The sequence below is a fragment of the Mycobacterium sp. NGS56 genome, assembly GCF_059812425.1.
Genome location: NZ_JCALCQ010000012.1, coordinates 57,672 through 145,311, shown reverse-complemented (window position 1 = coordinate 145,311; position 87,640 = coordinate 57,672). Strand labels below are relative to the sequence as shown.

General features: G+C 68.1%; 92 protein-coding genes and 1 pseudogene (1 of these 93 running past the window's edge). 57 read left to right on the top strand and 36 right to left on the bottom strand.

The genetic code is table 11. The features are described from left to right. Positions 1-172: 172 nt before the first annotated feature. Both AC5Y4F_RS22590 and AC5Y4F_RS22585 read left to right on the top strand, forming a co-directional pair. Positions 173-1,036 (top strand): 3-hydroxybutyryl-CoA dehydrogenase, encoded by an 864-nt coding sequence (locus tag AC5Y4F_RS22590; protein ID WP_499998783.1) that lies wholly within the window; start codon positions 173-175, stop codon positions 1,034-1,036. A 93-nt stretch (positions 1,037-1,129) separates the two neighbouring features. Then, positions 1,130-1,990 carry a cyclopropane mycolic acid synthase family methyltransferase gene (locus AC5Y4F_RS22585; RefSeq protein ID WP_499998781.1) on the top strand — a complete coding sequence of 287 codons (861 nt, stop codon included), beginning with the start codon at positions 1,130-1,132 and terminating at the stop codon, positions 1,988-1,990. Between the two features lie 60 nt (positions 1,991-2,050). Here the strand turns inward: AC5Y4F_RS22585 and pcaA are convergent, their stop codons facing one another. After that, a complete protein-coding gene (gene pcaA / locus AC5Y4F_RS22580) occupies positions 2,051-2,914 on the bottom strand; it encodes a cyclopropane mycolic acid synthase PcaA (RefSeq protein ID WP_499998779.1) in 864 nt (287 codons plus the stop codon). Between the two features lie 184 nt (positions 2,915-3,098). Then, positions 3,099-3,812: a TetR/AcrR family transcriptional regulator gene (locus AC5Y4F_RS22575; protein ID WP_499998777.1), complete on the bottom strand. Its 714-nt coding sequence runs from the start codon at positions 3,810-3,812 to the stop codon at positions 3,099-3,101. Between the two features lie 291 nt (positions 3,813-4,103). On the opposite strand from AC5Y4F_RS22575, the gene AC5Y4F_RS22570 reads away from it, so the two are divergent. The 6 genes from AC5Y4F_RS22570 to deoC all read left to right on the top strand — a co-directional run bounded on the left by AC5Y4F_RS22570 (position 4,104) and on the right by deoC (position 8,228). Then, on the top strand, positions 4,104-5,330 hold the full coding sequence (locus AC5Y4F_RS22570; RefSeq protein WP_231986377.1) for a DUF445 domain-containing protein: 1,227 nt from the start codon (positions 4,104-4,106) through the stop codon (positions 5,328-5,330). A 93-nt stretch (positions 5,331-5,423) separates the two neighbouring features. After that, positions 5,424-5,840 (top strand): helix-turn-helix domain-containing protein, encoded by a 417-nt coding sequence (locus tag AC5Y4F_RS22565; RefSeq protein WP_067934907.1) that lies wholly within the window; start codon positions 5,424-5,426, stop codon positions 5,838-5,840. A gap of 280 nt (positions 5,841-6,120) precedes the next feature. Continuing rightward, positions 6,121-6,726 carry a heparin-binding hemagglutinin HbhA gene (gene hbhA / locus AC5Y4F_RS22560; protein ID WP_067934912.1) on the top strand — a complete coding sequence of 202 codons (606 nt, stop codon included), beginning with the start codon at positions 6,121-6,123 and terminating at the stop codon, positions 6,724-6,726. Positions 6,727-6,815: 89 nt separating this feature from the next. Next, on the top strand, positions 6,816-7,103 hold the full coding sequence (locus AC5Y4F_RS22555; protein ID WP_067934905.1) for a DUF2516 family protein: 288 nt from the start codon (positions 6,816-6,818) through the stop codon (positions 7,101-7,103). A 4-nt stretch (positions 7,104-7,107) separates the two neighbouring features. Then, on the top strand, positions 7,108-7,542 hold the full coding sequence (locus AC5Y4F_RS22550; RefSeq protein WP_067934903.1) for a DUF2599 domain-containing protein: 435 nt from the start codon (positions 7,108-7,110) through the stop codon (positions 7,540-7,542). Further along, positions 7,542-8,228 (top strand): deoxyribose-phosphate aldolase, encoded by a 687-nt coding sequence (gene deoC / locus AC5Y4F_RS22545; protein WP_067934902.1) that lies wholly within the window; start codon positions 7,542-7,544, stop codon positions 8,226-8,228. The genes AC5Y4F_RS22550 and deoC overlap by 1 nt, the downstream gene beginning before the upstream one ends. An 11-nt stretch (positions 8,229-8,239) precedes the next feature. On the opposite strand, the gene AC5Y4F_RS22540 is transcribed toward deoC, so the two are convergent. Genes AC5Y4F_RS22540 through AC5Y4F_RS22530 form a run of 3 tightly spaced genes read right to left on the bottom strand, consistent with a single transcriptional unit; the run spans position 8,240 to position 10,691 of the window. Next, positions 8,240-9,283, bottom strand: a complete 1,044-nt coding sequence (locus AC5Y4F_RS22540; RefSeq protein ID WP_499998773.1) for an LmeA family phospholipid-binding protein — start codon at positions 9,281-9,283, stop codon at positions 8,240-8,242. Beyond that, complete coding sequence (locus AC5Y4F_RS22535) at positions 9,280-10,110, bottom strand: carbon-nitrogen hydrolase family protein (RefSeq protein WP_499998771.1); 831 nt, start codon at positions 10,108-10,110, stop codon at positions 9,280-9,282. Before AC5Y4F_RS22535 ends, AC5Y4F_RS22540 begins: the two co-directional genes overlap by 4 nt. Before the next feature lie 56 nt (positions 10,111-10,166). After that, a complete protein-coding gene (locus AC5Y4F_RS22530; protein WP_499998769.1) occupies positions 10,167-10,691 on the bottom strand; it encodes a DUF2505 domain-containing protein in 525 nt (174 codons plus the stop codon). Positions 10,692-10,717: 26 nt separating this feature from the next. Between AC5Y4F_RS22530 and AC5Y4F_RS22525 the strand changes: the two genes are divergently transcribed. Beyond that, positions 10,718-11,836, top strand: coding sequence for a UDP-N-acetylmuramate dehydrogenase (locus tag AC5Y4F_RS22525; protein WP_499998767.1), 1,119 nt, complete (start codon positions 10,718-10,720; stop codon positions 11,834-11,836). Positions 11,837-11,868: 32 nt separating this feature from the next. Next, complete coding sequence (locus AC5Y4F_RS22520; RefSeq protein ID WP_197520571.1) at positions 11,869-13,245, top strand: L,D-transpeptidase; 1,377 nt, start codon at positions 11,869-11,871, stop codon at positions 13,243-13,245. On the opposite strand, the gene AC5Y4F_RS22515 is transcribed toward AC5Y4F_RS22520, so the two are convergent. Further along, the gene (locus tag AC5Y4F_RS22515) at positions 13,229-13,978 is read right to left on the bottom strand and encodes an SDR family oxidoreductase (protein ID WP_067934892.1); all 750 of its coding nucleotides are present in this window, start codon (positions 13,976-13,978) and stop codon (positions 13,229-13,231) included. The two genes, AC5Y4F_RS22520 and AC5Y4F_RS22515, sit on opposite strands and share 17 nt — an antisense overlap. Positions 13,979-14,213: 235 nt before the next feature. Between AC5Y4F_RS22515 and AC5Y4F_RS22510 the strand changes: the two genes are divergently transcribed. The 6 genes from AC5Y4F_RS22510 (at position 14,214) to regX (ending at position 20,272) form a co-directional block, all read left to right on the top strand. After that, entirely contained in the window at positions 14,214-15,491 is a 1,278-nt protein-coding gene (locus tag AC5Y4F_RS22510; protein ID WP_499998801.1) for an ROK family protein, read from the top strand. 60 nt (positions 15,492-15,551) lie between these two features. Further along, positions 15,552-16,826: a D-inositol-3-phosphate glycosyltransferase gene (gene mshA / locus AC5Y4F_RS22505; protein ID WP_499998764.1), complete on the top strand. Its 1,275-nt coding sequence runs from the start codon at positions 15,552-15,554 to the stop codon at positions 16,824-16,826. Next, positions 16,823-17,347, top strand: coding sequence for a type III secretion system chaperone family protein (locus tag AC5Y4F_RS22500; RefSeq protein WP_067934889.1), 525 nt, complete (start codon positions 16,823-16,825; stop codon positions 17,345-17,347). Before mshA ends, AC5Y4F_RS22500 begins: the two co-directional genes overlap by 4 nt. A 25-nt stretch (positions 17,348-17,372) precedes the next feature. Next, complete coding sequence (locus AC5Y4F_RS22495; RefSeq protein WP_067934887.1) at positions 17,373-18,122, top strand: phosphoglyceromutase; 750 nt, start codon at positions 17,373-17,375, stop codon at positions 18,120-18,122. 154 nt (positions 18,123-18,276) lie between these two features. Further along, positions 18,277-19,506, top strand: a complete 1,230-nt coding sequence (locus tag AC5Y4F_RS22490; RefSeq protein WP_156750059.1) for a sensor histidine kinase — start codon at positions 18,277-18,279, stop codon at positions 19,504-19,506. Between the two features lie 82 nt (positions 19,507-19,588). After that, positions 19,589-20,272, top strand: a complete 684-nt coding sequence (regX, locus tag AC5Y4F_RS22485) for a two-component sensory transduction protein RegX (RefSeq protein ID WP_067934883.1) — start codon at positions 19,589-19,591, stop codon at positions 20,270-20,272. A gap of 31 nt (positions 20,273-20,303) precedes the next feature. Here regX and AC5Y4F_RS22480 read toward each other — a convergent pair whose 3' ends face one another. Genes AC5Y4F_RS22480 through AC5Y4F_RS22470 form a run of 3 tightly spaced genes read right to left on the bottom strand, consistent with a single transcriptional unit; the run spans position 20,304 to position 23,457 of the window. Further along, a complete protein-coding gene (locus AC5Y4F_RS22480) occupies positions 20,304-22,166 on the bottom strand; it encodes a GMC family oxidoreductase N-terminal domain-containing protein (protein ID WP_499998760.1) in 1,863 nt (620 codons plus the stop codon). Continuing rightward, positions 22,163-22,492, bottom strand: coding sequence for a hypothetical protein (locus tag AC5Y4F_RS22475; RefSeq protein WP_067934880.1), 330 nt, complete (start codon positions 22,490-22,492; stop codon positions 22,163-22,165). Before AC5Y4F_RS22475 ends, AC5Y4F_RS22480 begins: the two co-directional genes overlap by 4 nt. Continuing rightward, positions 22,489-23,457, bottom strand: a complete 969-nt coding sequence (locus AC5Y4F_RS22470; RefSeq protein ID WP_067934878.1) for a tocopherol cyclase family protein — start codon at positions 23,455-23,457, stop codon at positions 22,489-22,491. Before AC5Y4F_RS22470 ends, AC5Y4F_RS22475 begins: the two co-directional genes overlap by 4 nt. Before the next feature lie 42 nt (positions 23,458-23,499). On the opposite strand from AC5Y4F_RS22470, the gene AC5Y4F_RS22465 reads away from it, so the two are divergent. Next, on the top strand, positions 23,500-24,252 hold the full coding sequence (locus AC5Y4F_RS22465) for a FadR/GntR family transcriptional regulator (RefSeq protein ID WP_499998757.1): 753 nt from the start codon (positions 23,500-23,502) through the stop codon (positions 24,250-24,252). Here the strand turns inward: AC5Y4F_RS22465 and AC5Y4F_RS22460 are convergent. After that, a complete protein-coding gene (locus AC5Y4F_RS22460; protein WP_499998754.1) occupies positions 24,215-25,009 on the bottom strand; it encodes a DUF3109 family protein in 795 nt (264 codons plus the stop codon). The genes AC5Y4F_RS22465 and AC5Y4F_RS22460 overlap by 38 nt on opposite strands. A 119-nt stretch (positions 25,010-25,128) precedes the next feature. Between AC5Y4F_RS22460 and AC5Y4F_RS22455 the strand changes: the two genes are divergently transcribed. The 9 genes from AC5Y4F_RS22455 (at position 25,129) to AC5Y4F_RS22415 (ending at position 32,621) form a co-directional block, all read left to right on the top strand. Next, positions 25,129-26,145, top strand: a complete 1,017-nt coding sequence (locus tag AC5Y4F_RS22455) for a Ppx/GppA family phosphatase (protein ID WP_499998752.1) — start codon at positions 25,129-25,131, stop codon at positions 26,143-26,145. After that, complete coding sequence (locus tag AC5Y4F_RS22450; protein WP_499998750.1) at positions 26,142-27,098, top strand: Rv0497 family membrane protein; 957 nt, start codon at positions 26,142-26,144, stop codon at positions 27,096-27,098. The genes AC5Y4F_RS22455 and AC5Y4F_RS22450 overlap by 4 nt, the downstream gene beginning before the upstream one ends. Before the next feature lie 14 nt (positions 27,099-27,112). Further along, entirely contained in the window at positions 27,113-27,955 is an 843-nt protein-coding gene (locus tag AC5Y4F_RS22445; RefSeq protein ID WP_067934868.1) for a sugar phosphate isomerase/epimerase family protein, read from the top strand. A 25-nt stretch (positions 27,956-27,980) separates the two neighbouring features. Further along, entirely contained in the window at positions 27,981-28,832 is an 852-nt protein-coding gene (locus tag AC5Y4F_RS22440) for a thioesterase family protein (protein ID WP_067934867.1), read from the top strand. 27 nt (positions 28,833-28,859) lie between these two features. Further along, a complete protein-coding gene (proC, locus tag AC5Y4F_RS22435; protein WP_499998746.1) occupies positions 28,860-29,735 on the top strand; it encodes a pyrroline-5-carboxylate reductase in 876 nt (291 codons plus the stop codon). A 138-nt stretch (positions 29,736-29,873) separates the two neighbouring features. Beyond that, positions 29,874-30,125, top strand: a complete 252-nt coding sequence (locus AC5Y4F_RS22430; RefSeq protein ID WP_066992137.1) for a cell division/environmental response transcriptional regulator — start codon at positions 29,874-29,876, stop codon at positions 30,123-30,125. A 146-nt stretch (positions 30,126-30,271) separates the two neighbouring features. Further along, complete coding sequence (locus tag AC5Y4F_RS22425) at positions 30,272-30,373, top strand: 30S ribosomal protein bS22 (protein ID WP_003402602.1); 102 nt, start codon at positions 30,272-30,274, stop codon at positions 30,371-30,373. Positions 30,374-30,423: 50 nt separating this feature from the next. Continuing rightward, entirely contained in the window at positions 30,424-31,551 is a 1,128-nt protein-coding gene (locus tag AC5Y4F_RS22420) for an SDR family oxidoreductase (RefSeq protein ID WP_067937908.1), read from the top strand. Beyond that, positions 31,533-32,621: a lysophospholipid acyltransferase family protein gene (locus AC5Y4F_RS22415; RefSeq protein ID WP_197520650.1), complete on the top strand. Its 1,089-nt coding sequence runs from the start codon at positions 31,533-31,535 to the stop codon at positions 32,619-32,621. Before AC5Y4F_RS22420 ends, AC5Y4F_RS22415 begins: the two co-directional genes overlap by 19 nt. A 59-nt stretch (positions 32,622-32,680) precedes the next feature. Here AC5Y4F_RS22415 and AC5Y4F_RS22410 read toward each other — a convergent pair whose 3' ends face one another. From AC5Y4F_RS22410 to AC5Y4F_RS22390, 5 genes and pseudogenes are all read right to left on the bottom strand, one after another. Beyond that, entirely contained in the window at positions 32,681-33,607 is a 927-nt protein-coding gene (locus tag AC5Y4F_RS22410) for a cyclopropane mycolic acid synthase family methyltransferase (protein WP_499998740.1), read from the bottom strand. Then, positions 33,608-34,129: an FAS1-like dehydratase domain-containing protein gene (locus tag AC5Y4F_RS22405; protein WP_067937952.1), complete on the bottom strand. Its 522-nt coding sequence runs from the start codon at positions 34,127-34,129 to the stop codon at positions 33,608-33,610. Between the two features lie 43 nt (positions 34,130-34,172). Beyond that, positions 34,173-35,081, bottom strand: a complete 909-nt coding sequence (locus tag AC5Y4F_RS22400) for an HAD family hydrolase (RefSeq protein WP_067937915.1) — start codon at positions 35,079-35,081, stop codon at positions 34,173-34,175. A 160-nt stretch (positions 35,082-35,241) separates the two neighbouring features. Next, positions 35,242-35,481, bottom strand: coding sequence for a WXG100 family type VII secretion target (locus AC5Y4F_RS22395; RefSeq protein ID WP_499998734.1), 240 nt, complete (start codon positions 35,479-35,481; stop codon positions 35,242-35,244). 47 nt (positions 35,482-35,528) lie between these two features. Continuing rightward, positions 35,529-35,837: pseudogene (locus tag AC5Y4F_RS22390) on the bottom strand (WXG100 family type VII secretion target). A gap of 58 nt (positions 35,838-35,895) precedes the next feature. On the opposite strand from AC5Y4F_RS22390, the gene AC5Y4F_RS22385 reads away from it, so the two are divergent. From AC5Y4F_RS22385 to AC5Y4F_RS22355, 7 genes are all read left to right on the top strand, one after another. Continuing rightward, positions 35,896-36,162, top strand: a complete 267-nt coding sequence (locus AC5Y4F_RS22385) for a glutaredoxin family protein (RefSeq protein WP_499998731.1) — start codon at positions 35,896-35,898, stop codon at positions 36,160-36,162. Between the two features lie 125 nt (positions 36,163-36,287). Beyond that, a complete protein-coding gene (locus tag AC5Y4F_RS22380) occupies positions 36,288-37,658 on the top strand; it encodes a glutamyl-tRNA reductase (protein WP_499998729.1) in 1,371 nt (456 codons plus the stop codon). 13 nt (positions 37,659-37,671) lie between these two features. Continuing rightward, positions 37,672-38,619, top strand: a complete 948-nt coding sequence (gene hemC, locus AC5Y4F_RS22375) for a hydroxymethylbilane synthase (protein WP_499998798.1) — start codon at positions 37,672-37,674, stop codon at positions 38,617-38,619. A gap of 23 nt (positions 38,620-38,642) precedes the next feature. Next, the gene (locus AC5Y4F_RS22370; protein WP_499998727.1) at positions 38,643-40,301 is read left to right on the top strand and encodes a bifunctional uroporphyrinogen-III C-methyltransferase/uroporphyrinogen-III synthase; all 1,659 of its coding nucleotides are present in this window, start codon (positions 38,643-38,645) and stop codon (positions 40,299-40,301) included. A 106-nt stretch (positions 40,302-40,407) separates the two neighbouring features. Further along, entirely contained in the window at positions 40,408-41,391 is a 984-nt protein-coding gene (gene hemB, locus AC5Y4F_RS22365; protein ID WP_082947722.1) for a porphobilinogen synthase, read from the top strand. A 13-nt stretch (positions 41,392-41,404) separates the two neighbouring features. Next, on the top strand, positions 41,405-41,950 hold the full coding sequence (mce1N, locus tag AC5Y4F_RS22360) for a transport-regulating membrane protein Mce1N (RefSeq protein ID WP_067937959.1): 546 nt from the start codon (positions 41,405-41,407) through the stop codon (positions 41,948-41,950). Further along, entirely contained in the window at positions 41,947-42,207 is a 261-nt protein-coding gene (locus AC5Y4F_RS22355; protein WP_067937924.1) for a hypothetical protein, read from the top strand. The genes mce1N and AC5Y4F_RS22355 overlap by 4 nt, the downstream gene beginning before the upstream one ends. Here AC5Y4F_RS22355 and AC5Y4F_RS22350 read toward each other — a convergent pair. Next, complete coding sequence (locus tag AC5Y4F_RS22350; RefSeq protein WP_067937927.1) at positions 42,191-42,631, bottom strand: STAS domain-containing protein; 441 nt, start codon at positions 42,629-42,631, stop codon at positions 42,191-42,193. The two genes, AC5Y4F_RS22355 and AC5Y4F_RS22350, sit on opposite strands and share 17 nt — an antisense overlap. A 363-nt stretch (positions 42,632-42,994) precedes the next feature. Between AC5Y4F_RS22350 and AC5Y4F_RS22345 the strand changes: the two genes are divergently transcribed. Together AC5Y4F_RS22345 and AC5Y4F_RS22340 are read left to right on the top strand one after the other, a co-directional pair. After that, positions 42,995-44,230, top strand: coding sequence for an acyltransferase family protein (locus AC5Y4F_RS22345; RefSeq protein ID WP_067937929.1), 1,236 nt, complete (start codon positions 42,995-42,997; stop codon positions 44,228-44,230). Between the two features lie 90 nt (positions 44,231-44,320). Further along, positions 44,321-45,007: an Rv0518 family GDSL lipase gene (locus AC5Y4F_RS22340; protein WP_067937931.1), complete on the top strand. Its 687-nt coding sequence runs from the start codon at positions 44,321-44,323 to the stop codon at positions 45,005-45,007. Between the two features lie 261 nt (positions 45,008-45,268). Here AC5Y4F_RS22340 and AC5Y4F_RS22335 read toward each other — a convergent pair whose 3' ends face one another. Both AC5Y4F_RS22335 and AC5Y4F_RS22330 read right to left on the bottom strand, forming a co-directional pair. Then, complete coding sequence (locus tag AC5Y4F_RS22335) at positions 45,269-47,392, bottom strand: acyltransferase family protein (RefSeq protein WP_499998796.1); 2,124 nt, start codon at positions 47,390-47,392, stop codon at positions 45,269-45,271. A 51-nt stretch (positions 47,393-47,443) separates the two neighbouring features. Beyond that, complete coding sequence (locus AC5Y4F_RS22330; RefSeq protein WP_304528450.1) at positions 47,444-48,307, bottom strand: alpha/beta hydrolase; 864 nt, start codon at positions 48,305-48,307, stop codon at positions 47,444-47,446. A gap of 429 nt (positions 48,308-48,736) precedes the next feature. Here AC5Y4F_RS22330 and AC5Y4F_RS22325 point away from each other — a divergent pair, with 429 nt between their 5' ends. The 3 genes from AC5Y4F_RS22325 (at position 48,737) to AC5Y4F_RS22315 (ending at position 52,674) form a co-directional block, all read left to right on the top strand. Next, positions 48,737-49,882 (top strand): LLM class flavin-dependent oxidoreductase, encoded by a 1,146-nt coding sequence (locus tag AC5Y4F_RS22325; protein ID WP_499998721.1) that lies wholly within the window; start codon positions 48,737-48,739, stop codon positions 49,880-49,882. A gap of 5 nt (positions 49,883-49,887) precedes the next feature. Next, a complete protein-coding gene (locus AC5Y4F_RS22320) occupies positions 49,888-51,246 on the top strand; it encodes an MFS transporter (RefSeq protein ID WP_067937960.1) in 1,359 nt (452 codons plus the stop codon). A gap of 69 nt (positions 51,247-51,315) precedes the next feature. Continuing rightward, entirely contained in the window at positions 51,316-52,674 is a 1,359-nt protein-coding gene (locus AC5Y4F_RS22315) for an amino acid permease (protein ID WP_499998718.1), read from the top strand. Positions 52,675-52,755: 81 nt separating this feature from the next. Here the strand turns inward: AC5Y4F_RS22315 and AC5Y4F_RS22310 are convergent, their stop codons facing one another. Genes AC5Y4F_RS22310 through AC5Y4F_RS22295 form a run of 4 tightly spaced genes read right to left on the bottom strand, consistent with a single transcriptional unit; the run spans position 52,756 to position 55,646 of the window. Further along, positions 52,756-53,154: a hypothetical protein gene (locus tag AC5Y4F_RS22310; RefSeq protein ID WP_499998716.1), complete on the bottom strand. Its 399-nt coding sequence runs from the start codon at positions 53,152-53,154 to the stop codon at positions 52,756-52,758. Then, positions 53,145-54,062, bottom strand: coding sequence for a ketopantoate reductase family protein (locus AC5Y4F_RS22305; RefSeq protein WP_067937943.1), 918 nt, complete (start codon positions 54,060-54,062; stop codon positions 53,145-53,147). Before AC5Y4F_RS22305 ends, AC5Y4F_RS22310 begins: the two co-directional genes overlap by 10 nt. Continuing rightward, positions 54,059-55,246: an enolase C-terminal domain-like protein gene (locus AC5Y4F_RS22300; RefSeq protein ID WP_499998715.1), complete on the bottom strand. Its 1,188-nt coding sequence runs from the start codon at positions 55,244-55,246 to the stop codon at positions 54,059-54,061. Before AC5Y4F_RS22300 ends, AC5Y4F_RS22305 begins: the two co-directional genes overlap by 4 nt. Before the next feature lie 4 nt (positions 55,247-55,250). Continuing rightward, positions 55,251-55,646 carry a nitroreductase family deazaflavin-dependent oxidoreductase gene (locus AC5Y4F_RS22295; RefSeq protein WP_067937946.1) on the bottom strand — a complete coding sequence of 132 codons (396 nt, stop codon included), beginning with the start codon at positions 55,644-55,646 and terminating at the stop codon, positions 55,251-55,253. Positions 55,647-55,719: 73 nt separating this feature from the next. Between AC5Y4F_RS22295 and AC5Y4F_RS22290 the strand changes: the two genes are divergently transcribed. The 8 genes from AC5Y4F_RS22290 (at position 55,720) to AC5Y4F_RS22255 (ending at position 63,558) form a co-directional block, all read left to right on the top strand. Continuing rightward, a complete protein-coding gene (locus tag AC5Y4F_RS22290; RefSeq protein ID WP_499998709.1) occupies positions 55,720-56,064 on the top strand; it encodes a hypothetical protein in 345 nt (114 codons plus the stop codon). Positions 56,065-56,154: 90 nt separating this feature from the next. Then, entirely contained in the window at positions 56,155-57,504 is a 1,350-nt protein-coding gene (hemL, locus tag AC5Y4F_RS22285) for a glutamate-1-semialdehyde 2,1-aminomutase (protein ID WP_499998705.1), read from the top strand. Further along, positions 57,504-58,112: a histidine phosphatase family protein gene (locus AC5Y4F_RS22280; protein ID WP_499998703.1), complete on the top strand. Its 609-nt coding sequence runs from the start codon at positions 57,504-57,506 to the stop codon at positions 58,110-58,112. Before hemL ends, AC5Y4F_RS22280 begins: the two co-directional genes overlap by 1 nt. 17 nt (positions 58,113-58,129) lie before the next feature. Next, positions 58,130-58,747, top strand: coding sequence for a TlpA disulfide reductase family protein (locus AC5Y4F_RS22275; protein ID WP_067936724.1), 618 nt, complete (start codon positions 58,130-58,132; stop codon positions 58,745-58,747). 16 nt (positions 58,748-58,763) lie between these two features. Beyond that, positions 58,764-59,543 carry a cytochrome c biogenesis CcdA family protein gene (locus AC5Y4F_RS22270; RefSeq protein WP_067936727.1) on the top strand — a complete coding sequence of 260 codons (780 nt, stop codon included), beginning with the start codon at positions 58,764-58,766 and terminating at the stop codon, positions 59,541-59,543. A 59-nt stretch (positions 59,544-59,602) separates the two neighbouring features. Then, positions 59,603-61,216: a cytochrome c biogenesis protein ResB gene (locus AC5Y4F_RS22265; RefSeq protein WP_499998794.1), complete on the top strand. Its 1,614-nt coding sequence runs from the start codon at positions 59,603-59,605 to the stop codon at positions 61,214-61,216. Beyond that, positions 61,213-62,196 (top strand): c-type cytochrome biogenesis protein CcsB, encoded by a 984-nt coding sequence (gene ccsB / locus AC5Y4F_RS22260; protein WP_499998699.1) that lies wholly within the window; start codon positions 61,213-61,215, stop codon positions 62,194-62,196. Before AC5Y4F_RS22265 ends, ccsB begins: the two co-directional genes overlap by 4 nt. A 63-nt stretch (positions 62,197-62,259) precedes the next feature. Beyond that, the gene (locus AC5Y4F_RS22255; protein ID WP_499998697.1) at positions 62,260-63,558 is read left to right on the top strand and encodes a MinD/ParA family ATP-binding protein; all 1,299 of its coding nucleotides are present in this window, start codon (positions 62,260-62,262) and stop codon (positions 63,556-63,558) included. Between the two features lie 9 nt (positions 63,559-63,567). On the opposite strand, the gene AC5Y4F_RS22250 is transcribed toward AC5Y4F_RS22255, so the two are convergent. Next, positions 63,568-63,717 (bottom strand): hypothetical protein, encoded by a 150-nt coding sequence (locus AC5Y4F_RS22250; protein WP_156750120.1) that lies wholly within the window; start codon positions 63,715-63,717, stop codon positions 63,568-63,570. A 157-nt stretch (positions 63,718-63,874) separates the two neighbouring features. Here AC5Y4F_RS22250 and AC5Y4F_RS22245 point away from each other — a divergent pair, with 157 nt between their 5' ends. Then, positions 63,875-64,159 carry a DUF4229 domain-containing protein gene (locus AC5Y4F_RS22245; protein ID WP_156750121.1) on the top strand — a complete coding sequence of 95 codons (285 nt, stop codon included), beginning with the start codon at positions 63,875-63,877 and terminating at the stop codon, positions 64,157-64,159. Here the strand turns inward: AC5Y4F_RS22245 and AC5Y4F_RS22240 are convergent. After that, entirely contained in the window at positions 64,156-65,163 is a 1,008-nt protein-coding gene (locus AC5Y4F_RS22240) for a beta-ketoacyl-ACP synthase III (protein ID WP_067936740.1), read from the bottom strand. The two genes, AC5Y4F_RS22245 and AC5Y4F_RS22240, sit on opposite strands and share 4 nt — an antisense overlap. A 96-nt stretch (positions 65,164-65,259) precedes the next feature. Next, positions 65,260-66,132, bottom strand: coding sequence for a 1,4-dihydroxy-2-naphthoate polyprenyltransferase (locus AC5Y4F_RS22235; RefSeq protein WP_067936742.1), 873 nt, complete (start codon positions 66,130-66,132; stop codon positions 65,260-65,262). Positions 66,133-66,216: 84 nt separating this feature from the next. Here AC5Y4F_RS22235 and AC5Y4F_RS22230 point away from each other — a divergent pair, with 84 nt between their 5' ends. After that, positions 66,217-66,993 carry an S-methyl-5'-thioadenosine phosphorylase gene (locus tag AC5Y4F_RS22230; RefSeq protein WP_231986403.1) on the top strand — a complete coding sequence of 259 codons (777 nt, stop codon included), beginning with the start codon at positions 66,217-66,219 and terminating at the stop codon, positions 66,991-66,993. Further along, the gene (locus tag AC5Y4F_RS22225) at positions 66,990-68,018 is read left to right on the top strand and encodes an NAD-dependent epimerase/dehydratase family protein (RefSeq protein ID WP_067936747.1); all 1,029 of its coding nucleotides are present in this window, start codon (positions 66,990-66,992) and stop codon (positions 68,016-68,018) included. The genes AC5Y4F_RS22230 and AC5Y4F_RS22225 overlap by 4 nt, the downstream gene beginning before the upstream one ends. A 3-nt stretch (positions 68,019-68,021) precedes the next feature. On the opposite strand, the gene AC5Y4F_RS22220 is transcribed toward AC5Y4F_RS22225, so the two are convergent. After that, on the bottom strand, positions 68,022-69,743 hold the full coding sequence (locus tag AC5Y4F_RS22220) for a DUF7937 domain-containing protein (RefSeq protein ID WP_499998693.1): 1,722 nt from the start codon (positions 69,741-69,743) through the stop codon (positions 68,022-68,024). A 307-nt stretch (positions 69,744-70,050) separates the two neighbouring features. On the opposite strand from AC5Y4F_RS22220, the gene AC5Y4F_RS22215 reads away from it, so the two are divergent. From AC5Y4F_RS22215 to AC5Y4F_RS22205, 3 genes are read left to right on the top strand one after another with little or no spacing between them, the layout of a single operon-like run. Further along, a complete protein-coding gene (locus AC5Y4F_RS22215; RefSeq protein WP_499998690.1) occupies positions 70,051-71,796 on the top strand; it encodes a DUF7159 family protein in 1,746 nt (581 codons plus the stop codon). A 2-nt stretch (positions 71,797-71,798) separates the two neighbouring features. Continuing rightward, complete coding sequence (locus AC5Y4F_RS22210) at positions 71,799-72,461, top strand: glycosyltransferase family 2 protein (RefSeq protein ID WP_067933638.1); 663 nt, start codon at positions 71,799-71,801, stop codon at positions 72,459-72,461. Next, the gene (locus AC5Y4F_RS22205) at positions 72,458-73,120 is read left to right on the top strand and encodes a TIGR04282 family arsenosugar biosynthesis glycosyltransferase (RefSeq protein ID WP_499998686.1); all 663 of its coding nucleotides are present in this window, start codon (positions 72,458-72,460) and stop codon (positions 73,118-73,120) included. The genes AC5Y4F_RS22210 and AC5Y4F_RS22205 overlap by 4 nt, the downstream gene beginning before the upstream one ends. A 12-nt stretch (positions 73,121-73,132) precedes the next feature. On the opposite strand, the gene AC5Y4F_RS22200 is transcribed toward AC5Y4F_RS22205, so the two are convergent. The 10 genes from AC5Y4F_RS22200 to fadD8 all read right to left on the bottom strand — a co-directional run bounded on the left by AC5Y4F_RS22200 (position 73,133) and on the right by fadD8 (position 82,156). Next, the gene (locus AC5Y4F_RS22200) at positions 73,133-74,494 is read right to left on the bottom strand and encodes a hypothetical protein (protein ID WP_499998792.1); all 1,362 of its coding nucleotides are present in this window, start codon (positions 74,492-74,494) and stop codon (positions 73,133-73,135) included. Between the two features lie 35 nt (positions 74,495-74,529). Further along, a complete protein-coding gene (gene menE / locus AC5Y4F_RS22195; protein ID WP_499998790.1) occupies positions 74,530-75,621 on the bottom strand; it encodes an o-succinylbenzoate--CoA ligase in 1,092 nt (363 codons plus the stop codon). Positions 75,622-75,689: 68 nt separating this feature from the next. Next, positions 75,690-75,992: a DUF3349 domain-containing protein gene (locus AC5Y4F_RS22190; protein WP_067933631.1), complete on the bottom strand. Its 303-nt coding sequence runs from the start codon at positions 75,990-75,992 to the stop codon at positions 75,690-75,692. Positions 75,993-76,048: 56 nt separating this feature from the next. Next, positions 76,049-76,348 carry a hypothetical protein gene (locus AC5Y4F_RS22185; protein WP_067933628.1) on the bottom strand — a complete coding sequence of 100 codons (300 nt, stop codon included), beginning with the start codon at positions 76,346-76,348 and terminating at the stop codon, positions 76,049-76,051. Further along, positions 76,348-77,589: an inorganic phosphate transporter gene (locus tag AC5Y4F_RS22180; RefSeq protein ID WP_499998685.1), complete on the bottom strand. Its 1,242-nt coding sequence runs from the start codon at positions 77,587-77,589 to the stop codon at positions 76,348-76,350. The genes AC5Y4F_RS22185 and AC5Y4F_RS22180 overlap by 1 nt, the downstream gene beginning before the upstream one ends. 97 nt (positions 77,590-77,686) lie before the next feature. Beyond that, a complete protein-coding gene (locus AC5Y4F_RS22175) occupies positions 77,687-78,094 on the bottom strand; it encodes a VOC family protein (RefSeq protein ID WP_499998684.1) in 408 nt (135 codons plus the stop codon). A gap of 26 nt (positions 78,095-78,120) precedes the next feature. Continuing rightward, positions 78,121-79,017 (bottom strand): SDR family oxidoreductase, encoded by an 897-nt coding sequence (locus AC5Y4F_RS22170; protein WP_067933622.1) that lies wholly within the window; start codon positions 79,015-79,017, stop codon positions 78,121-78,123. Between the two features lie 39 nt (positions 79,018-79,056). Further along, entirely contained in the window at positions 79,057-79,959 is a 903-nt protein-coding gene (locus AC5Y4F_RS22165) for a 1,4-dihydroxy-2-naphthoyl-CoA synthase (RefSeq protein WP_499998682.1), read from the bottom strand. A 13-nt stretch (positions 79,960-79,972) separates the two neighbouring features. Next, entirely contained in the window at positions 79,973-80,428 is a 456-nt protein-coding gene (locus AC5Y4F_RS22160; protein WP_067933619.1) for a nitroreductase/quinone reductase family protein, read from the bottom strand. A gap of 108 nt (positions 80,429-80,536) precedes the next feature. Next, positions 80,537-82,156, bottom strand: a complete 1,620-nt coding sequence (gene fadD8 / locus AC5Y4F_RS22155; protein ID WP_369829692.1) for a fatty-acid--CoA ligase FadD8 — start codon at positions 82,154-82,156, stop codon at positions 80,537-80,539. Between the two features lie 111 nt (positions 82,157-82,267). Here fadD8 and AC5Y4F_RS22150 point away from each other — a divergent pair, with 111 nt between their 5' ends. From AC5Y4F_RS22150 to AC5Y4F_RS22130, 5 genes are all read left to right on the top strand, one after another. After that, the gene (locus AC5Y4F_RS22150) at positions 82,268-83,872 is read left to right on the top strand and encodes an amidohydrolase (protein WP_499998673.1); all 1,605 of its coding nucleotides are present in this window, start codon (positions 82,268-82,270) and stop codon (positions 83,870-83,872) included. Then, positions 83,869-84,849, top strand: coding sequence for an o-succinylbenzoate synthase (locus tag AC5Y4F_RS22145; RefSeq protein WP_067933613.1), 981 nt, complete (start codon positions 83,869-83,871; stop codon positions 84,847-84,849). The genes AC5Y4F_RS22150 and AC5Y4F_RS22145 overlap by 4 nt, the downstream gene beginning before the upstream one ends. Then, the gene (locus AC5Y4F_RS22140) at positions 84,846-85,634 is read left to right on the top strand and encodes an alpha/beta fold hydrolase (RefSeq protein ID WP_067933611.1); all 789 of its coding nucleotides are present in this window, start codon (positions 84,846-84,848) and stop codon (positions 85,632-85,634) included. Before AC5Y4F_RS22145 ends, AC5Y4F_RS22140 begins: the two co-directional genes overlap by 4 nt. Before the next feature lie 92 nt (positions 85,635-85,726). Then, positions 85,727-87,373: a 2-succinyl-5-enolpyruvyl-6-hydroxy-3-cyclohexene-1-carboxylic-acid synthase gene (menD, locus tag AC5Y4F_RS22135; protein ID WP_067933609.1), complete on the top strand. Its 1,647-nt coding sequence runs from the start codon at positions 85,727-85,729 to the stop codon at positions 87,371-87,373. Between the two features lie 14 nt (positions 87,374-87,387). Continuing rightward, on the top strand, positions 87,388-87,640 hold the 5' portion of the coding sequence (locus AC5Y4F_RS22130; RefSeq protein WP_156750022.1) for a DUF3592 domain-containing protein. It continues 302 nt past the right edge of the window; the window shows 253 of its 555 coding nt (coding positions 1-253); its start codon is at positions 87,388-87,390; its stop codon lies beyond the right edge, outside the window.

Genomic DNA, 87,640 nt, shown 5'->3' with positions numbered 1-87,640 from the left:
TTTGGCCGCGAGGACGAAGTGGAACAGTGGGCTTGAGCCACTGAGACACTGAGGCAGTGAGCCCGCGGCGCAAGCCGCGCCCGGAGAATGAGATGAAGTAGCGTAGGCCCCGCCCAGCTAAATCTGGGCGGGGCCTATTGCGGTGCAAGACGATACAACACCGGAGAGATCAGTGAGTGACGCAACGATTCCGCGGGTAGGAGTTGTCGGGGCCGGACAGATGGGGTCCGGCATTGCCGAGGTCTCGGTGCGCGCCGATGTCGACGTGACCGTGTTCGAAACCACCGAGGCCCTCATCACGGCCGGACGCAACCGCATCGTGAAGTCACTTGAGCGCGGCGTCAGTGCCGGCAAGGTGACCGAGCGGGAACGCGACCGGGCGCTGAGCAAGCTCACCTTCACCACCGACCTGACGGACCTCGCCGACCGCCAACTGGTCATCGAGGCGATCATCGAGGACGACGCCGTCAAGGCGCAGGTCTTCGCCGAACTCGACCGGGTCATCACCGATCCCGACGCGGTTCTGGCGTCCAACACCTCGAGCATCCCGATCATGAAGATCGCCGCCGCCACCAAGAATCCGCAGCGCGTCCTCGGTCTGCACTTCTTCAACCCCGTCCCGGTGCTGCCGTTGGTCGAACTGGTCAGCACCCTGGTCACCGACGACGCCGCCGCCGCGCGCACCGAGGAATTCGCAAGCGCGGTGCTGGGCAAGCAGGTGGTGCGCTGCTCCGACCGGTCCGGCTTTGTGGTGAACGCGCTGCTGGTGCCCTACCTGCTGTCGGCAATCCGCATGGTGGAAGCCGGTTTTGCCACCGTCGAAGACGTCGATAAGGCCGTGGTGGCGGGGCTGTCGCACCCGATGGGCCCGCTGCGGCTGTCCGACCTGGTCGGTCTGGACACCCTGAAGCTGATCGCGGACAAGATGTTCGAGGAGTTCAAGGAACCGCAGTACGGCCCGCCGCCGCTGTTGCTGCGCATGGTGGAGGCCGGCCGGCTTGGAAAGAAGACCGGTCAGGGCTTTTATACTTACTGAGCAACTTCCGAAGACTCACCGGGTCCCGATGACAGCCCACTGACCGATCGGTAATATGCTCGCGTTAACCATGACGAAAGGTATGCAGCGAGCATGACGCGATTGGAGCCCTTTTACGAGGAGTCGCAGTCCATCTACGACGTCTCGGATGAATTTTTCGCGTTATTTCTGGATGCCACGATGGGTTACACGTGTGCCTATTTCGAGCGTGATGACATGACGCTCGAAGAAGCGCAGATTGCGAAGTTCGACCTGGCATTGGGAAAGCTGAACCTCGAGCCCGGGATGACGCTGCTCGACATCGGTTGCGGTTGGGGCGGCGCGCTGAAGCGGGCTGTCGAGAAATATGACGTCAATGTCATCGGAATTACGCTGAGCCGCAACCAGTTCGAGTACAGCAAGAACAAGCTGGCCGGCCTGCCGACCAACCGCAACATCGAGGTGCGCCTGCAGGGCTGGGAAGAGTTCGAAGACAAGGTCGACCGGATTGTCTCCATCGGCGCCTTCGAAGCATTCAAGATGGAACGCTATTCCGCATTTTTTGAACGCGCCTACGACATCCTTCCCGATGATGGCCGGATGCTTTTGCATACGATCTTGATGTATCACTGGCAGGAATATCCCGCACTGGGCGTCACATTGACGATGAGCGATATTCGATTCGCGCGCTTCATCGGCCAGGAGATTTTCCCCGGGGGTCAGTTGCCGGCGCAGAAAGACATTTTCAAATTCGGCGAGGCCGCGGGCTTCTCGATCGAGCGGGTGCAGCTGCTGCAGGAGCATTACGCGCGGACCCTCAACATCTGGGCGGCGAATCTGGAAGCCAACAAGGAGAAGGCGATCGCTCTCCAGTCCCAGGAGATCTACGACAAGTACATGCACTATCTGACCGGGTGCGAGAACTTCTTCCGCAAGGGCATCAGCAATGTGGGGCAATTCACGTTGGTCAAGTAGCTCACAGCATTTCAGCGCACAACGGTGATCCGTTGGGGCTGAGTGCCTATGGTGAGCCGGTCACTTCTCCAACGTGAACTGGTTGACGTCGGTGTAGCCCTCCCGGAACAGCTTCGCGCAGCCGGTGAGGTACTTCATGTAGCGGTCGTAGACCTCCTGAGACTGGATGGCCAACGCCTGCTCGCGATTCGCCTCGAGCGCCTCGGCCCATAGATCCAGTGTCCTGGCGTAGTGCAACTGCAGCGACTGGACCCGGGTCAGGTCGAAGCCCGCCGTGACCCCGTATTCGCCGACGGTCTGCGGGGTCGGCAGCCAGCCGCCGGGAAAGATCTCGGCCAGGATGAATTGCGAGAACTGGACGATCTCGTGGGTCAGTTTCATGCCCCTGGCGCGGGCATCCCTGAACGACGGCCGAACGATGGTGTGCAGCAACATCACTCCGCCTGGCGGCAGCGCTTGGTAGGCCATCTTGAAGAAGCGGCCGTAGCGCTGGCGACCGAAGTGCTCAAACGCGCCGATCGACACGATCCGGTCCACCGGCTCGTGGAACTTTTCCCAGCCCTCCAGCAGCACCCGCCTGCTGCGGGTGGTGTCCATCTGATCGAACGACTTCTGCACGTGCTCGGCCTGGTTCTCCGAGAGCGTCAGGCCGACGACGTTCACGTCGTATTTCTCGACGGCTCGCCGCAGGGTGGCCCCCCAGCCGCAGCCGATGTCCAGCAGAGTCATCCCAGGCTCGAGCTTGAGCTTTCCCAGCGCCAGATCGATCTTCGCGATCTGCGCCTCCTCGAGGGTCATGTCCTCACGCTCGAAGTACGCGCAGCTGTAGGTCTGGGTGGGATCCAGGAACAGTCGGAAGAAGTCGTCGGACAAGTCGTAATGAGCTTGCACATTTCCAAAATGCGGCGTGAGCTGCACAGACATGCCGATACGAGCCTTCCTATATGCGGGGGACCGAGGGCAGGCAGCCAACGATGACCCCCGTTAATCCCCCAATGCTCTCCTGCATGTTAGTACCTGCGGCGGTCCCGGTCGCCGTCCAAGTCGCGTGCCTCGCCTCACACGGAACTGTGGAGTCCCAAAGGCGCAGCGGGTGCGGACGCCGCGGTCAGGATCCGAACTCACTTTCTCGGGGCGGCACGATCGGTGACGGATGGGGTTCCTCGCGGAATTTCTCCAGCGATCCGCCGACCTCGACGATTCCCTTGAGCGCGTTCCAGCTCAGCATGGTCAGGTAGTCGATCAACTCATCGCGACTCATTCGCGGGTACGACATCCACGAGTGGGTGGCCAGCTGCACGCCGCCGACGATCAGATACGCCCACGGCTCCACGCCACCGGTGTCCATCCCGGCGTGTTGCATGCGGCGGCGCATCAGTACGGCGAGCATGCGCGCGATGATGCGCTCCGAATCGGCAATGACCTTGCTCTTGCTGGCCGAGCTGTTGGACATCACGAACCGGTACGGCTCGGGCTCGTTGGCGACGGTCTCGACGTACACGCGGATAACCTCGCGGGTCAGGTCGAAGCCGTCGAGGCCAGACGTCAGCGCCCCCGCCATGTTGGGAATCAGGGTGGTCTGAGTGAACCGCATCATCACGGCGGTGGTCAGGTCGTTCTTGTCGACGAAATACCGGTACAGCACCGTCTTTGAGACCCCGATCTCCGCGGCGATCTCATCCATGCTCAGCGCGCCACCCAGCCGGCGAATCGCGTCGATCGTGCCGTCGACCAACTCGTTACGACGGTCCACTTTGTGTTGGTGCCAGCGCCGCTTGCGCCCATCCATCTTGACGCTCACAGCTGTGATTTGCTCTGCCACAGTCCGCCTATTTCCCATTCCCTGGACGTCCATGATCTTACGGCGTGAGGGGTCGCTTTCTTGGCCTGGCCGGGCGCGGGTGAGACGTCGCAAACAGTGTCGTCACACCAATCGGCGGGAAAGATAGATGATGTAGTGGTGGCACATCGAGCCTCGGTGAGAGGCGAAGCGTCGGGCACGCGGGGGGCGAGGCCCGATTCGACGACGCCGCCGGCCGCGCAGACCCCCCATCGCGCGTCGTTTGCCGAATCCTTCGCCGGCGCGGATCCCGAAGCCGACGCGCAGCGCCGACTGGCGTTGCGCCGGATGAAGATGGTGGCACTGAGCTTTCTGATCGGTGCCACCGTCGTGTTCCTCGCCTGCCGGTGGGCCCAGGCGCATGCCGGCCTGGGGGGCTGGGTCGGATACGTCGGCGCCGCCGCCGAGGCCGGCATGGTGGGCGCGCTGGCGGACTGGTTCGCCGTGACCGCGCTCTTCAGGCACCCGCTGGGCATTCCCATCCCGCACACCGCGATCATCAAACGCAAGAAAGACCAGCTTGGCGAGGGTCTGGGCACGTTCGTCCGGGAAAACTTCTTGTCGCCCGAGGTCGTGGAGACCAAGCTGCGCGACGCCCAGGTATCCGGCAGGCTCGGCAAGTGGCTGTCGGAGGCCGTCCACGCAGAGCGGGTGGCGAGCGAGACCGCCACGGTGCTGCGGGTGCTGGTCGAACTTCTGCGCGACGAAGACGTTCAGCAGGTGATCGACCGGATGATCGTGCGCCGGATCGCCGAACCGCAGTGGGGCCCGCCGGTCGGTCGAGTGCTGGCCACCCTGCTGGCCGAGCACCGGCAGGAGGCGCTGATCCAATTGCTTGCCGACCGGGCCTTTCAGTGGTCGCTGAGGGCCGGCGAGGTCATTCAACGGGTGGTCGAGCGTGACTCGCCGACCTGGTCGCCTCGCTTCGTCGACCACCTGGTCGGCGACCGCATCCACCGCGAACTGATGGACTTCACCGACAAAGTGCGCCGCAATCCGGACCACGAATTGCGCCGGTCGGCCACCCGCTTCCTGTTCGATTTCGCCGAGGACCTGCAGCACGACCCGGACACCATCGCGCGCGCCGACGCGATCAAGGAGCAGCTGATGGCGCGCGACGAGATCGCCAACGCCGCGGCGACGGCGTGGAAGACACTGAAACGGCTGGTGCTCGAGGGAGTGGATGACCCGTCCAGTGCGCTGCGCACCCGCATCGCCGACACCGTGGTCCGCATCGGGGAATCGCTGCGCGACGATGCCGACCTGCGGGATAAGGTCGACAACTGGTTGGTCCGGGCAGCCCAGCACCTGGTCTCGCAGTATGGGGTGGAGATCACAGCGATCATCACCGACACGATCGAGCGTTGGGACGCCGAGGAGGCCAGCCGGCGCATCGAACTGCACGTGGGCCGTGACCTGCAATTTATCCGGATCAACGGGACCGTGGTCGGCTCGCTGGCGGGTTTGGTGATCTATGCGGTCGCGCAGTTGTTGATCTAGCGATTTTCTAGCGGTGCTAACAAGTGCTTGCAATAGCAAGCACTTGTAGTAGTCTGGGCGCGTCAAGATCAGCCGACCGACCCGGAGCACGCCATGACACCCGAGGAGAAGCTCTCCGCCAAGGTGTCCAACGCTGCCTCCGACATGGCCTCTGACATCGGGAGTTTCATCCGTAGCCAGCGCGAACTCGCGCAGGTGTCGGTGCGTCAACTCGCCGAGAAGTCCGGGGTCAGCAATCCATATCTGAGCCAGGTGGAGCGCGGGTTGCGTAAGCCCTCCGCCGACGTCCTGAACCAGATCGCGAAGGCCCTCCGGGTCTCCGCCGAGGTTCTCTATGTGCGCGCCGGGATTCTCGAACCCAGTGACAAAAGTCAGGTGCGGGACGCGATCGTCACTGACACCGCGATCACCGAGCGGCAAAAGCAAATCCTGCTCGATATCTACTCATCGTTCACCCAACAAAACGAATCGATCCAAGAGGAGTGTTCGACCGAATCTGACAGCGAATGATCGGTCCACTTGACCGGCGCTGTAAACCCATCTGAACTGGGGGTTTGCGCCGGAGAGCGGGCTAATTAGATCGCGGTCGCGAATTGGTGATGTATAGACGACCGGCCGTCGGGGTTACCCGAAAGGGGGGACTTATCGGTTCCAGCCGAATTGCTGGACGACCCGCCCCGGCACTGGCGGTCCCAGTTGCGAAGGAGACGTTTGCACCTAACTTCTCGACCAGACAGCTAAAAACACCGAATAACGTCGATACCGAAGACACATCATGAAAGGAAAGACCATGGCGGAAAACACCAACATCGAGGACCTGCGGGCCCCGCTGCTCGCAGCGTTGGGCGCGGCCGACCTGGCCCTGGCCACCGTCAACGACCTGATCGCCGGCCTGCGTGAGCGCGCCGAAGAGACCCGCGTCGAGACCCGCACCCGGGTCGAAGAGCGTCGCGCCCGCTTGACCAAACTCCAGGAGGACCTGCCCGATCAGTTCACCGAGCTGCGCGACAAGTTCACCACCGAGGAGCTGCGCAGGGCGGCCGAGGGCTACCTGGAGGCCGCGACCACCCGCTACAACGAGCTCGTGGAGCGCGGCGAGGCGGCCCTGCAGCGGCTGCGTAACCAGACTGCGTTCGAGGACGCCTCCGCGCGCGCCGAGGGCTACGTCGACCAGGCCGTCGAGCTGACTCAGGAAGCTCTCGGCACCGTCGCCTCGCAGACCCGCGCGGTCGGCGAGCGCGCCGCCAAGCTGGTTGGCATCGAGCTGCCCGGCAAGACCGAAGCGACCACCAAGAAGGCCCAGAAGGCCGTCGCCAAGAAGGCTCCGGCCAAGAAGGCTCCGGCCAAGAAGGCTCCGGCCAAGAAGGCTCCGGCCAAGAAGGTCACCCAGAAGTAGGGCACGCCACTCGCACGACGTTCGGCTCCGAGTCGCCTTCGGGTGACTCGGAGTCGACGTTTTGGCGGGTGCCCGCATACCCTTAAGGCGTGAACCACCTCGTGGGAACCGTCATGTTGATCCTGCAGATCGCCGTTTTAGTGACGGCGATCTATGCTTTCGTGCACGCCGCGCTGCAACGACCCGACGCCTATACCGCCGCCGAGAAGCTGACCAAACCGGTGTGGTTGCTGATCCTGGGCGGGGCCGTCGCGCTGTGTTCCATCTTGAGTTTCGTTTTCGGCGTGCTAGGTATGGCGATCGCGGCCTGTGCGGCCGGTGTGTATCTGGTCGATGTTCGGCCCAAACTGCTTGAGATTCAAGGTAAGTCGCGCTAGCGGAATGAGGGTGGTGCTGGCGGCGCCGGTCGCGGTGCTCGTCGCCTTGTCCTGTTCGACACCGCACGCCGTTGCCGCGCCCGACCCGGGCAGCGGCGCGGCGGATCCGCCCGCCCCGCCCTACATCGACCACACCCAGTGGGCGCAGTGGCAGGGCCGACCTAGCCTGCGGGTGTTCCCGTCGCCGGCCGGCCGAACCGCCTCGCGCCTTCCCGCGACCGCGGCGCCGGCCGACGAGGCCTGGGCCGAGGTGATCGCCTTGTCTCCGGACGCCGACACCGCCGGCATGCGCGCGCAGTTCCTGTGTCACTGGCAGTTCGCCGAACTCGCCCAGCCTGGCAAGGTCAGCTGGAACCTGGAGCCGTGGCGACCGGTCGTCGACGACACTGAGATGGTCGGCGCCGGCTGCAATCCCGGCGGTCCGGAAGAATCCTTCTGATGGCAACCCACCCGAGTCGCGCGCAGCTGGCGGCGTTGGTCGACCACACCCTGCTCAAACCCGAGGCGACCGACGCCGACGTCGCGGCCCTCGTCGCCGAGGCGGCCGAGCTGGGCGTCTACGCGGTGTGTGTCTCGCCCTTGATGGTTCCCGTCGCGGTGCGAGCCGGCACCGGCGTGCGGGTGGCCAGCGTGGCGGGGTTTCCGTCCGGCAAGCACCTGCCGGCGGTGAAGGCGCATGAAGCGGCCCTGGCCGTCGCGTCCGGTGCCTGCGAGGTCGACATGGTCATCGATGTCGGCGCGGCGCTGGCCGGCGACATCGACGCGGTGCGTTCCGATATCCATGCCGTGCGCAGCGCCATCGGCGGCACCGTGCTCAAGGTGATCGTGGAGTCGGCGGCGCTACTGGCGCTTGCGGGCGAGGCCACCGTGTTGCAGGTATGCCGCGCCGCCGAAGACGCCGGCGCCGACTTCGTAAAGACGTCAACCGGATTTCATCCGGCCGGCGGTGCGTGCGCACGCGCGGTTGCCCTGATGGCCGAGTCGGTCGGTGACCGCCTCGGGGTGAAGGCTAGCGGCGGCATCCGCACGGCCCCGGACGCGCTCGCGATGCTCGATGCCGGCGCCACCCGCCTGGGGCTCTCGGGCACCCGGGCAGTGCTCGACGGCCTCGACAGGCTCAGCTAGGTCGCTCGCCGTCAGAGGTTGGCGAAGCAGGGGTCGTTGTCGTTGCCGTTCGGAATGCTGGCGTTCTTCGTCGAGAAATGGCTCGTCACGCCCGTGTCGGTGACGTGCACGCTGTCGGCGTGGATACCCAACGGGTAGTTCTTGGTCTGGTTGGAGGTGAACTCGTCCAGCGTCGACTGCACGGATTCCCTGGGCATGGTGAAACCGAGCGCGTTGAAACTGACGATCTGCAGCTGCAACCCGTTGCCCGACACGACCGGCTTGGCCGTGATGTTGTCCAACATGCCCTTCAACTCGATGGTCCCGTCGGCGGGATGCGTGGTGACGGTGTTGGTGACGAACGGACCCAGGACCGGGACGGCGTCCTGCACCGACTGCTTGATGCCGTCGCTGGTCCAGGTAATGGTGGCGTCCAGCGAACCGATGGTGCCCTTCGAGTTGCCGCTGTCCTGGAGCCGGACGTCGTTGACGTTGACCGACAGCTTCATGCCCTTGGCGTCGCGGAGGTTGTTGCCGGCGGTCTCCACCGAGATGTTGGTGTAGTGCTTCGTCGCGACTTGCCACAGCATCAGGGGCGTCACCCCGAAGGACGCGGTGGCCTGGTCTTTGACCTCGCACGCCACCGCCTGGGCGATCTTGTTGTTCGCGACGTGGCGCACGTACAGCTCGGCCCCGATGAGCGCGGCGATGATCAGCGCGATCACGATGACGAAGATCAGCAGGATCGAGACCGGGTCACGGCCGAAGCGGCGCTTCTTCTTCCCGGACGCCGCGTCCTCGCCGGGGGGAGTGGTCAGGCGCTCCGTCGGACCGGCGGGCGGGGTGGGTGGCGGCGGGTAGCCGGGCTGCTGCATGTTCGGCTGCGGCGTCCCGAATCGCTCGGTCCGCCCCGGCGGGGGACCGTGTGCGGGCGGCGGCGGGGGTACGTGACCCGGCCCGCCGGTGCTCAGCCGCTCGGTCGGCCGCTCCGTGGGCGGTTGGCCGAAGGGTCCCTGGTTGGAGGGACGGGCCCACTTCGACGGGTCCTGGTTCGGGGGTCCTTGTGGGTTCGTCACCCGACTGATTCTGCCCTATCAACCTGAGTAAAGTCCGAGTAGTTGCGCAGGACCGCGATACTCCTGCGGGCCTCGGCCACCCTGTCGACGTCGATATCGGCAACCAGTAGCTGCGGAAGGGACCCGGCCGACGCGACGACTTCGCCCAGCGGCGAGACGATGAGGCTGCCCCCGACGCCGGTCGGTGCGCCCGACCCGGACGGGTCAGCGTCACCGGGATCCGCCTGACCCACGGCCGCGACGTAGCTCATCGAATCGAGTGCGCGAGCGCGAGCCAGCAGCGTCCACTGGTCGAGTTTGCCGGGACCCGCGCCCCAGGACGCGCAGACCGCGATCACCTCGGCGCCGCGGCGGGCCAACTCGGTGTAGAGCGCGGGGAAACGAATGTCATAGCAAACGGTCAGTCCCACCCGGACGCCGTCGACGGTGATCACCACCGGATCGTGTCCCGGCGCGACCGTGCGCGATTCGGTGAATCCGAACGCATCGTAGAGGTGGATCTTGTCATAGTGGGCGTCCGACTTCGAACCGCGCGGACCGGCCGCGATCAATGTGTTCCTCACCCGCCCGTCGCCCGACGGGGTGAACATCCCTGCGACGACGGTGATGCCGGAATCGGCGGCGATGCGGCGCACCCCGTCGGCCCATGGCCCGTCGACCGGCTCGGCGACCGGGCCCAGCGGCACGCCGAACCGGCACATGGTCGCCTCCGGGAACACCACCAGCTTCGCGCCCGCGTCGGCGGCCTGGCGGCTGTAATCGGCCACCAGCTGCAAATTTGCCCGGGGGTCGGTGCCGCTGAGGATCTGCGCCAAGGCGATTCGCATGAGCGCCAGCTTAGGCCCGGTGACCATGCGCGCCGCCGCGGCGACGGTCGAAATCCTCAGTCCGTTTTGGCGATCCACTCGGTGGTGAAGCGTTGTTCGGCGGCGACCAGTTCGGCCAGCCGGCTTCCGATGAAGTTCTCCAGCTTGCCCCCGATGATCGGCACGCGCACCTGAACCGTGGCGCGGAACGTCAGCCGGCTGCCGCCGGTCTCTTCGATGGGCTCCAGGACGGCGGTGCCGGCCAGGTTCACCGGCGCATCGACGATGGATCCCACGACTGAGCCCGTCGCGGCGCCGCCGGTGACCGGCCCCCACGCCTCATGGCGGCGGATCCGCAGGTCACCGCTGTGCAGCTGCGTAACCATCCCGGGTAGTTTGGCGCTGCGGATCACCTGCAGCGTGACGACCTCGACGGTGTCCTCGTCACCGGACCCACCGCCGACCCGCATCGACTCCAGCGTGGTGACATCGGCGCCGGACGCCGTCAGCCTGGCCCGCCAGTAATTCACGTCGGTGAAGGCCCGATGTACCTCGTCAACGCTGCCGTCGTAGTCGGCCGACAAGTCGAAGGAACGCGGCATAGCAGGTCAGGCTACCGTTACGGGCCATGAAATCCAGCGGAGCCGATTCGGAGTTCGCCGGTGCCGCGGTGGTCGACGCGGCGCCACTGGCGCCGCTGACAACGCTGCGCGTCGGACCGACCGCGCGCCGCCTGATCACCTGCACCACCACCGAACAGGTGATCGCCACATTGCGGGCCCTGGACGCCGAAACGCTTGGCGGGCAACGTGACTCGGTGCTGGTCTTCGCCGGCGGCTCCAACCTGGTGATCTCCGACGCCCTGACCGACCTGACCGCGGTGCGGCTGGCCAATGGCGGCATCACCGTCGAGGGCAACATGGTCCGCGCCGAAGCGGGCGCGGTATGGGACGACGTCGTCGTGACCGCCATCGGGCACGGCCTCGGCGGCCTGGAGTGCCTGTCCGGCATCCCCGGGTCGGCCGGGGCCACCCCGGTGCAGAACGTCGGAGCGTACGGCGCCGAAGTCTCCGACACCATCACCCAAGTCCGGGTGCTCGATCGCGGCAGCGGCAAGGTGCGCTGGGTGCCGGCCGGCGAGCTGGGTTTCGGCTACCGCACCAGCGCCTTCAAACGCGGCGGCGACGACGGACTCGAAACCCCTTCTGTCGTATTGGAAGTGGAGTTTGCGCTGGACGCATCCGGGCGCAGCGCCCCGTTACGCTACGGCGAGCTGGCCGCCGCATTGAACGTTGCCGGCGGCGAGCGTGCCGACCCCCAAACCGTTCGCGACGCCGTGCTCGCCCTGCGGGCGCGTAAGGGCATGGTGCTCGACGCCGCCGACCACGACACCTGGAGCGTGGGCTCGTTCTTCACCAACCCGGTGGTCCCCGCGGACGTCTACGCACGGCTGGCCGCAACCGCCGACGGGCCGGTCCCGAACTACCCGGCGCCCGGCGGGATCAAGCTCGCCGCCGGCTGGTTGGTGGAGCGGGCGGGCTTCGGCAAGGGGTATCCGCAGCCGGGCGCGGGGGGCCTCGAGGCGCCCTGCCGGTTGTCCACCAAGCACTCCCTGGCACTGACGAATCGCGGCGGCGCGGGTTCCGACGACGTGATCAGGCTGGCGCGCACCGTCCGCGACGGCGTCCGCGCTGTGTTTGGCATCACACTGGTCCCCGAACCCGTACTGCTCGGCTGCAGGTTGTAGCCGCAGAATTCGCCGGCGCGCGCCCGGCCCCGATTTGTGGTGGCCGGACGGCCCGTTTTTCCCCGGTATCTTTGACTTTCGTGACCCCGTCCAGCGCCCCGCGGCCGTTCAACCGGCGTGCGGCATTGGCGACCCTGGGATTGGGTGTGCTGGCCCCCAACGTGTTGGCCGCGTGCGGGGGCACGACCGCGAACCAGGCCGAGAAGAAACAACAGCCGGCGCCGCAGCTCAAATACCAGCCCGCCAATGCGACCGAGAATGTGGTGCCGATCGCCCCGGTCAGCGTTGAGGTCAATGACGGCTGGTTCCAGCACGTCACCCTGTCGAACTCGGCGGGCAAGGCCGTCGCGGGCGCCTTCAATCAAGACCGCACCGTCTACACGACCACCGAGCCGCTGGGCTATGACCAGACCTATACGTGGAGCGGCGCGGCCGTCGGGCACGACGGCAAGGCGGTCCCGGTGGCGGGCAAGTTCACCACGGTGTCGCCCAGCAAGAAGATCAGCGGGGCATTCCAGCTCGCCGACGGCCAGACCGTCGGGGTCGCGGCGCCGATAATCATCCAGTTCGACGCGCCGATCACCGACAAGGCCGCCGTCGAAAGGGCGCTGTCCGTCACGACCAACCCGCCGGTCGAGGGCAGCTGGGCCTGGTTGCCCGACGAGGCGGCCGGTGCCCGGGCGCACTGGCGCACCCGCGAGTACTACCCGGCGGGCACCACGGTGAACGTCGAGGCCAAGCTCTACGGCCTGCCGTTCGGCGACAGCGCCTACGGTGCCGAGGACATCTCCCTGAACATCCAGATCGGCCGCCGGCAGGTGGTCAAGGCAGAGGTCTCCTCGCACCGCATCCAGGTGATCCGCGACGAGGGCGTCATCATGGACTTCCCGTGCAGCTACGGCGAGGCCGACAAGGCGCGCAACGTCACCCGCAACGGCATCCACGTGGTCAGCGAGAAATACGCCGACTTCTACATGTCCAACCCGGCCGCCGGCTACAGCCACGTGCACGAACGCTGGGCGGTCCGCATCTCCAACAATGGCGAGTTCATCCACGCCAACCCGGCGAGCGCCGGCGCCCAGGGAAACACCAATGTCACCAACGGCTGCATCAACTTGTCGACGGGCGACGCCGAGCAGTACTTCCAGTCGGCGATGTACGGGGACCCGGTCGAGGTGACCGGCAGCTCGATCCAGCTGTCCTACTCCGACGGCGACATCTGGGACTGGGCCGTGGACTGGGACACCTGGGTGGCCATGTCCGCGCTGCCGCCGGCGACCGCGCACCCGCCGTCCACACAGATTCCGGTCACCGCGCCGGTCACGCCGTCCAACGCGCCGACCCTGTCGGGCACCCCGACCACGTCGACGACACCCGCCAGCACCGGCCCGGCTACCCCAGGCGGTTGAACCGGGAGGTAGTGGCCTGGTCGCGCGGCTTCATCACGATCAAGTCCAGATTCACGTGCGGCGGGCGCGACGCGACGAACCCGATCACCTCGGCCACGTCGTCGGCCACCAGCGGCGTGATGCCCGTGTAGACGGCGTCCGCGCGGTCTTGGTCGCCGTCGAAGCGGACCAACGAGAATTCCGTCTCGACCGCCCCCGGGGCGATCTCGGTGAGCCGCACCGGCTTGCCCAGTAGTTCGCCGCGCAGCGTGCGATGCAGCGCTCCCTGGGCGTGTTTGGCCGCCGTGTATCCGGCGCCGCCGTCGTAAACCTCAAGTGCCGCAACCGAAGTGACGGTGACGATCAGCCCGTCGCCGGAGTCGATCAGCTTGGGCAACAACGCTCGGGTGACCCGCAGCGTGCCGATCACGTTGGTCTCCCACATCCACTGCCAGTGTGCGAGGTCGGCATCTTCGACCGGCGCCAGCCCCCGGGCACCGCCGGCGTTGTTGACCAACACGTCGACACGATCCAATTTGCTCGCCAATGTTTCCACCGCCGCCTGATCTGTGACATCGGCCACAATGGCGGTACCGCCGATTTCACTGGCCAGGGCCTCAATCCGGTTCGCCCGGCGCGCCACCGCGACGACGTGAAAGCCCTGCGCAGCGAGGTTGCGGGCGGTTGCTGCGCCGATTCCCGAGCTGGCACCGGTGATGACCGCGACACGTGTATTCCTGCCAGTTTTAACCATCGAAACAACCTTAATGAACGTGCTAGATTTTGCGTGTGCTTCTCAGCGCCCTGTCCAACACCACGACCACCGCGTGTCTTTGCGCGGCGGGTGCGTGTTGTTGCTGCGCACTTTGCCGCTCCTGACCCAAGCCAGGTGTGGCCAAGACGGCCAGCAAAATTCGGACAAAAGGACGCTCGTGCGCACCAATACCCTCACCCATACCCATCATTCGCCCGGCCGTGCCGTTGGGCACCTGCCTGGCCAAAAGGGACACCGCTCGGTGCGCCGCCAGATCGTGCCGCCGGCGCTGAACATCCCCGACTCGGCGACGGCCTCGGTGTTCCGGGCCGTCCGGCTGCGTGGCCCCGTCGGCCGTGACGTCATCGCAGGCGTCACCTCGCTGAGCATCGCCACCGTCAACCGCCAGGTCATCGCACTGCTGGAGGCAGGCCTGCTGCGCGAGCGCGCCGACCTGGCCGTCTCCGGCGCGATCGGCCGCCCGCGCGTGCCGGTCGAGGTCAACCACGAGCCGTTCGTGACGCTCGGCATCCACATCGGTGCACGAACCACCAGCATCGTGGCCACCGACCTGTTCGGCCGCACCCTCGACACCGTCGAGACCCCGACGCCGCGCAGCCCGGCCGGACCCGCCCTGGCGACGCTCGCCGACAGCGCCCGCCGCTACCTGCGGCGCTGGCATCGCCGGCGCCCCTTGTGGGTGGGGGTCGCCATCGGTGGCACCGTCGACGGCGCCACCGGCCAGGTGGATCACCCGCGCCTGGGCTGGCGGCAGGCGCCGGTCGGACAGGTGCTGGCCGACGCGTTGGGCCTGCCGGTCTCGGTGGCCTCGCACGTCGATGCCATGGCCGGCGCCGAGCTGCTGCTGGGCATGCGGAGATTCATGCCCAGCTCGCCGACCAGCTTGTACGTCTACGCCCGCGAGACGGTGGGCTATGCGCTGGTGATCGGTGGTCGGGTACACGTCCCGGCCAGCGGGCCGGGCACCATCGCAACCCTGCCGGCCCACTCGGAGCTGCTCGGCGGTACCGGCCAACTGGAGTCCACCGTCAGCGACGAGGCCGTCGTCGCCGTCGCACGTCAGCTGCGCATCCTGCCCTTCGCCCCGGCGAATCGCGCCAACGGATCCGCCGCCGGCATCTCCGATCTGTTGCGCGTGGCGCGAGCCGGCAACGAGCAGGCCAAGGAGCTGCTCGCCGAGCGGGGCCGCGTGCTCGGTGAGGCGGTGGCATTGCTGCGCGACATGCTCAACCCCGACGAGCTGGTGGTCGGCGGCCAGGCCTTCACCGAGTACCCGGAGGCGATGGAGCAGGTCGAGGCGGCGTTCGTTGAACGCTCCGTGCTGGGGCCGCGCGACATCCGCCTCACCGCCTTCGGCAACCGGGTGCAGGAGGCCGGCGCGGGAACCGTCTCGCTGTCGGGGCTGTATGCCGATCCCCTGGGCGCGATGCGCCGCGCGGGGGCGCTGGACACCCGGGCGCACGACGTCACCCGCGACGAGTCATCCGCCTGACACGGCACCGTGTCCAGCGCGCTTGGGCTGGCCGGTGAACCATCCTGTAAAGATGACAGGGTGCGCCACGATGACGTCTTCCGGCTGAATGAACCGCGCCGGGTCGCAGTGCTGGCGGTTCACACCTCACCACTGGCCCAGCCCGGCACCGGTGACGCGGGCGGCATGAACGTCTACGTGCTGCAGACCGCGCTGCACCTGGCGCTGCGGGGCATCGAGGTGGAGATCTTCACGCGCGCGACCGCTTCCACCGACCCGCCGGTAGCGCGGGTGGCGCCCGGGGTGCTGGTCCGCAATGTCGTGGCGGGCCCGTTCGAGGGCCTCAACAAATACGACCTGCCCACCCAGCTGTGCGCGTTCGCGGCCGCGGTGCTGCGGGCCGAGGCTTCGCACGAGCCCGGCTATTACGACATCGTGCACTCGCACTACTGGCTGTCCGGGCAGGTCGGCTGGCTGGCGCGCGATCGCTGGGCCGTGCCGCTGGTGCACACCGCGCACACGCTCGCCGCGGTCAAGAACGCGGCGCTGGCAAAGGGGGATTCTCCCGAACCGCCGCTGCGTACGGTGGGCGAGCAGCAGGTCGTCGACGAGGCGGACCGGTTGATCGTCAACACCGACGACGAAGCCAAGCAACTGATCTCGATCCACCACGCCGACCCGGCGAGAATCGACGTCGTCCATCCCGGGGTGGATCTCGACGTGTTCCGTCCCGGCGACCGCAGGGCGGCCCGCGCCGCGCTGGGGCTTCCGCTCGATGAGGACATCGTCGCGTTCGTCGGCCGCATCCAGCCACTGAAGGCGCCCGACATCGTGTTGCGCGCCGCCGCGAAGCTGCCCGGCGTGCGCATCGTCGTGGCCGGCGGCCCCTCGGGTAGCGGCCTGGCGTCCCCGGACGGATTGGCCCGGCTGGCCGACGCACTCGGTATCACCGGGCGCGTGACGTTCCTGCCCCCGCAGTCGCGCCCCAATCTGGCCACCCTGTTCCAGGCGGCCGATCTGGTTGCGGTGCCCAGCTATTCGGAGTCGTTCGGTCTGGTCGCCCTCGAGGCGCAGGCGTGTGGGACGCCCGTGGCCGCGGCCGCGGTCGGTGGGCTGCCGGTGGCCGTGCGGGACGGGGTGACCGGCACGCTGGTGGCCGGGCACGATGTCGAGCAGTGGGCCGATGCCCTGGGTCGGCTGCTGCGATTGTCCGCGCCGCAAGCCGACGCGATGGGCCGCGCGGCCACCGCGCATGCCGCCACGTTCTCCTGGGACCACACCACCGACGCGCTGTTGGCCAGCTATCGGCGCGCGATTCGCGAATACACCGCCGAGCGCCGGGGCGTGGGCGCGTGACCTCCACCGTCGAGCGGGTGATCGAGGATGCCCTGCAGGCCAGTGGCCTGAACTACTCGAAACATGGTGGCGCCCACGGTGGTTTGTCGGGGGTGGTGGTCGAGCTTCCCGGCGAGCGCAAGCTCAAGACCAACACCATCCTGAGCGTCGGCGAGCACTCTGTGCGGGTCGAGGCGTTCGTGTGCCGCAAGCCCGACGAGAACCACGAAGGCGTCTACCGCTTCCTGCTCAAGCGCAACCGGCGCCTGTACGGCGTGGCCTACACGCTGGACAAGGTCGGCGACATCTATCTGGTGGGCCGGATGTCGCTGGCCTCGGTGGACGCCGACGAGCTCGACCGAGTGCTCGGGCAAGTGCTCGAAGCGGTGGATTCGGACTTCAATACGTTGCTGGAATTGGGTTTTCGTTCGTCCATCCAGAAGGAGTGGGACTGGCGGGTGTCGCGCGGCGAGTCGCTGAAGAACCTCGAGGCCTTCGCGCACCTGATCGACGACGACGATGACGACACTGACGACCGCTGAATGAGTGCGTGAGAGACTAACCGGCATGGGTGAAACCGCCACGCTGGTACTGCTTCGCCACGGCGAAAGCGAATGGAACTCGCGCAACCTCTTCACCGGTTGGGTCGACGTCGGCCTCACCGAAAAGGGCCGTGCCGAGGCCGTGCGCAGCGGTGAGCTGCTGATCGAAAACGACTTGTTGCCTGACATCCTGTACACCTCGCTGCTGCGCCGCGCCATCTCCACCGCGCACCTGGCGCTGGACGCCGCCGACCGGCTGTGGATTCCGGTGCGGCGCAGCTGGCGGCTCAACGAACGCCATTACGGGGCGCTGCAGGGGCTGGACAAGGCCGAGACCAAGGCCCGCTACGGCGACGAACAGTTCATGGCCTGGCGGCGCAGCTATGACACACCGCCCCCACCCATCGAGAAGGGCAGTACCTACAGCCAGGACACCGATCCCCGGTACGCCGACATCGGCGGAGGCCCGCTCACCGAGTGCCTGGCCGACGTGGTCGTGCGCTTCCTGCCGTATTTCACCGACGTCATCATCCCGGCCCTGCGCAGCGGCAAGACGGTGCTGATCGTGGCGCATGGGAACTCGCTGCGGGCCCTGGTCAAGCACCTCGATCAGGTGTCCGACGACGAGATCGCCGAGTTGAACATCCCGACCGGCATCCCGCTGCGCTACGACCTGGACGCTCACCTGCGCCCGGTGGTGCCCGGCGGCACCTATCTCGACCCGGAGGCGGCCGCCGCCGGCGCCGCTGCGGTTGCCAGCCAGGGGCGCGGCTGACGCCGGCGTGCCCGTGTCGTTTCGCGAGATAACGGCCGTTCAGCCAAACATCGCGTGAACGGGAGCCGAACACCTGTTGCGCAAGGTGTGACTTGTCCGATTTTGGCCTCGTTGCGCTAGGGCAGCGTTCAGGAAGATTTGTAGGATTTGCTATGTGACTGTGTTCTCGGCGCTGTTGCTGGCCGGGGTTGTGTCCGCGCTGGCGCTGGCCGCAGGTGTGCTGGTCGGGACCCGGCTGTCACCGCGGGCGGTCCAGCGCCGCCAGCGGGTCGGCAGCGAATGGACCGGAATCACCGTCGCGCAGATGCTGCAACGCATCGTGGCGCTGATGCCGCTGGGCGCTGCGGTGGTGGACGCGCATCGCGACGTCGTCTACCTCAATGACCGGGCCAAGGAGCTGGGCCTGGTGCGCGACCGTCAGCTCGATGACCAGGCCTGGGAAGCGGCGCAACAGGCGCTGACCGGCGTCGACGTCGAATTCGACCTGCGGCCCGCGAAGCGGGCGGGCGGCCGCTCCGGGCTCTCGGTGCACGGGCAGGCCCGGTTGCTCAGCGAAGAAGACCGCCGGTTCGCCGTGGTCTTCGCTCACGACCAGTCCGACTTCGCGCGAATGGAAGCGACCAGGCGCGACTTCGTGGCCAACGTCAGCCACGAGCTCAAGACCCCGGTGGGTGCCATGGCGCTGCTCGCAGAAGCCCTGCTCGCCTCGGCCGACGACTCCGAAACCGTGCGGCGGTTCGCCGAGAAGGTGCTCGTCGAAGCCAATCGGCTGGGGGACATGGTCGCCGAGCTGATCGAACTGTCCCGGCTACAGGGAGCCGAACGGCTGCCCACCGTCGTCGAGGTCGACGTCGACAAGGTTGTGGGAGAAGCAATTTCGCGCCATAAGGTGGGGGCCGACAACGCCGATATCGAGGTCCGCACGGACGCGCCGAGCGGTCTGCGCGTGTTGGGCGACGAAACTTTGCTGGTGACCGCCCTGGCCAACCTGGTATCCAACGCCATCGCCTATTCGCCGCCGGGATCGCCGGTGTCGATCAGCCGCCGCCGCCGCGGCGACAGCATCGAGATCGCCGTGACCGACCGCGGCATCGGAATAGCCCTGGAAGACCAGGAGCGGGTTTTCGAGCGGTTCTTCCGGGGGGACAAGGCCCGCTCCCGCGCCACCGGTGGCAGCGGGTTGGGTCTGGCCATCGTCAAGCACGTCGCGGCCAATCACAACGGCAGCATCGGCGTGTGGAGCAAGCCCGGGACCGGATCGACATTCACCCTTTCCATTCCGGCGGCCGTCGCGTCTCATCAAGGCGACGGCGAATCCGAGCAATCGCAGGGCCGCGATGCGCGACCCAACCGCTCACAGCGAGAGGAAGAACTAAGTCGATGATCCGCTCGTATGACGACGCAGTGGGGGTACCCCCAGCCGCGCAGCGGCGAGGGGGACGTAGCGATGAGGAGGAATCGCGAAGATGACCAGTGTGCTGATCGTGGAGGACGAGGAGTCGCTGGCCGATCCGTTGGCTTTCCTGCTCCGCAAGGAGGGTTTCGACGCCACGGTGGTGACGGACGGTTCGGCCGCGCTGGCCGAATTCGATCGCGCCGGCGCCGACATCGTGCTGCTTGACCTGATGCTGCCCGGAATGTCCGGCACCGACGTGTGCAAGCAGCTGCGTGCGCGTTCCAGCGTCCCGGTGATCATGGTGACCGCCAGGGACAGCGAGATCGACAAGGTGGTTGGTCTCGAACTCGGCGCCGACGACTATGTGACCAAGCCGTATTCCGCGCGTGAGTTGATCGCGCGGATCCGCGCGGTGTTGCGCCGTGGCGGTGACGACGATTCCGAGATCAGCGATGGCGTGCTCGAATCCGGTCCGGTGCGAATGGATGTCGAGCGCCACGTCGTTTCGGTCAACGGCGACACGATCACCTTGCCGCTCAAGGAATTTGACCTTCTCGAGTATCTGATGCGCAACAGCGGTCGGGTGCTGACCCGCGGACAGTTGATCGACCGGGTGTGGGGCGCCGACTACGTCGGCGACACCAAGACACTCGACGTCCACGTCAAGCGCCTGCGGTCCAAGATCGAGGCGGACCCGGCCAACCCGGTCCACCTGGTGACGGTGCGCGGGCTGGGCTACAAGCTCGAAGGCTAGCCCGCGTTGAATGTGCGCCCGGTACGCACGCTCAGCGGGCGCTGATCACCTCGTCGGCCACCCCCAGCGCCAGCGCCATGATCGACAGCTGAGGATTCACTTCCGGGCAACTGGGCAGAATCGACGCGTCGGCCACCCACACACCGCGCACGCCACGCAGCCGCCCCGTCGCGTCGACCGGACACAACTGCTCGTCGGCGCCCGCCGCCACGGTGCCGGTCGGATGAAACGCCGCGACGTGCAGGCTTCTGGGGTCGGTGCGACGCAACGAATCCTGCAATGCGGGCAGCGAGGTGACCGTTTTGGCATGTGGCAGGCCGGTGAGGACCTCCACGGCACCGGCGGCGAACAGTAGCCGCCCCATGGCCTCCATCGCCGTCACGAGCTTGGCGGCGTCGCCCCTGTCGATCGGGTAGCGCACCACCGTCTCGCCGCGAACCGATGACACCGAGCCGACGCCGCGGTCGGCCACCATGGCGCCGAACGTGGCGACCTGCGGCGCGCGCTCCAGCCAGCCGAGCAGCTCGGCGCCGTAGCCCGGAAACACCATCGAGCCCATACCGGGCGGGGTGGACGTGGCTTCGATGAGCACGCCGTGAGATTTGTGCAGCTCGTGAACCGCGGCGCTCTGCAGCACGCCGTGCCAGGCGACGACGTCGGAGTCGAAGCGCCCGGCGAGCACCGTCGCGGGATGCAGCGCCAGATTGCGACCGAGCCGCGGGTGGCCAAATCCGCTGCGCCGCAACAGCCCTGGCGTTTCTGTGGCGCCGGCCGCCACGATGACCGTGTCGGCCAGGATGTCCACCGCGGTGCCATCCGGACGGCGCGCGCGCACCCCATGGGCGCGCCCGTGCCGGTGCAGCACCCGTTCCACCCGGGCGTGCGAGACGATCCGGGCACCCGCCGCGCAGGCCTGCGGTAGCGCGTTGAGGTGGACACCGAACTTGGCGTTGCATGGGCAGCCGATCGCGCACTGGCAACAGCCCTCGCAGCCGGGGGCGTTGCGCGGGATCGGCGCCGCTTGCCAGCCCAGCTCCGTGGCGGCCTCGAGCAGCAGCCGACCGTTGCGTCCCATGACGTCCAACGGCACCGGCGCGACCCGCAGCGTGCGTTCGACTTCGTCGAGGTGGTTCGTCAGCCGGTCGTGGTCGGCCAGGGCAAGCCCGAACTCGTCGCGCCAGCGCCGCTGCACGTCCGGCGGCGGACGGTAGCAGGTGCCCGAGTTCACCACCGTGGTGCCGCCGACGGCGCGGCCGATCGGCAGCACCACCGACGGGCGTCCCAGCGCGACGGTGGCTCCGCCCCCGCGGTACAGCCCGGCGTAACGGTCGATCGGGTGCGTGGTGCGGAATTCCCCGACCGTCCAGCGGCGTCCCTCCTCGAGCACGACGGTGTCCAGACCCGCCCGCGCCAGGGTTCGGGCCGCCATCGCGCCGCCGGCGCCCGAGCCGACGACCACCGCGTCGGCTGAGACGACGGACGGGCAATCGGCCGAGGAGGTGATGGTCAGATCCGCATCGGGGCGCGCCGCGTCGTGCTCGCCGGCTCGGGCGAAGAGCTCGGACGCATAGGTGTCGGCACCGTTTGCGAGCAACACGATGGCCTTGAGCGCCTCGAGCGCCGCTGCGGCCTCCGGGCTCAGCGAAGCCACTCGGCGCAGCACCCGATCTCGGCCGCCGGGGCGCAGCCGCGACAGTGACCGCCCGGTGGTGAGAAGGCTTGCGGCGCTTACTGATGCGAATCCGGCACGCACTCCCAACCTGGATGTCGCAGGTAGCTGGGCGAGGTAGCGTTCGATGCGCGCCGCCAGCTGATCCGCCGGCGGGCCGCCGTGTTCCTCGGGCAGCAGCGCGGTGCCGAACGACGCGGTTGCCCGCTCGGCCGCACGGCTCATACCAGGAATCCGAACCGGCGGCCGATCTTGATGAAGAACGGATAGGTCGCGAAGATGCCGGCCGCCGCCGCGTGCATGGGCCAACCGCCCTTTGCGGTGTCGACCCCGAAAACCCCGCTGTTCCACATGAAGTCGCGCCCATTGCGGGCGCGGAACGGCCGCCACAGCAGGCCGAGCCCGGGCACGTTGTTGTAGAGGCCGAACGACCCGCCGAAGAAGATGCCCAGAACCGCGGCCTCGGCGACGTCTCGCCGGTCCGACGGCACGTGCCGCTCGATGAGCGCGCCGCTGGCCACCAGCAGCGGCGGGTCGAGTAGGAAGCTCATGTCGGGATCCTTTCGTTGATCTCGGGTGCCGCGCGGCCGCGCAGGCCCACCTCGGCATGCCCGGTGCCGAGCACCGACCAGTGCCGGTCGTCGATCTCGACGTGCACGTCGGCCTGTTCGGTGTTCGTGCACACCGCGTTGCCGCCGTCGGGGTCGGTGTAGCCCAGGCTCACGCAGCGGTCCGGCGGCTGGTCGATCCGGATGAGCACGCGGCGACCGTCGATGCGTCCCTCCAGCTGCCAGTGCTGCAAGCCCAGCGTCGTCCGCATTCGCAGCGACGGCAGATGCTTTGTTAAAGGGCTTGCGGGCCAATCTTTTCCGTCGATGCGAAACCGAACGAACGCCATCGGGGCCAGCCTGTTCAGGCCCGGCTTGTGCGAGACGGCGGTGACCGCCTCGACAACGTCGCCATGGCCGAGGTCGGCGTGGACCCAGCCCCAGCGCTTGGCGTTGCCGTGCCCGTAGATGTGGGCGACGCCGCCGCGCCAGCCGTCGATCCGGATCCTGGAGTCGGCGACGGTCAGCGAGCCGGTGAAGTCGGCGGTCGGGGCGATGACGACCTGGGCGCCCGGCAGCAGTTCGCGGTCCCAGGCGGCGCGGGGGAACGTCCAGAGCGGCGCGCCGGGATCCGTCCAGGCCAGGTCCCAGGCGAGTGATCCGGCGCGCCCGCTGAGCTGTTTGTCGCCCATCCGCACGCCATCGGCGTCGAACCACCAAGGACCGGTCGCGGGCGAGGCGGGCGCGGGACCGAATCGCTCGGTGCGGGGCGCGGCGTCGGCCGCGAACCAGGTGGCCCAGCCGTGTGCATAGGCGCCGTTTGCCTCGGTCACCGGGGCCACCGTCTCGCAGTGCACCCAGAGCCCGGCCCGGGTCGCCGGATCGGACAGGGTGGCGTACCAGACTTCCAGGCGGCCGGCCTTGCCGCGCCAGCGCGGATTCGCGGCCGATTGCGTTTCGCCGTCCATTGCTCACCTTCCGTGGGTTCGTCCACTATATTGGTTGAGCCAATGAACCAGTCAAGTCCGCTGCGTCCGCCCGATCGCCAACGCGTCGACGAACAGATCGCCGCGTCGATCGCCGACGCGATCCTCGAGGGCGCCTTCCCGCCGGGCTCGGCCCTGCCGCCCGAGCGGGAACTGGCCGAGCAGCTCGGTGTCAACCGCACGTCGCTGCGGCAGGGTTTGGCCCGGTTGCAACAGATGGGACTGATCGATGCGCGGCACGGCAGCGGCAACGTGGTCGCGGACCCGCAGGGGCTCACCCACCCCGCCGTGGTAGAGGCGCTGGTCCGCAAGCTGGGCCCCGAGTTTCTGGTGGAGTTGTTCGAGATCCGGGCGGCGCTGGGGCCGTTGATCGGCCGCTCAGCCGCGCGTCGGATCACCCCCCAAAGTGCCGAGGCCCTGCGCGGGGCATTCGCGGCGGTCCGGGAGGCCGACGGCCCGGCGGCGCTTCAGGCCGCCGACCTCGCCTTTTTCCGGGTGCTCATCCACCACAGTCGCAACCGCGCACTGGCGCTGCTGTATCGCTGGGTCGAGCACGCTTTCGGCGGCCGGGAACACGAGCTCACCGCGGCTTACGACGACGCCGCCCCCGTGATGGCCGGTCTGGAGACGATTACCGAGGCCGTGCTGGCCGGCGACGAGGAGGGAGCCGCCGCAGCGGTCGAGGCATACCTGTGCGCCAGCGGGCAGCGAATGGTGTTGTCCTACAACAAGACCGATGCTACTCGGCGAGACGCGTCGCCGGATGCACCGCAATGAGCCCTAACTTGCTGCGGCGCTTGCACATTGCGGCCAACTCAGCATAGGCCTTCGCGCCCAGCAGTTCGGTGAGTTCGTCGGCCAGGCTTTCCCACACCTGCTTGGCGCCGACATGGGCTGCCGGATCGCCGCTGCAATACCAGTGCAGGTCGGCGCCACCGGAACCCCAACCGCGGCGGTCGTATTCGGTGACCCAGGTCTTGAGGATCTCGGTGCCGTCGGGCCGGGTCACCCACTCCTGGCTGCGCCGGATCGGCAGCTGCCAGCAGACATCGGGCTTCATGGTCAGCGGCGGCACGCCCAGCTTGAGGGCCTTGCTGTGCAGCGCGCAGCCCACACCGCCCGCAAAACCCGGCCGGTTCAGGAAAATGCACGCGTCCTTGTGCTTGCGGGTACGGTACTGCGGCTGGCCGTCATGCTCGTCGAGTTCCAGATATCCCTTGCGGCCCAACCCTTTTTCGCGGAACTGCCAGTCGGCATTGGTCAGCTTTTTCACCGCGTCATCGAGGCGGACGCGGTCGTCGTCGTCGGACAGGAACGCGCCGTGCGAACAACACCCGTCGTCGGGGCGCCCCGCCACCGTCCCACGGCAGGCCGGAGTGCCGAACACACATGTCCACCGGGAGAGCAGCCAGGTCAGGTCCGCCGCGATCAGGTGCTCGGGGTTGTCGGGGTCGTAGAACTCCACCCATTCGCGGGCGAAATCCAGCTCGACCTCTTGTCCCGGTTCCGGGTGCGAATTCCCCACGCAATCCACGTTAGACCACGATTCGGCCCATCCGAGCCGCTGACACTCGCGGCCCGGGTGGCCGCGGTCAAGGCGGATTGACCGGGTCGCGCAAACCACCGTCCCGGTGGCTTCGTTAGGTTGTTTACGTGCGATTGGGCGTTCTCGACGTGGGCAGCAACACGGTGCATCTGCTGGTGGTGGATGCCCACCGGGGCGGCCATCCGACGCCGATGAGTTCGACGAAAGCCACTCTGCGTCTTGCCGAGGCCACCGACAGCGCCGGCAAGATCACCAAACGCGGTGCGGACAAGCTGATCTCCACGATCGACGAGTTCGCCAAGATCGCCGACAGTTCGGGCTGCGCGGAGCTGATGGCCTTCGCCACATCCGCGGTCCGGGACGCCGGCAACTCCGAGGATGTCCTGGCTCGGGTGCGCAAGGAAACCGGCGTCGAGTTGCGCGTCCTGACCGGGGTCGACGAGTCGCGGCTGACCTTCCTCGCGGTGCGCCGGTGGTACGGGTGGAGCGCGGGCCGCATCATCAACCTCGACATCGGCGGCGGCTCGCTGGAGATGTCCAGCGGCGTGGACGAGGAGCCCGACGTCGCGTTGTCACTGCCGTTGGGCGCGGGACGGCTGACCCGCGAGTGGCTGCCCGACGATCCGCCCGGCCGGCGGCGGGTGGCGATGCTGCGGGATTGGCTGGACGCCGAGCTCTCCGAAACCAGCGTGAAGATCCTCGACGCGGGTAGTCCGGACCTGGCGGTCGCGACATCGAAGACTTTCCGCTCGCTGGCGCGGCTCACCGGCGCGGCGCCCTCGGGTGCCGGACCGCGGGTCAAGAGGACGCTGACAGCAAACGGCCTCAGGCAACTCATATCTTTCATCTCTAGGATGACGACCGCTGACCGGGCAGAACTGGAAGGAGTGAGCGCCGAGCGGGCACCGCAGATCGTTGCGGGTGCTCTGGTGGCGGAGGCAAGCATGCGAGCGCTGTCAATCGAATCGGTGGATATTTGCCCGTGGGCGTTACGGGAAGGTCTCATCTTGCGCAAACTCGACAGCGAAGCCGACGGATCGGCCCTCATGGAGCCTTCGGTGCGCAATGCTGGAGGTCAGGTAGTTGATCGGAATCAGAACCGATCGAGAGGCGACAAACCATGACCGGACCGCACTCCGAGGCCGAGGACTCCGGCACTCGGCCAATCTCGGTTGCCGAACTGCTGGCAAAAAACGGAACCATCGGTGCCCCGGCCGTCACCCGGCGGCGCCGGCGCCGGCGCGGCGACAACGACGCGGTGACCGTCGCCGAACTGACCGGTGACCTCCCGGCGATCGGCGACGACGACGAACCCGGATACGACGCCAACCAAGCCACCGACACAATCGACGCTGTCGAACCCGCCCCGCCTGAACCCGCCGGAGACGAATCCAACGCGCCCTACTGGTCCGAGCCGGAGCCGCGCTGGCCCAAGTCGCCGCCGCAGCCCGAGCGGACGTCAGCGCCCGAACGCAGCGAATATCCGCGGCCGTTGCCCGAGGCCGGCCCGGTCGGCTCGTCCGGCTCGGGCACCGGGGAACCGGGCTCCGGGGCCGAGGACATGACCTTCGACCCGATGGATCACTACGCCGACGCGCCAGTGGACGTCATGGACTCCGACGTGCGCGAGGCCGAACCGGCGCTGGAGGACTCCGCGTACGTCCGGTCCTTTCTGCGGTCTGGGGATTTCGACGATGACGAGGACGGATCCGGACCGCTACCCGCCGCAGTGCTCGGGGAGGACGAGCACCTCGATCTCGAGGACGGGCACGCGGACACCGACCCGGATGCCTACGTCGAGGAGGGCAGATTCGACGCGGTGTGGCGCGGCGGCCTCGTCGTCCTGCAGTCGATGCTGGCCGTCGCCTTCGGCGGCGGGTTGTTCGTGGCCTTCGACCAGCTTTGGCGTTGGAACAGCCTGGTGGCGCTGGTGCTATCGGTGCTGGTCATCCTCGGCTTGGTCGCCGGGGTCCGGGTGGTTCGCAAAACCGAGGACATTGCCAGCACGTTGATCGCGGTCGCGGTGGGTGCGCTGATCACCCTGGGGCCCTTGGCGCTGTCGCTGCAATCGGGCTAGCGGCACCGTAGACAGTGCGCCCAGCCATCAAAGTCGGCCTCTCCACGGCTTCGGTGTACCCGTTGCGGGCCGAGGCCGCCTTCGAGTACGCGGCCCGGCTCGGTTACGACGGCGTCGAGCTGATGGTGTGGGCCGAGTCGGTCAGCCAGGATGTCGCCGCCGTCAAGAAGCTGTCGCGGCACTACCGCGTCCCGGTGTTGTCCGTACACGCGCCCTGCCTGCTCATCTCCCAGCGGGTGTGGGGTGCCAACCCGGTGCCCAAGCTGGATCGCAGCGTGCGCGCCGCCGAACAGCTGGGCGCACAGACCGTCGTCGTGCATCCGCCGTTTCGCTGGCAGCGGCGCTACGCCGAGGGTTTCAGCGAGCAGGTGGCGGCGCTGGAAGCGTCGAGCGACGTGATGATCGCCGTGGAGAACATGTTTCCCTTCCGCGCGGACCGGCTCTTCGGGGCGGGCCAGTCACTGGAACGGATGCGCAGGCGCGGTGGCGGGCCCGGCCCGGCGATCTCGGCGTTCGCGCCCTCCTACGACCCGCTCGACGGCAACCACGCGCACTACACGCTGGACCTCTCGCACACCGCGACCGCGGGCACCGACTCGCTGGACATGGCCCGGCGGATGGGGGCGGGGCTGGTGCATCTGCACCTATGCGACGGCAACGGTCTGCCCGCCGACGAGCATCTGGTGCCCGGGCGCGGCACCCAACCCACCGCCGAGGTGTGCCAGATGCTGGCCGGCAGCCATTTCGCCGGGCACGTAATCCTGGAGGTGTCGACGTCCAGCGCGCGTTCCGCCAACGAGCGCGAGGCCATGCTCGCCGAATCGCTGCAGTTTGCCCGCGCGCACCTGCTGCGCTGACCAAGCCAGGAGAAACCCAGACAACATGAGTGCCTTATTCACCACCGCAATGACATTGCGGGAGGTCGGTTCGGGCGTCTTTGAAGGCGAGCTCGACAAGCGCTGGACGATCGGTGCCAAAGTGCACGGCGGCGCGATGCTGGCGCTGTGCGCCAACGCCGCCCGCATCGCGTGCGCCGGGCACTCCGGCGGGCTCGCATCGGTCCAGCAGCCGGTCGCGGTGTCGGCGAGCTTCCTGTGGGCGCCCGACCCCGGTCACGTGCAGCTGGTGACCTCGATTCGCAAGCGGGGCCGCCGGATCAGCGTCGTCGACGTGGAACTCAACCAGGGCGACCGCACCGCCGTGCACGCCGTGGTCAACCTGGGCGAGCCCGAGCATTGGCATCCGGACGGCTCGGAAGGGGTAGCCGCGCCGCTGCTGTCCGCCAACCCGGTGGCCGACTTGATGGCGCCCGAGCCTCCCGACGACGTCGAGCCGATCGGGCCCGGGCATCCGCTGGCCGGCCTCGTGCACCTGGGGGAGGGCTGCGACGTGCGGCCGGTGCTGGCCACGATGGCGCCCCGCGGCGACGGGCGGCCGCCGGTGATCCAGATGTGGGCGCGCCCCCGTGGCGTGGCCCCGGACGCCCTGTTTGCGCTCATGTGCGGCGATCTGTCGGCGCCGGTGACCTTCGCCGTAGACCGCACCGGCTGGGCGCCCACGATCCAGCTCACGGCCTTTCTGCGCGGCCTACCGGCCGACGGCTGGCTGCGCATCATCGCGACCTGCACCGAGATCGGGCAGGACTGGTTCGACGAGGACCACACCGTCGTCGACAGCCTCGGCCGCCTGGTGGTGCAGGCCCGCCAGTTGGCATTGGTCCCTGCCGCTCGCTAGCGCGCGGTGTCTGCGATGCTGTCCGGCATGGCAAGAATCGCGATCATCGGTGGCGGCAGCATCGGGGAGGCTCTGCTGTCGGGTCTGCTGCGGGCGGGCCGGCAGGTCAAGGACCTGGTGGTGGTCGAACGGGTTCCCGAGCGCGCCAAGTACCTGGCCGACACCTATTCCGTGCTGATCAGCTCGGTATCCGACGCGGTGGAGAACGCCTCATTCGTCGTGGTCGCGGTCAAGCCCGCCGACGTCGAGCCGGTGATGGCGGACCTTGCCCGCGCGGCCGCCGCCGCCGAGAGCGATACCGCCGAGCAGGTCTTCGTCACGGTCGCGGCGGGGATCACCATCTCCTACCTCGAGTCGAAGCTTCCGGCCGGCACCCCGGTCGTGCGGGCGATGCCGAACGCGGCGGCCCTGGTCGGCGCCGGGGTCACGGCGCTGGCCAAGGGCAGGTTCGTCACGGCGCCGCAGCTCGAAGGCGTCTCGGCCCTGTTCGACTCCGTCGGTGGCGTCCTGAGCGTTCCGGAAGGCCAGATGGACGCCGTCACCGCGCTGTCAGGCTCGGGGCCGGCGTATTTCTTCTTGCTGGTCGAGGCTTTGATCGACGCGGGCGTCGCCGCGGGCCTGAGCCGCGAGGTGGCCGCCGACCTGACTGCGCAGACCATGGCGGGCTCGGCGGCCATGCTGCTCGAGCGCACGGACGCCGATCGGCGGCTGGGCGAGGCCGAGGCGCCGGTACCGCGGGCCGATGCCGCGGCGACGCAGCTCAGGGCGACGGTGACCTCGCCCGGCGGTACCACCGCGGCCGCCCTGCGTGAGCTGGAAAGAGGGGGCCTGCGCGCGGCCGTCGACGCGGCCGTTCAGGCCGCCAAAATGCGCTCTGAGCAGCTAAGAATTACATCAGAGTAAGCAAAGTTTTTTGAACTGATTGTCCCCCACCAGTACCAGTAACCCCATTAGTCCCGCTATTCTCCTCTTGTAAGCACGTGTGGGTGCCAGCGGAGGGGAAGCCGCTGGCATGCGCGTGCCTGACACGATTGGGTTGCGATGACGTCTAGTAACGGGCCATCAGCGCGAGATGCTGCAGGTAAGCCACGGGATGCCAGTTCCGTCGATCAGGGCAGGACGCAGTTTCTCACCGTCGCTGAGGTAGCGGCGTTGATGCGGGTCTCAAAGATGACCGTGTACCGGCTGGTGCACAACGGCGAGCTCCCCGCGGTCCGGGTGGGCCGGTCCTTCCGGGTGCACGCCAAGGCCGTCCACGACATGCTCGAGACGTCCTACTTCGACGCCGGCTGACCCTGAAATGTGCCGCCAGCGGGCGGCACCCAGGCTCCGTGGGTACGCGGCGATCGGCCGATGCCGGTTTGGTGTTCGATGCGTTGCGCCGGGTAAAGTGTCCGGGTCCAATCTTTGAAGCAGGCCACGGTCAGATAGCGGAGTTCATGGGTTCAGTAATCAAGAAGCGGCGCAAGCGTATGTCGAAGAAGAAGCACCGCAAGCTGCTGCGTCGCACCCGGGTGCAGCGCAGAAAACTCGGTAAGTAACCCGCTCGCGGCACACTGCCTTCGCCTCTCCTGGCCGCTAGGCTGTTCGAGTGGGTCCGTCGAACGGGGATGACGCCAAACCAGGCGACAATGCAGGCAATACCGTGCATTACCCAAAAGTCGTTCTCGTCACAGGTGCATGCCGCTTTCTGGGCGGCTACCTGACGGCTCGGCTCGCGCAGAATCCGATGATCAACGCGGTGATCGCGGTCGACGCGATCGCCCCGAGTAAGGACATGCTGCGCCGGATGGGGCGCGCGGAGTTCGTCCGGGCCGACATCCGGAATCCTTTCATAGCCAAGGTGATTCGCAACGGCGACGTGGACACGGTGGTGCACGCGGCGGCCGCGTCGTATGCGCCGCGATCCGGCGGCACCGCGGCGTTGAAAGAGATCAACGTGATGGGCGCGATGCAACTGTTCGCGGCCTGCCAGAAGGCACCCTCGGTGCGACGGGTCGTGCTCAAGTCGACGTCCGAGGTGTACGGCTCGAGCGCGCACGACCCGGTGATGTTCACCGAGGACAGCACCAGCCGTCGACCGTTCCGCGACGGTTTCGCCAAAGACAGCCTCGACATCGAGGCGTATGCGCGCGGCTTGGGACGGCGCCGTCCCGACATCGCCGTGACGATCCTGCGGCTGGCCAATATGATCGGCCCCGCGATGGACACCACGCTGTCGCGTTATCTAGCTGGGCCTTTGGTGCCGACGATGTTCGGCCGCGACGCACGCCTGCAGTTGCTGCACGAGCAGGATGCACTCGGTGCGCTGGAGCGCGCGGCGATGGCCGGCAAGGCGGGAACGTTCAACATCGGCGCCGACGGCATCATCATGCTGTCGCAGGCGATTCGGCGCGCCGGCCGGATTCCCTTGCCAGTACCGAGTTTCGGCGTTTGGGCCCTGGATTCGTTACGCCGCGCCAATCGCTACAACGAGATCAGCCGCGATCAGTTTGATTATTTGAGTTACGGCCGGGTCATGGACACCACCCGGATGCGTTCGGAGCTCGGCTACCAGCCGAAATGGTCGACGGCGGAGGCGTTTGACGACTACGTACGCGGCCGCAGCCTGACTCCCATTATCGACCCACTTCGGGTACGCTCCTGGGAGGTACGCGCGATATCCCTAGCTCAGCGCTGGGGTAGCCGAAATCCAATTCCGTGGGGTGGGGTCAGGTAGGTATCGTGGCGGGCGAAAACAGAGCGAATGTCATTCCACTGCACACGAATCGGGGTCGGGTAGCAGCGCGTCGCAGAGCGGATCAACGGGCGGAGTCTTCTCGCCAGCATCCGTCCATACTTTCTGATCCGAGCGGCCAGGCATCAGCGGAGCAAATCGCCGCGGTGGTTCGGGAAATCGACGAGCACCGCCGAGCCGGCGGGACGCCGTCCGCCGACGCACCCCTGAATGACCTGGCGCAGCGGGTCGCCTCGGTTGCCGGATTCCTCCGCCAGCGGCTCACCGGCGATTACAGCGTCGACGAGTTCGGCTTCGACCCGCACTTCAACAGCGCGATAGTTCGGCCGTTGCTGCGGGTGTTCTTCCGATCCTGGTTCCGGGTGGAGGTGAGCGGGATCGAGAACCTGCCGGCCGACGGCGCAGCGCTGGTGGTCGCCAACCACGCCGGTGTGCTGCCGTTTGACGGGCTGATGCTGTCGGTCGCGGTGCACGATGAGCATCCCGCGCAGCGGGACATGCGGCTGCTGGCCGCCGACATGGTGTTCGATCTGCCCGTGGTGGGAGAGACGGCTCGCAAGGCCGGCCACACGATGGCCTGCACGACGGACGCGCACCGGTTGCTCGCCGCCGGCGAGCTCACCGCGGTGTTCCCGGAGGGCTACAAGGGGCTGGGCAAGCGCTTCGAGGACCGTTACCGGCTGCAGCGATTCGGACGTGGTGGATTCGTCACGGCAGCGCTGCGGGCGAAGGCGCCGATCATTCCTTGCTCGATCATCGGGTCCGAAGAGATCTACCCGATGCTGACCGACGTCAAGTTGCTGGCGCGGCTGTTCGGGCTGCCGTATTTCCCCATCACGCCGCTGTTTCCGCTGGCCGGACCCATGGGCCTGGTGCCGCTACCGTCGAAGTGGCGCATCGCCTTCGGTGAGCCGATCCACACCGACGACTACTCAGCCTCCGACGCCGACGACCCGATGGTCACCTTCGAGCTGACCGACCAGGTGCGGGAAACGATCCAGCAGACGCTGTATCGGCTGCTGGCCGGCCGGCGCAACATCTTCTTCGGCTGAACTGACCAAAAGGAAACGCCACCGCGGGAATCCGCGGTGGCGTTGATTCCTTGAGGCGGCTACTTGACCATCGTGAACTGGCAGACGTTGGTGTAGCCGTCGCGGAACAGCTCCGAGCAGCCCCGCAAGTACTTCAGGTAGATGTCGTAGGTCTCCTGCCCCTTCAGGGCGATCGCCTCGTCCTGGTGCGCCTCGAGGGCATTACCCCAGGCGGTCAGCGTCGGAACATAGTTCTTGCCGATGAAGTGGTGGCGCTCGATCTTGAAACCGGCGTCAGTTGCGTACTTGTCGACCAAGTCGACCTGGGGCAACTTTCCGCCCGGGTAGATCTCCTTCAATATGAAGCTGATGAACCGCAGCAGGGTCATGTTCACCTGCAGCCCGAGCTTTTTGCCCTCCTCGGCGGTGGGCACCACGATCGAGTGGAGCAGCATGCGGCCATCGTCCGGCAGCAGGTCGTAGTACTTCTTGAAGAAGCTCGCGTAGCGCTCGTACCCGGCGTCACCGGCGCCGTCGGCGAAATGCTCGAACGCGCCCAGCGACACGATGCGGTCGATCGGTTCGTCGGGGAATTCCTCCCAACCCTGGATGCGCACCTCCTTGCGGCGGGGGCTGTCCATTTTTTCGAACTCCGCCACGCAGTGGGCGTACTGGTTCTCGCTCAGCGTCAGGCCGATGACGTTGACGTCGTACTCGGCCACCGCGTGCCGCATGGTCGAGCCCCAGCCGCTGCCGATGTCCAGCAGCGTCATGCCGGGCTCGAGGTTGAGCTTGTCCAGTGCGAGCTTGCGCTTGGCGTACTGGGCCTCTTCCAGCGTCTTCGTCAGATTCTGCGGGTCCGGGTTCTCGTCGAAGTAAGCGCAGCTGTAGGTCATCGACGGGTCGAGCCACAGCTTGAAGAACTCGTTCGACTTGTCGTAGTGCGACCGGACTTTCTCGACCGGCGGCTTGAGCTGCGTGCTCCCCGTTTCCCGCTGTAAAGACATCTACAACGCCCCTAACTTTCCTGCAGATATGGATGCAACTGCTGCGGCCGTAGCTTCGACGTCCGCTTGGTTTGAAGACTCTCCCAACATCGTGACGACACTTGTGACGATCGGGTTCCCATCCACGTCTGTCACTTCGCTGCGGATCTCCACAAGCACGGTGCCGTGGGACTCAATCACCGAGTCGAGGTAAGTGTCGAAATACAGCCTATCGTGGGCCAGGATCGGGCGGTGGAACTTGAACTTCTGGTCGCGGTGGATCACCCGGGCGATGTTGATCGGGATGCTGAACTTGGTGAAGATCTCCAGCTGTACACGGCGTCCTGCGATCGCGAGGAACGTCAGCGGCGCCACCATGTCCGGGTACCCGGCTTTCGCCGATTCACTCTCGTCGAAGTGCGCCGGGTGGTCGTCTTTGATCGCCATCGCGAACTCTCTGATCTTCTCGCGGCCGACCTCGAAGTAATCCGGTGCGCGGTAATGGCTGCCGATGAGTCCTTCGGCTTCCTTGGGGACCGTCATGGCGTATGCCTTCCGCTCGATTGTCTCTGCGCGGCGCAGCCTATCAGCGCGATTGCCGTCGGGAAGCCAGCGCGGCCAGCGCCCCACCGGCTGCGCCCAGGGCCAACGCCGAGGGGACCCCGATCCGGGCCGCTTTGCGAGCGGTGCGGAAGTCGCGAATCTCCCAGCCGCGCTCCCGGGCCAGGGCGCGCAGGCGGGCGTCGGGATTGATGGCGACCGCGGTGCCCACCAGCGACAGCATGGGCACGTCGTTGAAGCTGTCCGAGTAGGCCGTGCAGCGTTTCAGGTTGAGGCCCTCGCGAATTGCCAGCGACCGCACGGCGTGAGCCTTACCGGTGCCGTGCAGTATGTCCCCGACCAGCCTGCCGGTGAAGACGCCGTCGACGGACTCCGCGACCGTGCCCAGGGCGCCCGTCAGGCCGAGCCGTCGCGCGATGGTCGCGGCCAGTTCGTAGGGCGTGGCGGTGATTAACCAGACCTGCTGGCCGGCGTCCAGATGCATCTGCGTGAGTTCGCGGGTGCCGGGCCAGATCTTGTCGGCGATGATCTCGTCGTAGATCTCCTCGCCCAGGGCGACCAGCTCTTCGACCGATCGGCCCTCGATGAAGGCGAGGGCCTTGCGTCGCCCGGCGGCGACGTCGTTGCTGTTTTCGGTCCCGAGGATCTGGAACTTGGCCTGCGCGTAGATGAATCCGATCACATCGCGATAGGTGAAGTAGTTGCGCGTGGCCAGCCCGCGGCCGAAATGCACCGCCGACGAACCCTGCACGAGCGTGTTGTCCACGTCGAAGAACGCCGCGGCGGTCAGGTCGATCGGGGGCTGGGGACGGTCCTGCGAGGCGGCGGCTTCCTGCATGCCCTCGATCGCGCGGGCGGCGCTGGCGTCAGCGGCCAGCGACTCCAGGTCAACGTGACCGGTGTGGTCTGCGTTGGCCGGGCCTGAGGAAGTCATCGTCAAACCTCCTAGATCGCTGTATTGCCTGGCGACCCAGCGGGTGCCCGATCACCAACCCTATCGGGCAGATGGCGCGGGCGTCGGTGTGTCCGGGCCTGGTGAAAGAGTTCGCCGGGTCACAGCCGGCGGCGCGACGGAATCACGACCACATACGGAATCACGACCACCACATACGGAGATTCGTCGACACCGCACCCGTGTAGTGGCCGTGCGCGCTCGTGGCCGCCTTCTGCAGTTGCACCAGCGCTTCGCGCATCATCGCCTCGCCGCGCGCCCAGTGCCGATGCGCCTCGGCGTGAGCCGCCGCGCCATCACCCGTCCGTGGTGTGTGAAAATACGTTGCGCGAGAATCGATTTCGGTAATTCTTCCTTCGGCGTAGCGCTGAAACACTGCCATGCGCCGCACCGCGCCGGCCAACGCCTGGGGATCAATTCGAAAACGCCTCAGCCACCACGCACCATCCGCTCAGCTGCGCGGAGCCGGTTTCGGTGCGCTGATATGCCCCACCGGCCTGGTCCGCCAGCTGCGACAGCATCGACAACCCGAGCTCTACCTCGCGGGCTCCGTGATGCCACAGTTCCCACGCGGATCCGTAGGCGGTGCCCGCCGCCCCGTGCCAGCCTCCCAACACCTGAACCACCCGATCATCGAGCCGGGACAGCTCAACCGAAAACTCCTTGGCCGCACCGCCGAGCGAGACGGCGAAGCCCTGCAGTCACGGCCGGATCGGCCCGCACCGTTTCGTCAGCCATCGTCGGACATAACGCCTGGTAGATGGCCGCACAAGTCACCGATGCGACACTGGTGGCCATGACTGAGACCGGCCGGCCCCAGGTGGAGCTGTTGACCCGCGACGGGTGCTCCATCTGCGAGCGCGTGCACGCCCGGTTGGTCGAATTGGCCGACGAGTTGGGCTTCACGCTGTCGATGACCGACGTCGACGCCGCGGCTGCGGCGGGAAACACCGCGCCGCGGGCCGAGTTCGGCGACCGGCTGCCCGTAGTCCTGCTCGACGGCCGTGAACACAGCTACTGGGACATCGATGAGGCCCGGCTGCGGGCCGACCTTGGTCGCTGACCCGACGTGCACTGTGCGGCCGGTGAGCGCCGAGCATTTATTTGGTAGCCCAGCTGATAAACGTTTACCGTGGACAGCAGTTCAATTACTGGAGGAAGCAAGGGAGCTGGCCAGGTGATGCTGCCGTGAGCGTCTTGCTCTTCGGGGTTTCGCACCGCAGTGCGCCGGTCTCCGTCTTGGAACAACTCAGCATCGACGAGTCCGATCAGGGCAAGATCGTCGATCGGGTGTTGCAGTCGTCACTGGTGACCGAGGCGATGGTGCTGTCGACATGCAACCGGGTCGAGGTCTACGCGGTGGTGGACGCGTTCCACGGCGGGTTGGCGGTGATCGGGCAGGTGCTGTCGGAACACTCCGGGATGTCGATGGCCGACCTCACCAAATACGCGTACGTCCGGTACAGCGAGGCCGCCGTCGAGCACCTGTTCGCGGTCGCCAGCGGCCTGGATTCCGCCGTGATCGGCGAGCAGCAGGTGCTCGGCCAGGTCCGTCGCGCCTACGCCACCGCCGAGACCAACCGCACCGTCGGGCGGATATTGCACGAGCTGGCCCAGCGGGCCCTGTCGGTGGGCAAGCGGGTGCACTCCGAAACCGCCATCGACGCCGCCGGCGCCTCGGTGGTGTCCGTCGCACTCAACATGGCCGAACGCCGCCTGGGCACACTGTCGGGCAAGACCGCGGTCCTGGTCGGCGCCGGAGCGATGGGTGCCCTGTCCGCCGGGCACCTCTGCCGTGCCGGCGTCGCGCGCGTGCACGTCGTGAACCGGTCGCTGTCCCGGGGCCAGCGCCTGGTCCGCAAGATTCGCGACGCCGGTGTGCAGGCTGACGCCGTGCCCTTGGAGCGCCTGGCCGACACCCTGGCCGGTGCCGACGTCGTCGTCAGCTGTACCGGAGCGGTAATGCCGGTGGTCTCGCTGGCCGACGTTCACCACGCGCTGGCCGCCGCGCACCGCGACGAAGAGACCGACCCACTGGTGATCTGCGACCTGGGCATGCCGCGCGACGTCGACCCGGCGGTGGCCGGGCTGCCCGGCGTCTGGGTCGTCGATGTGGACCGTGTGCAGCACGAGCCCTCGGCCCACGCCGCGGCCGCGGACGTCGACGCCGCCCGCACCATCGTCGCCACCGAGGTTGCTGCCTATCTCGCCGGACAGCGAATGGCCGAGGTCACGCCGACTGTCACGGCGTTGCGCCAACGCGCCGCCGATGTTGTCGAGGCGGAACTGCTCCGCCTCGACAACCGGCTGCCTGGGCTCGAGAGCGCCCAGCGCGAAGAGGTGGCCCGCACCGTGCGACGGGTGGTGGACAAGCTGCTGCACGCGCCGACCGTGCGGATCAAACAGCTAGCCAGCGCCCCCGGCGGTGACAGCTATGCCGAGGCGCTACGCGAACTCTTCGAACTCGACCAGACCGCCGTCGACGCCGTGGCTGCGGGCGAATTACCAGTCATTGCAAACGGATTCGACGCGGGTATGCCGCAGCAAACTGCCGAGTAGGCGATTGGCGAACGTGATCCGGATAGGCACCCGGGGCAGTCTGCTGGCCACCACCCAGGCCGGGGTCGTCAGAGACGCTTTGATCGCGCTGGGACACCCCGCGGAGCTGGTGACGATCAGCACGGCCGGCGACCGCTCGTCGGCGCCCATCGAGTCCCTCGGGGTGGGGGTCTTCACCACCGCACTGCGCGAGGCCATGTTGGAGGGCCGTGTCGACGCCGCGGTGCACTCCCACAAGGACCTGCCGACCGCCGACGATCCTAGGTTTGCTGTGGCGGCCATACCGGTGCGCAACGACCCGCGTGACGCCGTGGTCGCGCGGGATGGACTGGTGCTCGCGGAGTTGCCGCCCGGTTCGCTGGTGGGCACCTCGTCACCGCGGCGGGCCGCACAGCTTAGAGCATTGGGTCTCGGTTTGGAAATCCGCCCCCTACGAGGCAACCTAGATACCAGGTTGAACAGGGTAAGCAGTGGTGATCTCGACGCGATCGTGGTAGCCCGGGCGGGACTCGCCCGGATCGGTCGCCTCGACGACGTCACCGAGACGCTAGAGCCGGTGCAGATGTTGCCAGCACCGGCTCAGGGTGCGCTCGCCGTCGAATGCCTTGCCGGCGATAGCCGGTTGGCGGCAGTGCTGGCGGAACTGGACGACGCCGACACGCGTGCGTCGGTCACCGCTGAGCGAGCCCTGCTGGCCGAACTGGAGGCCGGTTGCTCGGCACCGGTGGGCGCGATCGCCGAAGTCGTCGAGTCCATCGATGAGGAGGGCCGGATCTTCGAAGAGCTGTCGCTGCGCGGTTGCGTGGCGGCGCTGGACGGGTCCGATGTGATCCGCGCGTCCGGCATCGGGAGTCCCGGTCAGGCACGAGAGCTCGGGCTTTCGGTGGCCGCGGAACTGTTCGAGCTGGGCGCCCGAGAACTGATGAGCGAAGCGCGGCAAGACCCTGCGCGAGGAAAGTAAATGCGAGTTACGTGGGAGCGACAATGACGACGCGAGGGCGTAAGCCGACACCGGGCCGCATCACCTACGTGGGCTCCGGCCCGGGTGACCCGGGATTGCTGACGACCCGGGCCGCCACGGTGCTGGCGAACGCCGCTTTGGTGTTCACCGATCCTGACGTGCCCGAGCCGGTGCTGGCCCTGATTGGCAAAGACCTGCCACCGGTTTCCGGCCCGGCGCCTGCCGACGCGGCCGCCACGAACGGCGACGCCGGTGCCGGCCAGGGTAAGGCGCAGCCGGTGGTGATCACCGGCGGTCCCGACCTCCGCCCCGCGCTGGGCGACCCCGCCGAGGTGGCCAAGACGCTGACCGCCGAGGCGCGGACGGGTGTCGACGTGGTGCGGTTGGTGGCCGGTGACCCGCTGACGGTCGACGCGGTCATCACCGAGGTCAACGCCATCGCGCGGAGCCACCTGCACATCGAGATCGTGCCCGGGCTGGCCCCCAGCGATGCCGTCCCGACGTACGCGGGGTTGCCGTTGGGCTCCTCGCACACGGTCGCCGACGTGCGCGGTGACGTGGACTGGGAGGCGCTGGCCGCGGCGCCCGGTCCGCTGATTCTGCAGGCCACGTCGTCGCATCTGGCTGACGCCGCGCGCACCCTGATCGAGCACGAGCTGGCCGAGAACACCCCGTGTGTGGTGACCGCGCACGGCACCACCTGTCAGCAGCGTTCCATCGAAACCACGCTGCACGGCTTGACCGATTCGGCGGTGCTGGGCGGTGCCGACCCCGCCGGTCCGTTGACCGGCCCCCTGGTGGTGACCATCGGCAAGACGGTGGCCAGCCGGGCGAAGCTGAACTGGTGGGAGAGCCGTGCGCTGTACGGCTGGACCGTGTTGGTGCCGCGCACCAAGGACCAGGCCGGCGAGATGAGCGAGCGTTTGACCTCCTACGGTGCGCTGCCGATCGAGGTCCCGACCATCGCCGTCGAGCCGCCGCGCAGCCCAGCCCAAATGGAAAGGGCCGTCAAGGGATTGGTCGATGGCCGCTTCCAATGGGTGGTGTTCACCTCCACGAATGCGGTGCGCGCGGTGTGGGAGAAATTCGGCGAGTTCGGTCTGGACGCGCGCGCATTCTCCGGAGTGAAGATCGCGTGTGTGGGCGAGTCGACCGCCGACCGGGTCCGGGCATTCGGGATCAGCCCCGAACTGGTGCCGGCCGGAGAACAGTCCTCATTGGGTCTGCTCGACGACTTCCCGCCCTACGACAGCATTTTCGACCCGGTCAACCGGGTCCTGCTGCCGCGCGCCGACATCGCCACCGAGACGCTGGCCGAGGGTCTGCGCGAACGTGGCTGGGAGATCGAGGATGTCACCGCCTACCGGACGGTTCGGGCCGCCCCGCCGCCGGCGGAAACTCGGGAGATGATCAAGACCGGAGGCTTCGACGCGGTGTGCTTCACGTCCAGCTCCACGGTGCGAAACCTGGTCGGCATCGCCGGCAAGCCGCACGCACGGACGATCATCGCCTGCATCGGTCCCAAGACCGCCGAGACCGCAGCCGAATTCGGTCTGCGGGTGGATGTCCAGCCCGAGACCGCCGCGGTTGGTCCGCTGGTCGATGCCCTGGCCGAACACGCCGCGCGGTTGCGCGCCGAGGGTGCGCTGCCGCCGCCGCGTAAAAAGAGCCGCAGGCGCTAGTGGCGATCGCAAGCGCGGCGTGGCCGGGCGCGGCGGGTCGCCACCATGATGTTGTGGCGATCGCAAGCGCGCTGGAGCGCGCGCGGCGGGTCGCCACTCAACGAGCATGAGTGCCTATCCGCGGCAGCGCCCGCGTCGGCTTCGCACCACCCCGGCACTGCGTCGTCTGGTGGCGCAAACATCTTTGGAGCCAAGGCATTTGGTGCTGCCGATGTTCGTTGCCGACGGCATCGACGAACCGCGGCCGATCACTTCCATGCCAGGCGTGGTGCAGCACACCCGTGATTCGTTGCGCAGGGCGGCCGCCGGTGCCGTCGCGGCCGGGGTGGGCGGGCTGATGCTGTTCGGCGTGCCCCGTGACGAGGACAAGGATTCGCTCGGGTCGGCCGGGACCGATCCCGATGGCATTCTCAATGTCGCCCTGCGGGACCTGGCCAAGGACCTCGGCGAGGCCACGGTATTGATGGCCGACACCTGCCTGGACGAGTTCACCGACCACGGACACTGCGGCGTCCTCGACGCCCGCGGCCGGGTCGACAACGACGCCACCGTGGCCCGGTATGTGGAACTTGCTGTGGCTCAAGCAGAATCGGGCGCTCACTTGGTGGGGCCGAGTGGCATGATGGATGGACAGGTGGGCGCGATCCGCGACGGATTGGACGCCTCGGGCTTCATCGACGTGGCGATCCTGGCCTACGCCGCCAAGTTCGCCTCGGTGTTCTACGGCCCGTTCCGTGAGGCGGTCAGTTCCAGCCTCTCCGGTGACCGGCGCACCTATCAGCAGGAGGCCGGCAACGGCCGAGAGGCGCTGCGCGAGATCGAGCTCGATCTGGACGAGGGCGCCGACATCGTGATGATCAAGCCGGCGATGAGCTATCTCGACGTGGTCGCGGCCGCGGCGGACGTTTCGCCCGTTCCCGTCGCCGCGTATCAAGTGTCTGGTGAGTACGCGATGATATGCGCTGCGGCCGCGAACAATTGGATTGACGAGCGCACCGCGGCGTTGGAGTCACTGACCAGCATCCGGCGCGCCGGAGCCGATATCGTTCTCACCTATTGGGCCGCCGATGCGGCAGGGTGGCTCTCGTGAGATGGGGCTTGCGATGACTACCGACAGCGCCACCGCGCCCAAGCCGTTGTTCTACGAACCCGGCGCCAGCTGGTGGTGGTTGGCGTGCGGCCCGGGCGCGGCGGTGGCCATGGTCCTGATCGAGATTTGGAGCGGTGCCCCGGTTTCGCTGGTGGTGCCCGCGATCTTTTTGGTGCTCGTATCGACGTTCCTGGGAATACAGGTGAAGGCCGCGCGGATCCACGTTTCGGTCGAGCTCACCGAAGACGCCCTGCGCCAGGGCACCGAAACAATCCTGGTTCGTGAAATCGTCAAGGTGTATCCCGAGCCCGACAACCACGAAGCCTCTGAGCAAGAGGTGGCGAGGTGGCAGTCGGCCCGGGCGCTCGGCGAGCTGGTCGGAGTGCCACGCGGGCGTGTCGGCATCGGTCTCAAACTCACGAACCAGCGCACGGCCCAGGCCTGGGCGCGTCGCCATCGTCAGTTGCGGGCGGCGCTGACCCCACTGGTCCAGGAGCGGGTGGAGCCCACGCGATCGATCGACGGAGACCGGGACGACGACGCCGGGACGGCTCAGTGAACGCCCGCTACCGCGCGACACTCGAATTGGGCCTGGCCTGTGTCGCGCTCATCTGCTCGGGGCTGACCTGGTGGCACTCGCATCACACGGTGATCGTGGCACCCATCGCGAACGGGCAGCCGTCCACCACGTCGCTGACCTACGACCCGCAGTTGCTATTGCTGACGCTGGTGCTGTTGACCAGCGCCGGGGTGCTTGCGGTGATCGGGACTGCCAGGCTGCGTCGCGCGCAATCGCGATCTACAACGTCTTCCTGACCAGCGGCAGCGTCATCCGACGGCGGAGCGCGATGGCATCAGCCCGATCCTGCAGCGCCTCGTGAACCGAGCGCATGATCGGAAAACTGCTGTCATGGCCGGCGTCATCCAGCACCTGGGTCACCGCTGAGCTGGCAACCAGCATCCAATCCACCCCCGCGGCGCGACAATGAGCGTCGAACGCGTGCAGCAGCGAGATGCCGGCCTCAGCAAATCCGCTGACGTCGGCCACGTCGAGCACCACAGGGTTTTCTCCGAGGGTGAAACGCGCAATGTGATCGCTAATGCGGCCGACATTTCCATCGTTTATTTCGCCGCGGATGTGCACGACCGTCGCCAGGTGGCGATGGTGCGCCCTGACCTGTGCGCCCTCGCAGTCAAATACGCAATTGTCGTGGCCAGTCCGGCTGCCTGCGATCGTCATGCAGACCCCTCACTCTCCGTGGCGCTAGCGCTATCTTCGGGAGCTTGATCGCCCACCAAAGAACGTTGTCGACGCTATGCCCCAAGCATAAGGAGACCGGAAGCCGTGTCTAACGCTTTGCTAAGAAACATTTGTTGGGCCGCCGGAATATGTCGCGGAGCAAACGCCCAGCGGGAAATCGGGCAAATGGATTACCCCGGAACCCCGTGTGCCACACCACTACCGTCCCAGCATGCCGGTGATTGCGCTGCTAGGCTGCCAGGGCTGCCGGTTGCTGGTCGGGGCGCTGGTGAATTACCGAGATTTCCCAATCAATCGAAGTAGCAAGAGACGAAACAGCAGGATTCGGACGGGAAGAGCGGCGTGCGGGGCGGAGAAATCAGGGGCGAGATCACGGCCCTGACGGGGCTCCGTATCGTCGCCGCGCTCTGGGTGGTGCTCTTCCACTTCCGGCCGATGCTCGGCGATGTGTCAACCGATTTCCGCGACGCCCTCGCGCCGGTGCTCAATTGCGGCGCCCAGGGCGTCGACCTCTTCTTCATCCTCAGCGGGTTCGTCCTGACGTACAACTATCTGGACCGCATGGGCCGGTCGTGGTCAACCCGCGCGACCCTGCATTTTCTCTGGCTGCGACTGGCCCGGGTGTGGCCCGTGTATTTGGTGACCTTGCACCTCGCCGCCGTGTGGGTGATCTTCACCCTGCACGTAGGTCATGTGCCCTCGCCGGATGCCGCCCAGTTGAGTGCGATCAGCTACGTGCGCCAAGTCCTCTTGGTGCAGTTGTGGTTCGTGCCGTTCTTCGACGACTCGAGCTGGGACGGGCCCGCCTGGTCGATCAGCGCGGAATGGCTCGCGTATGTGCTCTTCGCCGTCCTGGTGCTGGTCCTGTTACGGATGAAGCAGGCGACCCGGGCGCGAAGTCTGATGGTCCTGGCGTTCGCGGCATCGCTGCCGCCGGTGGTGATGTTGCTCGCCAGCGGCCACTTCTACACACCGTGGAGTTGGCTGCCGCGAATCGTCACGCAGTTCACGGCGGGAGCACTGGCCTGCGCTGCGGTACGCAGGCTCCGGCTGAGCGATCGTGGCCGCCGCGTCGCCGGATACATCTCCCTGCTTCTGCTGACCGCAATGGTGGGCGTGCTGTATTGGTTTGGCGCCCACCCGATATCGGGAGTGGTGGAGAACGACAGCGGCGGGGTGGTCGACGTGTTGTTCGTTCCGCTGGTGATTTCGCTGGCGATCGGGCTCGGCAGCCTGCCACGCGTGCTGTCTGCCCGGGTGATGGTGTACGGCGGCAAGATCTCGTTCTGCCTGTACATGGTGCATGAGCTGGTGCACACCGCCTGGGGCTGGGCCGTGGAGCAATTCGAGCTCAACACCCTGGATAACCCGTGGAAATGGAACGTCATCGGCCTGCTTGTGATTGCCGTGCTCGCCTCGGTGCTGTTGTATCACGGCGTCGAAGAGCCGGCGCGCCGGTGGATGCGCAAGATGGTCGATGTCAGAGCCGTCAATGCGACGAGCGAGCCGGCCGAGTCGAACAGTAAGCTGCATCCGATCGACCGTCCGCTGGAAGCGGTTTCGGCCCGCGCGGTGTGATGGCCGCCTCAGCGGCCGGCCGCGACTCTCGGGGAATACTTGGTGAGGACGCGGCGGCACCCAACGATGCCGTTGACAGTGGAGGTGAGAGTGAGTCGTCTGGCCACCTTTCTCATTGGGTTGAGTTTTCTGGCGGGCATCGGCATCGCATATCCGGCACAGGTGCGCACCTACGAGACACTGACTCTTGACTTCCGGCTGAATCATGTCGCAGTGGTGGGGGATTCGTACACCACCGGGACCAGTGAAGGAGGGGTGGGATCGAGATCCTGGCCGTCGCGCGCCTGGCAGGTGCTGGGGTCGCGGGGTTCGCGAATCTCAGGCAGCGTGGCGGCCGAAGGCAGAGCCGGTTACGCCACGCCGGGCGACCACGGCAGTGTCTTCGAGGATCTGACCGCCAGGGCGGTCCAGCCCGACGATGCGCTGGTGGTGTTTTTCGGCTCCCGCAACGACCAGGGCGTCGATCCCGGGACGTTGACCGTAAAGACCAACGCCGCTTTGGCTCTGGCGCGCCGGCTGGCGCCCGCGGCGCGGTTGCTGGTGATCGGACCGCCATGGCCGACCGCCGAGGTGCCGCCATCGATGTTTCTGATTCGCGACATCCTCGGCGGCGCGGCCGGGGCGGCCGGGGCGACGTTCATCGACCCGATCGCCGAGCACTGGTTCATCGGCCGACCCGACCTGATCGGTGCCGATGGCGTGCATCCGAATGACGCGGGGCATCAGTACATGGCGGACAAGATCGCGCCGCTCATCCGTACGCAGCTGTCGACCTGACCTCAGGTGCGCCGGGTGGCTCCCCGGGCGAGCTGAACCCGTGACGACACAGCGAGTTTGGCGGAGAGATGGGGGCTCAGTCGTCCGCGTGGCGCTCGTAGTCCCAGCGCTCCAGGCGGTCCTGCACGTGGAGCAAGCCGATTCCGGCGACGGGAGCGGCTACTGCGACGCAGACCAGCAATAGCGGTGACATGACCCTAAAACCTCCAAAAACCCTTCACTGATCTGACGTTGGTCAGCCATGAGAAGTTCATTCACTACTCACCCGTCCGCCAGGGCGCGGTCGGCGAGGGCCCCCATCAGCGGTGCCACCAACTGCGCGTATTCGGTTGTCACATGGTTGTCGTCGCGGAACACCAGGGTGTTGCCGACGATGACCGGGCAGCGGTCGGCGGTGCAGAACATGTCGGTCAGGTCGGCGTAGCGGCCGCCGCTGCGCAGCGTCGCCGCCTGTTCGGCGGCGATCCCGTCGCCGTCTATGGCCTCGGATTTCGTTGGTGTACAGGCGATTACATCGTCGAGGTGGGCGGACAGGCACATCGGCGCGGATGAATGCGGGTCGGGAGCGGGTCCCAACACCAGGACGCTCGCCCCGGTGCCGCGCAGCTGTGCCACGGTGCGTCCCACGGTGTCGATCCATGCCGGGTCGTAGGAGGTGAAGCCGAAGTCTCCGCCGTAGCGCCGGCTCATGTCCAGCACGATCAGGCGTGGGTGTTCGGCGTTCATCCGGCCCATGATCTGTGCGCGCCACTGTTCGCATTCGGTGTATTCACGGCCCAGATACGGGCTCACGATGTGCAGGTCCTGCAGCGGGCAGGTCACCTTGGCCAGCGTCTCCAGTCGCCAGTGCCGTTGCTGCGCGAGTCGCTCGAAGGCGGGATTCCACATGGCGGCGTGCGAGTCGCCGATCAGGGCGACGGTGGTGGGCGAGGCGGTGTCGCCCGTCGCACACTCGCTTTGTCCGACATCGCGCCACGATCGCACGCAGCCGTTGACGAATACGGCGGCCTTGTCGGCGGGCGCCTCGGCCAGCGGCGGGTCCAGGTTCGACGGGACGGCTCGCATGCCGGCGGCCGCCGCGAGTGCCTCGCGGGCTTGATCGAACGCCTGACGTACCGCCGCCTCCTGGGGACTGACAGCGGGGTCTTTGATCGGGGATGCCGCAACGATGTTGGCTCGTGGCGCGGCCCCCCCGTGACCCACCGGTTCCGGTATCGCATTGAGCAGCAACAGGCATGCGCACGCGGTGGCGGCACTCGCGCCGCCCGCCATCACCATGCTGACTTTCGCCGACCGGCGCAGCGCCGCGGCGAAGCGGCCCGGGTTCTCCACCAGATGCAGCGTGATGACGGCGAGCCCGGCCGAGATGGCCGTCGCGCTCAATCGGGCCGGCAGCCCCGCGGGCTCGCCGAGCAGCGCCGGCATCAGCAACAGCACCGGCCAGTGCCACAGGTACCACGAGTAGGAGATCCGGCCGATCGCGCGCATCGCCGGGCGACACAGCAGCCGACCGGGTCCCAGTCCGCCGGTGACGGCGCCGCCGCCGACGATGAGCGCGGTGCCCAGCACCGGCAGCAGCGCCTCGATGCCGGGATACGGGGTGTGGGAGTCGAGTTGGGTGCAGGTCAGCAGGATCAGCGCCAGACCTCCCCACCCGGCGATCGACGCGGTCCGCGCCGACAGCCGTCGCCACTGCCGCAGCGACAGGGCCACAAGTCCACCGGCGGCCAGCTCCCAGGCGCGGGTGGGCAGCGAGAAGAACGCCCACGACGGCGAGGTGCGGGTCCACACCACGCCCGCCGTCAACGACGCCGCCGCGACCACGGCGAGGACCACCGCGTACGGGGTTGCCCGCGTGTGCATTCCGCGAAGCGTCGGCATGCGCCGAACCGACCAGGCGACGGCGATGATCAGCACGGGCCACACCAGGTAGAACTGCTCTTCCACGCCCAATGACCAGTAGTGCTGGAAGGGTGACGGAGCGTCGGGGGTCAGGTAGTCGGTGCCACGCACCGCGAACCGGTAGTTGCCGACATACAGGGCGCTGGCTATGCCGTCGAGAAACACGCCACGCGCCTGCAGTGGAGGTAGCACCGCGGCCACGCCGATCGCGGTGATGGTGCCGACGATGGCCGCGGCCGGCAGCAGCCGCCGGGCACGCGCGCCGTAAAACCGGCCCAGCGCAACGGTATTCGTGGTGCTCGCCTCGCGAAAGAGCAGCCCGGTGATCAGGAAGCCGGAGATGACGAAGAAAACGTCTACACCGATGTAGCCGCCGGTGATGCCCGGGATGCCCGCGTGATAGAGCACGACCGCGAGCACCGCGACCGCGCGCAGTCCCTCGATGTCGGGCCGGAATCCCCTTCGGGAAGTTCGCCGCCCCAACTGGTGTGGGGTGCTGGCGACTGTTTGCTCCCGAACTGTCATCCGCGTTGGCTAGGTCGCCATCCAGGCAAGCTCACCGGGCAGCTGGCTGCGCCAGTAGGCGACGTCGTGTCCGCCGAGCGAGAAACTGCCCGCCGGCGGCGTCTTCAACTGATAGACGAATTGCTTCGTAGCGAAATAGAAGCGGTCGAAGTTGCCGCAGTCCACGCGCAGCGGAATCGAATTCAGCGCCGGCAGGCCCAGCACGCTGTTCTGCACGAAGTCCTCGTTGCTGTCGAACGCCCCCGGCGCACTCAGCGGGTACGAGGTGTACAACGCCGGGCTGATCGCGCAGATGCCGGCCGTTCGTCCGGGGCCCAGCTTGGCGCCCAGACGAAGCGCGCCGTATCCGCCCATCGACCACCCCATGAAACCCACCCGAGAGGTGTCGAAACCCATGCCGGACAGCATCGGCAGCAGCTCATCGAGCACCATGGCACCGGAGTCCTCGCCGGAAGTCCTTTTGTGCCAATAGGTGTTGCCGCCGTCGACGCCGACGACCGCGAACGGTGGCTTGCCCTCCTTGGCCAGTTGGGCCAGCCCGTCCGGGACGCCCATGTCGAGCATCTGGTTGGCGTCGCCGTCCACCCCGTGCAGGGCGATCACGGGGCGCAGCGCACCGGTCTGACCCGGCGGCATGGCGATCACGTAATTGGTCTTGATCCCGCCACGCGCCGCCGACACGAACGAGCCGGTGAGCCGGGTCGGCAGGGACTTGCCCGCCGTCGGCGGTTCGAACGGCGCCGGCGCCTGCGGCAGTGTCGCGGCGCGCGAGACGGGCGGGGCAAGCAGCGAGCCGAAGGTGAGCACGCCGGCGGCTCCGAGGCTGGCACCGGCGCCCATCCGGAGCACCGCTCGGCGTGTGAGGTCAGGCATGATCGCAATAATGCCGCGCTGAGCGGGGATTACCCGCCGAGCCACGCCGAATTGGAAGCATTGTGTGATCCGGCGTGACCTTTCGGTCACGAAGCGGTGATCCTCTGACGCGTCGTCGGGCGCACACGCTGCCGGCATCGAGTCGCGGCTTCGCCCGGATCGTAGTCATCCTAGCGCCGATTCGGCTGATTGCCGCCGCCCAGATCATTGCGAACGTATTGCCTTCGGGGACAGCAAGAGACGCGGTCGTACCGGTTATTCACTCGGTGCCTCGATGTTGCCGCCCGACGCGCGCGGCCTGCGGCAGGGCGGCGCCGCCGGTGTCGAGCCGGGGATGCAATCTCGCAGGTTCCAACCCTCGCTCGCCGACGACGACTTGAGAAGGATGGAGCCTTTAGTGCACAGGGGTAAGCGAAAGAGGATGGTGAATTGAGTCTCGCGTTTCATTGGTTTCTGCCGACATACGGCGATTCGCGAAATCTTGTCGCGGGCGGGCATGGCACGGCGATGTCCGGTGACCGGCCGGCCACGCTGAAGTATCTGCGCCAGATCTGCACGGCCGCCGAGGACAACGGTTTCGAAGCCGTTCTCACGCCCACCGGACTGTGGTGTGAGGATGCGTGGCTGACGACGGCGATGCTCGTCGAATCGACCGAGACGTGCAAGTTCCTGGTCGCGTTCCGCCCCGGGATGCTGAGTCCGACCCTGGCCGCCCAGATGGCAGGCACCTTCCAGCGGCACTCCGAGGGCCGGCTGCTGCTCAACGTCGTCACCGGCGGCGAACCGCACGAGCAACGGGCCTACGGGGATTTCCTGGACAAGGAAGCGCGGTATGCCCGCACCGCGGAGTTCTTGCATGTGGTGCGCCAGCTGTGGACGTCCAAGGAGCCGGTAACCTTTGCCGGAGAACACATTCAGGTGCAGGACGCACAGCTGAACAACCCGCCCGATCCGATACCGGCGGTGTTCTTCGGCGGGTCTTCGGCATCCGCCGGACCGGTGGCGGCCAAGCACTCCGATGTGTATCTCACCTGGGGTGAGCCGCTGACGGCGGTGGCCAAGAAGCTGGACTGGATTCGCGGGCTCGCCGTCGACGCGGGCCGAATCCTGCAGTATGGCCTGCGCATTCACGTCATCAGCCGGGATACGGCCGCCGAGGCGTGGGCCGAGGCCGACCGCTTGCTGGCCGCAATCGACCCGGCGGACGTCGGACGGGTGCAGGCCAGCCTGGCGCGCAGCGAATCCGAAGGGCAGCGCCGCATGCTGGACCTGCACGGCGGTGACAGCAGCAAACTGCTGGTCGCGCCCAACCTGTGGGCCGGCGTGGGCCTGGTTCGCGGGGGAGCGGGTACGGCCCTGGTCGGGTCGCATGCCGAAGTCGCCGAGCGGCTGGCCGAATACGCCAAATTGGGTATCACCCACTTCATCCTGTCGGGATATCCGCACCTGGAAGAGGCCTATTGGTTCGGTGAGGGCGTCCTGCCTCTGCTCGAGCGGATGGGTTTGTGGCGGCACCCCAACCGCCAGTCGCACCCAGCGGCGGCGACGCCGTTCGCGGTCGCCTCGGCGCACTGACGGTCATGGCGGCAACCTTGCCCGCGTCTGCACCCGACGCCGGGATCGCCACCGCCGTGATCGACGCGGCCGACGAATCCTCCGAGCAACAGCGCCGACGACTGCGCATTGTCGTCGCCGCGAGCCTGCTGGGCACGACGGTCGAGTGGTACGACTTTTTCCTGTACGCCACCGCGGCCGGCCTGGTGTTCAACACGCTGTTCTTCCCCAACGAGAGTTCTTGGCTGGGAACACTATTGGCGTTCGCGACCTTCGCGGTCGGGTTTGTCATGCGGCCCATCGGGGGCCTGGTGTTCGGACACATCGGCGACCGCATCGGTCGCAAGCGCAGCCTCGCGTTGACCATGCTCATCATGGGCGGCGCGACGGCGCTGATCGGCGCGTTGCCGACGGCGGCGCAGGTCGGGGCATGGGCCCCGGCGCTGCTGCTGATCTTGCGCGTGCTGCAGGGTTTCGCGCTCGGCGGCGAGTGGGGCGGGGCGGTGCTGCTGGCCGTCGAACACAGCCCCGGTGACCGGCGCGGTCGTTTCGGGGCGATCCCGCAGGTCGGCTTGGCGCTCGGACTGGCCCTGGGCACCGGCATATTCGCCTTCCTGCAAGTTGTTTTGGGGCCGGCCCGGTTTCTTTCCTGCGGCTGGCGCATCGGATTCCTGCTGAGCCTGCTGCTGGTCGTGATCGGCGTCATGGTCCGGTTGCGGGTCGACGAGACACCGGCGTTCCGCGAACTGCAAGACCTGCGGGCCGCATCGACCGTGCCGATCCGTGACATCGTCCGCGAGCCGCGTTCAAGGCGCAACACCGTGTTGGGGCTGCTGTCGCGTTGGGCCGAGGGCTCGGCGTTCAACACCTGGGGTGTGTTCGCCATCAGTTACGCCACCGGCGCCCTGGGATTGAATCGGGTGTCGGTCTTGGTGGTGGTGACCATCGCCGCACTGGTGCTGGCGGTGCTGCTGCCGGTGTCGGGACGATTGACCGAGCGCTACGGTGCGCGGCGGGTATACCTGGCCGGCATCGCCTGCTACGGCCTGGCGGTATTTCCGGCGTTCGCGCTGTTCGGCACCAAAGACCTGGTCTGGTTCGGGCTGGCGATGATCATCGTCTTCGGCGCGGTGCATGCGCTGTTCTACGGCGCGCAGGGCACGCTGTACTCCGCGCTGTACCCCACGAGCACGCGCTACACCGGATTGTCGTTCGTCTATCAGGTCTCGGGTATCTACGCCTCCGGGGTCACCCCGATGATCCTGACCGCGCTGATCGCGGCGCTCGGCGGTGCGCCGTGGCTGGCGTGCGGGTATCTGGTTGCGACAGCGGTGATCAGCGTGCTCGCCACGGCGCTGATTCGCGACCGAGACCTGTATCTTTAGACACCGTCGTCAGTCGAGGCCGCTTGGCATCTGGGCACCGATGTGCTGTGGTAACAGGCGTGGTCTGGAATGGATAGCAATCCGCAACTGCGCCAAGGGCTGTCGCAGCGCCAGCTCAGCATGATCGCCCTCGGTGGCGTCATCGGTGCCGGGCTGTTCGTCGGGTCCGGCGTGGTGATCAGGGACACCGGCCCGGCCGCGTTCCTCACCTACGCCCTCTGCGGTCTGCTCATCGTCTCGGTGATGCGGATGCTGGGTGAGATGGCCGCCGCGAATCCGTCGACCGGATCGTTCGCCGACTATGCGGCCAAAGCCCTGGGCGGCTGGGCGGGATTCTCGGTGGCCTGGCTGTATTGGTACTTCTGGGTGATCGTGGTGGGCTTCGAGGCGGTCGCCGGCGGGAAGGTGCTCAACTACTGGTTCCATGCCCCGCTCTGGCTACTGTCGCTATGCCTGATGGTGTTGATGACCGCGACCAACCTGTTCTCGGTGTCGTCCTTCGGTGAATTCGAATTCTGGTTCGCCGGAATCAAAGTCGCGACGATCGTGATCTTTCTGGTGGTGGGCACGGCATACGTTATGGGGTTGATGCCGGGGCATCACGGAGGTCTGGCCAATCTGCACGCGCACGGCGGCCTCTTTCCCCACGGGGTGGGCGCGGTGTTCGCTGCCATCGTGGTGGTGATCTTTTCCATGGTGGGCGCCGAGATCGTCACGGTCGCCGCCGCGGAAAGTCGCGACCCCGAGCGCGCGGTCCAGAAGGCGACCCGGTCGGTAGTGGTCCGCATCGGAATCTTCTTCGTCGGTTCGATTTTTCTGCTCGTCGCGCTGTTGCCCTGGGACTCCGTGGAACTCGGGGCCTCGCCATACGTGGCCGCGCTCAAACACGTGGGGCTTTCGGGTGCGGACCAGGTGATGAACGCCGTCGTGCTGACCGCGGTGCTGTCCTGCCTGAACTCCGGCCTCTACACCGCCTCGCGGATGTTGTTCGTGCTCGCCGAACGGCGCGAGGCCCCATTGCAGTTGGTCAAGCTGAGCGGGCGCGGCGTTCCCCACTTCGCGATCTTGTGTTCGTCGGCGGTCGGGTTTGGATGCGTGATCATGGCGCGGGTCGCACCCAACACCGTGTTTCTCTTCCTGCTCAACTCCTCGGGCGCCGTCATCCTGTTCGTCTATTGGTTGATCGCCCTGTCGCAAATCATCCTGCGCCGGCGGACACCCGCGGAAAAGCTCACGGTTAAGATGTGGTTCTACCCGGCGCTGTCCGTCCTCACGCTGATCGCAATCACCGCCGTGCTGGCGCAGATGGCGTTCGACCACTCGGCACGCAGCCAGCTATGGCTCAGCCTGCTGTCCTGGGCGGTGGTGATCGGCCTTTACTTCCTCGCGCGCTTGCGCGGCCGCGTCGGCGCTGCCTCCGCAGAATAGGACTTCTTGGAAAGCGCTAGCAGACGCGCTATCGGATTGCGGACCCACATAATCCACCCCGGCGCGCGCGTGCAGGGACGGTCATCCCGCTTGCGCCCCGGTGCGCGTCCTGAGCAACCCGAGCCGCTGCAGGTCGGTGACGCATTTGTCGATCAGGGCCTCGGTCACGTGCGGCACGTCCTTGTCTGGCCCGGTCCCTGCGGATTGCACTGCGGCACGGAACTTTTCGGCCGGCATGCCGGTACCGTGTGTCGGTTGACCGGGCGTCGCGTAGGCGTTCATCAGCGGCAGCAGGGAACTCTTGCGCTGGTTCTCCGGCAGTTCCTTCATCGCTTCGGTAAACCTGGCCAGCCACTGCCGGTAGTCGTCGATGCGCTCGATCTTATGCCCGTCGGCGATGAGGCATAACCGCTCAAATAGGTGTCGGCGGGCGTATGCCGGTGCCGTATACCCGTCCCGGCTTGGCCCAGTCAGCTCCATCGCCGTTCGATCGACTTGATCAGCGCGGTCAGGGTGGCGTTCACCGGGGTCGCGACGCCTACCCGGGCGCCCTGGCGCGGCACCGCTCCGTTGATGACGTCGATCTCGCTGACCCGGTGCGCCTCGTGATCCAGCAGCGCCGATGGTTTGGCGTCGGGCATCTGCGCGCCGAAGGCGCGAACGTGCTCGACCGCATCGCTGACGGCGATCGCGATGCCCGAGGCCCGAGCGACGGTCCACGCCTCCGTCGCGGCCGCCTGGCTGACCGGCCCCATCTCCGGATCGTCCATCACCTGCCCGACGGTCATGCCGGTCAGCGCACACGGTGCGCTGTAGGCGACGTTGCAGATGAGCTTCTCCCACTGCATGGCTGCGATGTCGGTGACCGCGGCCGCATCGAATCCGGCAGTCGTCCACACCCGGGCGATCGATTCGACCGTGGCGAGCGGCAGCGACGAGTAGGCGCCGAAGCGCATCGCCTTCATGGCGTTGTGCCGGACATGCCCGGCAGCCACGGTTGCCGCGCCGAATCCGCTGGCGATCCCGACCGCGACCCGCTCGTCGCCGACGATGTCGGCCACCGTCTCCGCCGATCCCAGGCCGTTCTGGATGGTCAGCACCGGTGTGGCCGGACCGAGCATCGAAAGAGCCTGGTGCGCAGCAGTTTTCACGTCCGAAGCCTTCACGGCGAGCACGATCAGATCCATCGGTTCGTCCGGCGCGGTGGTGCTCGCTCGCAACGGCACCACCTGGTCGTAGCCCGGACCGGTGACCCGCAGCCCGTGCTCGGCGATCTGATCGATGCCGGCCTGGTAGCGGTCGACGGCCAGCACATCGTTACCCGCGGCACCCAGGCGGGCCGCATAGATGGAACCCATGGCACCGCAACCGATTACGGCGATCTTCATCCGCGCATCCTCCCGTCGGTCATCTCGGCGATCGGTTCGGCCAGGCCGGCCTTCTGCTCGAGCCCGAACCCCGCGGCGTCGGTCGGCGAGATGCGGCCCGCCGACACCGCGCACGCGTCGGGGTAGCCGCCGAACGGCGCGAACACGCCGGGATAAGCCTCGCATCCGCCCAGGCCCAGCCCGGCCACGACGTGCAGGTTGATCAGGTGACCGCCGTGCGGGAACGCGAAGCGACGATCGACGCCATGCGTCGCCATGACGTCGAGCATCCGGATGTATTCGGTCAGCCCGTAGCTCAGCCCCGGATCCATTTGGAAGACATCATGATTGGGTCGCATCCCGCCGTAGCGCAGCAGATTGGCCACATCCGGCACGGAGAACAGGTTTTCCCCGGTGGCCACCGCACCGTCATAGCACTGTGTCACCGCCCGGTTCAGGGCATAATCCAGCGGATCGCCGGGCTCTTCGTACCAGCGCAGGCCGTAGCGGGCCAACGCGCTCGCCCAGCGGGTCGCATCGACCCGGTCGAACCGGCCGTTGGCGTCGACGGCGACCCGTCCGGCGTCGCCGACGATGTCGACGACGGCCTCGATCCGCGTGAGGTCCTCGTCCAACACGGCGCCGCCGATCTTCATCTTGACCGCGTCGTAGCCGGCGTCGAGGTATCCCCGCATTTCCGCGCGCAGCGCATCGACGCCGCCGTCGGCGTAGTAGTAGCCGCCGGCGGCGTACACCGGCACCGACGGTGCGGGGTCTCGTCCGGCGTAACGAGCGATGGTCACGCAGGCCGGCTCGTCGCGCAGTTTGGCGTTCAGGTCCCAGCAGGCCAGTTCCAGCGCGGCCGCGGCCGCGGCCCGGTCGCCATGACCGCCGGGTTTCTCATTCGTGAGCGCACACGCCAAAACCGCCGCGGGATCGACATACCCGTACCCATCCAGCAGCGCCTCGGGCGGCGTCGCCAGCAGCCGCGGGATCATCCGGTCGCGCAGGATTCCGGTTTGGGCAAACCGGCCGATCGAATCGAAAGCCACACCCACCACGGGCCGCCCATGCCGGATCACATCGCTGACCACCACCACCAGCGAGACCGTGTGGTGGGAGAAGTTGACCACCGCATTGGCCGGCCCGCCGCGTGGTCCGCCGGCGAGGGCGACCGCCCGTTCGGCGATCGCCGTGATCCGCATGTCGTCAGGAAGTTCGCGTGAGCAGGACCGCTTGCTCGAACGGCAACCTGGCGAAAATCCGTCGCATCCGGCGTGTTACGTGCTCCGCGGCCTCGTCCCTGGTGACCACGCGCGGATCGGCGATGCCAAAGGTTTTGCCCTTGCTGCGCACTCGGCCGCCTCCCGCCGCCTTCAGGTTCTTCAGCCAGTCCCGGTCGGGGCCATAGGTCAGCACGATGGCCACCCCGGGTTTGCCGTCGACGTCCGCGTTGAACACGTTCACCGGTGTCCGGTACGGCTTGCCCGAGCGCCGCCCGACATGTTCGACGATCCCGAACGGCGGGAGCCAACCGGCCCACATTCGCTGAATGGGGTTGGTGACGTGGCGGTTGAACCGGGCAAGTCCTTCTGGGAATTGCATACCGCTATCCAACTCGCAACAGCCGGGCGAGGACAACCCGGCTTCGGCGCAATATTGCGTCTACTGTCATCTCATGGGTGAGGCGGCGGGTGAAGAGGCCGCCCGGCGCGCCGAGGAGCTGCTGCGCCGGGGCGAAGAACTGTCCGCGGGCCAGGCCATCACGGCAGACGACGTGAAGCGCGCCGCCGAACGTGCACAGCAGTCGCACGTGCGCGATCAGGCGGCACACGAACGCGGAGTGCAGCGCCACTACCAAGCCGGTGTCGCGCACGAGCGCGCCGCCGAGGTCGAGGACCGCGCGGTCGCCGAGGGCCTGGGCGACGTCGATGCGCACCGGCGGGCGGCGGAAGAGGAACACGAGGCCGCGCGCCGTGACTACATCGCGGCGCAGGAAACCGACCAGCAGGACGCCGAGTAATACGGCCGTCGATACCCCGTCGCCTTCCTATGGCGCGTTCTGCTACACCCTGTAGTGGAACGGCCCGCGACAGCTGGGACACTAGTCGTCATGGGAAGCAGTGATCGGGCGACCGCGCACGCCACCGGGGTCCCCCGGGCCACGGCGGCGTCGGCGAAGTTGTTCGAGGACGCCTGCGCCGTCATTCCCGGTGGGGTGAACTCTCCGGTCCGCGCGTTCAGCGCGGTGGGCGGGACGCCGCCGTTCATCACCGAGGCGCACGGGTGCCGCCTGACCGACGCCGACGGCAACCGCTACGTCGACCTGGTCTGCTCGTGGGGCCCGATGATCCTGGGGCATGCACACCCTGCCGTCGTCGAGGCCGTCGCGAAAGCCGCCGCTTCGGGCCTGTCTTTCGGGGCGCCCACGCCGGCCGAGAGCGAGCTGGCCGTCGAGATGATCGCACGGGTCGCGCCGGTCGAGCGGATCCGGCTGGTCAACTCCGGCACCGAGGCCACCATGAGCGCGGTCCGGCTGGCCCGCGGCTTCACCGGCCGGGCCAAGGTCATCAAGTTCGCCGGCTGCTACCACGGCCATGTCGACGCGCTGCTCGCCGACGCGGGCTCCGGGGTGGCGACGCTGGGGCTGCCGTCCTCGCCGGGAGTCACCGGTGCGACGGCCGCCGACACGATCGTGTTGCCCTACAACGACATCGACGCGGTGCGACAGAGCTTCGCCCGGTTCGGCGACCAGATCGCGGCGGTGATCACCGAGGCCAGCCCCGGCAACATGGGCGTGGTGCCGCCCGCGCCCGGCTACAACGCAGCGCTGCGCGCGATCACGGCCGAGCACGGCGCGCTGCTGATCATCGACGAGGTGATGACCGGCTTTCGGGTCAGCCGAAGTGGTTGGTATGGAATCGATCCCGTCGAGGCCGACCTGTTCACCTTCGGCAAGGTGATGAGCGGCGGCCTGCCGGCCGCGGCGTTCGGCGGCCGGGCCGATGTGATGGAGCGGCTGGCGCCGCTGGGCCCGGTGTATCAGGCCGGCACGCTGTCGGGTAACCCGGTGGCGATGGCCGCCGGGCTGGCCACCCTGCGCAACGCGGACGCCGCCGCCTACGCCACCTTGGCTGCCAACGCCGATCGCCTCGCCGCCCTGTTCTCCGAGGCGCTGACGAACGCCGGTGTGGCACACCAGATCCCGCGGGCCGGAAATATGCTCAGCGTGTTCTTCTCCGAAACGCCGGTGACCGATTTCGCGTCCGCGCGCGCCACCCAGACCTGGCGTTATCCACCCTTCTTCCATGCCTTGCTGGACGCGGGCGTCTACCCGCCGTGCAGTGCCTTCGAGGCGTGGTTCGTCTCGACCGCGCTGGACGACCGCGCGTTCGACCGGATCGCGCAGGCCCTGCCCGCCGCGGCCAGGGCCGCCGCGCGAGCCGAGGAGGGGAAGTCCTGATGGCCGAGCACACCCGGGTGCACGTCGTGCGGCACGGCGAGGTGTACAACCCGAGCGGGATCCTCTACGGGCGGCTGCCCGGATTTCATCTCTCCGACAACGGCCGCGCGCAAGCCGCCGCGGTGGCCGACGCGCTGGCCGTCCGCGACATCGTCGCGGTGATCGCCTCGCCGCTGGAACGGGCCCAGGAGACCGCCGCGCCCATCGCCGCCAAGCACGGGCTGGCCGTGGACACCGTCCCGGATCTGATCGAATCGGCCAACTTCTTCCAGGGCAGGCGGGTGAGCCCCGGCGACGGCGCCTGGCGGGACCCGCGGGTGTGGTGGCAGCTGCGCAACCCGTTCCGGCCGTCCTGGGGCGAGCCGTACGCCGACATCGCCGCCCGGATGCACACCGCGGTGGACAAGGCTCGCGCCCGTGCCGCCGGCCACGAAGTGGTGTGCGTCAGTCACCAGCTGCCGGTATGGACGCTGCGGCTGCACGTGACCGGCCGGCGACTGTGGCACGACCCCCGCCGGCGCCGGTGCGGGCTGGCATCGGTGACGACCTTGGTTTACGACGGCGACCAGGTGGTCGATGTCGAGTACAGCGAACCGGCGGCGCCTTGACCGCGCGACGACGGGCGATGGCCGGGGCCGTGCTGGCGGCGCTGCTCCCCGGCCTCCTCGCCAGCTGCTCGTCGGGGCGCGACGCGGTCGCCCAGGGCGGCACTTTCGAATTCGTCTCGCCCGGCGGCAAGACCGACATCTACTACGACCCGCCGTCCAGCCGCGGCCGTCCCGGCCCACTGGCCGGACCCGATCTGGCCGACCCCGCGCATACGTTGTCGCTGGACGATCCGATCTTCGCCGGCCGCGTCGTGGTCATCAACATCTGGGGGCAGTGGTGCGGGCCGTGCCGCGCCGAGGTCACCCAGCTGCAGCAGGTGTATGACGCCACCCGCAACGCCGGCGTGTCCTTTCTCGGCATCGACGTCCGGGACAACAACCGGCAAGCGGCGCTGGACTTCGTCAACGATCGCCACGTGACCTTCCCGTCCGTTTACGACCCGGCGATGCGCACCCTGATCGCCTTCGGCGGCAAATACCCCACCACCGTGATCCCGTCCACGCTGGTCCTGGACCGCGAGCACCGCGTCGCGGCGGTCTTCCTGCGCCAATTGCTGGCGACCGACCTGCGGCCGGTGGTGCAACGACTGGCCGGCGAGGGGTCGCCGGCCCCGGCCGGCAAGGCGGCGCCGTGACGGGCCCGAGACAGCGATGACCGGATTCACCCAGATCGCCGCCGCCGGACCGCTTCTGTTGGCCCTCGGCGCGTGCCTGCTGGCGGGACTGGTGTCGTTCGCCTCGCCGTGCGTGGTGCCGTTGGTGCCCGGCTACCTGTCCTATCTGGCCGCGGTCGTGGGCGTGGACGAACAGCCGCCGGAGGGCGCGATTGAGGCCCCGCCGGGCGCACGCTGGCGCGTCGCGGGATCGGCGGCGTTGTTCGTCGCCGGGTTCACTACCGTGTTCGTGCTCGGCACCGTCGCCGTTCTCGGCATGACCACCACGCTGATCACCAACCAGCTGGCGCTGCAACGGGTTGGGGGGGTGCTGACCATCGTCATGGGTCTGGTGTTCGTGGGTCTCATCCCGGCCCTGCAGCGCCAGGCCCGGTTCAGTCCGCGGCAGCTGACCACGGTCGCCGGGGCCCCGGTGCTGGGCGCGGTGTTCGCCTTGGGCTGGACGCCATGTCTGGGGCCGACGCTGGCCGGCGTGATCACGGTCGCCTCGGCCACCGACGGCGCGAGCGTGGCGCGCGGAATCGTGTTGGTGATCGCCTACTGCCTGGGCCTGGGCATCCCGTTCGTGCTGCTGGCGTTCGGCTCGGCGGGTGTGGTGGGGGGCCTGGGCTGGCTGCGCCGGCACACCCGCGCCATTCAGATCTTCGGCGGCGTCCTGCTGGTCACGGTCGGCGCCCTGTTGGTCAGCGGGGTGTGGAACGACTTCATCGCATGGCTGCGCGACGCGTTCGTGTCCGACGTGAGGTTGCCGATTTGAGGCGACTTCTCGTAGGGCTCGTTCAAAAGGGCCGCAACACCTGGCGCGCACTGACCTCGATGGGCACCGCGCTGGTGCTGTTGTTCCTGCTCGCGCTCGGCGCGATCCCCGGGGCGTTACTGCCGCAGCGCAGCCTGAACGCCGGCAAGGTCGACGACTACCTGTTGGTCCATCCGGTGATCGGGCCGTGGCTGGACCGGTTGCAGGCCTTCAATGTGTTCTCCAGCTTCTGGTTCACCGCCATCTATGTGCTGCTGTTCGTGTCGCTGGTCGGCTGCCTCACCCCGCGGATGATCGAACACGTCCGCAGCCTGCGGTCCACCCCGGTGACCGCGCCGCGCAACCTGGCCCGGCTGCCCAAGTACGCCAGTCAGCAGATTCAGGCCGACACCGACGAGCTGAACGCCCTGGCGAACACGCTGGCCGACCGGCTGCGCGGCTGGCGAACCGCCATCCGGCACCGGGACGGCGGCGAGCCCGCCGATTCCGAAGTGGTCGAGGTGTCCGCCGAGAAGGGCTACCTGCGCGAGTTCGGCAACATCGTCTTCCACTTCTCGCTGCTAGGCCTGCTGGTCGCGGTGGCCGTCGGCAAGCTGTTCGGCTACGAGGGCAACGTCATCGTCATCGCCGACGGCGGTCCCGGCTTCTGTTCGGCCTCGCCGGCCGCGTTCGACTCCTTCCGGGCCGGCAACACCGTCGACGGCACCTCGCTGCACCCGCTGTGCATCCGGGTCAATGACTTCGCGGCGCACTACCTGCCGTCGGGACAGGCCACGTCGTTCGCGGCGAACATTGACTACCAGGCCGGCACGGATCTGACCGCGAACAGCTGGCGGCATTACCAGCTGGAGGTCAACCACCCACTGCGGCTGGGCGGTGACCGGGTGTACCTGCAGGGACATGGCTACGCCCCCACCTTCAGCGTCACCTTCCCGGACGGAAAGATCCGCACGGCGACGGTGCAGTGGCGGCCGGACAATCCGCAAACCCTGCTGTCATCGGGTGTGGTGCGCATCGATCCACCCGCCGGCAGCTATTCCACCGCCGCGGAGCGCCGCAACCACCAGATCGCGATCCAGGGCCTGCTGGCCCCCACCGAGCAGCTGGAAGGCGCACTGTTGTCGTCGCGGTTCCCGGCGTTGGACGCCCCGGCGGTGGCCGTCGACATCTATCGCGGTGACACCGGGCTGGACACCGGGCGACCCCAGTCGCTGTTCACCCTGGACCCCCGCCTGATCGAGCAGCACCGGTTGACCAAGGAGAAGCGGGTCAATCTGCGTGCGGGCCAATCGGTCCGGATCGACCAGGGGCCGGCGGCCGGCACCGTGATCCGCTTCGACGGCGCCGTTCCGTTCGTCAACCTGCAGGTCTCGCACGACCCGGGCCAGACCTGGGTACTGGTCTTCGCGGTCACGATGATGGGCGGTCTGGTGGTGTCGCTGCTGGTGCGCCGCCGCCGGGTGTGGGTCCGTCTGACCCCCGACGTCAGCGGGTCCCCCGGTACGGTGAACGTCGAACTGGGCGGCCTCGCGCGCACCGACAACTCCGGTTGGGGTGACGAGTTCGAGCGACTGTGCGAACGGCTGCTGACCGGCGTCGCTAGCGCGCCAGCCGCGGGCGGCGACGCGACACCCGCAGCGTCCAAGAGGAGTTCTGAGGTGGACGTCAAATGAATACGGTGCACGTCAACATCGAGCTGGCGCGCTACTCCGACTGGGCGTTCACGTCGGCGGTGGTGGCCCTGGTGATCGCGTTGCTGTTGCTGGCCTTCGAGCTGGCCTACGCGGGCGGTCGCCGCGCGGATCAGCGCGCCCGGGTGCCCGCCGGTGCCGTCAGCGCCGACTCCGTCACCCCGGGCGTGGTCAACGAGGCGGCCCAACGTCCGATCGACGAGCGCGTCGGCCGGGCCGGGCTGTCCGTGGTGTACCTGGGCATCGGACTGCTCGTGGCCTGCCTGATGCTGCGCGGCCTGGCCACCCTACGGGTGCCATGGGGCAACATGTATGAGTTCATCAACCTGACCTGCCTGTGCGGCCTGATCGCCGGGGCGGTCGTGCTGCGCCGTCCGCAATACCGTCCCCTGTGGGTCTTTGTGCTGCTGCCGGTGTTGATCCTGCTCACCGTGTCCGGTCGATGGCTCTACACCAACGCCGCGCCGGTGATGCCCGCACTGCAGTCCTACTGGCTGCCCATCCATGTGTCGGTGGTCAGCCTGGGATCGGGGGTGTTCCTGGTCGCCGGCATCGCCAGCATCCTGTTCCTGCTGCGGACGTCCGCGCTGGCAGACCCCGACCGCACCGAACGCAGCGCGCTGGGCCGGCTGATTCAGCGGTTCCCCGACGCGCAAACCCTGGATCGAATCGCTTACCGAACGACGATTTTCGCGTTTCCGGTGTTCGGGTTCGGCGTCATCTTCGGAGCTATCTGGGCCGAAGAAGCCTGGGGCAGATATTGGGGCTGGGATCCCAAAGAGACTGTGTCTTTTGTCGCCTGGGTGATTTATGCCGCGTACCTGCACGCCAGGTCGACGGCGGGATGGCGGGACAGGAAAGCCGCCTGGATCAACGTCGCAGGCTTTGTGGCCATGGTCTTCAATCTGTTCTTCGTTAACCTGGTCACTGTGGGCCTGCATTCATACGCGGGCGTCGGGTGACGGTGGACAGCCGACCCGGATAACGCACGGCACGCCGGAAACCACAGAACAAAGGGGAGTGCAGTGAGCGAGCATCCAACGTCGGGCGTGGGGGCGCCCGAACAACCGACCACGCAGTTACCCCCACAGACGGCGGACCAGCAGCAGGGCGCCGAACCCAAGGCCGAGCCGGGCGGTGACGCCCCGACCCGCGCCTTCGCCGGGTTCCGTACCGAACGCCGCGTCCCGAGTCCCGAACGCCAGCAGGCCGCACCGCCCACCGCGCCCAGGCCCGGTGGGATGCCGCCCTGGGACTCCACGCCGGTGACCGGCATTCCGCGGGTCGACCCGACGGCGTATGGCGCCTACTACACCGGGCCGGACGCGCCGCCCACGCAGCTGCAGGGAGCGCCGCAGCGTCCCGAGCACCTGCCGCACACGCCGTATCCGGAGCTGTCCACCGGCATGTTGCTGCGGCCGGTCGCGCCGCCGCCGTCGGACGGATGGCGGCTGCTGCTGTTCAAGCTGTCCGGCGGGCTGATCAACCTGGGCGAGAGCCCGCGGGCCACGCGGTACAACAACCTCGTCGCCCAGGTGAACCGGCCGCTGCGGGGTTCCTACCGGGTGGCCTTCCTGTCGTTGAAGGGCGGCGTCGGCAAGACCACGATCGCCGCGACGCTGGGCGCCACCTTCGCCTCCATCCGCGGTGACCGGGTGGTCGCCGTGGACGCCAACCCCGACCGCGGCACGTTGAGCCAGAAGATCCCGCTGGAGACGGCCGCGACGGTGCGCCAGCTGCTGCACGACGCGGGAACGATCGAGCGCTACAGCGACGTGCGGCGCTACACCTCGAAGGGGCCGAGCGGCCTGGAGGTGCTGGCATCCGAAACGGATCCCGGCATATCCGACGCGTTCGGCGCCGACGACTACGTGCGGATCCTGGACATCCTGGAACGGTTCTACGGACTGGTGCTCACCGACTGCGGGCCCGGACTGCTGCACTCGGTGATGAGTTCGGTGCTGGACAAGGCCGACGCCCTCGTCGTGGTCAGTTCGGCATCCATCGACGGCGCGCGCAGTGCCTCGGCGACATTGGACTGGCTGGACGCCCACGGCCACGAGGACCTGGTGCGCAATTCGGTCGCGGTCATCAACGGGGTCAAGCCACGCCCGGGCAAGGTCGACATGAACAAGGTGATCGACCACTTCTCCCGGCGTTGCCGCGCCGTGCAGCTGGTGCCCTTCGACCCGCACCTGGAAGAGGGCGCCGAGATCGAACTGGATCGGTTACGGCGCGGGACGCGCGAAGCGCTCACCGAGCTGGGCGCCATCGTCGCCGACGGGTTCCCCGGCGATCAGCACAACCCGGGAGTGCTCGGCTAGCACGGACTTTTAATCGCCGCGACCCAACCGCCGCAAGAAATCCGGATCGTCGTCGGGTCCGATGACGCGCGTCTTCGGGCGGTGGGTCTGCGACCGCGCCGCGCGCCAGCCGACGTAGACCAGGGCCCCCAGAATCACGACGAGCAGCAGGTAGAGCACGCAACACCTCCTTCGAGCGAATATACCCGCGCCGTAGGCTCAGCCTGTGTCACAACAAGCTAGCGACGACAGCACCGGCAACACCCAGAACGAGGCCGCGGGCGACGGCACGGCGCAACAAGGCGGGAGCCGCGTGGCCGTCCACGTGGCGGCGTACATGGCGGCGCGGATCCTGCTGGCGGTCGTGCTCACCGGAGTGATCTACGGTGTCGCGCACTTGGCGGGCATCACGCAGTTCCCGATCGTGGTAGCGGTGTTGTTCGCCCTGATCATCGCGATGCCGCTGGGCATGCTGGTGTTCGCCCCGCTGCGTCGCCGCGCCACCGCCGCGCTCGCGATCGCCGGGGAACGACGGCGCCGGGAACGGGAACTGCTCCAAGCCCGACTGCACGGGGAGGCCACCCCCGACGAGGTCGACGGCGAAGAATCAGGACGCGGTTAGCCGTTCGGCAGTCGCACGACCTGTGCGGCATAACTCAGGCCGGCACCGTAGCCGAGCAGCAAGGCCAGATCGCCGGCCTTGGCCGCACCGGTCGCCAGCACTTCGGCCATCGCCAGCGGGATGGACGCCGCCGAGGTGTTCCCGGTGTGCTCGATGTCGTTGGCGACGACCGCATCCGGACGCAACTCGAGGCCCTTGGCCAGCACCTCGTTGATCCGGCTGTTGGCCTGATGCGGCAGGAACACGTCGATTTCGTCGGGCCGGACGCCCGCCGCGTCCATGGCCTGCCGGCCGACTTTGCCCATCTCGAATGCCGCCCACCGGAACACCGCGCTGCCTTCGAGCCGCAGGAAGGGTCGCGGGCCGGTCGGGCGGTCCATGTAGTCGATCCAGTCGATGTCCTGGCGGATGGCCGTGGCCTGCGCGCCGTCACTGCCCCACACGGTCGGGCCGATGCCCTGGTCCGGTGTTTCACCCACCACCACCCCGGCGGCGCCGTCGGCGAAAATGAAGCAGTTGGTGCGGTCCTGCATGTCCACGGTCGGGGACAGCTTCTCCGAACCCATCACCAGCACCTTGGCGGCGGTGCCGCCCCGGATCATGTCGGCCGCCACGCCGAGCGCGTAGCCGAAGCCGGCGCACCCGGCCGAGACGTCGAAGGCGGGCACGCCGGTGGCGCCCAACGCCGCCGCGACCGATGGGGCGCAGGCGGGCGTCTGCAGGAAATGCGTGCTGGTGGCGACGATCACGCAGTCGATGTCGGCCGCGGTGAGCGAGGCTTTGGCGATCGCCTCCTGCCCGGCCTCGGTCGCCATGGACGCGGCGGATTCCTCGCGGGCGGCGAACCGGCGCGTCTTGATTCCGGTCCGGGAGTAGATCCACTCGTCGGACGAGTCGATGTTCTCGCAGAGCTCGTCGTTGGTGACCACCCGCTGCGGCCGATACGACCCGACGCTGAGTAAGCCGATGTTCTTGGGCCCGCTAGTCGCGGCAATCTGCTTCATCGCGGTCCTTCGCTTCGCCCCAGCAAACGCCAAAGTACCCCACCGGGGCCGCGGTCGGGGCCCACGCACTGCACTATAGATGCCCTCCTTCAGTGCTCAGGTGCCTAGCGCCAGCGCCGCGGTCACGGCGAGCGCCCAGACCACCATCGCCAGCCCGGTATCGCGGAGCACCGGGATGAGCTGCGGACCGCCGCGGCCCGATCGCACCGGGGCCGCCGCGCGCAGGGCCAACGGTGTGGCCACCAATGCGACGGCGCACCACGGTGTCGCCAGCATGAGCACCAGCGTCAACGCCCCGGCGACCCCCAGCAGCGCCTGATACAGGATCCGGGTGCGCGCATCGCCCAGCCGCACCGCCAGGGTGATCTTTCCTGAGCGCGCGTCGGTCGGGATGTCCCGCAGGTTGTTGGCCACCAGTACCGAGCAGGACAACGCCCCGGTCGACACCGCCAGTAGCGACCCCACCCAGTCAACGCGCAGCGCCTGGGTGTACTGGGTACCCAGCACGGCGACCAGCCCGAAGAACACGAACACCGCAATCTCGCCAAAACCGGCGTATCCGTAGGGTTTTGACCCACCGGTGTACAGCCACGCCCCGGCGATGCAGGCCGCACCCACCGCGATCAGCCACGGCGCGCTGAACAGCGCCAGCGCGAGCCCGGCGAGCGCGCCCACCGTCAGGCTGGCGACCGCTGCGGCCAGCACCGCCCGCGGCGCCGCCAGCCGCGAGCCGACCAGGCGCACCGGTCCGGCCCGGGCGTCGTCGGTGCCGCGGATGCCGTCGGAGTAGTCGTTGGCGTAATTGACACCGATGGTCAGCGCGAGCGCGACGGCCAGGGCCAGCAGCGCCTTCCACCACACCGCGGAATGCAGCCATGCCGCCGCACCGGTTCCGGCGACAACCGGGGCTACCGCATTGGGCAACGTCCGCGGCCGCGCACCGGAAATCCACTGCCCGAGATTGGCCACACGAACATCCTGCCAGGATGCGGGCCATCGATCCTCCGGCCCCGCACCCGCCGTCGTTTCGGCGTCATGCACCACAATGGTCGGATGCTCGGAGTCATCGGCGGCAGCGGCCTTTACACGTTCTTCGAATCCGAGTCCCACGAGGTCAGCGTGGACACTCCGTACGGCCCGCCCAGCGGTCCGGTCACCGTCGGCACCATCGGTGGCCACGAGGTGGCTTTCCTGCCGCGCCATGGCGCCAAGCACGAATTCTCCGCGCACACCGTGCCGTACCGGGCGAACATGTGGGCCCTGCGTAAGCTCGGCGTGCGGCGGGTACTCGCGCCCTGCGCGGTGGGCAGCCTCAGACCCGAACTGGGTCCGGGCACCGTCGTGGTGCCCGACCAGCTGGTCGACCGCACCCGGGGCCGCGCCGACACCTATTTCGACTCCGGTGGCATCCACGTCGATTTCGCCGACCCGTACTGTCCGACGCTGCGCGCCGCGGTGGCCGTCCTGCCCGGTGTGACCGACGGCGGCACCATGGTGGTGATCCAGGGCCCGCGCTTTTCCACCCGGGCCGAAAGCCAGTGGTTCGCGTCAGCCGGGTTCTCGCTGGTCAACATGACCGGGTATCCGGAGTCGGTGCTCGCTCGTGAGCTTGAAATGTGTTATACCGCAATCGCTTTGGTCACCGATTTGGATGCCGGTGTGCGGGCAGGCGAGGCGGTGAAAACCGTCGACGTGTTCGCCGAATTCGCGAAGAACATCGAAATATTCAAGGCGCTGATCCAGCAGGCCATCGGTCGGCTGACCCCCGAGCGCACCTGCACGCATTGCCTGCCGCACTCCGGGGTCACCCTGCCCATCGAGCTGCCGTGAGGGTGCTGCTGACCGGGGCGGCCGGCTTCATCGGTGCGCGGGTGGACGCCGCGCTGCGGTCCGCGGGTCACGAGGTGGTCGCCGTCGATGCTTTGTTGCCCGCCGCACACGGCCCAGATCCGGTGCTGCCTGGCGGATGTCACCGAGTCGACGTGCGCGACGCCGACGCACTGGCCCCCCTGTTGGCCGGCGTGGACGTGGTGTGCCATCAAGCGGCGATGGTGGGCGCGGGCGTGGACGCCGCCGACGCCCCGGCTTACGGCGGCCACAACGATCTGGCCACCACCGTCCTGCTGGCGCAGATGTTCGCCGCCGGGGTGGGGCACCTGGTGCTGGCGTCGTCGATGGTGGTGTACGGGCAGGGCAGTTATCACTGCCGACAACACGGAGCCGTGGATCCGCTGCCCCGGCGCCGAGCCGACCTCGACGCCGGAATCTTCGAGCACCGCTGCCCGGTCGGCGGGGAGGAACTGCGCTGGCGCCTCGTCGACGAGGACGCCTGCCTGCGCCCACGAAGCCTGTACGCCGCCAGTAAGACCGCCCAGGAGCATTATGCGCTGGCGTGGTCGGAGGCCACCGGTGGTTCGGTGGTGGCACTGCGCTACCACAATGTCTACGGCCCCGGAATGCCGCGCGACACCCCCTACTCCGGGGTGGCGGCGATCTTCCGGTCGGCGCTGGAAAAGGGCGAATCGCCAAGGGTTTTCGAGGACGGCGGGCAGATGCGCGACTTCGTCCACGTCGACGACGTGGCCGCGGCCAACGTCGCGGCGACGCAGCACCGCGAGGGATTTACGGCGGTCAATATCTGCTCGGGGCAACCCATTTCGATCATGGAAGTGGCGCAGGCGCTGTGCGATGCACGCGGGGGCCCGCTGTCACCGGTGGTCACCGGACAGTATCGCAACGGCGACGTACGCCACATCGTCGCCGATCCGTCGCGGGCCGCCGATGTGCTGGGTTTCCGTGCGGCCGTCACACCGGCTGACGGGCTGCGAGAATTCGCGTTCGCCCCGCTGCGCTGAGGGTCAACCCTGCGGGGGGCGGTAGATCTGCGGCTTCTGCACGGGTATCTGACGCGTTCCGGAGTCGTCGCCGCGGAAGATCCGGGGGGCATTTGGCTGCGGTATCTCCGTGGTCGCCGGATCGCTGTCCGCGCCGGGGACGCCGGCGGGGATGCGGGTCGTCGCCGAAGCCGAGGGCCCGGGGTTCTGGGCCACCGTCGGGACCCGGGTGGTCGGTGCTGCCGCATTTGCGGCCGCCGCGCGCCTGCGGGCCGCACGCTTGGCCCGGCGTCGACCGCTCAGTTGCCCGGTCACGATCGCCGCCAACAGGATGCCGAGGGCCAGGCCGCACAGCGTCACGTCGAAAACGCTCGTGATCTGCTGGGCCAGGTTGTTGCCGTAGACCGGGTGCAGCGCAGGCGATCTGGGTGAGTCCGCGAACCGTGGCGCCAGCACGACTCCGACGACGACGCGGGCCACGCTGAGCGTGGCGACGAGGCCGCACAGGGACGTGACCATTCTCGCCGAGAGGGTGGCCAGGCTGCGGCGCAGCCAGATCACCAGGACCGCGGTGGCCAGATCGAACGCGGCCAGCACGATGCTGTCGTAGCGGGAGAACGGGTAGTTCAGGATCACGCCGACGACCAGGTCGGTGATCCGCATCGCCATCGACCCCACGCACCAAACGGCGATGAGCAGCAAGCCATTTCGGGTCGTCGCGCGCAACGCGGACTCCTCCGTCGGCGGGGCGTTCCGGTGACCGAACAGCGTCCGCGGCGCGAACAGCGCCGCGCCGGCCGCCCACGCCAGGTAGCCCTCGAAGCCGACGCCGGCGGTGGAGGTGTTCTGCGCGATGCCGTGGAACGCGTCGATGTCACGTCCGGCGGGCAGGAACCACACCAGGATCCCGGCGGCCAGCGTCGATGCGCCGAGCGCGACCGTCGTGAGCCGACTCGCCCGGGCGTCGCGCAGCAGCCACCTGGAGGCGACCAGCACGGTGACCAGGGCCACCACGCCGTACACCACCGCGGTCGCGATCACGGCGATGTTCTGCCTGCCGAATTGGTCAACGCTTCCGGTGCTCTGCAGCGCGTACCGGACCCGCCAGTACAGGTTGAAACCGAAGCTGAGCACCGCCGCGACCATCGACAGCAACCCGATGACCCGCGCCGACCTGTGCCATCCGGTGGACTCGTCGCCCCCCGGAACGGGTCCGGCGAGGGCACCGGTGGGCACCGCCTGAGCGCTCAACAGCGAGCCGGCGACCCCGAACCATGCCCCCGGCCCGACACCGCCCGGCACGTTGACCGTGCCACCGAAGCGGACGGTCTCGTACGCGTCGAACACGACGAAGCCGAGCACCAATAGCAGGTAGGGGACGTTGAGCGCCAGGCGAAGCCGCGCGGCGCGCGCGGAGTTGAAGCGCGCGTCCGTCGCCCGCCAGGAACCGCCGGCCGCGACGGCGATGAGGGCCAGCACCGTCACCGCGATCAGCACCGCGAAAAGGGCCGTGCTGCTGTCCGGGATTCCGACCCCGAAGTAGAGGTTCCACGGCAAGAACACCGCGAGAATCAGCAGCGCCGCAGCGGTCAGGTCGCCGACGGCGTGCCGGTACCGCGTCGTTCCCGTGGCGGTGAGCGCGGAGCCGCCCGTGGCGTGCGGGCGGATGATGCGCGGCGCCGGTGCTTGCTGGGTCTGAGCTCGGATGGGGCCGGTAGGCGCGTCGTCGCTGCTCTGGCTCACCATGCCTCCCGGGATGCGAGGGCCGATATCTTTCGCGCAGTTTCAGATGTTCGGCGAGGGATCAACCCGCCGAGCGAAGTGCACTGCTCGCTTGCGAACATATTCTCCGTTCGGATGCTCCTGGCAGTGGGTGAGACCGGCTGGGGCGGAGATGATCCTGCGGCAATCGTCCTGTCGTTTCGAAAAGCTGGTTACGCTGCGCTAGTAGACGAAGCTTGTCGCCTGAATGATTGATACTCCAACGGTATCGCAAGTGTAATGATGCTTCGACATTGCTGGTTGCGGGGTGGCCGGGTGAAGGAGAACCGGGATGGACGTCGTTTTGGGGGTTGCGGTCACCGGACCCGTCGCGCGCTTGGCCCTGGTCGGGTCGGGCGCGCAGGGTGCCGACGTGATCGACCAATCCGTCGTCGACCTCGCTGACAATCCGATCGGGACGTTGACCGAGACCGTGGTCGGCACGAATCGGCTGCTGGCCGGCGAGAACCACCACCTGGTCGGCACCCGGCTGTGCTGGACCGATCATCCGGCCGCCGACCAGCTGCGGCGGGCGCTGGAGGATTCCGGTGTGCACAACGTCGCGGTCGTCTCGGAGTCGCAGGCGGTGGCCGCCCTGATGCGCGCGGCCGGCCGGCCCGGCGCCGCGCTGGTGATGGACGACGCGACCGCCACGCTGTCGCTGGTGGATTCGGGCGACGGCGATCCGGACGCGCCGCCGACCGTGCTGGCAAGCCAGCCGCTGGCGGAGGCATCGGGCGGCGATGCGACGGCCGCGTTCCACACGATGATGGCGAACCTGCGCGCCCGCCCCGACGCACCGCAGGACGTGTATCTGCTCGGTGCGTCGCCCGATCTGAACCGGGTCGCCGACCAGCTTCGCGACGCGTCGACCATGCGGGTGCAGGTCGCCGAGGACCCCACCTTCGCGCTCGCCCGCGGCGCCGCGATAGCCGCCGCAACGGCGGCGGCGTTGCAGGCGGGGGGTGCGACGGCCATGGTGCCCGCGGCCGGCCTGACCGCCGACGAGACCGCGATGGCGCCGGGGTTCGGGGACGCCACCACGGCGGTGCCGTCGACGGGGCCGATCGGTGATGAGACGGCCTTCGTGCCGGCGGCGGAGTTCGCGGATCCGAATGCGCAAGACCAGCAGCTGGCCTACTCGATGGCCGATGAGGGCGACCAATACCCGGGTGAATTCGATGAGTACGGCCCCGAATTCGACGATTACGAGTACGGCGACGCCGAAGAGGACGAGCCGACGAAGCTGTCGCGGCGATCGTTGGTGATCGGCAATGCCGTCGTCGCTTTCGCGGTCATCGGATTGGCCTCGCTGGCCACCGCGATCGCGGTCGCCGTTCGGCCGACCGCCAGCCAGCAGCCGGTGGTGGGGGTCCAGAACGGCACTCCGGGCAAGTTCTTGCCGATCCTGCCGAGCCAGCAGTTGGCGCCGTTGCCGCCGCCCCCGCCCGATGCGCCCAACGCCGGGTTCCAGGGCGGCACAGTCGAGGCCCCCAGCTACGTCCCAGCACCCCAGCAGGTCGGGCCGCCGTCGGGAGGCGGCGTCCCGGCCGGCCCCGCTCCCGAGGCGCCGGTGAATCCCGGCGTCGGCCCGAATCCCGATCCGGGCTGGGCCCCCCGCCCCAATCCCATTGTGCCGGTTCCCATTCCGATTCCCATCCCGATCCCGGGGTGGGGGCCATACCCACCCTTCCACCCCCCGACGACCACATTGACACCCCCGACGACCACGTTCACACCCCCGACGAGCACGCCATTCACGCCGCCGACGACGACGTATTCGCCCCCGACGACGACGTATTCGCCTCCGACGACGACGTATTCGCCCCCGACGACCACGTATTCGCCTCCGACGACGACGTATTCACCGCCCAGCACGAAGGCAACCACCCAGGCGCCGCCGCCCAGCACGTATTCGCCGCCGAGCACCAAGGCCACCCAGGCGCCGATTCCGACCCACACCCAGCAGACCCTGCCGCCGCCGACGCATTCGCAGCCGGTGTTCCCGCAGCAGCCCTTCCCCCACCACGGCTTCTGAGGGTGCCCGACACCGATGGCCTGGTCACGGTGGTCCTGCCCTGCCTCAACGAAGAGGAGTCGCTGCCCGCGGTGCTAAGCGCCATACCCGCGGGCTACCAAGCGTTGGTGGTGGACAACAACAGCACCGATGACACCGCCGGGGTCGCACGCCGGCACGGCGCCCAGGTCGTCGCCGAACCGCGGGCCGGGTACGGCTCGGCCGTCCACGCGGGCGTGCTGGCCGCGACGACCCCGATCGTGGCGGTGATCGACGCCGACGGCTCGATGGATGGCGCCGATCTGCCCCGGCTGATCGCCGAGCTCGAGCGCGGCGCCGACCTGGTGACCGGCAGGCGCCGGCCCGTACCCGGGCTGCACTGGCCCTGGGTGGCCCGGGTGGGCACCGTGGTCATGAGCTGGCGACTGCGCACCCGCCACGGCCTGCCGGTGCACGACATCGCGCCGATGCGGGTCGCCCGGCGCGACGCGCTGTTGCAGCTGGGCGTCGCCGACCGGCGATCGGGTTATCCGCTGGAATTGCTGGTGCGGGCGGCGGCCGCCGGCTGGCGCGTCGTCGAACTCGACGTCAGCTACGGCCCCCGGACGGGCGGCAAGTCGAAGGTCAGCGGTTCGCTGCGGGGCAGCATCACCGCGATCCTGGATTTTTGGAAGGTGATTTCGTGAGCGTCCTTCCGGTCACCCTGTTGGTGGTCGCGAAGGCGCCCGAGCCGGGCAGGGCCAAGACGCGGCTCGCGGCGGCCGTCGGCGACCGCGTCGCCGCCGAAATCGCCGCCGCCGCACTGCTTGACACCCTCGACGCCGTGGCCGTCGCGCCGGTGACGGCGCGGGTGGTGGCGCTGGCCGGCGACTTGGACGCCGCGGCGAGCGCCGCCGAAATCCGGCAGCGGCTGGCGTCGTTCACGGTGATTCCCCAGCGCGGAAAGGATTTCGCCGCCAAGCTGGCCAACGCGCACGCCGACGCGGCCGACGGGCTTCCGGTGTTGCAGATCGGGATGGATACCCCTCAGGTGAGCACGGACCTGTTGACGGCTTGCGCGCACCGGCTGCTCGAGGCGCCGGCCGTTCTCGGGCCGGCCTGCGACGGCGGCTGGTGGGTGCTCGGAATCGCGGATGCCGCGATGGCACGCTGCCTGTGCAACGTGCCGATGTCCGTGCCCGAAACCGGCGAGTTGACCGTGAAGGCATTGCGCGACAACGGCATCGAAGTGGTGACCGTCGGTACGCTGGCCGATGTCGACTTTGTCGACGACATCGCGGTGGTGCGCGACGCCTGCGCACCCACCAGCCGGTTCGCCCGCGTCACCCGTGCCGCCGGAATCTAGGCGATCGGGTTCCTACCAGTGCGTCAGGATGATCGTGTTGAGCGCCAGCGCACCGAGGGCGTTGAGCGCCAACCAGATCCGGTGTGACCGCGCCGGCAGCAGGGCGGCCGCCGCGGTGAGCCAGACGGTGAACGGCAGCCAGATTCGTTCCACCTCGGCCTTGCTGAGCATGCTCAGGTCCGCGACGACGATTGCGGCCAGCACGCCCAACAACAGCAGATGGAAACCGGAGCGGCGAGCGATGGCGGGCCAGTCGAACACTTTGCTGATACCGGCGACGCTACCCAGCCCGATCGCGCACACCACGCATGCGAGGTTGGCCCAGCTCCAATACTGGAACGGGCGGTCTTTGGCGATGCCCTGCCAATAACGTTGCTGCACCAGGGTGTAGCCATCGAACCAGAAGAATCCCGCGATCGCAAAGGTCACCGCCACCGCGATCGCGCCCAGCGCCGCCGGGCCCAGGGCCCGCAGGATCGCTCGCCAGTCCGCCCAGCCATTCCTCGTGTTCTGGGCCGCGGCCAGCACCGCCAACGCCGGCAACCCCACCAACATCAGGCCGTAGTTGCAGAACACCCCCCAGCCCAACAGCAGGCCCGCGCCCGCGGCCGTCAGCGCGGGGAAGCGGACCGGGCGATGCACCGCCATCGCCAGCAGGGCGATGCCCCACGCCGCCACCCCGGCGAAGTAGCCGTCCGCGGAGACGGCCACCCAGATCGCGGTCGGCGCCAGGGCGACGAACGGGGCGGCGCGCCGCGCGGTCCGTTCGTCGGCCAGCGCCCGCACGGCGATCACCACCGCGGCCGCGGCGCTCGAGCCGGCCAGCAGGCACAGCAGCCCGGCCCAGGCGCCGCCATGCAGGCCGAGCCGGTCCAGCCAGACGAAGGTCAACAGCGCACCGGGCGGATGCCCCGACACGTGCGTCGTCCACGAGTTCGGCTGGTAGTCCACGATACGGCTGGCAAACGTGCGCAGGGTCGCACCGATGTTGGTGATGCCGGGCACCTGCCACAAGTATTCGTCCCGGGTGGTCAGCCGGCCGGCGAAGCCGCGCTGCCACCCGTCGATCATCGCCAGAGCGAACGCCCACCCGCATGCGGTGGCCCAGCTGCCCAGCGTCACCACCCGCCACGAAAGGCGTTGCGCCAGAAGGGGTCCCCACGCCACGACGGCGATCGCGATGGCAATCGCGGGTCCGGTACCCCAGCTGGCGTGGATCAACCATTCGCCGAAGATCGGCGCGGAGCCGGCGTGGGTGGCGAACCTTTCGGGGCCGACGTCTTGACGTGGCCGCACGCCCGAGTTCACCCGCGGCAGCACAAACGCCGCCGCCACCAGCACCGCCCCGACCGTGACCGCGACCGCTTCGCGCAATGCCCCCCGTCGAGCGATCCTCACGGACGAACAGCCTATTGATCGCTCGTGCCGGCGAACCGGCGTACCAACGCCGTCCGATCGACCTTGCCGATGCCGCGGCGCGGCAGTGCGTCGACGACATGCAACTCGCGCGGCGCGGCAATGGCGTCCAGGGTGCGCGTCACCTGCGCTCGCAACGCGTCCAGGGTCGGCGCGGCGGAGCCGTCGCGCACCACGATCGCCGCGACCACCCGCTGGCCCAGCCTGTCGTCGGCCACTCCGAACACCGCGCAATCGCTGACGGACGGATGACTGCACAGCGCCGCCTCGACCGGCTGCGGCAACACCGTCAACCCACCCGTGCTGATCGCGTCGTCGGCGCGGCCCAGGACGGTCAGCACGCCCGCGTCGCTGAGGGCGCCGAGATCGTCGGTCGCAAACCAGCCCGGCTCGGCGAACGGATCCGGGTCAACCGGGTTGCGGTAGCCCTTGGCCAGCGTCGCGCCGCCGATGACGATGCGCCCGTCGACCGTGCGCAGCCGGACCCCGTGCAGCGGGAGACCGTCGTACACGCACCCCCCGGCGGTCTCGCTCATGCCGTAGGTGCGGACCACGGTGATGCCCGCCGCGGCCGCGTCGTTAAGAACCGGCCGCGGCGCGGGTCCGCCGCCGAGCAGCACGGCGTCCAGTTCGGCGAGGGCGGCCGTGGCGGCCGGGTCGCCGAGTGCCTTGGCCAACTGCGCGGCGACCAGCGAGGTGTAGCGTCTTCCCTGACCCAAACCCCTTATGGCAGCGGGTAATTGGTCGACCTTGAACCCTGCGGAGACATCCATCTCCACCGGCACCGAGCCGGCGAGCACGCTGCGCACCAATACCTGGACCCCCGCGATGTGATGGGGCGGCAAGGCGAGCAGCCAGCTGCCCGGGCCGCCAAGGCGGTCGTGGGTGGCCATCGCGCTGGCGGTGAGGGCGGCGGCGGTCAGCATCGCGCCCTTGGGAACCCCAGTGGTTCCCGACGTCGCCGCGACCAGGGCCACGTCGTCGTCGATGGCCTCCCCGACGCGCAGACCCGCCCGCAGCGCATTCGACTCACGAGCATCGGCCCCGGCCAGGGCGACCAATGCGGGGTCACGGCCGTCCAGCACGCGTTCGAGTGCGGGCAACAGCGACGAGGCCGCCGAGCCCGGCGGGACATGCAGCGCGCGCAGTACGGCTATGCCGGGTCCCCGGCCTCGTCGGCGTCGTCGAATGGCCAGCCCTGGGCCGCCAACCGCACGCGTACCCGCTCGACGTCGCTGGGCGACGGCAGCTCGTCGGTGATCTGGGTGATCAGCACGCCGATGTCGACATCGTCGAACTCGCCGCGGCGAACCAGCTCACAGGCCACCGCCTTGGCTTCGTCGTTGGACAACCGGCGGGTCAGCAACGCCAGCACCGGGAAGGTGTCGGTCGCCGGAACCCCTTCCGGGTATCCCGCGCGAAGCCAGGAGACGATGGAATTGAGGAACCCGTTCATGCTGGTGCAGCTCCCCCCGGTTTTTGGCTGAGCAAATCGGTGGGCATTAATTGATGCTACTTGGGTTTGGCGCCGAGGAACGGGGAGCCGATGTGATGGGCGATGAAGTCCCGCGAGATGTACAGCAAAGCAAGGGCGATCACAAAGATCACCACCGCATAGATCGCAAACGCGATCGCCAGCAACGCCGGGTTCTTCTGTGGCGGCCCGCTATCGGTGCTGACCTGTCCGGCGCCGATCGCCTGGCATCGCAGACCCAGGGCGAACAACCCCGGTAGGGCGGCGCCGGCCAGCATGGCGAAGACCAGGATCTTGAGCGAGGCCTGGTAGTTGAACCAGTCGCTGACGTGACTCATCAGGCGCTCGCCTTGACCGTCGGGTCGTCGGAGTCCAGTGGAGAAGGCATACCGCCGCCGAGTGTGGGGCCGGCGTCCGAGGGCGGGCGCTGATCGTCGGGCTCCTCAAGCCCGCTGGTCAGGTCGCCCTTCCATTCGGCGTTGACGTTGTGGTGGTCGACCTTGACCCTGCGCGAGCGGGCGTAGATGGTGGCCGACACCGCGATGAGCAGCGCGAAGCCCACGATGGCGCCCGGGTAGCCGCCGATAAGATGCACGATCCAGTACGTGATCGCGCCGACCAGCCCCGCCAGCGGAAGCGTGACCAGCCACGCGACGCCCATGCGGCCGGCGACGCCCCAACGGACCTCGCCGCCGGGCTTGCCCAGTCCGCTGCCCAGCACCGAGCCGGTGCAGACCTGGGTGGTCGACAGCGCGTAGCCGAAGTGGGCGGACAGCAAAATCACCGCGGCCGACGAGGACTCGGCCGCCATGCCCTGTGGCGACTGGATCTCGACCAGCCCCTTGCCCAGGGTGCGGATGATCCGCCAGCCGCCCAGATAGGTGCCGAGCGCCATCGAGCAGGCGCAGCCGACGATGACCCACAATGGCGGCATCGAGGCGGTCTTGCTGACCGAGCCGTAGGACATCAGTGCCAGGAAGATGATGCCCATCGTCTTCTGCGCGTCGTTGGTGCCGTGGGCCAGCGATACCAGCGATGCCGAGCCCCACTGACCGTATCGGAAGCCGGCTTCGGTGCGCTTGCTCGGGATATTGCGGGTGATCCGGTAGACCAGCCAGGTCGCTACCGCGCCGATCAGGATGGCCAGGATCGCCGACGCGACGGCCGGGATGATCGCCTTGGACACCACGCCCTTCCAGATCACGCCGTGCGCGCCGACGGCGGCAATGGTGGCGCCGACGATGCCGCCGATCAGGGCGTGCGACGAACTCGAGGGGATACCGAGGAGCCACGTCAGCAGGTTCCACACGATGCCGCCGACGAGGCCGGCGAAAACCAGCTCCAGCGTCACGATGTGCCCGTCGATCAAGCCTTTGGCGATCGTTGCGGCGACGGCGGTGGACATGAACGCGCCCACCAGATTCAGCACCGCAGATAGCGCGACCGCTGCTTTGGGCTTGAGCGCACCACTGGCGATCGAGGTCGCCATCGCGTTGCCCGTGTCATGGAAGCCGTTGGTGAAATCGAAAGCCAATGCCGTGATTACGACAATGGTCAAGAGGAACAATTGGATGTTCACATCGCCTGATTCTGGTGGTTGGAGGTTCGCATTGTCGAATACCGCGGGAGCCGAAACGCGGGTGTACCTTGAACCGTCGCCAGATGTTACCTCGCAGTTAACCGGCGTTTCCCTGTCGTTCACCTCGTGTGTCACGCCGCAGCGGGTGCTCCGGCGGCACCTCGACGAAGATGAGCGTGAGGCCATCCGGATCGGTCACGTGCATCTCTTTCAAGCCCCACGGTTCGCGCCGCGCTTCACGGGCGATTTTTACCCCGCGACCCGCCAGCTCCGCTTGGGTGGCCTCGATGTCGCGGACCTGCAGCCACAGTGCGCCGGGGAAGGCCCGCTCAGTGGGGTCGGGCGCGCCGTGACCGGCCAGCTCCAGCAGCGATTGGCCCGCGAAAAACACTGTCCCGGCGCCGTAGTCGCGCCAAATCGCCAGGCCTATCTCATCGCGGTAGAAGGCTAGTGACCGCTGATAGTCCGACGGCCGCAGCAGCATCCGGCTGGCCAGGATCTCCATGAAATCGTGTCTACCACCCGGCCGGGTCAGCCATCGGTATTGCGGTTGGGCTGGATGCTTTGGCGCTGCATCATGGCGTTCACCCAGCGCGGGCCGAAGATGTCCAGCGCCCGGCCGGCGATCGCGATCCGTGGTGCGATGCGCACCGGGCGGGTACGGGCCGCGGTGAGCATCCATTCGGCGGCCTCATCTGAGGTCAGTGCGGCCACCCCCTCGTAGGCTTTCGTCGGTGCGATCATCGGGGTGGCGACCAGCGGGTAGTACAGCGTGGTGGAGTGCACCCCCTTGTCGCCCCACTCGGTTTCCACCACCCGGCTGACCGTCGACAGCGCCGCCTTCGAGGCGTTGTACACCGCGAACAGCGGCGAGGCCTCCGACATCACCCCCCAGGTGGAGACGTTGATGATGTGGCCGTCGCCGCGCTCGATCATCCCCGGCGCCAGCCCGCGCATCAGCCGCAGCGGCGCGTAGTAGTTGAGCACCATGGTCCGCTCGACGTCATGCCACCGTTCCAGCGATTCGGCCAGCGGCCGGCGGATGGACCGGCCGGCGTTGTTGATCAGGATGTCGATTCCGCCGAGACGTTTGTCGACGTCGGCGACCAGCGTATCGACGGCGTCCATATCCGAGACGTCGCACTGGATCGACAACGCATCCCCCCCGGCGGTGGTGATCCGCTCGGCCAGCGCGTCCAGCAAATCCTTACGGCGTGCGACGACGACCACCGTGGCACCCGCCCTGGCGAACTGTTCGGCCGCGGCCTCACCGATCCCGGACGACGCCCCGGTGAGCAGGATGCGCTTGCGGGCCAGCTCGATCGGCTTGATCAGCGGACGGTTGACCAGCACTTGCGGCGCCGCGGGGGGACGCATGGTCGCCAGCACCAGCTGGTCGGCGATCCGGCGCAGGGGACTCTTGCTCACGTGACGCGAGTCTATGCGGTGGCCCCGGCGCGCTTGCCGCTAGAAGTAGCGGGGGAACCGGCTCCAGTCCGGATCCCGCTTTTCCAGGAAGGCGTCGCGGCCCTCGACGGCCTCGTCGGTCATGTACGCCAGCCGGGTGGCCTCGCCCGCGAACAGCTGCTGGCCCACCAGGCCATCGTCGAGCAGGTTGAACGCGAACTTCAGCATGCGTTGTGCCTGAGGCGATTTGGCGTTGATTTCGCGCGCCCATCCGATGGCCTCCGATTCCAGCTGCGCATGGTCGACGACGGCGTTGACCGCGCCCATGTGGTGCATCTGCTCGGCGGTGTAGGGGCGGCCCAAAAAGAAGATCTCCCGGGCGAACTTCTGCCCGACCTGACGCGCCAAATACGCGCTGCCGTAACCACCGTCGAAGCTGCCGACGTCGGCGTCGGTCTGCTTGAACCGGGCGTGTTCGCGGCTGGCCAGGGTGAGGTCGCACACCACATGCAGGCTGTGCCCCCCGCCGGCGGCCCACCCGTTGACCAGACAGATGACCACCTTGGGCATGAACCGGATCAGCCGTTGCACCTCGAGGATGTGTAACCGGCCGGCGCGGGCGGTGTCGACGGTGTCGGCGGTGTCGCCGCTCGCGTACTGATAACCGCTGCGCCCGCGGATGCGCTGATCGCCGCCGGAGCAGAACGCCCAGCCGCCGTCCTTGGGCGATGGTCCGTTACCGGTCAATAACACCACGCCGACGTCGGTAGACATCCGGGCGTGGTCGAGCACCCGGTACAGCTCGTCGACGGTGTGCGGCCGAAAGGCGTTGCGCACCTCGGGGCGATCGAACGCCACCCGGACGGTCGCGTCATCGACGTGGCGGTGATAGGTGATGTCGGTCAGGTCGTCGAAGCCGTCGACCGGACGCCACGCTTGCGCATCGAAGGGGTTGTCACTCAATCTCTTTGAACTCCTATGCCGGGTCCAGCCGGAATACCGGGCACACGCCGGCCAGCGCCTCGAACTCCTCGGGACGTCCGTCCTTGACCAATCCAGAGCGTTTCATGAAGCCGACGCCGGTGGGCACCTCGGTGGGAAACGCCCGCAAGAACGGCCGCGCCGCGTCGACGGACAACTCCACCATCCGTACTCGTTCACGGTTTCGGCCGCGCGCCACCGTCACATGGTCGGCGGCGCGGACGTTCCGGATCCAATCCGCCCCCGGAAATCCGCCCACCACATACCGTTTGCCGTCCACCGTCATCGGTGTCACCGGGGTCGAGCGGTCACGGCCGGAATTACGTCCTTTGACCGTCAACACGACGGGGCTTTCGCCGCCGAAGCTCATGCCGAGCCGTGTCATCCGGATGAAGACCTTGTTCGCCGGCTTCAGCCACCACGGCGGCTTGACCGATTTGCCACTGGCCATACCAGCGACGTTACTTCAGGCCTGCCGCGCCCCGATGCCGAGTGTGCGGCCAGCCGCACGTTCGACCGCCAGTGTGCGGCCAGGCGCACACTCGGCGCAACACCAATCTCAGCCCACGGAGCGGGCGGCGCCCTCCCAGAACTGCGCGCGCACCGCCTTCTTGTCGGGCTTGCCCAGCCCGGTCAACGGCAGCGAATCGGCGAGCACCACGCGCTTGGGCGACTGCACCGAGCCCTTGCGGTCCTTGACCGCGGCCTGGATCTCGGCGGTCATCTGCTCGATCGCCGCGTCATCGCGGGGCGCATCCGAGCGCAGCACCACCACCGCGGTGACCGCCTCGCCCCACTTCTCGTCGGGCGCGCCGACCACGCACACCTGGGCGACGGCCGGATGCTCGGCGACAACGTCCTCGACCTCGCGCGGGAATACGTTGAAACCGCCGGTGACGATCATGTCCTTGACCCGGTCGACGATGAAGTAGAAGCCGTCTTCGTCCTCGCGGGCCATGTCGCCGGTGTGCAGCCAGCCGTCTTTGAACGTTTCGGCTGTCGCCTCCGGCAGGTTCCAGTAGCCACCGGCCAACAGCGGTCCGCTGACACAGATTTCGCCCGGCTCGCCCTGCGGAACGGGCTTGCCATCCTCACCGAGCAGCGCCACCCGCGCGAACAGCGTCGGTCGCCCGCAGGATGTCAGCCGCTTCTCGTCGTGCTCGCCCTTGGCGAGGTAGGTGATGGCCATCGGCGCCTCGGACTGCCCGTAGTTCTGGGCGAAGATCTTGCCGAACCGGCGGATCGCCTCGGCCAGCCGCACCGGGTTGATCGCCGAGGCGCCGTAGTAGACCGTCTCCAGCGACGACAGGTCGCGGGTGTGCGAATCCGGGTGATCCATCAGCGCGTACAGCATCGACGGCACCAGGAACGTGGCCGTAATGCGCTTGGATTCAACGATTTTCAGCACTTCCGCGGGATCGAACTTGGGCAGCACATGCATCTCGCCGCCCTTGATCAGCGTCGGCAGGAAGTACGCGGCGCCGGCGTGCGAGAGCGGGGTGATCATCAAGAACCGCGGTTCCTCCGGCCACTCCCACTCCGAGAGCTGGATCTGGGTCATCGAGGAGATCGACGCCGCGGTGCCCATCACGCCCTTGGGCTTGCCGGTGGTGCCGCCGGTGTAGGTCAGGCCGATGACCTGATCCGGCGGCAGCTCGGCGGCCTCGAGCGGCTGCGGGTCGTATTTGGCCGCCTCGGCGGCCAGGTCCACCGCCACGCCGCCGAGTGCCTCGGGCACCGGACCGATGGTGAGGATCTGCTTGAGCCCGGGCACCTTCTCGAGCAGCGCCAGCGCCCGCTCGACGAACATCGGGTTGGGGTCGATGATCAGCGAACTGATGCCGGCGTCGGACAGCACGTAGGCGTGGTCGTCGAGGGAGCCCAGCGGATGCAGGGCGGTACGCCGGTAACCCCGGATCTGTCCGGCACCGATGATCAACAGCACCTCGGGGCGGTTGAGCGACAGCAGCCCCACCGCGACGCCGGTGCCCGCGCCCAGCGCCTCGAACGCCTGGATGTACTGGCTGATCCGCTCGGCCATCTGACCACCGGTGAGCGTGGTGTCGCCGAGCAACAGCACCGGCTTGGACTTGTGGCGCTTGAGCGCCCCCACGAGCAGGTGGCCGTTATGGGTCGGGGTGCGCAACTGGTCGGCCGTCATGGCGCCGCTCCTCCTCATCACATCGCTGTAGCATCGTCGCCGACGCGACTCATGAGCAAGACTAGAACGTGTTGCAATTTGGGACAGGCGCACCCTGTTGGACACCGGCAATCAGTACGATTCCTCCCCATGGCCGATGCAGATCTCGTCGTTACCGGAAACATCCTGACCGTCGACGAGGCGCGGCCCACGGCCGAGGCGCTCGCCGTCGCCGACGGCAGGATCATCGCCGTCGGCGACGCCCCCGAGGTCGCCGAATTCGCCGGCCCCGGCACCCGGACCGTCGATGTCGGCGACGGCTGTGTCATGCCGGGATTCGTTGAGGCGCACGGGCATCCGCTGATGGAGGCCGTCGCGCTGTCGGACCGCCTCGTCGACATCCGGCCCGTCACCATGCGCAGGGCGGACGACGTCGTCGCGGCGATCCACTCCGAGGTCGCCCGGCGAGGCTCCGACGGCGCCTTCCTCAACGGCTGGGACCCGCTGCTGCAGCGCGGGCTTCCGGAACCCACGCTGAGCTGGCTGGATGGCATCGCGCCCGACAGCCCGCTGGTGATCATCCACAATTCGGGGCACAAGGCCTACTTCAATTCACGCGCCGCCAAGGTGCATGGGCTCAACCGCGATACCCCAGACCCCAAGGGCGCCAGGTACGGCCGCGACGCCAACGGTGAACTCGACGGCACCGCCGAGGAAACCGGCGCGGTGTTCCCGCTGCTGGGCGGGGCCATCGACTTCGCCGACTACCCGCAGATGCTGCTCGCCGAGTGCGCCCGGCTCAACCGCGCCGGCCTGACCACCTGCTCGGAAATGGCCTTCGACCCGAATTTCCGGCCGGTGGTCGAGCAGCTGCGCGAGCGCCTCACGGTGCGGCTGCGCACCTACGAGATCTCCAACCCGCAGATGTCCACCGCCGCCACACCCGGACAAGGTGACGACATCCTGCGGCAGGTCGGCATCAAAATCTGGGTCGACGGCTCGCCCTGGATCGGCAACATCGACCTGTCGTTTCCCTACCTGGACACCGAGGCCACCCGGATCATCGGCGTCGCGCCGGGCTCCTGCGGCTGCGCCAACTACACCGCCGAGCAGCTGCACGAGATCGTCGGCGCGTACTTTCCGCTGGGCTGGCCGATGGCCTGCCACGTGCAGGGCGACGCGGGCGTGGACACCATCCTCGACGTGTACGAAGAGGCGTTGCGCCGCCATCCGCGCGACGACCATCGGCTGCGGCTCGAGCACGTCGGCGCCATCCGGCCCGAGCAGCTGCGGCGCGCCCACGACCTCGGGGTGACCTGCAGCATCTTCGTCGATCAGATCCACTACTGGGGTGACGTCATCGTCGACGGCCTCTTTGGCGAGCAGCGCGGAACCCGTTGGATGCCAGCCGGATCCGCGGTGGCCACCGGGATGCGCATCTCCTTGCACAACGACCCGCCCGTCACGCCCGAAGAACCGCTGCGCAACATCAGCGTGGCCGTGACGCGCACGGCCCCGAGCGGCCGGGTGCTCGGACCCGAGGAACGCCTGACCGTGGAGCAGGCGGTCCGCGCGCAGACCATCGACGCGGCCTGGCAGTTGTTCTCCGACGACGTCGTCGGCTCGCTGGAGGTCGGCAAGTACGCCGACCTGGTGGTGCTGTCTGCCGACCCGCGAACCGTGCCGCCCGAAAAGATCGCCGACCTCGAGGTGCGGGCGACGTATCTGGCGGGCCGCCAGGTCCACGGCGCGTGACGCCGACCCTCGAGGACCTGCTCGACCGCCTGCATGTGGTGGCGCTTCCGATGCGGGTGCGCTTCCGCGGCATCACCACTCGCGAGGTGGCGCTGATCGACGGCCCGGCCGGCTGGGGCGAATTCGGGGCCTTCGTCGAATACGAGCCGCGCGAGGCCGCGCACTGGCTGGCGTCGGGCATCGAATCCGCCTACCGAAAGCCGCCGCCGACCCGGCGCGACCGCGTCCCGATCAACGCGACGGTGCCGGCCGTCCCCGCCGCACAGGTGAGCGAGGTGCTGGCCCGCTTTCCCGGCGCCGGCACGGCCAAGGTGAAGGTGGCCGAGCCAGGGCAGACGCTGGCCGACGACGTCGCACGGGTCAACGCGGTGCGCGAACTGGTCCCGACCGTGCGGGTGGACGCCAACGGCGGCTGGAGCGTCGAGGAGGCGGTGCGGGCCGCGACCGCGCTGACGGCCGACGGGCCGCTGGAATACCTCGAACAGCCCTGCGCGCGCGTCGACGAGCTCGCGGAGCTGCGCCGGCGTCCGGATATGCCAGACGTGCCGATCGCCGCCGACGAGAGCATCCGCAAGGCCGACGACCCGCTGGCCGTGGTCCGCGCGCACGCCGCCGACATCGCGGTGCTCAAAGTCGCTCCGCTGGGCGGGATTTCGGCCATGCTCGACATCGCCGCGCAGCTCGACATCCCGGTCGTGGTCTCCAGCGCGCTGGATTCGGCGGTCGGAATCGGCGCCGGCCTGAGCGCCGCGGCGGCCCTGCCGCAACTTCGGCACGCCTGCGGCCTGGGCACCGGCGGGCTGTTCGTCGACGACGTCGCCGAGACCGCCGCGCCCGTCGACGGCGCCCTGCCGGTGGGACCGGTCACGCCCGACCCGGAGCGGCTGCGGGCGCTGCGGGCGGCGCCGGACCGGCGACAGTGGTGGATCGACCGGGTCAAGGCGTGCCACCGGTTGCTTGTACCGTCGTCCGGGTGATCAACCTGGCTTACGACGACCGCGGCTCCGGTGAGCCCGTGGTATTTATCGCCGGCCACGGCGGTGCCGGACGGACCTGGCACCCCTATCAAGTCCCCGCGTTTTTGGCGGCCGGCTACCGGGTCATCACCTTCGACAATCGCGGAGTCGGCGCCACGGAGAACGCCCAGGGATTCTCGACGGAGACCATGGTCGCCGACACCGCGGCGCTGATCGAGGGCCTGAATGCGGCCCCGGCCCGCATCGTCGGGATGTCGATGGGTGCGTTCATCGCCCAGGAGCTCATGCTCGCCCGGCCCGAGCTGGTCAGCTCGGCGGTGCTGATGGGCACCCGCGGCCGCATGGACCGGGCCCGGCAGTTCTTCCGCGACGCCGAGGCGGAGCTGTCCGACACCGGTGTCGAGATGCCGGCCGCCTACGACGCCAAAATCCGCCTGCTGGAAAACTTTTCCCGCAAAACGCTCAACGATGACACCGCGGTCGCCGACTGGATCGCGATGTTCTCCACCTGGCCGCTGAAGCCCACCCCGGGCACCCGGGCGCAGCTCGACATCGCGCCGTACACCAGCCGCTTGACCGCCTACCGCAGCATCGCGACCCCGGTGCTGGTGATCGGCTTCTCCGACGACGTGCTGACCCCGCCGCATATGGGCCGCGAGGTGGCGGACGCGCTGCCCAATGGCCGTTATGTGGAGATACCAGACGCCGGTCATCTCGGGTTCTTCGAGCGGCCGGACGCCGTCAACGCGGCCATGCTCAAGTTCTTCGGCGACGCCAAGGGCTGAGTGCGCCTCCTCGAGCTGCTGTCGGATGGCCCGCTTCCTCATCCCGCCGCAGCGCGGCGGGCATCGTCAGCGGGCTGTGACACCCTGTAGGAGTGAACCCCTCGACGACACAGGCTCGCGTCGTCGTTGACGAGCTGATTCGCGGCGGTGTCCGCGACGTGGTGCTTTGCCCGGGGTCGCGGAACGCCCCGCTGGCTTTCGCTTTGCAGGACGCCGACCGGTCCGGTCGCATCCGCCTGCACGTCCGCATCGACGAGCGCACCGCCGGCTATCTGGCCATCGGCCTGGCCATCGCGGCCGGCGCGCCGGTTTGCGTCGCGATGACGTCGGGCACGGCCGTCGCCAACCTGGGCCCGGCGGTGATCGAGGCCAACTACGCCAGGGTGCCGCTGATCGTGCTGTCGGCCAACCGGCCCTACGAGTTGCTGGGCACCGGCGCCAACCAGACGATGGAGCAGCTGGGCTACTTCGGAACGCAGGTGCGGGCCACTATCAGCCTGGGCCTGGCCGAGGACGCCCCCGAGCGGCTGGATTCGGCGAACGCCACCTGGCGATCGGCCACGTGCCGGGTGCTGGTGGCCGCCACCGGTTCCCGTACCGCCAACGCCGGCCCCGTGCAGTTCGACATCCCGCTGCGCGAGCCGCTGGTGCCCGACCCCGACCCGCAAACGGCGACGCCGCAGGGCCGCCCGGGCGGGCGGCCGTGGACCTACACACCGCCGGTCAGCTTCGACCAGCCGCTGAAGATCGACCTGTCCCCCGACACGGTCGTCATCGCGGGTCACGGCGCGGGTGTGCAGCCCAATCTGGCGCAGCTGCCGACCGTCGCCGAGCCGACGGCGCCCGCCCCGGCCAACCCGTTGCACCCACTGGCGCTGCCCCTGCTGCGGCCCAAGCAGGTGATCATGCTCGGTCGCCCCACCCTGCACCGGCCGGTATCGGCGTTGCTGGCCGACCCGCAGGTGCCGGTGTTCGCACTGACCACCGGGCCGCGCTGGCCGGACGTTTCGGGCAATTCGCAGGCCACCGGGACTCGGGCGGTCACCGCTGGAGCGCCGAACCCGGCGTGGCTGCATCGCTGCGCGGAGGCCAACCGGCACGCGCTGGCCGCCGTGCGCAGCCAGCTCGACGCGCACCCGCTGACCACCGGCCTGCACGTCGCAGCGGCTGTGGCCGACGCGCTGGTGCCCGGCGATCAGCTGGTACTCGGGGCATCCAACCCGGTCCGCGACGCGGCGCTGGTCGGCCTGGACACCCGCAACATCCGGGTGCGGTCCAACCGCGGCGTCGCCGGCATCGACGGAACTGTCTCCACCGCCATCGGGGCGGCTCTGGCGCACGAACGCGCGGGCGGGCCGGACAGCCCGGCGCGCACCGTTGCGCTGATCGGCGACCTGACGTTCGTGCACGACAGTTCCGGGCTGCTCATCGGCCCCACCGAGCCCACCCCGCGCAGGCTGACGATCGTCGTATCCAACGACAACGGCGGCGGCATCTTCGAGTTGCTCGAACAGGGCGACCCCCGGTTCTCCGACGTCTCGCAACGGATCTTCGGCACACCGCACGACGTCGACGTGGGCGCGCTCTGCCGGGCCTACCACGTGGAGAGCCGCCAGATCGAGGTCGGCGAATTGCCCACGGCGCTCGACGAACCCGGGTCCGGAATGCGGGTGCTGGAGGTCAAGGCCGACCGGTCGTCGCTGCGGCAGCTGCACGCCGCCATCAAGGCCGCCCTATGAGGCGCACATAGATGGTGACCTCCGCAAAGGTTCTGCTGCGCTTACTGATTCATGGTCGTAGTGACGAACCGCCGAAAACCCGTGCCAGGATTGCGTTGCGGTGGGCCAGAATCGCGGTGCTGATCGTCGCCGGACTGGTCACGTTGCAATCCATGCTGCTGGTGGCCGGTGCCTGGCGTGACGACATCGCGATCAGCCACAACATGGGTGTCGCTCAGGCGGAGGTGCTCAGTGCCGGGCCGCGCCGCTCGACCATCGAATTCGTCA

Excerpts from the sequence above, each read along its gene's own strand:
- fadD8 (WP_369829692.1), bottom strand. The coding sequence starts at position 82,156 with ATGAGGAGGAGCGGCGCCATGACGGCCGACCAGTTGCGCACCCCGACC.
- AC5Y4F_RS22430 (WP_066992137.1), top strand. The coding sequence starts at position 29,874 with ATGACGTCTAGTAACGGGCCATCAGCGCGAGATGCTGCAGGTAAGCCA.
- AC5Y4F_RS22305 (WP_067937943.1), bottom strand. The coding sequence starts at position 54,062 with ATGAAGATCGCCGTAATCGGTTGCGGTGCCATGGGTTCCATCTATGCG.
- AC5Y4F_RS22160 (WP_067933619.1), bottom strand. The coding sequence starts at position 80,428 with ATGGCCAGTGGCAAATCGGTCAAGCCGCCGTGGTGGCTGAAGCCGGCG.
- AC5Y4F_RS22550 (WP_067934903.1), top strand. The coding sequence starts at position 7,108 with ATGAGGGTGGTGCTGGCGGCGCCGGTCGCGGTGCTCGTCGCCTTGTCC.
- AC5Y4F_RS22585 (WP_499998781.1), top strand. The coding sequence starts at position 1,130 with ATGACGCGATTGGAGCCCTTTTACGAGGAGTCGCAGTCCATCTACGAC.
- proC (WP_499998746.1), top strand. The coding sequence starts at position 28,860 with ATGGCAAGAATCGCGATCATCGGTGGCGGCAGCATCGGGGAGGCTCTG.
- AC5Y4F_RS22495 (WP_067934887.1), top strand. The coding sequence starts at position 17,373 with ATGGGTGAAACCGCCACGCTGGTACTGCTTCGCCACGGCGAAAGCGAA.
- AC5Y4F_RS22175 (WP_499998684.1), bottom strand. The coding sequence starts at position 78,094 with ATGGAGATCCTGGCCAGCCGGATGCTGCTGCGGCCGTCGGACTATCAG.
- AC5Y4F_RS22245 (WP_156750121.1), top strand. The coding sequence starts at position 63,875 with ATGGCGGCGCGGATCCTGCTGGCGGTCGTGCTCACCGGAGTGATCTAC.
- AC5Y4F_RS22280 (WP_499998703.1), top strand. The coding sequence starts at position 57,504 with ATGGCCGAGCACACCCGGGTGCACGTCGTGCGGCACGGCGAGGTGTAC.
- pcaA (WP_499998779.1), bottom strand. The coding sequence starts at position 2,914 with ATGTCTGTGCAGCTCACGCCGCATTTTGGAAATGTGCAAGCTCATTAC.
- AC5Y4F_RS22565 (WP_067934907.1), top strand. The coding sequence starts at position 5,424 with ATGACACCCGAGGAGAAGCTCTCCGCCAAGGTGTCCAACGCTGCCTCC.
- AC5Y4F_RS22330 (WP_304528450.1), bottom strand. The coding sequence starts at position 48,307 with ATGCCTGACCTCACACGCCGAGCGGTGCTCCGGATGGGCGCCGGTGCC.
- hbhA (WP_067934912.1), top strand. The coding sequence starts at position 6,121 with ATGGCGGAAAACACCAACATCGAGGACCTGCGGGCCCCGCTGCTCGCA.
- AC5Y4F_RS22240 (WP_067936740.1), bottom strand. The coding sequence starts at position 65,163 with ATGAAGCAGATTGCCGCGACTAGCGGGCCCAAGAACATCGGCTTACTC.
- AC5Y4F_RS22535 (WP_499998771.1), bottom strand. The coding sequence starts at position 10,110 with ATGCGAATCGCCTTGGCGCAGATCCTCAGCGGCACCGACCCCCGGGCA.
- ccsB (WP_499998699.1), top strand. The coding sequence starts at position 61,213 with ATGAATACGGTGCACGTCAACATCGAGCTGGCGCGCTACTCCGACTGG.
- AC5Y4F_RS22525 (WP_499998767.1), top strand. The coding sequence starts at position 10,718 with ATGAAATCCAGCGGAGCCGATTCGGAGTTCGCCGGTGCCGCGGTGGTC.
- AC5Y4F_RS22425 (WP_003402602.1), top strand. The coding sequence starts at position 30,272 with ATGGGTTCAGTAATCAAGAAGCGGCGCAAGCGTATGTCGAAGAAGAAG.
- regX (WP_067934883.1), top strand. The coding sequence starts at position 19,589 with ATGACCAGTGTGCTGATCGTGGAGGACGAGGAGTCGCTGGCCGATCCG.
- AC5Y4F_RS22315 (WP_499998718.1), top strand. The coding sequence starts at position 51,316 with ATGGATAGCAATCCGCAACTGCGCCAAGGGCTGTCGCAGCGCCAGCTC.
- AC5Y4F_RS22370 (WP_499998727.1), top strand. The coding sequence starts at position 38,643 with ATGACGACGCGAGGGCGTAAGCCGACACCGGGCCGCATCACCTACGTG.
- AC5Y4F_RS22410 (WP_499998740.1), bottom strand. The coding sequence starts at position 33,607 with ATGTCTTTACAGCGGGAAACGGGGAGCACGCAGCTCAAGCCGCCGGTC.
- AC5Y4F_RS22470 (WP_067934878.1), bottom strand. The coding sequence starts at position 23,457 with ATGGACGGCGAAACGCAATCGGCCGCGAATCCGCGCTGGCGCGGCAAG.
- AC5Y4F_RS22320 (WP_067937960.1), top strand. The coding sequence starts at position 49,888 with ATGGCGGCAACCTTGCCCGCGTCTGCACCCGACGCCGGGATCGCCACC.
- mce1N (WP_067937959.1), top strand. The coding sequence starts at position 41,405 with ATGACTACCGACAGCGCCACCGCGCCCAAGCCGTTGTTCTACGAACCC.
- AC5Y4F_RS22185 (WP_067933628.1), bottom strand. The coding sequence starts at position 76,348 with ATGAGTCACGTCAGCGACTGGTTCAACTACCAGGCCTCGCTCAAGATC.
- AC5Y4F_RS22215 (WP_499998690.1), top strand. The coding sequence starts at position 70,051 with ATGGACGTCGTTTTGGGGGTTGCGGTCACCGGACCCGTCGCGCGCTTG.
- AC5Y4F_RS22150 (WP_499998673.1), top strand. The coding sequence starts at position 82,268 with ATGGCCGATGCAGATCTCGTCGTTACCGGAAACATCCTGACCGTCGAC.
- AC5Y4F_RS22465 (WP_499998757.1), top strand. The coding sequence starts at position 23,500 with ATGAACCAGTCAAGTCCGCTGCGTCCGCCCGATCGCCAACGCGTCGAC.
- AC5Y4F_RS22395 (WP_499998734.1), bottom strand. The coding sequence starts at position 35,481 with ATGGCAGTGTTTCAGCGCTACGCCGAAGGAAGAATTACCGAAATCGAT.
- AC5Y4F_RS22265 (WP_499998794.1), top strand. The coding sequence starts at position 59,603 with ATGGGCACCGCGCTGGTGCTGTTGTTCCTGCTCGCGCTCGGCGCGATC.
- AC5Y4F_RS22480 (WP_499998760.1), bottom strand. The coding sequence starts at position 22,166 with ATGAGCCGTGCGGCCGAGCGGGCAACCGCGTCGTTCGGCACCGCGCTG.
- AC5Y4F_RS22405 (WP_067937952.1), bottom strand. The coding sequence starts at position 34,129 with ATGACGGTCCCCAAGGAAGCCGAAGGACTCATCGGCAGCCATTACCGC.
- AC5Y4F_RS22440 (WP_067934867.1), top strand. The coding sequence starts at position 27,981 with ATGAGTGCCTTATTCACCACCGCAATGACATTGCGGGAGGTCGGTTCG.
- AC5Y4F_RS22310 (WP_499998716.1), bottom strand. The coding sequence starts at position 53,154 with ATGGAGCTGACTGGGCCAAGCCGGGACGGGTATACGGCACCGGCATAC.
- AC5Y4F_RS22295 (WP_067937946.1), bottom strand. The coding sequence starts at position 55,646 with ATGCAATTCCCAGAAGGACTTGCCCGGTTCAACCGCCACGTCACCAAC.
- AC5Y4F_RS22400 (WP_067937915.1), bottom strand. The coding sequence starts at position 35,081 with ATGACTTCCTCAGGCCCGGCCAACGCAGACCACACCGGTCACGTTGAC.
- hemB (WP_082947722.1), top strand. The coding sequence starts at position 40,408 with ATGAGTGCCTATCCGCGGCAGCGCCCGCGTCGGCTTCGCACCACCCCG.
- AC5Y4F_RS22220 (WP_499998693.1), bottom strand. The coding sequence starts at position 69,743 with ATGGTGAGCCAGAGCAGCGACGACGCGCCTACCGGCCCCATCCGAGCT.
- AC5Y4F_RS22230 (WP_231986403.1), top strand. The coding sequence starts at position 66,217 with ATGCTCGGAGTCATCGGCGGCAGCGGCCTTTACACGTTCTTCGAATCC.
- deoC (WP_067934902.1), top strand. The coding sequence starts at position 7,542 with ATGGCAACCCACCCGAGTCGCGCGCAGCTGGCGGCGTTGGTCGACCAC.
- AC5Y4F_RS22385 (WP_499998731.1), top strand. The coding sequence starts at position 35,896 with ATGACTGAGACCGGCCGGCCCCAGGTGGAGCTGTTGACCCGCGACGGG.
- AC5Y4F_RS22290 (WP_499998709.1), top strand. The coding sequence starts at position 55,720 with ATGGGTGAGGCGGCGGGTGAAGAGGCCGCCCGGCGCGCCGAGGAGCTG.
- AC5Y4F_RS22190 (WP_067933631.1), bottom strand. The coding sequence starts at position 75,992 with ATGAACGGGTTCCTCAATTCCATCGTCTCCTGGCTTCGCGCGGGATAC.
- AC5Y4F_RS22515 (WP_067934892.1), bottom strand. The coding sequence starts at position 13,978 with ATGGTTAAAACTGGCAGGAATACACGTGTCGCGGTCATCACCGGTGCC.
- AC5Y4F_RS22270 (WP_067936727.1), top strand. The coding sequence starts at position 58,764 with ATGACCGGATTCACCCAGATCGCCGCCGCCGGACCGCTTCTGTTGGCC.
- AC5Y4F_RS22450 (WP_499998750.1), top strand. The coding sequence starts at position 26,142 with ATGACCGGACCGCACTCCGAGGCCGAGGACTCCGGCACTCGGCCAATC.
- AC5Y4F_RS22530 (WP_499998769.1), bottom strand. The coding sequence starts at position 10,691 with ATGCCGCGTTCCTTCGACTTGTCGGCCGACTACGACGGCAGCGTTGAC.
- AC5Y4F_RS22475 (WP_067934880.1), bottom strand. The coding sequence starts at position 22,492 with ATGAGCTTCCTACTCGACCCGCCGCTGCTGGTGGCCAGCGGCGCGCTC.
- AC5Y4F_RS22275 (WP_067936724.1), top strand. The coding sequence starts at position 58,130 with ATGGCCGGGGCCGTGCTGGCGGCGCTGCTCCCCGGCCTCCTCGCCAGC.
- AC5Y4F_RS22300 (WP_499998715.1), bottom strand. The coding sequence starts at position 55,246 with ATGCGGATCACGGCGATCGCCGAACGGGCGGTCGCCCTCGCCGGCGGA.
- AC5Y4F_RS22350 (WP_067937927.1), bottom strand. The coding sequence starts at position 42,631 with ATGACGATCGCAGGCAGCCGGACTGGCCACGACAATTGCGTATTTGAC.
- hemL (WP_499998705.1), top strand. The coding sequence starts at position 56,155 with ATGGGAAGCAGTGATCGGGCGACCGCGCACGCCACCGGGGTCCCCCGG.